92 protein-coding genes (1 of these 92 running past the window's edge) are annotated in these 115,343 nt (G+C 40.1%); 66 read left to right on the top strand and 26 right to left on the bottom strand.

Annotated features, from left to right (window positions below):
* The first annotated feature begins 234 nt into the window (after positions 1-234).
* The 6 genes from ACFSKL_RS00005 (at position 235) to xerD (ending at position 4,596) form a co-directional block, all read left to right on the top strand.
* Positions 235-1,050 carry a hypothetical protein gene (locus tag ACFSKL_RS00005; RefSeq protein ID WP_376882087.1) on the top strand — a complete coding sequence of 272 codons (816 nt, stop codon included), beginning with the start codon at positions 235-237 and terminating at the stop codon, positions 1,048-1,050.
* Between the two features lie 145 nt (positions 1,051-1,195).
* Positions 1,196-1,411, top strand: a complete 216-nt coding sequence (locus ACFSKL_RS00010) for a hypothetical protein (RefSeq protein WP_376882090.1) — start codon at positions 1,196-1,198, stop codon at positions 1,409-1,411.
* Positions 1,401-1,808 carry a putative toxin-antitoxin system toxin component, PIN family gene (locus ACFSKL_RS00015; protein WP_376882093.1) on the top strand — a complete coding sequence of 136 codons (408 nt, stop codon included), beginning with the start codon at positions 1,401-1,403 and terminating at the stop codon, positions 1,806-1,808. Before ACFSKL_RS00010 ends, ACFSKL_RS00015 begins: the two co-directional genes overlap by 11 nt.
* Positions 1,809-2,314: 506 nt before the next feature.
* Positions 2,315-3,043, top strand: coding sequence for a hypothetical protein (locus ACFSKL_RS00020; RefSeq protein WP_376882096.1), 729 nt, complete (start codon positions 2,315-2,317; stop codon positions 3,041-3,043).
* A 142-nt stretch (positions 3,044-3,185) separates the two neighbouring features.
* Complete coding sequence (locus ACFSKL_RS00025; protein ID WP_376882098.1) at positions 3,186-3,593, top strand: hypothetical protein; 408 nt, start codon at positions 3,186-3,188, stop codon at positions 3,591-3,593.
* Positions 3,594-3,693: 100 nt separating this feature from the next.
* Entirely contained in the window at positions 3,694-4,596 is a 903-nt protein-coding gene (gene xerD / locus ACFSKL_RS00030) for a site-specific tyrosine recombinase XerD (protein ID WP_376882100.1), read from the top strand.
* A 381-nt stretch (positions 4,597-4,977) separates the two neighbouring features.
* Here the strand turns inward: xerD and ACFSKL_RS00035 are convergent, their stop codons facing one another.
* A complete protein-coding gene (locus ACFSKL_RS00035) occupies positions 4,978-5,658 on the bottom strand; it encodes a hypothetical protein (RefSeq protein ID WP_376882102.1) in 681 nt (226 codons plus the stop codon).
* A 522-nt stretch (positions 5,659-6,180) separates the two neighbouring features.
* On the opposite strand from ACFSKL_RS00035, the gene ACFSKL_RS00040 reads away from it, so the two are divergent.
* From ACFSKL_RS00040 to ACFSKL_RS00095, 12 genes are all read left to right on the top strand, one after another.
* Entirely contained in the window at positions 6,181-7,224 is a 1,044-nt protein-coding gene (locus tag ACFSKL_RS00040; protein ID WP_376882105.1) for a quinone-dependent dihydroorotate dehydrogenase, read from the top strand.
* Positions 7,225-7,284: 60 nt separating this feature from the next.
* Entirely contained in the window at positions 7,285-9,813 is a 2,529-nt protein-coding gene (locus tag ACFSKL_RS00045) for an FtsK/SpoIIIE family DNA translocase (protein ID WP_376882107.1), read from the top strand.
* Between the two features lie 41 nt (positions 9,814-9,854).
* Positions 9,855-10,514: an outer membrane lipoprotein periplasmic chaperone LolA1 gene (lolA1, locus tag ACFSKL_RS00050; protein ID WP_376882109.1), complete on the top strand. Its 660-nt coding sequence runs from the start codon at positions 9,855-9,857 to the stop codon at positions 10,512-10,514.
* A gap of 70 nt (positions 10,515-10,584) precedes the next feature.
* Positions 10,585-11,403, top strand: a complete 819-nt coding sequence (gene pyrF, locus ACFSKL_RS00055; protein WP_376882112.1) for an orotidine-5'-phosphate decarboxylase — start codon at positions 10,585-10,587, stop codon at positions 11,401-11,403.
* A gap of 38 nt (positions 11,404-11,441) precedes the next feature.
* The gene (locus ACFSKL_RS00060) at positions 11,442-12,473 is read left to right on the top strand and encodes a serine hydrolase domain-containing protein (RefSeq protein ID WP_376882114.1); all 1,032 of its coding nucleotides are present in this window, start codon (positions 11,442-11,444) and stop codon (positions 12,471-12,473) included.
* Positions 12,474-12,918: 445 nt separating this feature from the next.
* Positions 12,919-14,214 carry a DUF2851 family protein gene (locus ACFSKL_RS00065; RefSeq protein ID WP_376882117.1) on the top strand — a complete coding sequence of 432 codons (1,296 nt, stop codon included), beginning with the start codon at positions 12,919-12,921 and terminating at the stop codon, positions 14,212-14,214.
* Between the two features lie 55 nt (positions 14,215-14,269).
* Positions 14,270-14,908, top strand: a complete 639-nt coding sequence (locus ACFSKL_RS00070; RefSeq protein WP_376882119.1) for an acetyltransferase — start codon at positions 14,270-14,272, stop codon at positions 14,906-14,908.
* A 178-nt stretch (positions 14,909-15,086) separates the two neighbouring features.
* Entirely contained in the window at positions 15,087-16,067 is a 981-nt protein-coding gene (trhO, locus tag ACFSKL_RS00075; protein ID WP_376882122.1) for an oxygen-dependent tRNA uridine(34) hydroxylase TrhO, read from the top strand.
* Positions 16,060-16,929, top strand: a complete 870-nt coding sequence (locus tag ACFSKL_RS00080) for a nucleoside phosphorylase (protein ID WP_376882125.1) — start codon at positions 16,060-16,062, stop codon at positions 16,927-16,929. Before trhO ends, ACFSKL_RS00080 begins: the two co-directional genes overlap by 8 nt.
* Before the next feature lie 525 nt (positions 16,930-17,454).
* The gene (locus ACFSKL_RS00085) at positions 17,455-19,890 is read left to right on the top strand and encodes a TonB-dependent receptor (protein ID WP_376882128.1); all 2,436 of its coding nucleotides are present in this window, start codon (positions 17,455-17,457) and stop codon (positions 19,888-19,890) included.
* Between the two features lie 87 nt (positions 19,891-19,977).
* Positions 19,978-20,451, top strand: a complete 474-nt coding sequence (gene rnhA, locus ACFSKL_RS00090; protein WP_376882131.1) for a ribonuclease HI — start codon at positions 19,978-19,980, stop codon at positions 20,449-20,451.
* Between the two features lie 72 nt (positions 20,452-20,523).
* Positions 20,524-21,180, top strand: a complete 657-nt coding sequence (locus tag ACFSKL_RS00095) for a tRNA1(Val) (adenine(37)-N6)-methyltransferase (RefSeq protein ID WP_376882133.1) — start codon at positions 20,524-20,526, stop codon at positions 21,178-21,180.
* On the opposite strand, the gene ACFSKL_RS00100 is transcribed toward ACFSKL_RS00095, so the two are convergent.
* Positions 21,177-22,508 carry a saccharopine dehydrogenase family protein gene (locus ACFSKL_RS00100; protein WP_376882135.1) on the bottom strand — a complete coding sequence of 444 codons (1,332 nt, stop codon included), beginning with the start codon at positions 22,506-22,508 and terminating at the stop codon, positions 21,177-21,179. The genes ACFSKL_RS00095 and ACFSKL_RS00100 overlap by 4 nt on opposite strands.
* A 134-nt stretch (positions 22,509-22,642) precedes the next feature.
* On the opposite strand from ACFSKL_RS00100, the gene ACFSKL_RS00105 reads away from it, so the two are divergent.
* Complete coding sequence (locus ACFSKL_RS00105) at positions 22,643-23,125, top strand: cytidine deaminase (protein ID WP_376882137.1); 483 nt, start codon at positions 22,643-22,645, stop codon at positions 23,123-23,125.
* 264 nt (positions 23,126-23,389) lie between these two features.
* Positions 23,390-23,830 carry a UPF0158 family protein gene (locus ACFSKL_RS00110; protein ID WP_376882139.1) on the top strand — a complete coding sequence of 147 codons (441 nt, stop codon included), beginning with the start codon at positions 23,390-23,392 and terminating at the stop codon, positions 23,828-23,830.
* Positions 23,831-23,863: 33 nt separating this feature from the next.
* On the opposite strand, the gene lipA is transcribed toward ACFSKL_RS00110, so the two are convergent.
* Both lipA and ACFSKL_RS00120 read right to left on the bottom strand, forming a co-directional pair.
* The gene (lipA, locus tag ACFSKL_RS00115; protein WP_376882141.1) at positions 23,864-24,742 is read right to left on the bottom strand and encodes a lipoyl synthase; all 879 of its coding nucleotides are present in this window, start codon (positions 24,740-24,742) and stop codon (positions 23,864-23,866) included.
* Positions 24,743-24,804: 62 nt separating this feature from the next.
* Positions 24,805-25,536: a hypothetical protein gene (locus tag ACFSKL_RS00120; protein WP_376882143.1), complete on the bottom strand. Its 732-nt coding sequence runs from the start codon at positions 25,534-25,536 to the stop codon at positions 24,805-24,807.
* A 67-nt stretch (positions 25,537-25,603) separates the two neighbouring features.
* Between ACFSKL_RS00120 and ACFSKL_RS00125 the strand changes: the two genes are divergently transcribed.
* The 6 genes from ACFSKL_RS00125 (at position 25,604) to sdaAA (ending at position 31,019) form a co-directional block, all read left to right on the top strand.
* Positions 25,604-26,008, top strand: coding sequence for an OsmC family protein (locus tag ACFSKL_RS00125; protein ID WP_376882146.1), 405 nt, complete (start codon positions 25,604-25,606; stop codon positions 26,006-26,008).
* 127 nt (positions 26,009-26,135) lie between these two features.
* Positions 26,136-26,720: a DUF1287 domain-containing protein gene (locus tag ACFSKL_RS00130; RefSeq protein WP_376882149.1), complete on the top strand. Its 585-nt coding sequence runs from the start codon at positions 26,136-26,138 to the stop codon at positions 26,718-26,720.
* A gap of 163 nt (positions 26,721-26,883) precedes the next feature.
* Entirely contained in the window at positions 26,884-27,432 is a 549-nt protein-coding gene (locus tag ACFSKL_RS00135; protein WP_376882151.1) for an RNA polymerase sigma factor, read from the top strand.
* Positions 27,413-28,807 (top strand): hypothetical protein, encoded by a 1,395-nt coding sequence (locus ACFSKL_RS00140; protein WP_376882154.1) that lies wholly within the window; start codon positions 27,413-27,415, stop codon positions 28,805-28,807. Before ACFSKL_RS00135 ends, ACFSKL_RS00140 begins: the two co-directional genes overlap by 20 nt.
* 7 nt (positions 28,808-28,814) lie before the next feature.
* Positions 28,815-29,771, top strand: a complete 957-nt coding sequence (locus tag ACFSKL_RS00145; RefSeq protein WP_376882156.1) for an FKBP-type peptidyl-prolyl cis-trans isomerase — start codon at positions 28,815-28,817, stop codon at positions 29,769-29,771.
* A gap of 339 nt (positions 29,772-30,110) precedes the next feature.
* Positions 30,111-31,019, top strand: coding sequence for an L-serine ammonia-lyase, iron-sulfur-dependent, subunit alpha (sdaAA, locus tag ACFSKL_RS00150; protein ID WP_376882158.1), 909 nt, complete (start codon positions 30,111-30,113; stop codon positions 31,017-31,019).
* On the opposite strand, the gene ACFSKL_RS00155 is transcribed toward sdaAA, so the two are convergent.
* The 4 genes from ACFSKL_RS00155 to ACFSKL_RS00170 all read right to left on the bottom strand — a co-directional run bounded on the left by ACFSKL_RS00155 (position 31,008) and on the right by ACFSKL_RS00170 (position 34,393).
* Positions 31,008-31,466, bottom strand: coding sequence for a hypothetical protein (locus tag ACFSKL_RS00155; protein WP_376882161.1), 459 nt, complete (start codon positions 31,464-31,466; stop codon positions 31,008-31,010). The two genes, sdaAA and ACFSKL_RS00155, sit on opposite strands and share 12 nt — an antisense overlap.
* Positions 31,463-32,395, bottom strand: coding sequence for a calcium/sodium antiporter (locus tag ACFSKL_RS00160; RefSeq protein WP_376882163.1), 933 nt, complete (start codon positions 32,393-32,395; stop codon positions 31,463-31,465). Before ACFSKL_RS00160 ends, ACFSKL_RS00155 begins: the two co-directional genes overlap by 4 nt.
* A gap of 3 nt (positions 32,396-32,398) precedes the next feature.
* Complete coding sequence (gene upp, locus ACFSKL_RS00165; RefSeq protein WP_376882166.1) at positions 32,399-33,046, bottom strand: uracil phosphoribosyltransferase; 648 nt, start codon at positions 33,044-33,046, stop codon at positions 32,399-32,401.
* A gap of 69 nt (positions 33,047-33,115) precedes the next feature.
* Entirely contained in the window at positions 33,116-34,393 is a 1,278-nt protein-coding gene (locus ACFSKL_RS00170; RefSeq protein ID WP_376882169.1) for an OmpA family protein, read from the bottom strand.
* Positions 34,394-34,564: 171 nt separating this feature from the next.
* Here ACFSKL_RS00170 and ACFSKL_RS00175 point away from each other — a divergent pair, with 171 nt between their 5' ends.
* The 9 genes from ACFSKL_RS00175 to ACFSKL_RS00215 all read left to right on the top strand — a co-directional run bounded on the left by ACFSKL_RS00175 (position 34,565) and on the right by ACFSKL_RS00215 (position 42,898).
* On the top strand, positions 34,565-35,473 hold the full coding sequence (locus ACFSKL_RS00175; RefSeq protein WP_376882171.1) for an aminopeptidase: 909 nt from the start codon (positions 34,565-34,567) through the stop codon (positions 35,471-35,473).
* Between the two features lie 89 nt (positions 35,474-35,562).
* On the top strand, positions 35,563-36,090 hold the full coding sequence (gene hpt, locus ACFSKL_RS00180; RefSeq protein ID WP_376882692.1) for a hypoxanthine phosphoribosyltransferase: 528 nt from the start codon (positions 35,563-35,565) through the stop codon (positions 36,088-36,090).
* 70 nt (positions 36,091-36,160) lie between these two features.
* Positions 36,161-36,733, top strand: a complete 573-nt coding sequence (locus tag ACFSKL_RS00185; protein WP_376882173.1) for an adenylate kinase — start codon at positions 36,161-36,163, stop codon at positions 36,731-36,733.
* Between the two features lie 86 nt (positions 36,734-36,819).
* On the top strand, positions 36,820-37,812 hold the full coding sequence (gene obgE, locus ACFSKL_RS00190) for a GTPase ObgE (protein ID WP_376882175.1): 993 nt from the start codon (positions 36,820-36,822) through the stop codon (positions 37,810-37,812).
* Between the two features lie 187 nt (positions 37,813-37,999).
* Entirely contained in the window at positions 38,000-38,560 is a 561-nt protein-coding gene (locus ACFSKL_RS00195) for a nucleotide exchange factor GrpE (RefSeq protein ID WP_376882177.1), read from the top strand.
* 6 nt (positions 38,561-38,566) lie between these two features.
* Positions 38,567-39,682: a molecular chaperone DnaJ gene (dnaJ, locus tag ACFSKL_RS00200; RefSeq protein ID WP_376882179.1), complete on the top strand. Its 1,116-nt coding sequence runs from the start codon at positions 38,567-38,569 to the stop codon at positions 39,680-39,682.
* Positions 39,683-39,761: 79 nt separating this feature from the next.
* Positions 39,762-40,649 carry a hypothetical protein gene (locus ACFSKL_RS00205; RefSeq protein WP_376882182.1) on the top strand — a complete coding sequence of 296 codons (888 nt, stop codon included), beginning with the start codon at positions 39,762-39,764 and terminating at the stop codon, positions 40,647-40,649.
* A 43-nt stretch (positions 40,650-40,692) separates the two neighbouring features.
* Positions 40,693-41,586, top strand: coding sequence for an ABC transporter ATP-binding protein (locus tag ACFSKL_RS00210; protein WP_376882184.1), 894 nt, complete (start codon positions 40,693-40,695; stop codon positions 41,584-41,586).
* A 1-nt stretch (position 41,587) separates the two neighbouring features.
* The gene (locus tag ACFSKL_RS00215; RefSeq protein ID WP_376882186.1) at positions 41,588-42,898 is read left to right on the top strand and encodes an ABC transporter permease; all 1,311 of its coding nucleotides are present in this window, start codon (positions 41,588-41,590) and stop codon (positions 42,896-42,898) included.
* Positions 42,899-42,959: 61 nt separating this feature from the next.
* Here the strand turns inward: ACFSKL_RS00215 and ACFSKL_RS00220 are convergent, their stop codons facing one another.
* Positions 42,960-43,430: a Dps family protein gene (locus ACFSKL_RS00220; RefSeq protein WP_376882188.1), complete on the bottom strand. Its 471-nt coding sequence runs from the start codon at positions 43,428-43,430 to the stop codon at positions 42,960-42,962.
* Between the two features lie 156 nt (positions 43,431-43,586).
* On the opposite strand from ACFSKL_RS00220, the gene ACFSKL_RS00225 reads away from it, so the two are divergent.
* Positions 43,587-44,819, top strand: coding sequence for a sensor histidine kinase (locus ACFSKL_RS00225; protein ID WP_376882191.1), 1,233 nt, complete (start codon positions 43,587-43,589; stop codon positions 44,817-44,819).
* A 248-nt stretch (positions 44,820-45,067) separates the two neighbouring features.
* On the opposite strand, the gene ACFSKL_RS00230 is transcribed toward ACFSKL_RS00225, so the two are convergent.
* Positions 45,068-47,707 carry a DUF5686 and carboxypeptidase regulatory-like domain-containing protein gene (locus tag ACFSKL_RS00230; RefSeq protein ID WP_376882193.1) on the bottom strand — a complete coding sequence of 880 codons (2,640 nt, stop codon included), beginning with the start codon at positions 47,705-47,707 and terminating at the stop codon, positions 45,068-45,070.
* 498 nt (positions 47,708-48,205) lie between these two features.
* On the opposite strand from ACFSKL_RS00230, the gene ACFSKL_RS00235 reads away from it, so the two are divergent.
* From ACFSKL_RS00235 to dnaE, 9 genes are all read left to right on the top strand, one after another.
* Positions 48,206-51,217, top strand: a complete 3,012-nt coding sequence (locus tag ACFSKL_RS00235; protein ID WP_376882196.1) for a SusC/RagA family TonB-linked outer membrane protein — start codon at positions 48,206-48,208, stop codon at positions 51,215-51,217.
* 17 nt (positions 51,218-51,234) lie between these two features.
* Entirely contained in the window at positions 51,235-52,734 is a 1,500-nt protein-coding gene (locus ACFSKL_RS00240) for a RagB/SusD family nutrient uptake outer membrane protein (protein ID WP_376882198.1), read from the top strand.
* A gap of 112 nt (positions 52,735-52,846) precedes the next feature.
* Positions 52,847-56,149, top strand: a complete 3,303-nt coding sequence (locus tag ACFSKL_RS00245; RefSeq protein WP_376882200.1) for a VCBS repeat-containing protein — start codon at positions 52,847-52,849, stop codon at positions 56,147-56,149.
* Between the two features lie 22 nt (positions 56,150-56,171).
* Complete coding sequence (locus tag ACFSKL_RS00250) at positions 56,172-56,741, top strand: hypothetical protein (protein ID WP_376882203.1); 570 nt, start codon at positions 56,172-56,174, stop codon at positions 56,739-56,741.
* Complete coding sequence (locus ACFSKL_RS00255; RefSeq protein WP_376882205.1) at positions 56,738-60,061, top strand: VCBS repeat-containing protein; 3,324 nt, start codon at positions 56,738-56,740, stop codon at positions 60,059-60,061. The genes ACFSKL_RS00250 and ACFSKL_RS00255 overlap by 4 nt, the downstream gene beginning before the upstream one ends.
* A 48-nt stretch (positions 60,062-60,109) precedes the next feature.
* Positions 60,110-63,388, top strand: a complete 3,279-nt coding sequence (locus ACFSKL_RS00260; RefSeq protein ID WP_376882208.1) for a VCBS repeat-containing protein — start codon at positions 60,110-60,112, stop codon at positions 63,386-63,388.
* A gap of 252 nt (positions 63,389-63,640) precedes the next feature.
* Entirely contained in the window at positions 63,641-64,984 is a 1,344-nt protein-coding gene (locus ACFSKL_RS00265) for a vanadium-dependent haloperoxidase (RefSeq protein ID WP_376882211.1), read from the top strand.
* 81 nt (positions 64,985-65,065) lie between these two features.
* Entirely contained in the window at positions 65,066-65,698 is a 633-nt protein-coding gene (gene rsmG, locus ACFSKL_RS00270) for a 16S rRNA (guanine(527)-N(7))-methyltransferase RsmG (RefSeq protein WP_376882214.1), read from the top strand.
* 526 nt (positions 65,699-66,224) lie between these two features.
* Entirely contained in the window at positions 66,225-70,511 is a 4,287-nt protein-coding gene (gene dnaE, locus ACFSKL_RS00275) for a DNA polymerase III subunit alpha (protein WP_376882216.1), read from the top strand.
* Between the two features lie 1,014 nt (positions 70,512-71,525).
* Here dnaE and ACFSKL_RS00280 read toward each other — a convergent pair.
* Both ACFSKL_RS00280 and ACFSKL_RS00285 read right to left on the bottom strand, forming a co-directional pair.
* Complete coding sequence (locus tag ACFSKL_RS00280) at positions 71,526-72,137, bottom strand: RNA polymerase sigma factor (RefSeq protein WP_241275550.1); 612 nt, start codon at positions 72,135-72,137, stop codon at positions 71,526-71,528.
* A complete protein-coding gene (locus tag ACFSKL_RS00285; protein WP_376882218.1) occupies positions 72,128-73,267 on the bottom strand; it encodes a glycosyltransferase in 1,140 nt (379 codons plus the stop codon). The genes ACFSKL_RS00280 and ACFSKL_RS00285 overlap by 10 nt, the downstream gene beginning before the upstream one ends.
* A gap of 135 nt (positions 73,268-73,402) precedes the next feature.
* Between ACFSKL_RS00285 and tgt the strand changes: the two genes are divergently transcribed.
* The 3 genes from tgt to ACFSKL_RS00300 are packed head-to-tail and all read left to right on the top strand — an operon-like array spanning position 73,403 to position 76,535.
* Complete coding sequence (gene tgt, locus ACFSKL_RS00290; RefSeq protein WP_376882221.1) at positions 73,403-74,533, top strand: tRNA guanosine(34) transglycosylase Tgt; 1,131 nt, start codon at positions 73,403-73,405, stop codon at positions 74,531-74,533.
* Between the two features lie 2 nt (positions 74,534-74,535).
* The gene (locus ACFSKL_RS00295) at positions 74,536-75,609 is read left to right on the top strand and encodes an LptF/LptG family permease (RefSeq protein ID WP_376882224.1); all 1,074 of its coding nucleotides are present in this window, start codon (positions 74,536-74,538) and stop codon (positions 75,607-75,609) included.
* A gap of 2 nt (positions 75,610-75,611) precedes the next feature.
* Complete coding sequence (locus ACFSKL_RS00300; RefSeq protein ID WP_376882226.1) at positions 75,612-76,535, top strand: DMT family transporter; 924 nt, start codon at positions 75,612-75,614, stop codon at positions 76,533-76,535.
* Positions 76,536-76,616: 81 nt separating this feature from the next.
* Here the strand turns inward: ACFSKL_RS00300 and ACFSKL_RS00305 are convergent, their stop codons facing one another.
* The 5 genes from ACFSKL_RS00305 to ispE form a co-directional block, all read right to left on the bottom strand.
* Positions 76,617-77,654 carry a hypothetical protein gene (locus ACFSKL_RS00305; RefSeq protein WP_376882228.1) on the bottom strand — a complete coding sequence of 346 codons (1,038 nt, stop codon included), beginning with the start codon at positions 77,652-77,654 and terminating at the stop codon, positions 76,617-76,619.
* Entirely contained in the window at positions 77,641-78,018 is a 378-nt protein-coding gene (locus tag ACFSKL_RS00310; protein ID WP_376882231.1) for a hypothetical protein, read from the bottom strand. Before ACFSKL_RS00310 ends, ACFSKL_RS00305 begins: the two co-directional genes overlap by 14 nt.
* Positions 77,996-79,132 (bottom strand): DUF4221 family protein, encoded by a 1,137-nt coding sequence (locus ACFSKL_RS00315; protein WP_376882234.1) that lies wholly within the window; start codon positions 79,130-79,132, stop codon positions 77,996-77,998. Before ACFSKL_RS00315 ends, ACFSKL_RS00310 begins: the two co-directional genes overlap by 23 nt.
* 70 nt (positions 79,133-79,202) lie before the next feature.
* Positions 79,203-79,412 (bottom strand): hypothetical protein, encoded by a 210-nt coding sequence (locus ACFSKL_RS00320; RefSeq protein ID WP_376882236.1) that lies wholly within the window; start codon positions 79,410-79,412, stop codon positions 79,203-79,205.
* Between the two features lie 660 nt (positions 79,413-80,072).
* The gene (ispE, locus tag ACFSKL_RS00325; RefSeq protein ID WP_376882238.1) at positions 80,073-80,879 is read right to left on the bottom strand and encodes a 4-(cytidine 5'-diphospho)-2-C-methyl-D-erythritol kinase; all 807 of its coding nucleotides are present in this window, start codon (positions 80,877-80,879) and stop codon (positions 80,073-80,075) included.
* Between the two features lie 580 nt (positions 80,880-81,459).
* Here ispE and ilvD point away from each other — a divergent pair.
* The 13 genes from ilvD (at position 81,460) to truA (ending at position 97,527) form a co-directional block, all read left to right on the top strand.
* Entirely contained in the window at positions 81,460-83,139 is a 1,680-nt protein-coding gene (ilvD, locus tag ACFSKL_RS00330) for a dihydroxy-acid dehydratase (RefSeq protein WP_376882241.1), read from the top strand.
* A gap of 11 nt (positions 83,140-83,150) precedes the next feature.
* On the top strand, positions 83,151-84,833 hold the full coding sequence (gene ilvB, locus ACFSKL_RS00335) for a biosynthetic-type acetolactate synthase large subunit (protein WP_376882243.1): 1,683 nt from the start codon (positions 83,151-83,153) through the stop codon (positions 84,831-84,833).
* A gap of 14 nt (positions 84,834-84,847) precedes the next feature.
* Positions 84,848-85,360, top strand: a complete 513-nt coding sequence (gene ilvN, locus ACFSKL_RS00340) for an acetolactate synthase small subunit (RefSeq protein ID WP_376882246.1) — start codon at positions 84,848-84,850, stop codon at positions 85,358-85,360.
* A 12-nt stretch (positions 85,361-85,372) separates the two neighbouring features.
* Positions 85,373-86,416, top strand: coding sequence for a ketol-acid reductoisomerase (ilvC, locus tag ACFSKL_RS00345; RefSeq protein ID WP_376882249.1), 1,044 nt, complete (start codon positions 85,373-85,375; stop codon positions 86,414-86,416).
* Between the two features lie 4 nt (positions 86,417-86,420).
* A complete protein-coding gene (locus ACFSKL_RS00350) occupies positions 86,421-87,932 on the top strand; it encodes a 2-isopropylmalate synthase (RefSeq protein WP_376882251.1) in 1,512 nt (503 codons plus the stop codon).
* A 2-nt stretch (positions 87,933-87,934) separates the two neighbouring features.
* Entirely contained in the window at positions 87,935-89,335 is a 1,401-nt protein-coding gene (leuC, locus tag ACFSKL_RS00355) for a 3-isopropylmalate dehydratase large subunit (RefSeq protein WP_376882254.1), read from the top strand.
* Between the two features lie 17 nt (positions 89,336-89,352).
* Positions 89,353-89,946: a 3-isopropylmalate dehydratase small subunit gene (gene leuD, locus ACFSKL_RS00360; protein ID WP_376882256.1), complete on the top strand. Its 594-nt coding sequence runs from the start codon at positions 89,353-89,355 to the stop codon at positions 89,944-89,946.
* A gap of 401 nt (positions 89,947-90,347) precedes the next feature.
* Positions 90,348-91,976: an alpha-isopropylmalate synthase regulatory domain-containing protein gene (locus ACFSKL_RS00365; RefSeq protein WP_376882259.1), complete on the top strand. Its 1,629-nt coding sequence runs from the start codon at positions 90,348-90,350 to the stop codon at positions 91,974-91,976.
* A complete protein-coding gene (leuB, locus tag ACFSKL_RS00370; protein ID WP_376882261.1) occupies positions 91,945-93,006 on the top strand; it encodes a 3-isopropylmalate dehydrogenase in 1,062 nt (353 codons plus the stop codon). Before ACFSKL_RS00365 ends, leuB begins: the two co-directional genes overlap by 32 nt.
* 304 nt (positions 93,007-93,310) lie before the next feature.
* Positions 93,311-94,450, top strand: a complete 1,140-nt coding sequence (locus tag ACFSKL_RS00375) for a hypothetical protein (protein ID WP_376882264.1) — start codon at positions 93,311-93,313, stop codon at positions 94,448-94,450.
* Positions 94,451-94,475: 25 nt separating this feature from the next.
* The gene (locus tag ACFSKL_RS00380) at positions 94,476-95,648 is read left to right on the top strand and encodes a hypothetical protein (RefSeq protein WP_376882266.1); all 1,173 of its coding nucleotides are present in this window, start codon (positions 94,476-94,478) and stop codon (positions 95,646-95,648) included.
* Positions 95,649-95,652: 4 nt separating this feature from the next.
* Positions 95,653-96,708 (top strand): 6-bladed beta-propeller, encoded by a 1,056-nt coding sequence (locus ACFSKL_RS00385; protein ID WP_376882269.1) that lies wholly within the window; start codon positions 95,653-95,655, stop codon positions 96,706-96,708.
* Between the two features lie 36 nt (positions 96,709-96,744).
* On the top strand, positions 96,745-97,527 hold the full coding sequence (gene truA, locus ACFSKL_RS00390) for a tRNA pseudouridine(38-40) synthase TruA (RefSeq protein ID WP_376882272.1): 783 nt from the start codon (positions 96,745-96,747) through the stop codon (positions 97,525-97,527).
* Positions 97,528-98,183: 656 nt separating this feature from the next.
* Here the strand turns inward: truA and ACFSKL_RS00395 are convergent.
* From ACFSKL_RS00395 to ACFSKL_RS00435, 9 genes are all read right to left on the bottom strand, one after another.
* Positions 98,184-98,825, bottom strand: a complete 642-nt coding sequence (locus ACFSKL_RS00395) for a DUF2911 domain-containing protein (protein WP_376882275.1) — start codon at positions 98,823-98,825, stop codon at positions 98,184-98,186.
* A gap of 384 nt (positions 98,826-99,209) precedes the next feature.
* The gene (locus tag ACFSKL_RS00400) at positions 99,210-100,022 is read right to left on the bottom strand and encodes an enoyl-ACP reductase FabI (protein WP_376882277.1); all 813 of its coding nucleotides are present in this window, start codon (positions 100,020-100,022) and stop codon (positions 99,210-99,212) included.
* Between the two features lie 113 nt (positions 100,023-100,135).
* A complete protein-coding gene (gene recN, locus ACFSKL_RS00405) occupies positions 100,136-101,788 on the bottom strand; it encodes a DNA repair protein RecN (protein ID WP_376882279.1) in 1,653 nt (550 codons plus the stop codon).
* A gap of 43 nt (positions 101,789-101,831) precedes the next feature.
* Positions 101,832-102,734: a type IX secretion system protein PorD gene (porD, locus tag ACFSKL_RS00410; protein ID WP_376882281.1), complete on the bottom strand. Its 903-nt coding sequence runs from the start codon at positions 102,732-102,734 to the stop codon at positions 101,832-101,834.
* A gap of 41 nt (positions 102,735-102,775) precedes the next feature.
* Positions 102,776-103,984, bottom strand: a complete 1,209-nt coding sequence (coaBC, locus tag ACFSKL_RS00415) for a bifunctional phosphopantothenoylcysteine decarboxylase/phosphopantothenate--cysteine ligase CoaBC (protein WP_376882284.1) — start codon at positions 103,982-103,984, stop codon at positions 102,776-102,778.
* The gene (locus ACFSKL_RS00420) at positions 103,984-104,298 is read right to left on the bottom strand and encodes a DNA-directed RNA polymerase subunit omega (protein ID WP_376882287.1); all 315 of its coding nucleotides are present in this window, start codon (positions 104,296-104,298) and stop codon (positions 103,984-103,986) included. Before ACFSKL_RS00420 ends, coaBC begins: the two co-directional genes overlap by 1 nt.
* A 9-nt stretch (positions 104,299-104,307) precedes the next feature.
* Positions 104,308-105,246 (bottom strand): outer membrane protein assembly factor BamD, encoded by a 939-nt coding sequence (locus tag ACFSKL_RS00425; protein WP_376882290.1) that lies wholly within the window; start codon positions 105,244-105,246, stop codon positions 104,308-104,310.
* A gap of 72 nt (positions 105,247-105,318) precedes the next feature.
* Positions 105,319-106,032: a T9SS type A sorting domain-containing protein gene (locus tag ACFSKL_RS00430; protein ID WP_376882292.1), complete on the bottom strand. Its 714-nt coding sequence runs from the start codon at positions 106,030-106,032 to the stop codon at positions 105,319-105,321.
* Positions 106,033-106,213: 181 nt separating this feature from the next.
* Positions 106,214-107,839, bottom strand: a complete 1,626-nt coding sequence (locus tag ACFSKL_RS00435; protein ID WP_376882294.1) for an OstA-like protein — start codon at positions 107,837-107,839, stop codon at positions 106,214-106,216.
* Positions 107,840-107,930: 91 nt separating this feature from the next.
* Here ACFSKL_RS00435 and tilS point away from each other — a divergent pair, with 91 nt between their 5' ends.
* The 5 genes from tilS to ACFSKL_RS00460 form a co-directional block, all read left to right on the top strand.
* Positions 107,931-109,205 (top strand): tRNA lysidine(34) synthetase TilS, encoded by a 1,275-nt coding sequence (gene tilS / locus ACFSKL_RS00440; RefSeq protein WP_376882296.1) that lies wholly within the window; start codon positions 107,931-107,933, stop codon positions 109,203-109,205.
* 3 nt (positions 109,206-109,208) lie between these two features.
* Entirely contained in the window at positions 109,209-109,727 is a 519-nt protein-coding gene (locus ACFSKL_RS00445; RefSeq protein ID WP_376882298.1) for a Crp/Fnr family transcriptional regulator, read from the top strand.
* Between the two features lie 144 nt (positions 109,728-109,871).
* A complete protein-coding gene (gene mdh, locus ACFSKL_RS00450; protein WP_376882300.1) occupies positions 109,872-110,810 on the top strand; it encodes a malate dehydrogenase in 939 nt (312 codons plus the stop codon).
* A gap of 246 nt (positions 110,811-111,056) precedes the next feature.
* Complete coding sequence (locus tag ACFSKL_RS00455; RefSeq protein WP_376882303.1) at positions 111,057-113,780, top strand: hypothetical protein; 2,724 nt, start codon at positions 111,057-111,059, stop codon at positions 113,778-113,780.
* A gap of 45 nt (positions 113,781-113,825) precedes the next feature.
* A protein-coding gene (locus ACFSKL_RS00460; protein WP_376882305.1) for a mechanosensitive ion channel family protein crosses the window boundary here: on the top strand, positions 113,826-115,343 show its 5' portion. Its footprint extends 138 nt past the window's final position; 1,518 of the gene's 1,656 nt are visible here — the first part of the coding sequence; the start codon lies at positions 113,826-113,828; its stop codon lies off the right edge, out of view.

Raw genomic sequence — 115,343 nt, forward strand, 5'->3', positions numbered from 1 at the left:
AGAGAATAAAAAAACAAATCGATAAATTCGGTCTGACTAATGAGGATTTAGGCCTCGAAATCAGCTCAAATTGAGGGATTTTGTTTACGTTAGTCAGAATTGTATAAGAGCAATAGCGGGTGAAGTGGTAAAATCAAGGTCTGTACATTTAATAAACATTGGCGGTGGCGGACAGGTAATCGCCTTGAAATCCGCTACTGCTCTTATACTTGACCGTTAGCTCACTTAAGTAATATGAAGCACATATTTTTGGTACTCTCATTTTTGATAATTGTAGCATGTTCTTCAAAGTCAGAAGATAGGGATGAACAGATTTTAGATCAAACAGTAGAAGACCTTGGGATAATTGAGGAGGAAGAAGATATCCAAGAGATACTTAAAGGAGAGAGGATTGATGGGCCAGCTAATTTGAGTGATAAAGAAAATGGAAAGTTAATCCTTTCTCTTGAAGATAATGTTTTGATAGAAACTAGCCCAAGTCAAGGTGATTGGTTAAAAATTGGATTTTTTGTTCAAATTGCCCCAGATGAAAGCTCAATGATTAAATTATTTCCAGAAGATCAACTGAAAGCACCTGATGGATCTTACATTGGAAGAGTAAAAGATACGCTTGAAGTTTGGAGAATTCATGAAAACGTAGGCCTGATTGAAGGCTATACTCACATTGGCAACATTAAGGAAAATTCGATCCCTGAAACTGCTTTAGAAAATGCTCTCAAAAGAAGTGATTTCACTAAATCGTCATTGGATAATTACATGGAATCCTTTGAATTTATTGAGTATAAATTGAATCAAGAATTAAATTATAGGCAATTATTCATCTATGAAAGTTATGTAGTAGACCCGTCACCAAGAGATAGAATTACATTATTCTTTGATGATTTCGATATGCTAATGGGGATTTTTCATTCTAGAGAGCTCCAATTACCAGAATATGAAACATTCGAACTTATCCGAGGACATTCATTCACATGTATTGCAGATCTGGATAAATCCGAAACACAAAGAATAATCCAGGAACGCATTAAATTTTACAATTCAATTGATTAAAATAGAAATGTCTTTTGAAGGTAAATCTAATTGACAACTTTTTTTTGAATGTTGTTAACTTTAAAAAATGATAGCAAACTGACGAGGTGAATGATAAAATGATCGCTGATTTAAAAAAATCGTATCTTTAAGAAAGATTAAAAAAATGGAAACTATTAGGATCGATATTTTGAACCCAAAGGCTAAAGCCCTTTTAAAAGACTTGGCAAATTTGGATTTGATAAGAATTAGGAAGGAAAGTTCTGAGAATGACTTTTCTGAGTTATTAAAAAAATTTAGAGATAAGTCAACTCAAGCTCCTAGTTTGGAGGAAATCACTAAAGAAGTTGAGGCAGTTCGCAAAGCTCGCTATGAAAAATAAAAGGGTTATTTTAGATACTAACCTTTGGATAAGTTTTTTGATTTCCAAAAGACAAAAAGAATTAGATATTCTTCTTGAATCTGGAGCAGTAACATTGATTTTTTCTAATGAATTAATAGAGGAGTTTTTAGAGGTTTCAGAAAGACCCAAATTCAAAAAGTTTTTTAAAAAATCGGAAATTAAAGCGCTTCTAAATCTAATTGAAAATTATAGTGAATTGATCACGGTGGAATCAAGACTAACTGAATGTAGGGATTCTAAAGATAACTTCCTATTAAGCCTTTCTATTGATGGTAAAGCAGATTTCTTAGTAACAGGAGACTCTGATTTATTGGTTTTGGGGAAGATAAAAGATACTAAGATTGTTACATGGCAAGAATTCACCTCTGAACAGTAAAAAAATCATAGCTTGACTCACTTTAGCCAGCACACAATAACTTCACATTGGATACAGCTCATAGTTCCGAAAAAGTAAGAAAATCAGTATTCCTTTTAGAACAATTGCCGCAATAAGTTATGTAAAGCAAGATGTGGTGGAATCTGTTAAGACAGAACTTTTCGGTTTTGGCTGTTACCACATAGGATCTTTTTTGCATTGGGCATCGGATCCCTTGCCAATTAAGTGGATGTTTTGTTATCAAGCTGGTCATCTGGGCAGTAGTAAAGTACAGATAACTTCGGGATGTAAGCGGTCTATTCCCTAAATATGGTTCATAGAAATAAGTTGGAGGTTTGGAAACCCTCCTAAGGCGGGCAGTCAAAAACGAAAAAAATATTAATTTTAGAGAGATTCCCGCAATTCGGCGGGACAGGTGTAATATAGTTGAACTAAAACCTAGCAGAGGCTTTTTCATAACCTGTTCAGCAAAGCGAGAGTTTGACGTTGTGTTTAAATTTGAAAAAATGAAGAGACTAGTAATCATATCGACATTAATCGTTTTGACTTCTTGTGGTCAATCTAATAAAACTGACAATACAAAACAGGCTGACAAGCAAACAGAGACAACTACTGAAATCGAGACTGCCAAGACAGGCCATAAAACTGAGAAAGTGAACTGCACCGGCCTTGACTTCAATTCAGCAGAACAACAAGCAGACTCGATATTGGTATTTATGGAAAAAGCTAAAGATTCGAATTCAGCGAATCGAATTATGTGGGAACAAAAGTTTTTTTGTTCCTTTCCGGACTCATTCAAAGGAATGCAAGCTGTTTTTGGTTATGACGATGAAAATGGAGCAGCACCTTTATATGATTTTCCAAAAGGAGAAAATGTGATTCAGTATTTCAGCAAGTTGGAATCCATTCCCGACTCAACTTACTATGACAAATACGTTAGAATAAACATTGAGGGAATTTGGGAAGCCGACAATATTCGAGAAGCTTTTGATTTTGCAAACAGACTTATACAAGACACCAAAAATGCTTGTAAAGTACTTTCAACATTCTCTGACAAAGAGATTAAAAGTGTCTTCCGCTTCATCTTTGACGGGCCACACCCAAAGAACGAATACAACGAAAAACTGTACAAAAACCTTAAATCTGAAATTGACAGTCATAACGAACGATTAAGTCTACTATTGACCGAATCCTATGAAAAATTAATGGCTGAAGATGACGGACATGGACATTGAAGGAAAGAAAAAAACTTGGTACTGTAGAGAGATATCACTTAGGGTGGAAATAGTGGTAAATTCATTTAAGTGTGGTGCAAGCCGCAAGAAAGAGATTCGAAAACCGCCATAATTCATGTGCACAAACCGTAAAAACATAACTATGAAAAGAATTAAATTCGACAACCTACAGTTTAATTGGTTTTTTATTTCAACAATTATAGTTTCCTTGTTGTGTGTACTTTTCGGTTTTTTTGAAGTAATCGAATTTGAAAACACTAAAATTAATAGAAGAATTAGTACACTAGGATATTTGTTGATGACCATTTATTTTTCAAGAATGTTTTGGTTCAAGAATTATGTCCAATGGAATAAAAAGGGAGTTGTAATCCGAATAAAACAATTTTGGGGAAAATCACTTTCATTTAAAGACATTAAAAGTTCGAAATTGGAAGGCCATATGCTGACAATTTATAAGTATGATGGAATTACTTATGATTTTGACTTGAGAGATATTGATGTAAATGATTCAAAAAGACTTAATGATATAATTAATAAATATCGTCGCTGAAATCAACTTGTAAAAGGGAGGGCAGTGCTAAAGTGAAGCATTTGTGTAAGTTGACAGATTTGTGCTTCTTTACCTGTCCAATAAATAACCAAACTCAAATATGTCCACTTGGACTTCCTATCTCAAACAATTTCAGCATTATCTCAAACTCGAAAGGTCATTGAGCAAAAACTCCATTTTGGCCTATCAGCAGGATATGGGCAAGTTGATCCGCTATATGGAAAGCAATTTCCCAACGGTCGACCCGCTAAAAGTGCAGCTAGAGCATCTTCGCTATTTTGTCAATGGATTGGCTGAGCTTGAAATTTCCGAATACACCCAAGCAAGAATCATCTCCGGAATCAAGGCATTTTATAAATTTTTGATGTATGAAGATTTGATTCACGAAGATCCAGCTCAATTGCTCGAAGCGCCAAAGCTTGGGAGAAAATTGCCAGATACATTGAGCTATCATGAAATCAGTCAGATTTTGGATGGCATAGAGCTGGGACTTCCAGAAGGACATAGAAATAGAGCTATGTTGGAGATTTTGTATTGCAGTGGTTTACGAGTTTCCGAATTGACAGATCTCAAAATTGGGAATGTGTATGCCGATATTGGTTTTTTGAGGGTGATTGGAAAAGGAAACAAAGAGCGGCTGGTTCCTGTAGGCAGGGATGCTTTGAAGTACTTGAAAATTTATTTGGAGCAGTTTCGTGTTCACCTTTCCATCGCCAAAGGACATGAAGAATTTGTGTTTCTGAATCGAAGAGGGAAGAAATTGACCCGGGTGATGATTTTCTTGATTATCAAAAAACAAGTGGAGGCTATAGGTTTGAAGAAAAATGTAAGTCCGCACACTTTTCGTCACAGCTTTGCAACGCATCTGATAGAAGGCGGCGCCGATCTAAGGGCTGTGCAAGAAATGCTGGGACATGAAAGCATCACCACCACAGAAATCTATACCCACCTTGACCGTGATTATTTGAGGCAAGTGCTGAGTGAATTTCATCCAAGAAAATAGACTATGCTGAGCCTCAATCACCAATTCGTATATTATGCAAATCTGACTTTTTCAGCTTTCACTAATGTCAAGTCAATTGTTTAGCTTTCTGGTAAATTTTTCTTCCGTCAAGGTGGAGAGGGGTAGAGTTTAGAGAGATAAGTAGCTAATTGTTAAACGTTTGAGAGTTTAAAGTCTAATGCTTGTCTCGAAGAGCCCATAGCGTTAATCGTTAAGCATCCAAAACCCTCTTTGCGTACTCTGGCGTCCATTGCGGCAAAACATTTCTTGGCGGCTTTGCTTATATGATTGTTTTCTCGCAAAGGAAGCGTAAAGACGCTAAGAAAATTGACTTTGCGTCTCTGCGTGACACCTAAACTTCCATACGTGATTCACACTAGACTAAAACTCAAATTTCACCCCAATGCTTGGTTGGATCATTTGGAAAGCAGTGTTACGTGGGGTTAAAGTGACATTCCCTTGATCATTGTAGCTGGCATCATTTTTTGTCAGGATATTCATGCTTCCGGCTTGGACATAATTCACTTTCAGTTCGATAAAGGTGTCACTTCCTCTCCCGATTGGAATCATCAGTCCTCCTCCAAGCTGATAGATTGTAGCCCAATCATAAACTTCAGTCCCTGAAGAAATTGGCTCCGAAAGTCTGTTTTCCCTTACCCGGGATCGAGTGTAGGTATGGATCCCACCAAATTGACCTTCTACAAAAGGCCTTACCAAAAAGTCTGTCTCAGGCATCACCCTCAATACCCCGGTAAGGAAAACTGCATTGTTGTTTCTTCTGATTCGAAAACTTTGTTCGGTTCCATTGATGATGTTGTTGTTTCTCGTCATGTCTGTTCCATATCGGCTATAGCCAAATTCGCCACCGACATAGATAGGCAATTTTTGTAGCTGATAAAGTCCGTTGATACTTATTGAAGGAAAAATAATATTGCCAACTTCAGTGTTAAAATCACCAGTAGGTATTCCGGCATTGAATTGGATTCCAGCTAAGCCTTCCTGGGAAAATGCATTGATTGATGTAGTGAATAAAAGTATGATTCCGCAGAGTAAATTCTTCATGCTGATGGTGTTTAGAGATGGGAAGTTTTACTTTTTTACGGTAAATAATAAGAGAAGGTTAGTTCGTTAGCTATTAATACCTCACTCTGGGGGGGATGGCTTCGCCTTTAGGCGAAGACTTTAGTGTTTTTTTCTTTGTGAACTTGGTGTTTTTACTTTATGATTCTTGTGGTAAAAATTATAACCACAAAGATCACCAAGTTTTTCACAAAGAACTCGAAGTCTCGGATGCACTTTAGTCGCCTTTAGGCGAAACCAAACCTATCGGTCTTCAGCCGATAGTAGTTTAGTTTACATGCCCTTTCTTACCAGTAGCCAAACAAAATGATAAATTTTAAATCAATTGATGCACTGGTAACTTATCGACTAATAACTAAGTAACGAGATTATCCGCTAGATCGAGTTTGTAATTTACCTTCTAGTGTCATTGCGGATGATCTATTAATTTAAATGGAATTTGTCAATTGCTTCGCAAAAGATTTTTAAAAACTGTAATTTAGCGGCAGCAATAATCTTCAAGCAGTGTATAGATCCCTCATAAAACCGATTCTCTTTCAGAAAAGTCCTGAATCAGCCCACCATTTCACCTTTTCTTTGATCAAAAGGACTTTCAATCTGCCAATTGTCAAGCAGTTTGTGAAAGCACAGTTTTCATGGAACAGTCCAAATTTGGAAAGGGAGGTATTTGGTTTGAAATTCAAAAACCCAATAGGCTTGGCCGCTGGCTTTGATAAGGATGCCAAGTTGATTGATGAGATGGCGATGTTGGGATTTGGATTTATAGAAATCGGGACCTTGACACCAAAGCCGCAGGAAGGAAATCCACAACCGAGATTGTTTAGACTTCCTGAAGATGAGGCCTTGATCAATAGAATGGGGTTCAACAATGGCGGTGTAAAAGAGGCTGTAGAGCGCTTGAAGAAAAGAAAATCTGATGTGATCATTGGTGGGAATATTGGAAAAAATAAACTGACACCAAATGAGAATGCTGTTGATGATTATTTGATCTGTCTGGAAGCTTTGCATCCTTATGTGGACTATTTTGTGGTAAATGTGAGCTCTCCAAACACACCAAATTTAAGGGATTTACAGGAGAAGGAACCACTGACAAAATTGCTTTTGGCTGTCAAGGGTGCCAATGATAAAAAGGATTTCCCCAAACCAATATTATTGAAAATAGCACCTGACCTGACTGACGGACAATTGGATGATATCGTAGAGATCGTCCAACAGACCAAGATCGATGGTGTCATCGCAACGAACACGACCATAGATAGAAGCAAGCTGACGACGGACAGGGATGAGGTAGAGGCAATCGGTGCCGGTGGGGTAAGTGGCAGAGTTTTGGCTGCAAGGAGTACGGAAGTTATCAGATATCTGTCCCAAAAATCCAATAAGTCCTTTCCAATCATCGGTGTTGGGGGGATTTTCACGGCAGAAGATGCCATAGAAAAGCTGGATGCGGGAGCTAGTTTGGTACAGATTTATTCAGGAATGATCTATGAAGGTCCCAGCATGGTCAAGGAGATCAAAAAAGGTCTTTCGTCACATTTCCGGGAACAATAAGATAGAATTCTGTATATTTCGATTTAATCATTTTCATCAATAGATTGACAAGTTCAAAATATGGCGTCATCGAGCCCCAAAACAAATACTTTTAGAAAAAAAAATGAATCAAGGGAAAAAGCCGGAGGGAAGCCTTCCAGAAAATTCTCTTTTGATTTCATGAAAGATAAGAAGATTCCCATTACGATCGGTATCGTGATGATAGTCTTTGGGTTTGTGATGTTTTTTGCATTCACCAGCTACCTGTTTACTGGGGAAGCGGATCAGAGTGCATTGACTGAATTGGATGCAGGAGTTCGTGAGAATGCTGCACAGACAAAAAATTGGCAAGGGTATTTTGGGGCGTATCTGGCAGAGCTATTCATCAAAAGGTGGTTTGGTATCGCAGCATTTTTGCTACCGCCCTTTCTGATCTTGCTGGGTGTAAGATTGACTTTCAAATACAGTATTATTTCCCTGACCAGATACAGTATTTTTGCTTTGTTTTTCACCTTTTGGATTGGTTTGCTGACGGGGTATATTGTTCAGCTTACCGAGGGCTATTCAGCATTGAACAATCTCAGTGGAGGTTTTGGATATGAATTGGGCAAGCTTGGGAATGACTTTTTAGGCTGGGGAACCATTGCCCTGGTTGCCGGCGCTTTGTTGATTTTCGTGGTTTTCTTTTTCAATATTGACCAATTGAATTGGTTCTCAACTTCGACTTCCAGTGAAGAAGGAAATGATGCTGTCAAGGCTGAACTGGAAGATGATTCTGATCTTGAAACATATTTGGACGAAAAAGATGAAGTAAACCTGGAAGAGGAGGATATCAATGATAAATTCAAAGCCATGTATGGTTCACAAGAACTGGTAGTGGAGGGAAAAGAAGTCGATGATGAGATTGAAGATGATGGGAGTTCTTGGACGATCAACAAAGACTTGAAGGAAGAGAAGAAGCCGGCACCGGAACTTGAATTCAATATTCAGGGTGCCGAAGATCTGCCTGACGAGTCTGATTTGGAATTGCAAGAGACTTTAGAGAAGAAATTTTCAGTGTCTCCGGTAGGCGAAGAGAAGACAGCAGAAGAAGTATCCAATTTGGATCCGTATGACCCTACTTTGGATTTGCCAAATTATCAATATCCTACCCTGGATCTTCTGAATGAGTACGATGTCAAAAAAGTGACGGTAACCAGACAGGAGCTTGAAGAAAACAAAAATAAGATTGTAGAGACCTTGGTGAATTTCAAAATAGGGATTCAAGAAATCAAGGCAACGATTGGTCCTACTGTTACTTTGTATGAGATTGTGCCTGATCCAGGGGTGAAGATTTCGAAGATCAAGAATCTGGAAGATGATATAGCGTTGAGTTTGGCTGCATTGGGAATCAGGATTATTGCACCTATTCCCGGGAAAGGCACAATTGGTATAGAAGTTCCCAATAAAAACAGGGAGTTGGTACCGGCAAGAGCGGTCTTGGGCACAGAAAAGTTTATGCATAGCGACAAAGATCTTCCTGTTGCACTTGGCAAAACTATTTCCAATGAGGTGTTTGTGATGGATTTGGCAAAAATGCCGCATTTACTGATGGCGGGAGCTACCGGACAGGGTAAGTCAGTAGGGTTGAATATGATCTTGGCTTCCTTGGTTTACAAGAAGCACCCATCACAGCTTAAGTTTGTGCTGGTGGATCCGAAAAAAGTGGAATTGACACTTTTCAACAAAATAGAGAGACATTTTTTGGCGAAGCTTCCAGGTGCAGAAGAGGCTATCATTACCGATACCAAGAAAGTTATATACACGCTGAATTCACTTTGTATCGAAATGGACAATCGCTACGATTTGCTCAAAGATGCAGGCTGTAGAAACCTGAAAGAGTACAACGCAAAGTTCGTTGCCAGAAAACTCAATCCAGAGAAAGGGCATAAGTTTATGCCATACATAGTGTTGGTAATCGATGAATTGGCTGATTTGATGATGACAGCAGGGAAAGAAATCGAAGCACCGATTGCCCGTCTGGCACAATTGGCAAGAGCGATTGGGATTCATTTGGTAGTAGCCACACAGCGGCCTTCGGTAAATGTAATCACAGGTATCATCAAAGCGAATTTCCCAGCAAGACTTTCATTTAGGGTAACTTCCAAAATAGATAGTAGGACGATATTGGATGCAGGAGGTGCAGACCAGCTCATCGGTATGGGGGATATGTTGCTTTCTTCGGGTTCAGAAATGACCCGATTGCAGTGTGCGTTTTTGGATACACCGGAAGTAGATGCTATATGTGATTGGATAGGGGAGCAAAAAGGCTATCCGGATGCCTACTTACTTCCTGAATTTGTCGGAGAAGACGGTGACGGCAGCAATTTGGATGTGGATTTGGCGGATAGGGATCCTCTTTTTGATGATGCAGCCAGACTTATTGTTATGCATCAGCAGGGGAGTACTTCTTTGATTCAGAGAAAATTAAAACTTGGATATAACAGGGCAGGAAGAATTATCGATCAACTTGAGGCTGCAGGAGTAGTTGGGGCTTTTGAAGGAAGCAAAGCCAGGGAAGTTCTCATTCAGGATGAGGCAAGTTTGGAACGGTTGTTGAGTAGCTTATAAAACCTAACCACCAGGTTTCAATAAGAGATTAGAATAAAACCATGTTAAAAAAAATCACATTGATTATACTGTTGATTTCCGGGATTTCTTGGGATTCTTCAGCACAGAAAGATTCAAATGCAAAAGCGATATTGGATGCAGTAAGTGAGAAGTACCTCACGTTGGATGGGCTAAAAGCCACTTTTGAATATTCATTTGGAATGGAAGGAGAAGCTTCCCCCCAAAGCCAAACCGGAGAGATTGCCATCAAGGGAGACAAATACCATCTTGTTTTGCCAGATCAGGGCCAAGAGATATTTAACAATGGAAAGACCATTTGGACTTTTATCAATTCGGGGAATTACAAGGAAGTTACGATAAACTCAGCCGGTGAGATGGAAGATGAATTGAAACCATCTTCTGTGTACACGATTTATAAAAAGGGATACAATTATAAATTGCTTGGAGAGAAAACAATCAATGGCGTATTGGTCCAAGAAGTTGAACTGACTGCGGAGAAAGCTGGACAGCCATTTAAAAAAGTGAAGCTTTTGGTGGATAAAAACAAAAAAGACTTGGTGGGTTGGGAGATCTTGGATGACCAGGGCGGTAAGTTGAAATACCAATTTAAATCTGTGGATACCAAGGTGAAGCTTTCCGATGAGTACTTTGTCTTTGATCCCAAGAAGCATGGAAAGGTAGAGATTATAGATTTGCGCTAAGGAATACACTTGGCGCTTTTTTATTTTTTATGTTTAAAAATCCCTATTTTTGCCCAAACCCGGCAAATGCATGAACAAGGCAGAATTATTCGAACAAATCAAGCGTAAATCATCTTTTTTATGCGTAGGATTAGATACCGATCTTTCCAAAATCCCCAGCGACTTATTGAAACTGGAGGATCCTGTTTTTGAATTCAATAAGCAAATCATAGACGCTACTGCTGAATATGCTGTAGCCTACAAACCCAACATTGCTTTCTATGAAGCATTGGGTCCCAAAGGATGGGAGAGTCTTCAAAAGACCCTTGATTACATTCCAAAAGACATATTTACCATAGCCGATGCCAAGAGAGGGGATATAGGAAATACCTCAGGATTGTATGCAAAGGCATTTTTCGAAAGTATGGATTTTGATTCCGTGACTGTAGCACCTTATATGGGGGTGGATAGTGTCCAGCCATTCTTGGAGTTCCAGGACAAGTGGGTAATCCTTTTGGCATTGACTTCAAATGCTGGAAGCTCTGATTTTCAGCTTATAGAATCAAAATCCGGCAAGCCATTATTTCATGAGGTTTTGGAAAAAAGCCAACTTTGGGGAAATACGGACAACATGATGTATGTCGTTGGTGCGACCAGGGGAGAATTGATTGCTGAAGTCAGGAAGCTAGTGCCGGACCATTTCTTTCTTGTACCTGGAGTAGGAGCGCAGGGAGGAAGCTTGGAAGAGGTAGCCCAATATGGAATGAATGACACATGTGGCCTCTTGGTCAACTCTTCAAGAGGGATCATTTACGCAAGTCAAAAGATGGATTTTGCATCTGCGGCAAAAAGAGAGGCTGAAAAATTGCAATTGGAGATGGCTTCTTTGCTGGAGCAATATTGCAGATAGGGGGATGTAAGAGCAATCCAGAAACCAAAAGAACAATAATGAAATACATATTATTTTTAATCGTTTTTCTAACAACAATAATTTCAACTTTTGGACAACAAAAAAATATTGAGAAACAAATTGACAGTTTAATTTCAATAAAAAATGCAAAGCCCTTTAATGGAATAATTCTTATTTCTCAAAAAGGGAAAATTAAATATTTGAAATTAGATGGCTATTCGGACATTGACAAAGAGAAGGTCTTAAAACTAAATGATCAATTTGTGATCGGCTCAATCAGTAAACAATTTACAGCTGTTTTAGTACTTGGGGAATTTGACAAGGGAAATATAGATTTGTTTAAACCAATTCACAAATACCTCCCTGAACTGACACAAAGTTGGACTGATACTGTAACAGTGCATCATCTGTTAACACATATGCACGGTATTTCCCAATTGGACAAACCAACAGCTTTTAAAGTTGGAAGCCAATATTCCTATTCACAAATTGGTTACGACTTGTTAGCGAAAATAGTTGAAAGAACTTCAGGAAAATCTTTTGCAGAACTTTCTGAGGGCTTATTTAAAGAATGTGGCATGGAAAACACTTTTCATCCTGATGACAAAAATTATAAGGATTTAGTGAAAGGCTATACGGAAAATGAAAACGGAAAAATAGAATTGGAAACAGAAACATTCCAAAACTATGTAGCCGCAGGCTCTTTTATTTCAACTGTAAGCGATTTAAACAAATGGAACAGTTTGTTTTACAATGGAAAACTTTTGAAAAAAAAGACAATGAAGCTATTAAAAACTAAACAAAAAGGAGCAATTCGTAACCACCCAATATTTGGTGTTACTGAGTACGGATACGGAATAACAGTTGACACAAAGGAAAATATTGTACAGTATGGACAAACAGGATTTGCTCCAGGTTTTGTTTCAATGAATTTTTATTTTCCAAGAACAAAAACAACTGTAGTTGTATTAGAAAATATCGCATACGATACAGACGATTTGAAAAAGACATTCTACTATCATACAGAAATTTTGAAAATTGTAAGAAACGGAGTAAAAAACTATAATTGACAGGCGTTTGGCAAAAGTTGATTCAGTACTTAATGCCTCACTCTGGGGGAAGATCCCTCGCCTTTGGGCGAAACCAAACCTATCGGTCTTTAGCCGATAGTAGTTTAGTTGAAACTTTGTACTTCGTACCAAGAGCTCTGGAGGAAAGTTTAGTGTTTCGAAATCTGCTTCTTCGTCAAGCACCAAAATGATAAGGGAGGTTGAAAAGGACTGTGAAAAAAAACGAATAATCTTTTACGACGATAGCCTTGGTTCCAAAGGGTCAAATTGAGTAATCATGAAAATCAGCATCTTTAAAAAGTAATGGGGTCAAATGGTAGGTATCGCTCCAAATGCCCAATATCTCCAAGCTGAATCATATTCATTTTTTTATTTTTGGATAAATAAGCTTATTTTTAACCACCTAAGTTGGTGGGAGTTATTGTTTTATATAAAATTTTTAAGAATGGATTTTCAGGAAAACTTTCTGCAGACGGTATGGAAATACCAGTATTTTGAAAAAAACGGGTTGATGACAACAGATGGTAGTACGCTTTCTGTATTGAAAATAGGCTTTCATAATTTTCATGAAGGACCTGATTTTTTGGAAGCGCAGATCCAGTTGGGCAATGTGAAGTGTTTTGGGCATGTGGAGGTACACCGCAAATCTTCGGATTGGAAAAACCACGATCATGATGTCGACCCAAGATACAATAGCGTAATACTCCATGTCGTATGGGAAGATGACAAACCAATACTCAGAAATGATGGCACAAGTATTCCGACTTTGGTCTTGAAAGGGAAGATTTTGCTGGATGTAGTCCGCAATTATGAGCGATTGGTACATGGCAAGGGGGCTTTGATTTGTTCATCAGGTTTGGAAAGCATTCCTGATATCATTCGTTTTTCCACCTTGGAAAAATCCTTGGTAGAGCGATTGGAAAGTAAGTCTAAGGTGGTTTTTGATTTGCTCAAAGACACCAATACTGATTGGGAAGAGACATGCTTTCGCTGGCTGATGTTTGCTTTTGGATTCAAAACGAATAGTGGAGCCATGCTGCGGCTCTCTGAAATAGTGCCGTTTAAGATATTGAAAAAGCACAGTGGAAATAGTATAGTTATCCAGGCATTGTTGTTGGGACAGGCGGGTTTGCTTCCCGATACGATCCAAGATGATTATGGGCTGGTCTTGAAAAGAGAGCATGATTTTTTCCAAAGGAAATACACTTTAGACAAACCGATGCTCTATACCGAATGGAAATTCATGGGTGTCAGACCCGGGAATTTCCCAACACTCAGACTCGTGCAACTGGCAGAAATAATTGCCAAAAACCCCAATTTGTTGTCCACGGTTTTAAATGATTCCGAGAGCTTTTCCAGTTTCAAAAAGGTCTTTGATATTCAGGTGCCAGACTATTGGCAGCATCATTACCAAATCGACAAGATGTCTGGAAAAAGACTCTCAAGGTCTTTGAGTACACAGACTGTAAGTCTTTTAATGATTAATTTCGTTGTCCCATTGTGGTTTGCCTATGGGAAGTATATTCAGGATAGCAGTTGGCAGGAGAAGTGTTTTGATCTTTTGCAGGAAATCAGTGCAGAAGAAAATTTCATCATCAGAAAATTCAGGGACTGCAACTGGAAGGCAAACAATGCTTTTGATTCCCAGGGAATGATTGGTCAGTTTCACAACTATTGCAACCTGAAAAAGTGTTTGGATTGTAAAGTTGGGCAAAACCTCTTGAAACCTATTAGGAAATGAATTTTGTTAAAAACAGCAATAAGCCGTACTTTTGCCATCCAAAAAGAAAAGTATCATGGAAAAACCTGTAATTATATTAGGGGCAAAAGGGATTGCGCACCCAGCATTGGAGATTTTCAATAGCAATAGCGTAGTCGTATATGGTTTTTTGGATGAGGATGAGAAATTACATGGTCAGGAAATCAATGTGGTTCCAATCTTGGGAAACCCTGAAGATGAAGGCTTTTTGAAGCTGATAGGAAAAAAATGTGAGGCATTTGTTGCTGTAGATGACAATAAATACCGTCAGTTTTTGGTCAAAATGCTCAATGACAACAGAAAAGTCCAACCAGTCAATGCCATCCACAATACAGCCTATATCTCTTCGGATGCGACTATCGGCCATGGGAATTTTGTCAATGCCAAAGTCAATATTGGTACTGCGGCATCTATCGGGAGCCATTGTATATTCCATTCCGGAGCTATTGTAGATCACAGTTCGAAATTAGCGGATTTTGTCCAATTGGGAGCAGGGTCTATAATCAACTCAAATGTGACTATTGAGGAAGGGGCATTTGTTGGATCAGGAGTAATCGTGGTATCAGGAATCACTATTGGAAAAAATGCAAGGATTGGTGCCGGATCAGTGGTGATCTCCGATGTGAAAGCGAATGAAACAGTGTTTGGAAATCCAGCAGCTCCGATCAAAAAGTAAGTGTTAGAAAGTATCATAAAAGTATAATTTAGAATATCACAACCAAAACGGTTTGACTGTTAACCGTCGATGATTTTCCGCTATCCAAAATTCATTAGAATACCATTGCGCTGATTGCGGAAAATCAACTTATATTTATAATCAACCAAAACACCTTGTCGGAAACAAGGCTTCAGTTATGGAAAACAAAGACTACAGTATTTTACTCTATTACTGTTATGCTGATATCGAGGATACGGAAGCATACAGGGAAGAACATCATTTGTTCTGTATTGAAAACAACATCAGGGGCAGGATTATCATTTCCTCAGAGGGATTGAACGGGACTGTCTCAGGGTTCAAAGAAGACTGTGAAAAGTACATGAAATACATTCACAGCGATGCAAGGTTTGCCAAAACCGAATTTAAGGTAGAAGATCATGATAAGCATGCCTTCACCAAGATCCATGTGAGGGTAAAGCCTGAGATTGTCCACAGTAGCTTAAGACATATTGACCCAAAAGTGAAGACAGGGAAACATTTGGCTCCTGCAGAATTCAAAGCCCTGAAAGACCAGGAGGATGTCGTGATATTGGATGTAAGGTCTAATTATGAACATGAGTTGGGACGTTTCAAAAATGCGATCACATTGGATATTGATAATTTTAGGGATTTTCCTGAGAAGGTCAAAGAACTAGAGCATCTCAAAGGAAAGAAAGTCCTGACCTATTGTACAGGCGGTATCAAGTGCGAGAAGGCATCTGCATTTTTGTTGGATCAGGGTTTTGAGGATGTATATCAACTTCATGGAGGGATCATCAAGTATGGTTTGGAAGCAGGAGGGGAAGATTTTGAAGGTAAATGCTATGTCTTTGACAACCGAATAGCAGTAGACGTAAACAAAGTGAACCCGACGATTGTCTCCCAATGCCATGTATGTGGTGTAGCATGTGATAGGATGGTGAACTGTGCCAATCCAAAGTGCAATGAACATTTGCCAATCTGCGAAAAATGCGGTTGGGAATTGGAAGGGGCTTGCTCACCTGAATGCAAAGATCATCCAGAAAAAAGACCCTATGACGGGACCGGATATTACCAGAAAAATACAAATGGATACAATCCCTATAAAGGCTTTGTCCGTTTGGATAAATATAAACTAAAGCAAGAGACGCATGACTAAGAGAATCCCTGAGTCAGAATTGATCATCAATGCGGATGGAAGCATATATCACCTAAACTTGAAGCCAGAACATCTGGCTTCAACTGTTATTGCGGTGGGGGATCCTGACCGTGTCGAAAAAGTGTCCCAATACTTTGATGAAATAGAGTTTAAGACTTCTAAGAGGGAGTTTGTAACCCATACAGGGAAATATAAGGGGAAGAGGGTGACTGCGATCAGTACCGGGATGGGGACGGACAATATCGAGATATTCATGACGGAATTGGACGCACTGGTAAATGTAGATCTCGATACCCGCTTGCCTAAAGGGAAGCACACCACCCTTGATATCATCAGGGTGGGGACTTCAGGAAGTATGCAAACTGACATCCCGGCAGGGTCTTTATTGGCTTCAGCTTATGGGATAGGATTGGATACTTTGATGGCTTTTTATAGTACTGAGTACACTGAGCTGGAAAGAAATGTAGCCCAACTTGTCCAACAAACACTTGATTTGCCATTCCGGCCATACTGCATTGAGGGATCCAAAAAACTGTTGGGTATAGTTGGTAAGGGCTTGGTTATAGGGAACACAGCAACCTGTCCTGGCTTTTTTGGGCCACAGGGAAGAGAGGTAAGGGTCAAGCCAGCAATACCGGATATCATAGAGAGACTTTCTTCCATCGACCTGGATGGTTTCAAGATTACAAATTTTGAAATGGAAACTTCCGGTTACTATGCAATGGGAAGGCTTCTCGGGCATGACGTGTTAAGTCTCAATGCAATAGTGGCCAATAGGATTACCCAAGAATTTGCTTCCAACACCTATGATATCGTGGATGATTTGATCAAACATACATTGGATAGGATAGCTGGCCACTAACCAGCTATCTTGTTTTGGTTCCATCACATGGACGTCAACATAGAACGAAAGTAAAGTGGTGACATTCAGTTGTCAAATGTCAATTTTGGCAGAACTCTAAGGGGATTCGAATATCAATGTCATTTAGGTAAAACCTGTTGGTTTTTCCGTTTGCATAAGAATAGGGCTTTTTTTTTGCGGGTTGTTTTCCAAGCGGTTGATTGTCAGTTCTAGGCTAGGGGGATTGTAAGTGGGAAGTTTCCTTTTGTCCAATGATAGTCCAGCACAACAAGCTATATGACCATATATGTATCTAGCGGGATATCAAGAACAATGACCCCCGATTAGCGTTTTATATTATATGTTTTATTCGTGAAAAAATTCAGTCAAAGCCAGAATCTGTAGCTTTTGATTTTGGGATCACTTAGAAGCTGATTTTTAGCTTAAATAATTATTTCGGCTGTCATATTGCTGGATTGCTTAGTCAGTTTGGTGTGGTGTTGATGTAATATGTCGAATTTCAACTTATTAAAAAAGAATGCAATTATGTTAAAAATTCTGTCTTGTTTATTACTGTTATTTTCATTTACCACAATCCAGGATTTGAAAGCGCAAGGTGTTGTGGTAAAAGGAAAGGTAATTGATGCCGAAACTTCCGAGGGACTAGAGTTTGCCAATATTGCATTGTTGTCTTCAGGTGATTCTTCATTGGTAACAGGAGGGATGAGTGAGCTTGACGGTTCATTTTCTTTCACTGGCAGTTCTGGGGATTATATTTTGAGAGTGGGTTTTATAGGCTTCGAAAGCAGGTATAGAAATGTCAGGCTTGGGGATAAGGAAGTCGTAAATGTTGGGAATGTAAGACTGCGAAAAGATGCCCAAAATCTGGATGAAGTAGTAGTTGAAGGGGTGACATCAATGTTCGAAAGTGATATCGATAAGAGGAGATACAATGTAGAAAACAGCATTGTGGCAGAAGGCGCTACCGCCTCCGAGCTGTTGGGGACTTTGCCATCGATCCAAATGGATGATGAAGGGGGGATTTCCATGCGTGGCAGCGGCAATATTCTTATTTATATCAATGGCCGTCCTTCCAATCTTTCTGGCGATGATGCGGAGAGTGTTTTGGCACAATTTCCCGCCAATAGTATCAAAAGCGTGGAATTGATCACAAATCCATCTTCAAGATATGATGCCACAGGTGTTGGGGGGATTATCAATATCATACTGAAGAAAAATGAAAAGACTGGACTGAATGGCCAAGTGAATGCTTCTGTAGGTACACGGGACAAATACGGTGCAGGCCTCAATTTGAATTATGGGACGGAAAAGGCAAATTACTATGTGTCCTACAATTTTCAGGACAGAAGAATGTTTAGGGAAAGTGAGTCTTTTCGCCAATCAAATATATCTGGGGTTTCGCCTATTTTGGATCAAGATTCTTATCAGTTGAATAGAAATACCAACCATTTGATCAGGGGAGGGATTGATTGGAGTTTGGCGGAAAATAAGACTTTGGGGATCTATGCCCAGGGAAATTTCAGGGATAGGACTGGGAATGAACTCCTGAACCAACGCAATCTCAACTCAAATCTGGGGTTGGACAGCTTGTTTTTAAGGGATAATAGAGAAACTAGTTTTAGTACAAATTTTGAGACGGGGATCAATTATTCGTTAAATTTGGATACGTTGGGACAGCGTTTTTTTACATCGGCATCCTTTTCAAGGGATGAGAGAACCCAAGAAGAGATTTATAACCAAACCTTTTTCAACGATTCCAATCAGGAAGTTCCATCCAATAGAATTCTCCAGATCAACGAAAGGCCTCAGACGAGCAATCTTTATGTTTTACAAATGGACTATGAGAAACCATTCATTGGTGGAGGGAGCTTGGAAACGGGACTGAAGGGGACTTTTGGAGAGTGGAATCGCGCCCAGAATTTTTCCGAGGGAAATGAAGACAATGGCTTTAGCCCAGTCTTGAATGATTTCTTTAGTGATGGCTTCAATTTTAAGGAAGATGTGTATGCAACTTACCTGAGTTATAGAAACAAAGTCGGGAAACTGGGATATCAAGGAGGTTTGAGGGCGGAATACACAGAGACGATTTCTACTTTGGAAAGCGACCAATCCCAATATGTGAATAATTACTTCAATATTTTCCCGAGTGCATACCTAAGTTACGAAGTAAAGCCCGAAGAAGAATTCACCGCCAATTTCAGTCGTAGGATCTCAAGACCTGGAATCTGGTCATTGGCGCCAATTTACGGGGTGGGAGATTTGTATAACCTGAGTATAGGCAATCCCCAATTGCAGCCAGAATTTACGAATAGTTACGAGCTGGGATATATGAAAGGCTGGGAGAAGTATCTTCTGAATGCCACAGTGTACCACAGGTATTCTACAGATATCCAGACTAGGGTGATTCGCCTGAATGATGATAATGTGGCTATCCAGACACGTGAGAACGCCAACAGTAGGGCTAGTACTGGATTGGAGTTGATCAACCAAATCCAATTTACGCAGTGGTTTGATGCGACACTTTCGGGGAATTTCTTCTATTCCGAAATCCAAGGGGATAACATTGAAGCAGGTTTCAACAATTCCAATTTTTCTTGGACTGTCAATCTTCTGGCAAATATGGCAATTCCGAAATTTGCGACATTGCAGATTCAGGGGGATTATAGGGGGCCAATTGTTTTGCCACAGGGGCAGATTGAACCCATGTGGGGTGTAAATGCAGGATTGAGAAAAGATATTCTCGACAAAAAAGCAACGGTTAGTTTAAATGTAAGTGATATATTCAATACAAGGATTTTCAAAATCAGGACAGAAGATCAGCGATTCACCCAAGATAGGATGTTCAATAGAGAAACGAGGATTGGTACACTGTCTTTTACTTACAGGTTTGGGGGATTCAAAGACAAAAGAAACGGAAGGGAAGAAAGGGAAAGGGATGATTTTGATGATGGGGATTTTTAATCTATTACGAAAAATCCAAAAGGGCTTTCCTTTTGGATTTTTCTGTTTTTGGAAGGTTTATTCTAATGATCTCCGTTTATTTGCAGGATGATTACAATTTACACAGATGGAGCGGCAAAGGGGAATCCTGGGCCGGGAGGATTTGGGACTGTATTGCTTTACAACCAACATAGAAAAGAACTGTCGGAAGGTTTTAGACTTACCACAAACAATAGGATGGAGCTTTTGGCTGTGATCAAGGGCTTGGAGGAACTGAAGGTACAAGGGATTCCTGTTTCCATATTTTCTGACAGCAAATATGTAGTCGATGCTGTAGAAAAAGGCTGGATTTGGAGCTGGCAAAAGAAAGGCTTCAAAGACAAAAAGAACGTGGATTTATGGAAAAGATATATTCCATTGCACATGAAGTTTAAGCCAAAATTCAATTGGGTAAAGGGGCATGCTGGAAACCCACTCAACGAACGTTGCGACCAGTTGGCAGTCGCTGCGGCAGAAGGGAAAAACCTCAAGGCTGATGTTGGCTATGAGGCTGATAAAAATGGGGGCTCCGGGTTGTTTTGACCAAAGTGAAAAAGAATGGCGAACTCATTTTTTAGATTTAAGCAATTTATGGTTCATCAAGACCGCTGTGGGATGAAAATCAGCACAGATGCGGTTGTTTTGGGGGCTTTGGCCGGAAAGATAAGTCCCAGGTCCATTTTGGATATTGGAGTCGGTACCGGGGTCATATCCATGATGCTTGCCCAAAGATTTACTGATGCGAAAATAGAAGGTGTAGAACTCGATTCCGATGCATATTTGCAGGCTTGTGAAAATGTGTATGAGTCGATTTTCTCAGATCGAATTTCATTTCATCACGGGCTTTTTCAGGATTTTGCAAGTGTGCATAATTCGAGATTTGATCTCATAGTCAGCAATCCTCCATATTTTCCAGATCATATCAAAGCGAAAGACCTCCAAAGGAACAAGGCCCTACACAATGACAGTCTGTCTTTTCAAGACTTGGCGGGAGGTGTGGCTCAGCTTCTTGAAAAGAATGGGGAGTTTTGGTTGATTTTACCACCTAGGCAGATGGTGGATTTCCAAGAGTTGGGACAGGGCTTTGATCTTTATCCATTCAAGCAGATCAACCTCAGGGATAAAGCGTCGTCGAAGGTCATCCGATCCATTCAGGGCTTTTCGTTTGGACAGAAAGTAGCCGAAACCAAAGAGTTGTACATCAAAAATGAAGATGGTTCTTTTGCAAAGCCTTACCAAAAACTGTTGAAGGATTTTTTGATTATTTTCTAACCCGATGTGATTTTGTCCTGAAATATGATATTCTCTTCTTCCAGAGATTTTAAAATTGGAAGATAAAATTCGGGAGTGATGGGGATATGGAGTCCCCTTGCCTTGATCTTACCATCAAGAAATAAATCTACGGCGATAGCAAGCGGCAAGCCGACAGTTTTTGCCATGGCTGTATAAATCTGATTTTTCCCTTTGCATACAAGGCTGGAGGTGATTTTTTTGATTCCTTTATCTGTCTGGATTTCGAACAAATGTTGCATGACAATCATGTCTTTATCTTCTGGTTTTAGTGCCCACCTATCTTCGAGTATAACCTGTAATATGGAAGCCGGACTCCCTTTTCTGATAGGAAGTTCTATATCATCCAGTAAACCTAACCAAGTGATTTTTCCAATGATTTCATCTGTAACCCAGGGGAGAAGCTCTTTGATTTTTGATTCCACAGATTTCTCTTCATGATAGGGTAGAAATGAATTTACAAACATCCGGGCAGTAAACCCTTCTGGCAAGTCCATTTTGAAACTGTCATCAGTCAGGCCCAGTTGAACAAATACATCCCAGCTTTGGCAAAATCCAGCCCTTCTGAGTGTACCTCGCAAAAGGGTAGGGATTTCTTCCAAACCATATATTTGTCTATAAATGAGGGAATCCCGGTTTGGATAGCCATCAAAATCCCCGACTTCATCAAATGATATCGTCTCCAACCTTCTGAAGAGCATGTGGTATGGGATGTACTTGTATCGACCATTTCGGATGAACCTAGATACTCCTTGGCCTGCCAAAACCACATTCCTAGGATTCCAGGTAAATTTATATTTCCATGGATTGTCTTCACATTCGGGAGTCAATACCCCTCCTGTATAGGATTTAAATCCAAGGATTTTGTGACCGGCCGCCTTTTCTTCATCGATTATTCTCATGGCTGACATATGATCGATACCGGGGTCTAGTCCACATTCGTTCAGGAAAAGAAGACCTTTCTCTTTGATTTCGTCCGAAAGTTCTCGCATCTCCTCAGATTCATAGGATGCAGTGAAAAAGTGCTTGCCAAGTTCAAGACAATCTTTAGCGATCACTGGATGTAGAAATGCCGGCAACATGGAAATCACCACATCTGCAGTTTTTATGATCAAGTGTCGGTTGTTTCGATCTCCCAATTTGATAGCCTTGGATTCAACATAAGGGTTTCCTTGGCTTTTTTGTGCGGCAATTTCTTCAGAAATATCCGCAAGGATTATCTTTCTGTTTTTTGTCGCAGTCGTCTGTATCAAATGTTCGATCAGATAAACAGATGATTTGCCTGTACCAATGATCAAGATGGTTTGCATGTACGAGATATTTAAAGAGTCTTCTTCGAAGATCAAAAAAATGGGCGATTGAAAAAAATTACATGGAATATTTTGCCCGAAAAATAACATTTGCCATTTATTTTTTGTTTATTCAAGCCCTTTATATGGAAGTTATGACGAAAAAGATAGAAATAAAGGTCTCGCTAGAAGTTTTTTCAAAAGAGGAATGGACAGAGGAAGATGCTGGATTAATAGAGAAGGCGAGATCGGTTTTGGAAAATGCACATGCACCCTATTCCAATTTTTTGGTTGGTGCGGCATTGTTATTGGAAGATGGAAATGTCTTTGCCGCAAACAATCAGGAAAATGCTTCCTTTCCGGTTGGTATATGTGCTGAACGGGCAGTGCTGAGCTATGCGATGGGGAATTTTCCCCATGTAAGGCCTCTGAAAATTGCAATCGTTGCAAAAAGGAGGTTGGATGGAGAGCTGGCTACAGTCACACCTTGTGGCTTGTGTCGCCAAACCATCAATGAATATGAAGTTAAATTCAACCATCCAATAGAGATTTTGATGCTCAATCCACAGGAAGAGATACTCAAAGCTTCTGGGATTGATCAGTTATTACCTTTCAAATTTAATGATTTGAATAGTTGATGGGATTTTAGAGTAATATAGAGATTGCCACGCAGATTCCCCTTTTGCGGCAACCAAATGGGGAAATAAAAAAGACCTTTGGAGTTCTGACTACGGGAATTCTTGTGGCAATTCAGGGATTATACCCAGCAATAGGCGCATGGTTTGCATGTTCTTACACTTTAAAAGATGATTCTGTAAAAAATATATCTTCACCGGATTGAAAATAGTTTGATATTAACCCTCAGTTACTTAATTTTCTAAAAATTTTATAGACAATCTGTAATGTTGACCCTAACAGAAAAAGAAATTGAAAAAGTAGCGGCTTTGCTGCAAAAAGGAATGATTTGTTTTTATCAATTGGATAACAAAAAAATACATCATTTACCTGATGACGAAGATTATTTTAACTATGACTTGACACCTGAAGAGGAAGATGTCCTGGATGAAATAGATGACAATCCCGATAACTTTGCAGAATTCACAAAGATGGATTCCAATCAGGAACACCAAATGATGGAGAATTTTGCTGATAGGATTGTCAAAGAGAAAAATTTCCAAGATGAGCTTTTTAATGCATTGAGCAAACCAAAAGCAGCTACTGGATTTAAGTTTTTGATTGATAACTCGGGAAAGTATAATGATCGCTGGGTTGAGTATAAGCTCGAAAAGTATAAAGATTGGGTGATGGAGCAGGTAGATGCTTTCAATTATGCTGATGAATAAAAAAAATGGGCTGTGATTTCACAGCCCATTTTTTTATACGTTTACATGTCTCTCGGCATGGTAAGAAGATCTTACCAATGGTCCTGACTCCACATATTTCAATCCTCTTTTCAAACCCTCTTCCCTGTATAGTGCAAACATGTCAGGGTGGATGAATTCAGCCACCTCAATATGCATCTTGGTTGGTTGAAGATATTGGCCTAAGGTTAGAATGTCGCATCCGTGTGCTGCAAGATCATCCATGGCTTTGAAAACTTCTTCTTTTGTCTCTCCCAATCCCAGCATGATTCCTGTTTTGGTTCTTTTGCCATACGCTTTTGTAAGTTTGATCTGCTCTAGTGATCTGGCATACTTGGCTTGTGGCCTCACACGTCGGTAAAGGCTTTCTACCGTTTCCATATTGTGGGAAACGACCTCCTGTCCTCCGCTGATCATCCTATACAATGCCTCCCAGTTTGACTTGACATCAGGGATCAATGTTTCTATGGTAGTCTGTGGAGAAAGCTTTTTCGTTTCGACTACCGTTTGATACCAGATTTCAGCCCCCTTGTCTTTCAGTTCGTCCCGATTGACAGAGGTGATTACTGCATGTTTCACACCCATCAGTTGGATAGCTTCAGCTACCCTCCTAGGTTCGTCGGTGTCGTATTCTGGAGGCCTACCGGTGGCGACAGCACAGAAAGAGCAAGACCTTGTACAGACGTTGCCCAATATCATAAATGTAGCAGTGCCAGCTCCCCAGCATTCACCCATATTTGGGCAATTGCCACTTTCACAGATTGTATTTAATTTATGTTGGTCGACTAATTTTCTGACTTTGGCATATTCTTTTCCTACAGGCAACTTCACCCTGAGCCAGTCAGGTTTTTTTCTTTTTGTTGTCTCTTCGGAAATTACAGGTAATTCAATCATCTCTCTTAGCTTATTGATTGGGCAAAATTAAGGTTATTCGTTTTAGAAACCCAAATTAATTACTACTTCCTGAATCCGTAGTACAGGGTGAAATAGGCAGATTGGTAAAACTGTCTGTTTTCCGTAGTAGGCATCAATTCGATTTCTTTTGTAAAACCCTCTAATTGGTAACCTAGTTCCAATCCTATGACACTTGATCTAAATGAACCAAACTCGAAAAATAACGCTGCCTTGGCATTGCCTCCAAAGGCGATTTCTGATTCCCCCAATCCTTCGAAAATCCTTCCTGGTCCCAAAAAATTCCCCCTGGATTGATGGACTTCTGGATTGTATTGTTCTCTCACAGACTCTACATTGTTGAGCGCATATTCTACATAATATGGGGCAATCAGCCCGATTGAGGGACCTATGGCTGCTAGGGCGGATATTTGTACTCCTTGTTGGGGAGCTTTGTTGAAAAATATAACTTCCCTTCCATAGTAAGGCCTAATAGAATAGAGATAGTTGGATTTCCCGAAAATGTAAGAATTGCCCAATATGGTGTTATATCTTACTTCTTTTGGATTTTTGACATTTGCCAAATCGATTCCAAAAAACTGGAAGTTGGTATCATCTATCCTGAATCCAAACTTCATTGAAGCGCCCCCAATCAAACCACCATTGGTGTTTTTGTTGAGCCCAAAAAACACCTCCCTATCGTATTCATAGTTTCCGGCATCTTCTCTTTGGCCATAGCTGCTGAGACAGACAAATATAAAAAGGCCAGATATGATATATTTTAATCCCTTTGTCATAATTAGTCAGGAATTTAACGCTAATTTTGCTTCTAAGTTACTAAACCAAAAATAAAAAAAAGAGTTTATGCCAACTTTAAAAAGTTCATACCTAGGAAATCTTAGAACCCAGATGATACATCTTCAGTCAGGTACTGAAGTCATCACGGATGCGCCAGTTGATAATAATGGAAAAGGAGAGGCATTTTCCCCTACCGACTTGGTCGCTGCGGCTTTGGGAAGCTGTATGGTGACGATCATGGGGATTGTTGCCGAAAGGGAAGGTGTTGATATAGCAGGGATGACTTGGGAAGTGACTAAGGTGATGCAGGCACAGCCAAGAAAAATTGCAGAAATCATTGTGGATTTTAACTGGAATTCTGAGACAATAGACAGTAAAGTTATCCAGAAATTGAAAAATGCTGCCAAAACATGTCCGGTGGCCTTGAGCCTGGATCCGGATATTAAACAAACGATCAATTTTAATTTTTAGAATTGAAATAACAAGAGGTAGGAAGGGAGTAGTAAAACCCCTTCCTACCTCTGCCATAAGATTCAGGGAATGAAATTCGCTTGGCTGGAATCTTGCTTCAATGTTTTCTCATAATTTTGAAAAAACCATGTCAAAGAAACTCCTACTTTTTCTCTTTATTGCGATTTCTCTAAATCCAGTATTGGGACAAACTGATTTTTATAGTCAGTTGGCAGACTCTGCCTTTGTCTTAACAAAACAGCGTGTACAATACGATCCGTCATATTTCAGGTTGGATTACCCTAATGGGGATGTGCCGGCTGACAAAGGAGTATGTACTGATGTCGTCATAAGAGCCTACAGGAAATTGGGTATAGACTTGCAAAAAGAAGTGCACGAGGATATGAAATCCAATTTTGAAAAATATCCAAAAAATTGGGGGCTGAATAGGCCAGACAAGAATATAGATCATAGACGGGTGCCTAATCTGATGGTGTTTTTCAAAAGATATGGGGATGTGAGACATATTTCTGAAGATTCGAAAGATTACTTGCCAGGGGATATAGTCTGTTGGAATTTGGGAGGTGGTACAACCCACATAGGGATAGTATCAACAAAAAAAGCCATTGATGGCAAAAGACATCTCATAGTACATAACATTGGCGCTGGACAGGTACTCGAAGATTGTTTGTTCAAATACAAAATCATCGGTCATTATCGGTATGGGAAATAAAAATGTCTTTATTTGAAAATCTTCAACTGAAGCCCAAAGGAGGCATTTTATCGACGAATGGATTTGAATAGATCCAAAAAACCATAAATTTCAATTGGCTTGTAGCATTTTAATAATTTTCTACGTCTTGTAGATATAATCAGGAAATTAATTGACTGACTCGTTGGAGCAATACCATATTCAAAAAGCTAAAAATGGAGATCCGAAAGCTCTAGAATTGCTTTATAAGCATTTCTATGGCTATGCTATGAGTATTGCGTTGAGATATTCCAATTCTAGGGATGAGGCCTGTGAGATTGTCAATGATAGTTTCATGAAGATGTTTGACAAACTCGGTCAATACAAAGAAGAGAATTCATTCAAAGCCTGGTTCAGAAGGATTCTTGTAAACACATCCATTGATTATTACAGAAAGAATGTAAAGCATTTTGCTGTAATGGAATTGGATAAGGCAGAATTTGAAAGCCATAATCCCGAAATCATAGACCAATTGTCCAAAGATGATATTCTTGATGTTTTGAGGGGGTTGCCCGAAATGCTGAGAATCGTATTCAATATGTACGAGATAGAAGGGTATTCACACAGTGAAGTGGCAGATGAGCTGGGGATCCCAGCAAGTACTTCAAGGACCTATCTCGCTAGGGCAAAGCATATATTGAGAGAAAAAATCACAATACTTAATCAAATTAATAATGAAGGAGCAGTTCGATAAGAAACTTGCAGATAAGATCAAAGACTCCTTTGCAAATCATTCGGAGCCATATGACTCATCTCAATGGGAAAAGCTCTCTGCTGTATACTTTAAGCCAAAAGCAGCAAACAGAAAACCTATTTGGATCTGGATGGCTTCAGGTATTGCGGCATGCTTGGTAATCGGACTTTTGGTTTTTCCCCAATTCAGCGAAATGGATTTGGGGTTAGAAGATCAATTGTCAATGGTTGACAGTGTAGGCATAAATCATACTGAAGAAAAATCACCGGTTGGTTCAAAGCAAATAGAAGATCCTAAAATCCAGATAAATGAAATGCCTTCAAATAAGATCGATGAAGAAGTAAGGTTGGCAAAGAAGAATGATTTTGAAAAAGAGATAAATAGCTCAGAGATAATTGGGGATCAGAAAGCAAATCCGAAAATAGTAGGAGCCCCATCTGTATCAAAATTGGTGGAAAGCCCATTGGTAGCAGAGTTGAAAACTGAAAAAGCGCTTGATTTGACTTCAGACCCAATTCAGTCAGAAGTTGAAAAAGAACTTGTTGAAACCCCTGAAATTGAATTGAAAAGCAGTCTGTTGGCAGAGAAGCCTGACAATGCCCAAGAGTTGATCAACCAATGGTTGAATGAGGGGGAGAACGGTTCAGGTGAATCTTCGGATGCCAAAGCTGTGTTCGATAAGGCCATGAGATTAGGGGTGATATTGGCACCTCAGACGATTTCCAACAATACCCAATCCATGAATATGGGGGCAGGGATCCTGTCTGAATTTTCTTTTTCTAAAAGATTGAAATTGGATGTTGGGGTTGCGTATGCAAGGCAGACCATCAATCCTTCTGTCAATAATGAGTTGAGGTCAGCAAATAACATGCAGCATTCCCCCGTAGACTATATGCAGAATTCGACTGATGACCAGAGGATGTTGGCATTTTCAAATAACTTTGTCAATGCTTCCTATGAGCTGAGTTTTGGCCAACTTGAAATTCCCCTGAATCTAAAGTACAAGGTGATGGATAACAAGAGTTCCGACATTTACCTAATCACGGGTTTATCGAATATGGTATATATGAATCAAAAAAATGTGGGGACCTTTACCACGGCAAATTTCATGACAGCTGGCTTGGTCCAAGATCAGCAGAATGTCCAGACATTTACCGAGACTGCTACTCCTAGCAGTACGAATTCAGGATCTGATATGAGTGTGGGGCAAATGTTGAACTTTTCTTTAGGTTACGAATACAACTTGAAGAACGGTACGTTTTTGTCCTTAGAGCCGTTTTACAAAACTTCAATAGGAGGGCAGACATTTATCAACCAGCAATTCGCCATAGGAGGTTTGAACCTCAGGATGAATTTTCAATTTAAAAAACAATAAATAAAGTATGAAAGCATTGAGAATGCGCAATTTGCTAATCCTATTGGCATTGGTTGCTGGAAGTTGTATTCCAGATAGAGAATCTGATTATGAAAAGATCGTAGAAAGGGACAATAGGTTTTTGAGTGAATATATCGAGAGGAATAATATTACAGCCATTGAAAACCAACTTGGTTTTTATTATCAAAAGATCGAATCCAATGATATTGGAAACCAGATAGTAAACAACGACGTGTTGGGTATTTATTACGAGATCAAAACGATTGATGGACAATTGATTGAAAGCTACTTGGATGAATCAAAGAGGCCAAGGGTTTATAAACATGGAGATGGTGGATTGATTCCAAGGGTTATTAATTTCACTTCGGGTTTGGCAAAGGAAGGTGAGACATTCATGATCTACTCCCCATCCTACTTGGCTTATCAGGAATATAGTTTTCAACAACTGATCGTCCCCAATTCCAATTTGGTGATAAAAGTAAAGTTTGCATCAATTTATGATGAAGAAGAGCTTGTTGAATTGGAAGAAGAGCTGATTCAGGAATATATCGAGACCAAAGGACTTGAAGGATTTGAGAAAACAGCTGATGGGATATACCTGAAAATCTTGGAAGAAGGTACCCAAGGAGGGAAAGTAGCTGCAAATGATGATATTGTTCTTTTTGAATTTGAATTAAAGCAATTGGGAGCAGATAATGTAATTTCCAAAACCAATGATAACACTCCAATTCAGGCAAAGATAGGGGCACAAGGAAATCTGAAATTTTTGAATTTTGGGCTGAAAGGTACCAATAATGGAATGGAAATCGAGATTTTGACACCTTCTAGACTTGGTTTTGGGACTACCCAGCAGGTTTTTCCATTCCAAATAAGACAAGATTTGTTCAATAGAGGGGCTTTGAATGCAATTGCAAGGCCTTTTGAACCTTTGCATTTCAAAGCAAAAATCAAAGAGGTTAAATAAAACTTGTTCGGCAGTCAATGGGCTTTTGTTGTCCGTTGACTGCTGATCAGCTTGATCTCACTTTTTTTGTCTACCTTTTATTTATTGTGGGGAACCGTTGATTGTTTTTTATGTGTACATGCACTTCTTTGACGGTAGCTCTATATACAATCCTCAACAAAGTATCTATCCAGTTTGTTGACTACGCCAAAGCACAAGAGTTGACGATTATCCGGAACATTCTGCTTTTGTTATTTATTTACTGGCAAAGTAGCGGATATTCATATTTATTTATCCCCAATTTGTTTTATGGTTTACTTTGCCCAACTTTGCTTAAGTATAAACCCAAACAGATTTATTATGAGTTTTCTTTTTGACAGCTTTGAAGGCTGGAAGCAATATTGTGAAAGTAATGGTCTTGAGCTATTTGAGGCTGTAATTGAGTATGAAACTTCCCAAAAGGGTAAAGAGGAGCAGGCGATATGGGATGGGCTTCAGAACGCATATGGAGTGATGAAAGATGCCGTCGAGACAGGTCTCAAAGAAGAGATGACTTCCCGGTCCGGTATGATCAATAATGGGGCAAAGAAAGTATACAAACACCCAGTTGCTGTATTGTCTCCTGAATTCCAGAAGTTGATTTCTCGAGCTTTGGCCGCCAAAGAAGTAAATTCATGCATGGGAAGGGTTGTGGCCGCACCGACCGCAGGAGCATCGGGCATACTTCCAGGGACATTGTATACACTTCAAGAGATCCATGGACTTTCGGATAGGAAAATCCTCGAAGGGTTACTGGTTGGGGCAGGTATAGCACTCATCATTGAAGAAAAAGCAAGTTTGGCGGGTGCTGTAGGAGGCTGTCAGGCAGAGACAGGGTCTGCGGCAGCGATGGCAGCTGGAGCAATGGTTTATTGTTTGGGAGGCCCGATATACCAGGTGTTCAATGCCGTTGCCATTACGATCCAATGCATGTTGGGATTGGTATGTGATCCGGTTGCTGGTCTTGTAGAAGTTCCCTGCGTTGTCAGAAACGCAAGTGCGGCAGCGATAGCAAACAGTTCCGCCCAGATAGCTTTGGCTGATGTGAGTGCCGTGATTCCAGTTGATGAATGTGTAGAGGCTATGGGTGAAATCGGCTCTAGTATGGAAAGCAAATATAAGGAAACCGCAATGGGGGGATTGGCTGCCACAATTACGGGACAACAGATATCAAAAAGGGTATTGATCCAAGATATAGAAATGTTGCCAGACGAAGATTTACCCGAGTAAATTATTAATCAGTGGAATGGATAAAATTTGTTGTATAGAAACTCCCAGTGCCAATGCCCAAATTAAGGAGCTTAAAAACATGTAGGTAAAAACTTTTCTTTTTTCTACCCGAAATGCGCTCATAATGATAGTCCCCCCAATTGGAGTCAAAAGTATCGGTGTGATAGCGGCAATTCCAATTGGGCCGAATTTTTGCCAAACCTTTACAATTCTTCTGTTTTTCTTTGAGAACTTGTTTTTCTTTTTGGTGACTTTTACATTCCAGTTTGCTTTGACCCAATCTCCAAGATAGGTGATGAAAAACACGGTAGTCATCATCCCGGCAACAGTCACCAAAACAATCTCAACAAGGGAATAACCTGCAGCTGATCCCAAAATTGGGCCTGCCACAAATTTAAATAAGCAAGTAAAATATATTGCCAGAAACTTCAATAGATAGGAAATCATAAGATTACAAATAAATATACGGCGTAAAACATAACCAGAAACCCACCCTCCCATCGGGAGATGTTCAATTTGCTTTTTAAGATGGGTAGTAATAAGGCTGTCGCTGCAAGCATCCAAATGAAATCTTGATGTAAAAACTGTTCAGAAACTTGGATTGGTTGGACGAGTGCTGTGATCCCAATGATTCCAAGAACATTCATGATATTGCTTCCGAGAATATTTCCTATTGCGATATCTGTTTTTTTATTGACAGCAGCTATGATTGAGGTTGTCAATTCCGGTAGACTGGTCCCTATGGCGATGACTGTAATACCGATGATCCTCTCACTCACACCAAATTGTCTGGAGATTTCTACAGCGCTGTCTACAAATAAGTCAGAACCAAAATACAATCCCAATACCCCTAGAATAATTAGTCCCACTGCTTTTATTGAAGATTTCTTTTTCAGCAATTCTGCATCTTCTTCGCTAATCTCAGGTTCTGTCCCTTTTAATTTTTTGAAGATATAGAGATTTACAACTACGAGTAATATAACAAAAACGACCCCTTCAGTCCTTGAGATAACTTGGTTGTATGCCAAGATGAAGAATAAAATTGATGATGCCAACGTGAAAAAATAATCAAGTTTGAGCACGGATTTGTTGAGTGCGATTGGGAATATAACAGCACTTATCCCAAGAACTAGTGTAATGTTGGCTATGTTAGAGCCAATCACATTGCCAATGGAGATGTCACTGGTGCCTTTTAAAGCCGCATTTACACTTACCAACAATTCTGGTGCGGAAGTACCAAATGCCACTACTGTCAATCCGATTAAACCTGCACTCAATCCCAACTTTGAAGCGATGGAAGACGCTCCATCAACCAAAAACTTGCCGCCTGCCAACAGGATGGCCAAGCCAAGTATTAAAATTAAATAAACAGTCATGGTTTACAGTTTTTGACCAAAGGCTAAGTCACCGGCATCACCTAATCCAGGGACTATATAGGATTTTGAATTTAATTTTTCATCCAATGCACATGTCCAGATTGTGTGTGGTATATCAAGATTGTCATTTATGAACTTGATCCCTTCAGGGGCTGCAATGACAGACGCTATATGGATCTTTTTTGGGATTCCATTTTTAAGCAGATTTTCTACGCTTTTCACAAAAGACTTCCCTGTGGCAAGCATTGGGTCAATCAAGATGACCTCCCGGTTGGTAATGTCTGGCGTTGCCAAGTATTGTAAGGTGATATTGATAGCTTCCTGTGTAGATTCTTCGGCACGATATGCTCCGATAAAACCAGAATCTGAGTGGTCGAAAAAGTTGGAAAAACCTTGATAGAATGGTACTGCAGCCCTTAAAACGCCAATTAATATCGGTAGGTCTTTTAACGTGTTCAGTTTGGTTTTTTGCAAAGGGGTTTCAATTTCTGATTCCTTATACTCAAGTGATTTTGAGATTTCATATGCCAATATCTCTCCCAGCCTTTCAAGGTTTTTCCGGAATCTAAGCCGATCAGTATGGGTATTGATGTCTCTGATTTCGGACAAAAATTGGTTTGCAATACTGTTGTTTTTGTTTAAGATAAACATAATTGGAAATATTTGGTACAAAAAAAACCCGATCCGTAAAGATCGGGTTTTCAATCGATATATTTTATCTTATTTCACTTCAAAGCTGGTTCTTCTAGCAAGTTGACGAGCATCAGCAGATTTTTTATCTACACTTGTGTCTTCGCCATATCCTTTGTAAGACAATCTTGAAGCATCGATACCAGCAGCAACCAATAGGTCATGTACTGATTTAGCTCTTCTTTCAGATAACTTCATGTTGTAATCTTCAGGGCCTAATTCATCAGCATAACCTTTGATTTCAACACTTACACCTGGATTTCTCTTCAAGAAGTTTGCTACGTAGTTTACAGAAGAAGCAGAGTAGCCAAGTGGCTTAGCGCTGTCGAATGCAAAGTAAACGTTAACATAACCTTCGTTGATAGCTTTTTTGAAGTAATCTACTTCTTTAACTTCTTCAACAGGACATCCGTCGTTAGATGCTGGACCTGGAGCGAATGGACACTTGTCCAAATGATCAGGAATACCATCACCGTCAGAATCCAAAGTTCTACCATGTGAATCTACTCTAGCACCAGCAGGAGTATTAGGCTCTTTGTCTAGGTAATCAGGTACACCGTCACCATCAGAGTCTTTCAACATGTCCTTGATCTCACCGATTTGGTTTGCAAGCTCTTCTTTGGTAGCATACTTGTCAGCAGCTATATACCAATCAGCATGAGTTGATTGCTTACCCAAGTAGAAGCTCAATCCCAATGTACCAGTCCACCAAACTCCATTGGCTCCATAGTAGCCATTGTTTGAAGTTCTTGTGATACTGCTATGTCCATCAAATGTTACATCTTGACGACCGTTGATGATCGTGCTGATGTCTGCATTCAATGCAATTCTTTCCGACAATTTAACCTGGCCAGTGAATCCAGCGATAAAGTTATAAACATTGTCATCGAAAGCAGCAGGACCGTCCTGAGGGTTTACTTGACCCAAACCAGCTCCAAAGTGACCTAGTAGACCAATCCTATTTGAGAAAGTCTCAAAATTCATGATCCTGCCCAAGTTAGCAACCCCTTGAAGGTTTGCTCTCCAATAGTTGGTAGAGAATGCAGGGCTAGATGTGTCACCAGCCTCGCTGAATGAACCGAAACCAAAGTCTAGTTTCGTACCAAATTTCTCATTGAACATATACCTAACCCCAAGGTCAGCATGTCCTAAGTTCAACGAAGGAGACAAGAATCCTGGCGTGATTGGCGCCATTGGCTTGTTGAAACCGCCGTTTACTTCAATTGACCACTTGTTGTAGTCACTCTGGGCGTTAGCTCCTAAAGCTAAGGCACCAGCCATTAATGTAGATAGTAGTAATTTTTTCATGATAAAAAATTTTTTTTCAAAATTTTGAGTGTTTAATTGATTTAATTGCAAATTTATAAACTTTTAACTTATCACAAATGTATATTTAATTTTTAATTCTTTAAACTTTATTCTAAATCTTTTAGAAAATCGCTATACATTCGCATCATTCTACTCATAAATAGTGCCAAAATGATACTTTTAAGTGAATTATTTGATATACAAAGTGTGTCGGGTGATGAGTCATCCATGACAAAGTTCCTTATAAACTTAATCCTACAACGGAAAGACACATGGAAAGTTGTGCCGACTGTGTATGTTGGTGAAGAATTTCATGATTGTATTCTACTCAAATTCGGTAATCCCCGCACTGCTGTGTTTGCACATATCGACACTATTGGGTTCATGGCAAGGTATGAAAATCAGTTGATTGCAGTGGGTGGACCAGAGTTGGAAGATGGTGTGGAATTGGTCGGAGAGGACAGTCTTGGACCTGTTTTCTGTAAGTTGAAAATTGTTGAAGAAAATTTATTTCATGACTTCCCAAGGGCAATAGGCCGCGGAACCTGTTTGTCATTTGCCCAAAATTTAAGGATTGATGAGACTTTTATCCAAGGAGCATACCTTGACAATAGATTAGGTATTTACAATGCACTCCAATTGTGTGAGGATTTGGAAGATGGTTGGGTTGTGTTTTCGACATACGAGGAACATGGTGGAGGAAGTATGCCCTTTTTGTTGAAATTTATCATGGAAAATGCTCCAGTAAAGCAAGCCTTGATTTCTGACATCACATGGGTGACTGATGGTGTAGAGCATGGCAAAGGTGTCGCTATCTCCATTAGGGATCGATACATTCCAAGAAGGGCTTTTATTAATAAGGTGATTGATTTGGCCAATAAGAGTGGGGTGGCATATCAACTGGAAGTGGAAGATGTTGGTGGAAGCGATGGTAGGGAGGTCCAGTTTTCGAATTATGCTTTGGATTGGTGTTTTATAGGTGCGCCGGAAGACCATGTCCATTCCCCAAATGAAAAGGTTGCATTGTATGATCTGGAATGTATGATTGGAATGTATAAATATTTGATGGCTCATCTATAATGTATTAGCAATTTTATGGGTGTTTGAGAATCATTTTTTTCTATATTTGTGATGCCCTTTTTGATTAAGGGCATTTTTATTTAGCTATGATGATGATTATCAAAGACAAAGAATTTGTGCCATTCATTTCTGAAGAGACAATCGATCAAAGGTTGAAGACTCTTGGGGCTCAGATTTCCAGTGATTTTCAGAATGAAAAACCAATACTCTTGGGGGTGTTGAATGGATCGTTTATGTTTCTTTCAGACTTGGCTAAATATATTGATATCCCTGCTGAGTTTTCATTTGTGAAGCTTTCGTCCTATTCCGGTCAAAGTTCAACCGGGAAAGTAAAAGACCTCATTGGGTTGGATTCAGATTTGAAAGGGAGAAAAATAATTGTTGTGGAAGATATTATCGATTCAGGACTGAGTATGAACCACCTTCTTGAATCTATTCAAAGCAGAGAGCCACTTCAGGTTGCAGTGGTCACGCTTCTATATAAACCAGATGCAATAAAATACCCTGTAAAAATAGACTACGTTGGATTTGAAATCCCTAACAAGTTTGTAGTGGGCTATGGACTGGACTATGATGGCTTTGGGAGGAATATCCCATCAATTTATCAATTGAAATAACCGCCGGCTGGTACTTGTCGTACCGATTGGCTTTGTATCTAATAAAAAAATAATTCCAAAAGAATTTGTTATGCTTAATATAGTATTATTTGGCCCTCCTGGTGCAGGTAAAGGAACCCAAAGCGAAAAGCTTATCGAGAAATATAATTTGACCCATCTTTCTACGGGTGATTTGTTTAGGAAACATCTTGGAGAAGGTACTGAATTAGGTAAGCTCGCCCGCAAATACATGGATGAGGGAAGACTTGTTCCAGATGAGGTGGTGATAGGCATGGTGGAAGACAAGATTAAAGAAACAACCGATAGCAATGGTTTTATTTTTGATGGGTTTCCAAGAACGGTTGCCCAGGCAGGGGCGTTGGACAAGGTATTGGCAGACTTGGGTTTGCAAATATCAGGGATGATCGCTTTGGATGTGCCGGAAGAGGTGTTGAAGGAAAGGATCAGAGAAAGGGGAAAAACTTCTGGGCGTGTAGATGATCAGGATGAATCTAAGATCGAAACCAGGATAAAAGTATACTTGGAAGAGACATTGCCAGTAGCTGGGTTTTACGAAAACCAAGGGAAATTGACCAAAATCCATGGGGTTGGTTCTATTGATGAAATATTTGCCAACATTGCAAAAGTGATTGATCAGTATTAGTAATCAAATATTTATTACCTTTGCGGCATCAAATATTTTGGCTAGGCATATTTGCTTAGCCTTTTTTATTCCAAAAAACATATATCGTGGCAGATTCCAATTTTATAGATTATGTGAAGTTTTGCTCTAGGTCTGGAGCAGGAGGAGCTGGCTCAGTTCATTTTCGAAGAGAAAAGCACGTCCCAAAAGGTGGTCCAGATGGAGGTGATGGCGGTAGGGGTGGTCATATCATCTTGAGAGGTAGCTCTCAATTATGGACTTTGTTGCATTTGAAATATAAGAAGCATGTGATTGCCGAGGCGGGGAAGAACGGTGAAGGAGGAAGAAGGACAGGCAGAGATGGACAGGATATCATATTGGAAGTTCCATTAGGTACAGTGGCCAAAGATGCAGAGACATTTGAATTGCTTCATGAGATAACTGAGGATGGACAGGAAGTGATATTGACTCGCGGAGGTAGGGGAGGATTGGGGAATGATCATTTCAAGACAGCAACCAATCAAGCCCCTCATTACGCTCAGCCGGGTGAAGAAGGGATTGAAGAGTGGATCATATTGGAATTGAAGTTGTTGGCAGATGTAGGTTTGGTAGGTTTCCCAAATGCAGGGAAGTCCACATTGCTTTCCAGTATATCGGCGGCAAGACCCGAGATTGGGGATTATCCATTTACTACTTTGGTTCCAAACCTAGGGGTCATTCCATATAGAGATGATAAATCATTTGTGATGGCAGATATCCCTGGGATTATCGAAGGCGCTGCTGAGGGGAGAGGCCTAGGTATTAGGTTCCTGAGGCATATTGAGAGAAACTCAATTTTGTTGTTTATGATCCCTACTGATGCAGAAAGTATCAGTGAGCAGTATAAGATACTTTTGGGTGAACTGGAAAAGTACAACCCGGAACTATTGGATAAAAAACGGCTTTTGGCAATCACTAAAGCAGACATGCTTGATGAGGATTTGATGAAGGAGATGGAAGCGGATGTGCCAAAAGAACTGCCTTATGTGTTTATTTCTTCGGTAAGCCAGTTCAATCTGGATAAACTGAAAGACATGCTATGGCAGGCAATCAACGGGTAATCTGTGTCAGATTGTCAGTTTTCGCCCTGTGGCAAACAAATTGATAACCTTCAATAAGAGAAAGCCCGAATAGTGGTAAGCTAGGATTGAATTGGTTTTCTCTTTTGCCCAAGATAGGCAAAAATAAAAATTTGGTTTTTGTAAGTATAAAAACGTCAAGTAAATTCAAAACGCGACAAATAACAATATGGATAAAGAAAATATGACTTCCGAAGCAGAAGAGATTCAAAAAAACGAAGGGGCTGCGCAAGAGGAAAATGTTGGGGATACTGAGATTCAGGAATCTGGTGAAATCCAAGGGGAAGAGAAGTTGGCACTAGAGGTTCAGGAATTGAAAGATAAGTACCTTAGGTTGTATTCTGAGTTTGAGAATTATAGACGTAGGACGTCCAAAGAGCGCTTGGATTTGATCAAGACTGCCTCACAGGATTTATTGGCTGAAATCATTCCTGTTGTGGATGATTTCGAGAGAGCATTTAAGGCAAGTGAGAATGAAGAGGATGTGTCCAAAGTCAGGGAAGGCAATCAGCTTGTATTTCAGAAATTCCAGAGAATATTGGAAAGTAAGGGTTTGAAGCCAATGGAAGGTTTGGTTGGGGAGCCATTTGATGCAGAGACCCAAGAGGCGATCACCCAAATTCCAGCTCCGTCTGAGGAGATGAAGGGTAAGGTAATTGATGTTGTAGAAAAAGGATATACTTTAGGGGACAAGGTTGTCAGGTATGCTAAAGTTGTCATTGGAGCGTAATTAGATATGGCGAAAAGAGACTATTACGAAATATTGGGGGTCGCAAAAAATGCAACTCCAGAGGAAATAAAAAAAGCCTATAGAAAGCTGGCGATACAATTTCACCCGGATAAAAATCCGGATAATCCTGAAGCGGAAGACAAATTCAAGGAGGCTGCCGAGGCTTATGAGGTTTTGAGCAATCAGGAAAAACGTCAAAGGTATGACCAGTTCGGTCACCAGGGAGTTGGTGGAAATGGTGGCTTTGGTGGTGGAGGGATGAATATGGAAGACATATTCTCCCAATTTGGAGACATCTTTGGCGGTGGCGGAGGTGGAGGATTTGAGTCGTTTTTTGGTGGCGGAGGAAGAGGTAGAAGGACCAAGAAGGGAACCAACCTTCGGGTGAAGCTGAAGTTGAACCTAAAGGAGGTGGCCAATGGTGTTGAAAAGAAAATAAAAGTAAAGCGTCATGTATTGGCGGATGGTGTTACTTTCACTACATGTAGGACTTGTCAAGGTACAGGTCAGGTGAAAAAAGTGGTGAATACCATGTTGGGACAAATGGTGTCGGCAAGTACGTGTCCTGCATGTGGTGGAAATGGTCAAATCATTGACAAAAAACCCGCAGAGGCAGATGCGCGTGGCTTGGTGTTGAAAGAAGAAGTGATTGCCATCAATATTCCTGGTGGAGTTGCCGATGGGATGCAGCTAAGTATGTCCGGAAAGGGCAACGAAACAGCTGGAGGTATTGCCGGCGATTTATTGATTGTCATTGAAGAGATTGAAGATGAAATACTTCAAAGAGATGGCAACAATGTCGTTTATGATCTTTATGTAAGTTTTGTTGATGCGGCTTTGGGTGCACAAGTGGAAGTCCCAACGATAGATGGTAAGGTGAAGATTAAAATCGATGCTGGAACCCAAAGTGGAAAGATGCTCCGACTCAAAGGGAAGGGTGTCAAAGATATCAATGGTTATGGAAAAGGAGATCAGCTGATTCATGTCAATGTATGGACACCGAAGCAATTGAGCAAGGAAGAAAAGCAGGCACTTGAGGGCTTGAGGGATTCCGAAAATTTCAAACCTGACCCGGGGAATTCTGAAAAGAGTTTCTTTGATAAGATGAAAGAATTTTTCTAAAATTGGGGCTGGAAATTTTTCCAGCCTTTTTTTTTGCCCAAAAAAAAACCTTTTCCAAATATCGCCGTAATTTACCCGTATGTTGAGAGGATTGTGTTTTGTGATTTGTTTGGTTTTTGGAGTAGAATTACCTTCAATTGCCCAGATAAATAAAGTTTTCAAAATTGAAGAAAGGAAAGGTTATAATTTGGTGCATGTTGATTTCAATGTGTATAAGGGGATCACTGAACTTAAGAGAAACCATGGTGATCTGCCGTTGCATATCAGTTCCTCACTTTCTAAAGTCAATATACTGCCTACTTTTTCCCATGAGATCAATGATGGGGTTTTGTCAGCACATCTGATCCATAGGAATGTGGAGTCGGAGACCTTGGGAAAAAGTCTTTCCTACAAACTGTTTTCAAGTGATTCCGAAAACTTTGACCATAAATGGGATGTAGGTTTGAGTTCAAACCACCTGTATGATCTTGATCTCTATTTTGGTATAGGAAAGGCTGATTTGGATTTTTCATACATACCTATTTCCAATTGTAAAATCAAGTCGGCCAGTGCTGATATCAAGCTGGATTTCAGCAAAAAAGTAGCTAACTCTGTGACTATGGACACGATGATGGTGTCGATCAATATGGGGAGCTTGGATGCTATGAATCTCAATTATGCAAATGCTGAGCATATGATTTTTGAGATCAATTATGGGACATTGAATCTCTCCTTTTCCGATAATATCCTGCATGATGTCAAAGTGTCTGCCGTCGTGGGGGCAGGGAAAGTAAACCTCACCTTGCCTGACCAGTCACAGCCATACAAGTTGAAGATCATTTCAACAGCAATGTGTAGGACTTATATGCCCAAATACTTGAAGGATATAGGGAACAAAACCTATGTAAGTAAAAGCTATAAAGAAGATGCTCCTGACTTGATGGAACTCACAATCGATGTTTCTGTAGGTTCTGTTACAGTAAAGTAGATTTTGTTTGTGCAAATTGTTACTTTTAGGAAATGCCATATCAGTGAATATTTTAGAAATCAATCGCCTTAACAAAACCTACGAAAACCACACTGCCCTTCAGGGTATTGATCTCAATATTCCCAAAGGGTCTATTTTTGGATTGTTGGGCCCGAATGGTGCAGGCAAAACCACATTGATACGGATCATCAACCAGATCATAGATGGCGATGAGGGTGAAATTCTCTTTAAAAATGAGGTTCTGCAGCCAAAGCATATCCCATTTATAGGGTATTTGCCTGAAGAAAGGGGGCTTTACAAGAAAATGCAGGTTTGGGACCAGTTGATTTATTTTGCACGACTAAAAGGGATGCCTCGTCTAGAAGCGAAGGAAAAAGTGAATTATTGGCTTGACAAAATGGAGATAAGCACATGGAAGGAAAAGAAAATAGAAGACCTTTCCAAAGGCATGGCCCAAAAAATACAATTTATAGCCACTGTTATCCATGAACCAGAGCTTCTGATTCTGGATGAGCCATTTTCAGGTTTTGATCCTGTCAATGCCGAATTGATCAAAAATGAAATACTGGAGCTGAACAAGAAAGGGATCACCATCGTCCTTTCCACCCACAGAATGGAGTCAGTGGAGCTTCTATGTAACCATATAGCCATGATCCACCAGTCGAAGTTGGTGCTGAGGGGAAGTCTGAAAGAAGTCAAAAAGCAATATAGAAACAAGGTCTACAAGGTAATATTGGAACCAAATGATCCTGCTGGGCTGCCTGCCGAATGGGTGGTGGCTTCCGTTGATGGCCAATATACTCTAGAAATCCCCCTGGAATCCAAAAAGCCAAACCAATTACTGAACGAAATGATTGCATTGGGCGAAGTGCACGGCTTTTCGGAAATCATTCCTACGATGGAAGAGATTTTTATCCAACAAATCAAATCCAATTGATATGAATAAAGTCTTTCTTGTTATCCAAAGAGAATATTTGGCTCGGGTGAAAAAGAAGTCATTTTTGCTGGCAACCATTTTGACACCTTTGATTTTCCCGACTGTGATGGGGGTTTTTCTGTGGATAGCCGTTGGCGAAGAAAGTGGTGCTTCCCTGAGGATAGTAGAAGTAGTGGATGAAAACAATCTTTTTTTTCTGGAAAGCAGGGATCAATATGCTTTTTCATTCTCCAATGTGGATGTTGAAGAAGGGAAACGTCAGGTGCAGACGGGAGAGCGGTATGGTTTTCTGTATATTCCAAAAATAGAGCTTGAGAGCCCCACTGGAATCATTTATTACGGAGAAAGTAATCCAAGTATGAATTTTATAGCCACTTTGGAATCTAGCCTGAAAAGAAGGGTGGAGGAACAAAGGATGATGGAGTCAGGGATTGATCCCAAAGTCTTGGAAGCCTACAGGACAAGTGTAAGCATTCAGGCCATTACTTTGGATAATTCAGGGAAGGAGAAAGTGACAGATGCGACAGTGAATTATGGTATTGGGTTTTTTACAGGGATATTGATCTATATTTTCATTTTTGTCTATGGCAACCAGATCATGCAGGGAGTGATTGAGGAAAAGTCCAGCAGGATCATAGAGATTTTGGTTTCCTCCATCAAGCCTTTTCAATTGATGTTGGGCAAGATTGTCGGGATTGGGGCAGTTGGGCTGACCCAGTTTCTGATTTGGTTGATGTTGATTGCAGGGGTATCAAGTATTGTGGTGGGCTATTTTGGAATGCAAATGCCCCAGCAGACAGCAATGGAGATGGCAAGTCCAGCAGCGATGGGGGATTTTGTACAGAATGGGAATGATTTTTCCCAAATGATGGAAATTGTAAGCGGGATTGATTTTGTAAAGATTGCCTTGACCTTTGTCTTTTATTTTATCGGAGGTTACTTGTTGTATGGTTCATTCTTCGCTGCCATTGGGGCTGCGGTAGATACTCCTTCAGATGCACAGCAATTTATGCTTCCAGTGACCATCCCCCTGTTGATTGCCTATCTTGGATTGTTTGTATTTGTATTGGATGACCCAAACAGCAATGTGTCATTTTGGCTTTCTATTATCCCTTTTACCTCACCGATTGCGATGATGGGAAGAGCGAGTTATGGAGTTCCTTTCTATGATTTGGCATTGTCAATGTCCCTTTTGATCGTGGGGTTTCTAGGGACTACATGGGTAGCCGGAAAGATTTATAAAATAGGGATCTTGATGCACGGAAGTAAAGTGGGTTACAAGACTTTGTGGAAATGGATAAAAATGGATTGAAACGAATAAACCCAGCAATTGCTGGGCTTATTCGTTTCAATGAAAATTGATCTATGGGCTGTTATTTCAAATATGCAGAAAGCATCCAAACGACTTTCTCTTTTCCTGTAATGTACCCGCTCATCAAATCGACAGTACCTTCGTCATTTTGCTCGGAAGCAGCGTCAAGCACCTCTCTTTCAAGTCTCAATAACACATTCAGGTTTTCCCTTACTGTTTCAACCATTTTCTTGGCATCAGAGATTTCCTTTGCCTCTTTGATTTCAGAATGCTTGATGTATTCCTCAAAAGATGAAAGCGGTCTTTCCCCTAATGTCAAAATCCTCTCGGCCGTCTCATCAATCCCCAAATTTGCCTCATTGTAAAGCTCTTCAAACTTTGCGTGCAATTCAAAGAAATTTGGACCAGAGACATTCCAATGAAAGTTTCTTAAATTTTGATAATAAATCTCATAGTTTGCCAATAGGCTATTCAATTTTTTAACTAATTTTTTACTGTCTTTTATTTCCAATCCTATGTCGTTTGTGCTCATTTTGTTATATTTTTGGTTTCTTACTATACCTTTACTACATCTTAGGAACAAATATAACGCCATAATCAATCAAAGTAAATTTTGTAAGATTGATAATATCTATCGATATATTGAGTTCTCTATAATGTTACGCCCAAATTCAATTAGAGTTACAAAATGAAGAACACCCTTCAAGAGTTTACCACCTTGGATTTTTATCAAAATAAAAGTAGAATCAAATGGTTGATTTTTATCTGTTCAGTAGTGATCAGTTTTGGATCTATTTACTACACCAACAATTTGGTGGAGGAGCTCAAGGAGCGGGAAAAAAGGCAGATTGAACTTTTGGCAAGAGCCCTGGAATACGCTTCGATCTATACTGACAATTTGACGTTTATCAACCAGGAGATTATCCAGCAAAACAATTCTATCCCATTGATTATCATGGATGAATATGGGAATCCAGGGGAGTTTAAAAATATCAAATTTGCCAAAAAAGCAACAGAGGAAGATAAGCTGAACGTGCTGAAGGCAGAACTCCAAAAAATGAAAGAAGAATACGAGCCTATCCAAATGGAAAATGGTTCTTTTATCTTCTATAGGAATTCCGTTTTGCTTACATCTTTGAGATACTACCCTTATGTGCAATTGGCAGTGATTATTGTTTTTGGGATATTGGCCTATGCAGTTTTCAACCAATCAAAGATCGCAGAGCAAAACCAGGTATGGGCTGGTTTGACCAAGGAAACAGCACATCAGTTGGGGACACCCATCGCTTCATTGATGGCATGGATAGATTATTTGAAAAATTCCCCAGTTTGGGAAGAAAACAAGGAGGTAATCCAAGAAATGGATAAAGATGTAGTCAAACTGCGGATGGTGACTGAGAGGTTTAGTTCCATTGGTAGCAAGCCTGTGATCGTATCCGAAAATGTATTTACGGTAGTAGATGACGCCATTACCTATCTCAGGCCTAGGATCTCCAGCAAAGTAGAAATGACCGTGAATGGCTACGCCAGGGATATTGAAGCCATGATCAATAAGCCCCTCTTCGAATGGGTAATAGAGAATATCTGTAAAAATGCAGTGGATGCCATGAAAGGACAGGGCATAATATCCATCGATATTGTCAAGGAGAGTGAGCAGTATGTGATTGTCGACATCACTGACAATGGAAAGGGAATGGAAAAAAGCATGTACAGAAAAGTGTTCAACCCGGGGTTTTCCACCCGAAAACGGGGTTGGGGCCTTGGATTGACATTGGCGAAGCGGATTATTGAGGGATACCATCAGGGGAAGGTCTTTGTGAAAAGTTCCGAAGTTGGCAAAGGAACAACATTCAGGATTGTCCTCAATGGGGTAAAAGAGCAAATGAATGAAAAAGCAAAAGAGGATTTTTTCAGTTTTTGATAAATAAAAAAGGCTTCGAAGAAGCCCAGATAAAAGATAAAACAGTCAAAGACTGTCAAATCTTTCCATTTATTAAACCTTACAGCGACTAAGGTACTATTCTCAACCGATTTATCAAAATTTTCATGGCCAACTGTCGAGGGTTAGTAATCAATTTCTTGATTCTAGTATCTTGCGTCTCATAGCTGATTCCTTAACCTCAAACCTTATCCCTCTTATCCGATCCACCTAAAAGAACCAGAATTTGCTTAGTTGATATTGATGAAACTGGCAATTCCCAATCTTACTCCGCCTCTTTCGAAACTGCTGTTCTCAAATCCAGCGCCCATTTCAAGCCTGAAAATCCTGAAAAGATTATCCAAAGAATAACCGACTTCCCAATAATGTGGGGAATTGGCTGTTTTGAGGTAGTTCAAGAAGATGTTTTCCCTAAGACCTGAGAATCGCAACATTGGCAATTGCGTCAGCAAAAACTTCCTGAACTGATAGTGGACTATCCCGCTGACATAATCAGACTGGGAGCTATACCTATAGTAATCCATAAACCGATAATTGGATGCTACCCCCATGTTGGCAAAGATTGTCCTGTTTCCCCCAAAATGCTTGTAGTCCTGAAAATATACCCGATTGTTGTTCAGAAATGTGCCAGCCCGAAGGTTGAAGTCAAGTTTACCGCTTACACCAAAGTTGAAATAGTGTTCCAAGCCTAACTCAGCCAAATCAAAATCCGCCTGGTTTTGTGTGCTGCCCGCTTTGATCCCCTTTGTGTATGCAAATTTCACCAATGGGGCAGAACTGTAAATAGGATATTTTCTGCCGTTTTGGACACCATATTTCACCCCAGGCCGCCAGTCTAAACCTGTATGCCATATGATTGCCCGGTGATCGTCGAATGCATAGGGACTGGACTCTACATTTTCCGGGATATTTTCAGTGTATTCTCTTTCCGACTTATTGTAGAGACTGTAATTGCTGTTGTTTTCCAATGTTCTTCTTTTGGCAAATGTCATATTCGACCTATAAGTAACAGCATCATTCTTTCTATTTGCAAAATACAGAGTCGCAAAATCCTGTTCATACAATTTCATGTAGTTTTGCCGTAGTAAAATCGAATACAATGCATTGACATGCTCATTGATTGGGTTGTCGGTATTGTATTGGAAAATGTAAGAGCCTCCTTTTAGTCCCAATGTGTAGCCAGGCCTTCCTTTTGTGACAGAATGCCGAATATCTATCGCACCATAAACCTGCTTGCTTGAAAAACCATAGCGTACTTCAGGTTCAAAGTTCCAAGACTTCACATGGTTGGTGACACTATCTGCCATTTTGGTACTTTTTTGTATTCTGTAAAAACCAGCTAGCCCCACTTTGTATCCCTCTACAGTATTGAATGAAAATTTGGAAACATTCGACTTAAAGCCAGCAGATCTACCTTTTCCGAAGTGATAGCTTCCTCCTGAGAGGATGTCCCCTGGGTTGAATTTTCTTTTGGCTTTTTGGATAGTGCTATCGTTATCGCTTTTTTTGGCAGCTTCTACTACGGCGACACTGTCATCCCTTTGGTAGCCTTTGATTTCGGCCTCCGTGAGCTTAACTGGTCTGATGCTGTCCCAATAGCTCAAATCTCTCTTTTTGGCCAAGCTGTCCACCTTGTAACTTCTATCGGATATGACCTCTACATTTTCCCGTTCCTTTTCCGCTTCTTTTTCATATTCGTTGATGAGTTTTCTGAAATCCTTCCGGGTCATTTTGTCTGCTTGGGCCATTTGGTCTATGGCAGACAGGTTTTTGTCAAAAGTGTTCCGCTCTTGGGGAATGCTTTCGATTTTTTCATCAATGATGGTAGTTTCTACTACCAGATCAGGGTTGAGCTGCACTTTGTAATCCCTTGTCGAAGCGAGGTATTTATATTCTCCCGCAAAACCAAAAAACTTACCTCCAAAAGTGTAAGTATGTGTCGTGGGCATCCAGACATTTTCAGCTACCTCAGCATACAGTTGTCTGGCATTGATATCAAATCCAAGCAAAGATGTTTTTAGATCTAGGCTGTGGATAGCCCAAAGGTCTTCGATAATGTGGATATAACCTTCGAAAACCCGTTCTCCCTTAGATCTTGGGGTTACTCTGATTTTATTGATGGTTTTGCCATTTTCTATGAAAGAACCTTCAAATCGGAACTTGTAATAGGCAAAAGCCGATGGTGCCAACGGGGAGATTGCCTCATTGATTTTTTCGTTGTAAAAACTTGTAGCCAAATATGGTGCTGGGGAAGTTTGGTTGTTGTCCCCATTGGTTCTGATGCTGATTACCTTTTCTTCAACGGTGTTGGGTTGCTTGAAACTGATCTCAGAGACGGATTCAGTTGTGTAGGCTTCATTCAGCTTCATACCTTCTTTTTCCAGTTTCTTTTTGATAAAAAATGGAGCATTGGTGAGTTGGCCTGTACCTTTCAGATAGACCATCATACTGTATTCCTGTACTTGTAGCCGATGGTATTTTGCTTTTGAAATGGCTTTTCGCATGACCGTCAATGCTGGGTCTTCTGCTTTACTGTTTATGGTGACTTCTTGTAATGCATAGGTTTGCTGTGCTAGTTCAAAGTTCAGCTCGACCCATTCATTTTCTATTTGTACAGTCTGCAGTACCGAAGCATAACCCAAATATTGCACCACTACATCGTAGTATCCGGGTTTGAGTTTGTATTCGTATTCCCCATTTTGGTTTGTAGGTACGCCATCGGAAAGATTTCTGATATAAACTGATGCATAGGCAAGTGACTCTCCTAAGTCCGAGATGACTTTGCCACGGATACCTTGGGCGGAAGCATTGTGGAAAAGACATAGAAACAGAAAAAATAGAAGTGATTTTTGTGTATTTTTTGTTTTCATATTCAGACTGGGATAGTGCTTGGAAAAAGCAAAACAATATAGTCAAACGGCATCCCAATGCCTTAAGTTTTGATAAAAATTAACATTTTAGTAAGAGCGGAGTGATTGGGTTATGATTTCAAATTTGTTGGTTTTTTGTTATATGATTTTTTTGATTTTGAGTATTGCCGATTAATATTTTGTGTAATTCGTTTTTAATTGATTTTTGGTATAGATTCCATAATTTAGAAATGGAAATATGGATTTTTTTCACTTTTATAATAAAAACCAAAAATTTTAACTATTCGAAAACTTCAATCGTTTTCCGTTGTCTAATCATCAACAAAACAATCGTTATGTTAATGATTAGTGAAAAATACCATTATTCTGTTAACACTTGGGATTCCAAAAGCCTTTGTATGCATTTGTTAAAAATTGCAAAATTAAAATTAAACGTCCAACTTGGATGTGAAATTAACTATTAAACCGAAAACCGTTTTTTTCAAAACAATTAACCCTATGAGAAATTATTTACAGAAAATTAAAGTGTTTCTGATGGTTACGACGCTGCTCTTCGCAGCTGTAATTACAGCAAATGCACAAAACAGGGAGGTTTCAGGAACAGTTCTGGATAAAACCATGGGCGATCCCCTTCCCGGAGTAACAGTCTTGGTCAAAGGAACGACCAGAGGTACCAACACAGATTTGGATGGGAGATATTCAATATCATTACAGCCAGGAGATCAGGTATTGGTATTTTCATTTGTAGGCTTTAGCCCTCAGGAAATCACAGTAGGTAACCAAAGTGTAATCAATGTAGAGCTTGATGAAGATATTCAATCACTTCAGGAAGCAGTTGTAATTGGTTATGGTACGCAGGACAAAAAGGAGATCACAAGTTCTGTCGCCAGTGTTGGTACTGAAGGGTTCAACAAAGGTAACTTTCCAAATCCCCAGTCATTGCTGACTGGTAAGGTGGCAGGTTTGAATATCTCTACGCCGGGAGGTTCTCCAAATGCACAGCCTACCGTAAGGTTGAGGGGGATCTCTTCATTTGGGGCAAACTCAGCACCCTTGGTTGTATTGGATGGTGTTATCGGTGCTTCAATTGATGCGGTAGATCCCAATGATATCGAATCAATCGATGTATTGAAAGATGCTTCTGCCGCGGCCATTTATGGCACAAGGGGTGCAGCAGGTGTGATTTTGATCACCACCAAAAAAGGAAGCTCCAAAAAAGGGTTTTCCAATGTGACCATCAATACCTTTGGAACTGCAGAACAGGCTACAGGATTGATTCCAGTATTGTCTCCTGACGAATTCAGGGCTAGAAGACCTGAAACAGCTGATTTTGGCCATAATACCAATTGGAGGGATGAAATTCTTAGAACAGCTTTGAATGGGACTACGAATGCATCACTTTCAGGTGGATTTGAAAACACTACTTATTTTGCATCAGTTAACTATAGGAGTAATCAAGGCGTGGTGAAAAACTCTGATAGGGAGACTTTGAATACCAGATTGAACTTGTCGCATGGAGCATTGAACAACAGGTTGAGGATGAACCTGAATTTGGCATTTACAAATACAGAGGCCAATGATATTCCTGGAGAAGCATTACTCTATGCAACAATATTAAATCCCACCATGCCAATATATAGCACCGACCCCAACAGCAGTTTTGGTGGGTATTTTAGACCTTCAGGTTTTGACAATAACAACCCAGTATCATTAATTAACGAAAGGTCCAACCAAACTAAGGTTAGAAATGCATTGTACTCATACAGAGCTGAATATGACATTACAGATGATTTGATTGTTTCTGCTCAGTTTTCGCAGGATGTATTGAACACCTTGAATGGCCAGTATAGTTCGAGACAAGACGGAGCACCAGGGGGTGGCGGTGCGAACAACGGTATCGCACAGCAAAATACATATGATAGAACAAACACCATTATTTCAGGAAACTTAAGATATGAGACCGAAATATTTGATGGGATGAATATGTCGCTTTTAGGTGGTGTAGAAACGCAGTTGTTTTCTGAAAGAGGATTTGGAGTTCAGGCAAGGCAGTTTTTGTATAATCAAAGTTGGAACAACCTAGGTGCGGCTGGTATAAGGTTTGGTGAAAATACCAACCTATACAGTAATGCAAGCAAATCAACTTTGAACTCTGTTTTTGGGAGGGCTAATTTCAACTTTAGAAATATTTATTTCTTCTCCGCAACAGTTAGGGCAGAAACCTATTCAGGTTTTGGGAGAGAAAATCAAACAGGGTATTTCCCTGCATTCTCTGCGGGTGTTGATTTAACCCAGATTTTCGATATGGGACCTTTCAGTCAATTCAAATTAAGAAGTTCATTTGGTATTGTCGGTCAGTTGCCTCCATCCCCAACCTTGGCAATTGGTGTATACGGAAATGGTAATAGAATTCAACTGGATCCAGAAGATCTAAATTCAGCATGGGTCGCACCCAGACAATTGAACAATCCTAACCAGTTTCTCCAATGGGAAACCACTCGTGAGTTGACATTTGGATTGGATTATGCATTGTTTAATGGGAAAATCACCGGTAGTATGGATTACTACAGAAGGAATATCCAAGACTTATTGTTCGAAGTGGGTGTAAATGTTGGGCAGCCAAATCCATTCAATCCTAGGGCAGACCAACCAGGTCAATTCTTCCCCTATACGGCAAATACCATCTGGGCTAACATTGCAGGATTAAATAGTGCTGGTTTTGAGTTCTTGATGACAGCCAATGATATCAATTTAGGAGGAGGTGTAACTTGGACGCCAACAGCAATTTTTACAATTTACAAAAGAGCTAGAATCCAAGATATTGGTGCTGGTGGATTGACTCTTCCTGAAATCAGAAGAGGTGTTCCAGGGGCTCCTGGTGTGAATAATGCACAAGTGATCAGAAACATCGAAGGTGAAAGGGTAGGAGATATTTATGGACCAAGATTGGAAGGTATTCTTGAAAATGGCACAACAATATTATCGACAACAAGCCCTAATGAATTTGAAAGATTGGGCAATGCATTGCCTACAGGTGATTTTGGGTTCACGAACCAGTTCAACTATAAAAACTGGGATATGAATTTTTTGTTGAGAGGATCTTGGGGACATCAGATGTTGAATTCATTTAGGTTGTTCTACGAAGGAGATGGTAACGCCACCTGGAATTCTGTAATCACTAAAAACACACCGACCAATCCAGTGATATCCAATGCTCCAGAACAGATTTCTGATTTCTATATTGAAAAGGGAGACTTTGTGAGATTGGATAATTTGCAGTTTGGTTACAATGTTCCGACCAAATCTAGTGCAATTTCTAATTTGAGATTTTATGCAGGTGTTCAAAACCTATTTACAATCTCAAATTTCACTGGTGTGGATCCTGAGGTGAGATGGGTAGACACATTAGATCCACTCAACCCCGATCAATTGGCACCTGGAATAGAGAGAAGAAGTACCTACTTTATTCCAAGAATTTGGACTACAGGATTAACAATAACCTTTAAATAACATAAACTGATTTATATATGTTACGATCAATAAAAACATTATGTGTAGGAGGGCTTGCAGCATTGACGATGGTGTCTTGCGAGTTGGAGCAGGAAGTATTGACAGGGGTGACTCAGGATAGGCTGATCAATGAAGCCCCACCAGAACTTGCTGAGGTATTGAAGCAATCAGCTTACAGCAGATTGATGGGAGATGGGAGCTGGGGAGGCCATGGTGGTCTTTACAGTTATCAAGAGATCACCTCTGATGAGATCGCAATCCCTGTGAAGGGAGGTGATTGGAATGACGGAGGTCTCTGGGTAAGGGCACATAGACATACCTGGAATGTGGATGATACTGAATTAAACGGTGTATGGGATGTCCCTTTTAGGGTAATTGCAGAAGCAAATGCATTGATTCAACAATTCCCAGATATTGAAGAACTCACTGGGGAAATGAAAGTCCTAAGAGCTTTTTGTTATTTGGTATTGCTGGATAATTTTGGAGGAGGGGTTCCATTGGTGATCGAAACAACTTCTGATCCAAACCCTCCAAGCTCTTCTAGAGAAGAATTGTTCAACTTTATCGAGACAAGTGTTTTGGAAAATGTTGAAACATTGACAAGAGATAATAGAAGGATAAACTTCAACTATTGGTCTGCGCACATGATTTTGGCAAAATTGTATATGAATGCAGAAGTGTATATTGGTCAACCAAAATGGGCTGAAGCGAATACGGTACTTGATCTTATCATCAATGAAGGGCCTTATAGCTTGGCACCAAACTATTTTGCAAACTTTGCGACAGCCAATGCTAACTCTGTAGAGAACATGTTTACACTTCCATACGATGCCAACAATGCAGGGGGCTTCAATATTCACCACATGACATTGCATTATGAGTCGCAAAAAACCTTCGACCTGGTGGATCAGCCATGGAATGGCTATGCTGCTTTGGAGGATTTCTACAACAGCTATAGTGAAGGAGATTTGAGGAAAGATAATTTCTTGGTTGGTTTACAGTTTGATTTAGATGGAGTTACCCCCCTCAGGGATGATGCGGGTTTTGATGGGGATCCTGATGGTCCTGAGGTGAATTTTACCCCTGAGATCAACGAATTGGAGCCTGTTGCCTTTAGACAGGCTGGTGCAAGAGTCAATAAATTTGAAATTGCCATAGGTGCGCAGCCTGATTTGAATAATGATTTTCCTGTATTCAGATATGCAGATGTTATTTTACTGAAAGCAGAAGTACTTTTGAGACAAGGAAATGCAGCGGGAGGCTTGGAGTATGTAAACCAGGTAAGAGCCAGGGCAAATGTCCCATTGTACACTGAACTGACCATGGATAATTTGTTGGCAGAAAGAGGTAGGGAATTGTTTGCAGAAGGATGGAGAAGATCTGATTTGATCCGTTTCAATAGGTTTGGTTCTCCATGGTGGGAAAAGCCAAGCTCCCCTGCTACAAGACAAATATTCCCTGTTCCTTTGAGAAAGATTCAGGGGAATGTGAGATTGACCCAGAATCCTGGATATTAATTTTCATAATCTATATACTTTAAAAAGAAGTGTGCACATGCGCACTTCTTTTTAATTATAAGCGAGTACATTTATCCACCCACCAAAGGTACATTGGTAAATAATACAATTGATGTCAGTGAGGACTACCATAACCCAATTTAATTTCTTGATCCTTTTTTTCTTTTTTTCTTGTACAGAAAAAAAGGAAGGAATATTACTTTTTGAGTTGTTGGACAAGTCGTATACTGGGATAGATTTTAATAATGAATTAAGCTACACAGAACAACTCAATCCTTATACTTTCAGGAATTTTTATAATGGTGGTGGTGTCGCTTTAGGGGATATCAACAATGATGGATTGATAGATGTTTTTTTTACTGGGAATCAGATTGGGAATAAGTTGTATCTGAATAAAGGCAATTTTCAGTTTGAGGATATTACAGAAATTGCAGGCTTGGCTGTACCGGGGATTTGGTCTACGGGTGTCAGTATGGCGGATGTAAACGGAGATGGGTTCTTGGATATTTACATTTGCAAATCAGGGCCACTCGGTGGAAGGCAAAGGCACAATGAACTTTTTATAAACAATGGAGACATGACTTTCACGGAAATGTCCCATGAATATGGAATAGCAGACGAGGGTTTGTCCCAACATGCAGTTTTTTTTGATTATGACAAAGATGGTGACCTTGATATGTACCTGCTCAACAACTCAGCAAGGTCAGTAGGAATCAATGACCTGAGAACCGGACAGAGAGATGTAAGAGATCCATCTGGAGGGAATAAGCTGTACCGCAATGACAATGGTAAATTTGTAGATGTCAGTGAAGAAGCTGGGATTTACGGGAGTTCGATAGGATATGGTCTAGGGGTGACAGTGGCAGATGTTAATAGGGATGGATGGCCTGACCTTTATGTGTCCAATGATTTTTTTGAGAAAGATTATCTATACCTCAACAATGGTGATGGGACATTTACAGAGAGCTTGGAAAGCATGATGACAGAGATCAGCATGGGGTCAATGGGTGCTGATATTGCAGATCTGGATAACAATGGCTGGCCTGATATCTTCGTGACAGAAATGCTTCCCTCCGACTTGGAGCGAATAAAGACCAAAACCCCTTTTGAAGAATGGGACAAGTATCAGGCGAATGTAAAAGCAGGCTATTTCCATCAGTTCACAAGAAACACCCTTCAAAGAAATATGGGATATAAACCTGGCTCCAGCGAAGTCCATTTCGTTGAAGTAGCAAGGCAATCAGATGTGCATGCGACAGACTGGAGTTGGGGAGCCTTGATTTTTGATGTGGACAATGATGGCTTTCGGGATATCTTTGTGGCCAATGGCATTGTGAAGGATTTGACGGATTTTGATTATGTAGATTATTATGTGAACAACCGGAATTTGATTTCCCAGTACAAAAAGGATTCTGTCCTTTTGACCAAAATGATCGATGAATTCCCATCAGTTCCCCTACAAAATTTTTTGTTTCGGAATAAAGGGGATTTCAGATTTGAGGATATTGCAGCTGCTTCGGGAATGCACCAATTGACTTTTTCCACTGGAGCAGCCTATGCCGATTTGGATAATGATGGGGATTTGGATTTGGTAATCAATAACCTGAATGGTGAAGCTTCCATTTTTAGAAACAACAGTAATTTGATAAATGAAAATAACTACCTTCAAATCGATCTAAAAGGTAATTTCGGTACCAAGGTGTCGGTCTATTCTGGAAGTAAGGCCTTCTACGCTGAACATAACCCGGTGAAAGGGTATATGTCTTCAGTAGATCACCGCATGCATTTTGGATTGGGAAAAATAAATCATATAGACTCAATAGTTATTGATTGGCCGGTTGCGGGACTTTCCATATTGAAAAATGTACAGGTGAATCAATTGCTGTCAGTTTCACCGGAGACAGCGTTGGCTTCAAATCCAAAACCAGCAAATTCAGATGGGGGAATGATTTTTGGCCTTTCCAAGTATCAAATCCCATGGAAGCATCAGGAAAGTGATTATGTGGATTTTGACAGGGATCGTTTGAGATTTCATATGATCAGCAATGAAGGACCGAAAATAGCCGTTGGGGATATTGACGGTGATGGCTTGGATGACCTTGTTTTGCCGGGAGCAAAAGGACAGGCAACTTCCATATGGAAGCAAAGGGAAGAAGGTCGCTTTGTGATGAGTCAAGAATTGTTAGGAGAGGCACTTGCAGAGGATGTGGAAGCGTTGTTGTTTGATGCCAATGGAGATGGTTTTTTGGATCTTTATTTGGCATCGGGGAGTACTGAGTTTGGTTCGAATAACCCGAATTATCAGGATAGACTTTATCTCAATGATGGAAAAGGAAAATTCAGAAAATCTGTAGATCAAATTCCAACGAGATTTGAAAGCACTTCTTTTGTCAAGGCATTTGATCACAATGGAGATGGGCATTTGGATTTATTGGTAGGAGGAAGGGCTATCCCTTTTGCTTACGGATTGCCGATGGATTTGAGATTGCTTGAAAATGATGGACAGGGAAATTTCAAAGATGTCACCAATTCGATAGCTGAAGAGTTTTTGAAAATAGGTATGGTCCGGGATGCGGCAATAGCAGACATTGATGGAGATGGAGAGTCAGAAATCATCGTAGTAGGAGAATGGATGCCGATCAAAGTGTTTAAGAAGGTAAATGGGCGGTATGAAGATCAGTCAGAAAAGCTTGGCTTGGAAAAGACTGCCGGCCTTTGGAATACCATCCATGTATTGGATATCAATAATGATGGGAAACTTGATTTCATAGCGGGAAACATGGGACTCAATACCCGCCTGAAAGCATCGAAGGCAAAACCAATGCGACTGTACGTCAATGATTTTGACCAAAATGGCAGTGTGGAGCAAATCCTTACGCAGTATGAGGGTGATACTTCATTTCCTCTGGTGATGAAAAGTGCCTTGCTCAAGCAATTGCCAAGTCTAAGAAAGCAATTGTTGAATTATGATGCTTATAAGGATAAGACAATGGAGACCTTGTTTTCCAAAGGGATTCTGGAAAGAAGTGTCGTTCATGAAGTGCATACTTTGGCTACCCAACTGTTCATAAACCAAGGAGATGGTACATTTGAATCGTCAAATTTGCCCCATCTGTTACAAAGTTCTCCGGTTTATTCCATATTTTCAGAGAAAAGTGAATCAGGTCATTGGGATCTTCTGATCGCAGGAAACCAATCTAGGATAAAGCCGGAATTGGGGATTAATATGGGTAGTTATGGATGGTTTTTGAGAACCGACAGTGAATATGGTCTGGAATTGATCCCAGCCCAAAAATCTGGGTTTTATATAGAAGGTGAAGTTCGTGATATCAAAAAAATCAAAACAAAGGAAGATTTTAAATACCTGGTGGTAAGAAATAACCAAAGTATTCTTATCCTTGACAGGAAGAAGTAAAAATTGTGTAAAGGGGATCGATATGAAATTGAGATTAATACTATTCATTTTGGGTATTGGACTGCTGTTTTCTTGCAATCGAAAGACAGAGTATGAAAAGGTAAAGCAGAGAGAACTTGAGTCTGGAAAGATTCAGGAGGATATATTTCTGGGATTGAAATTTGGAATGCCTAGAAAAGAGTTTTTTGCGGCTTGTTGGGAGATGAATAAGGAAGGAGTACTGATGCAGGGAGCACATGCTTTGATGGTTCAGTATAAAGCTGAATTTCCTTCTGGAAAAATGGCAAATATGTTTTTTTATCCCAAATTCGAAGAAGGAAAACTATTCTATATGCCAGTGGAATTTCAATATAGAGATTGGTTTCCGACCAATCCTGAGTTCAGTTCGGAGAATTTGGTAATGGATGTTGTCGCATATTTCGAAGGGTTATATGGAGAAGGTTTTTTCAAGGTTGAGGATTCTTCCGGAGCTTTTGCCATGGTGAAAGTGGATGGGAATAGGCTGGTAAGGGTACATATCAAAAGCCTGAGTGCAGTGAGTGTGGATATTTTGGATTTAAGGGTAAGGGACATTAAAGATATTGATTCATGATTGTAAGAAAACATGCAATAGGGATTTTGTTATTGGGACTTGGTCTTCTTTATTCTTGTGACCAGAATGTCCAGCAAAAAAATACTTTATTTGAATCGATCCCTTCGTCAAGTTCTGGAGTGGATTTTAGCAATGACCTCAAATTTGATGAAGCCTTCAATATTTTCACCTATAGGAATTTTTACAATGGCGGCGGAGTCGCTCTGGGGGATGTCAATAATGATGGGCTATTGGATATTTATTTTACTTCCAACCAAGGGGAAAACAAATTGTATCTAAATGAAGGAGATTTCAAATTCAAAGATGTCACTGACCAAGCAGGAGTAGCAGGCACCAGGGCTTGGAGCACAGGTGTGGCCATGGCAGATGTGAATGGAGATGGTTACTTGGATATCTATGTGTGTAATTCCGGTGATTTGGCTGGGGATAACAAGCAGAATGAATTGTATATCAACAATGGTGACGGGACATTTACAGAAATGGCGGAGACTTATGGTTTGGCAGACCAAGGGTATTCTACCCATGCAGTTTTTTTCGATTATGACAATGATGGCGACCTTGATATGTATTTGCTCAATAACAGCTATACAGCTATAGGAAGCTTCAACAAAATGCAAAACGAAAGGCCAAGAAGAGACCCGGTGGGTGGGGATAAATTATTCAGGAATGATGGGGATAAGTTTACAGATGTCAGTGAAGAAGCTGGGATTTATGGAAGTCTGATTGGCTTTGGTTTGGGGATTACTATCGGGGATGTCAATCAAGATGGCTGGATGGATATTTTCATTTCCAACGATTTCTTCGAAAAGGATTATCTCTACATCAACAATCAAGACGGGACTTTTACAGAAAGTTTGGAGTCCTATATGCGCTCTACCAGTGCGGCATCCATGGGTGCGGATATTGCGGATGTCAACAACAATGGGTTTCTGGATATTTTTGTGACAGATATGCTACCCGAATCGCTTGAGCGTCTCAAACAGATCACCACATTCGAAAGTTGGGACAAATTCCAGTTCAATATCCTGCATGGCTACCATTATCAGTACAATAGAAACATGCTCCATATCAACAATGGAGATGGTACTTTCAGTGATATGGGAAGGTTGTCCAATGTAGAGGCTACAGATTGGAGTTGGGCAGCTTTGTTTTTTGACATGGACAATGATGGACTCAAAGATGTGTTTGTCGCCAACGGCATATATCAGGACATTACAGATCTTGATTACCTGAATTTCATTGACAATGAAGAAACCAAGCGCAAGATTATTTCACAGCAAGGTGTAGATTATCGTGCATTGGTCGACCCAATCCCCATCAACCCGGTTTCCAATTATACATTTCGTAACAGGGGGGATTTGGAGTTCACAAATGTGGTTCATGAATGGGGTATGGGAGAGCCAATCCATTCCAATGGGTCCGCATATGGGGATTTGAACAATGATGGGGCACTGGATCTGGTCATCAACAATATCAACAAAGAAGCGATTATCTATAAAAACAGAAGTAGGGAATTTTTCCCCGGAAACAATTACTTACAGATAGAACTGAAAGGCAAGCTTGGAAATACAGCTGCCATTGGAACACAGATTAGGCTGAAATCGGGAGATCGGATTTTCTATCAGGAAAATATGCCAAACAGGGGTTTTCAATCTTCGGTTGATCCGAAAATCACTTTTGGTTTGGGTGCTGTGGACAAACTGGATGAAGTACAGGTAAGGTGGCCGGATGGAAAAGTATCCTTATTGAAAGGGATCACAGCAAATCAGTTGTTGACTTTGACATGGGAAAATGCACAGGAAGTTCCTGAAGGATTTGACTTTTTTGAAAAACCAAGTCCTTCGCTTTTTGAAAAAGTGGAGGAGAAAAATATTCTTGATTTTGTCCATGTTGAAAACCAGTTTGTGGATTTTGACAGGGATAGATTGACTTATCACAAACTTTCTACTGAAGGACCGAAAGCTACATTCGCTGACGTCAATGGAGATGGTTTGGAGGATGTATATTTGGGTGGAGCCAAAGGTTCGGCTGGACAGCTTTTTCTTCAATCTTCCAATGGTACATTTGTTAAATCCAATCAACAGGCCTTTGAATTGGATAAGGTGTCGGAAGATACAGATGCCGTGTTTTTCGATGCCAATGGAAATGGGTTTTTAGACCTTTTGGTGACTTCAGGAAGCAATGAAGCAGCTTTTGGCGTGCCTGAATTGGCAGATAGGCTTTATCTCAACAATGGTAAAGGGGTTTTTTCAAAAGCTGAAAATAGTGGCTTGGAAAGTTTACGCCACAGCACTTCCGTGGTCAAGGTTTTGGATATCAATGGGGATGGGGCGGCAGACATTTTTGTTGGGGGGAGGCTGATTCCATTTGTCTATGGTGTGAATGCCAACAGTTTTATCCTGATCAATGATGGACAGGGGAATTTCAAAGATGCGACAGCAGAATTTGCACCGCAACTCAAAGAGATTGGCTTGGTGACGGATGCAGCATTGGTCGATTATGATGGAGACGGCAGGGAGGATTTGATATTAGTTGGTGACTGGATGGCTCCCACGCTATTCAAAAACACCGGAAAGCAATTGGAGAGAATCGAAATGGCTGAAATGCAGGCTTACAAAGGTTGGTATAGGACAATTGAAGTCGGGGATTTCAACAATGATGGCAAGCCTGATTTTGTCTTGGGCAATCATGGGTTGAACAGCAGGTTTAAGCCTACTGGCGATTCATCAGTAAAAATGTTTGTAAATGACTTCGATCAGAATGGAAGCGTAGAGCAAATCCACACCAAAGAAGTTGGGGGTAGGCATATTCCATATACTTTGAAACATGAACTTGAAAAGCAAATCCCCATTGTCAAGAAAAAATACCTAAAATACAGTAATTATAACAGAGAGAGTATTGAAGATATATTTGGGGCAGAAGCTTTGGCCAATTCCGTGGTGCAGGAATTCAATTACGCGTCTTCCGCGGTGATGATGAATATGGGTGATGGGAAATTTGAAATACATGCCTTGCCTAAAAAAGCCCAAAGATCTTGGATGTATGCAGCATTGGTGACAGACGTGGATGGGGACGGGATTCAGGACATCATCATGGCAGGAAATCTAGCAGGTGCCAAGCCTGAAGTTGGACAATATGACGCCAGTTATGGGGAAGTATTGCTGGGCAAAGGAGATGGGACTTTCCAATATTCTGAAAACAGAGACCATGGACTGAAGCTGGAGGGGGATATCAGGGATTTGCACGAAGTACAAATCAAAGGACAAAGAATGCTGATGGTTGTGAAGAACAACAAAGCTTTGGAATGGTGGAGGTTTTAGTTATCCGTAATTTAGCAATTGAGGGGTTATTTGAAAGTGTAATATTGCATGAATAAGTATATAGTAGGTTTGGTTCTTTTTGGATTGCTTTCTTGTTCGAATAAGGAAGAAGAGGTGAAGTTATTTTCTCTACTTCCTGCATCACAAACAGGGATAGATTTCAGGAATGAATTGGTTTCAACTGAAGAGATGAACATTCTTGAATATCTTTATTTTTATAATGGAGGTGGGGTTGCAGTTGGTGATGTCAACAATGATGGTTTGGTGGATATTTATTTCACCTCCAACCAGGGCGAAAACAAACTCTACCTCAACAAGGGGGATTTTCGATTTGAAGATATTACGTTGGCAGCTGGCGTGACAGGTGATGGTGGTTGGTCTACAGGGGTAACTATGGCAGATGTGAATGGAGATGGATTGCTTGATATTTATGTTTGTCAAGTGGGGGATTACAAAGGCCTTTCCGGGAAAAACAAACTTTATATCAACAATGGTGATTTGACTTTTACCGAACAGGGGGCAGAATTTGGTGTTGACTTTGTTGGGTTCTCTACCCATGCATTGTTTTTCGACTATGACCAGGATGGGGATTTGGATTTGTATCTGTTGAATCATTCCATCAAAAAACCGGAAGTGTTTACCCATGCAGATACAAAATTCTCTATTCAGGATGAAAAGGGAGGAGACAAACTTTATAAAAGTATGGTGTCCCAAGGCGAAAATAGAATGGTGGATACAACCGAAGAGTCAGGGATTTTATCAAGTAGCTTAGGTTTTGGCCTTGGAGTTGGTATTGGGGATGTAAATGGAGACGGTTGGCTGGATATCTATGTGTCAAATGACTTTACCGAAGATGATTACCTCTATATCAATCAGGCTGATGGGACTTTCAAGGAGTCTTTGAAAGACTATATCAGCAATACAAGTAGGTATAGCATGGGAAATGATATCAACGATATCGACAATGATGGCCTGCCGGATATTTTTACCACAGACATGCTTCCCGAAGATCCCGAAATTTGGATGAAATCTATCGGTGAGGATAAGCAGGAAGTGTATGATATCAAGAAAAAATTCGGCTATGGGGATCAATATGTCAGAAATCACCTGCAACTCAACCAGGGGAATCAGCGCTTTGCGGAGATAGGGCTTTTGAGCAATACGTTTGCCACAGACTGGAGCTGGTCCCCATTGATTTTCGACATGGACAATGACGGCCACAAAGACATCCATATCACAAATGGGATCGTAAAGCGCCCAAATGACTTGGATTTTGTACAATACAGTCAGTCTCCAAATCCCAACCTGACAGAAAATGAAGTCCAGAAAAGATTGATTGAGATGCTGCCAACAATGAAACTTTCAAATTATGCTTTCAGAAATGAAGGGGATTTGGGTTTTGGGGATATGTCAAGAACTTGGGGATTGGATCAGCTTTCCTATTCTTCTGGTTCTGCCTATGCTGACTTGAACAATGATGGAGCTTTGGACTTGATCGTCAACAATATCAATGATCAGGCATTTATTTATCAAAACAACACCAGTGAAATTACTGGGAATAACTTCATTCAAGTGGACTTGAAAGGGGATGGGAATAATGAATTTGGGATTGGGGCTGAGGTGACGGTTTATTCCGGGCGTGGGATTTCCCACCAATTGTTGAGTACTTCCAGGGGATTTCAATCCGGTTCTTCCACTACCTTGACTTTTGGTCTGGGCAAAAGGGATAAGGTTGATTCCCTTTCAGTTCGTTGGAATGCCACTGAAAGAGAGATTTTCTATGGAAAGGAAATCAATGAAAGACATACATTAGAAAAAGGGAAAGGAAAAAGTATTGTCCCGGACAAAATTGGTAAAATTGAGCCTTATACTTTGGTTGAATTAGACATTGATTGGGAGCACCAGGAAAATGTGGAGTTCGATGATATGCGTCGGGAATATTTGATTCCAAGGAAATATTCCACTGAGGGACCGGCATTGGCAATTGGCGATGTCAACAATGATGGTTTGGAAGATTTTTATCTGGGAGGAGCCAAAGGCCAAGCATCAGCCCTTTACTTGCAACAAGCAGATGGCACATTTGAACCACGGGAAAACCCAATCTTTGAAAAACTGAGTCCTGGGGAGGATGTGGTAGCAGAATTTATTGATTTGAATGGGAATGGCTATTTGGATCTGTATGTTGGTAGTGGGGGAAATGAAAGTCCACAAGGTCATTTTCATAATTTCGATAGGGTCTATCTGAATGATGGAAAGGGGAATTTGCATTTTTCCCCAAATTCACTGCCACCATTGGGGGAAAACACCTCGTCCATAGCACTCCATGATGTCAATGGCGATGGCGCTCCTGATATTTTTGTAACTTCCGCGGTAGTGACTGGCAATTATGGAGCAAAGCCCTACAGTTATCTTTTGATCAATGATGGCAAAGGGAGTTTCAAAGATGAGACAGTAAAATACTTTGGAAGGGACTTTCAAACAGGAATGCTTCAAAAAGCTTCCTGGATTGATGTGGATGGTGATGGGAAGAAAGAGCTTGTTATGGTTGGAGAGTGGAGTCCTGTTCTGGTATTCAAGCAAAAGAATGATCTTACATTTTACCCATTTCCCATAGGGAAGAATGCCGCAAAAGCAGGACTTTTCAATACAGTAAGTTCATTTGGGGAAAATGGAAATCAGCATTTGCTTCTGGGTAATTTGGGCTTAAACAGCAAGCTTAAAGCCAGTTCCGAAAAACCACTATGGCTATATCATCATGATTTTGACGGCAATGATCAGGAGGATCCGCTTATTTTTCAATACATGGGAGATAGGTTGGTTCCATTTGCATCGAGGGATGACCTGATGAAGCAGGTTCCATCGGTCAAGAAAAAGCATGCAAGCTACGTGGATTATGCCCAGATAAAGCATCCAGGAGACTTGTTTGATTCGAAGCAGCTCAATGATGCAGCCAAGTATCAAGTTGAAAATCTACAATCAGGTTTGTTGAAAAAAAATGCTTCCAGTGGGTATGACTTTGTTCCATTTCCAATAGAAGGGCAGTTTGCACCTATCAAGGATTTCTTTGTATGGGAAAAGGAAGGTAAAACACATATACTTTCAGTTGGAGGGTTTTATGGTTTTAGAAACGACCTGGGACGGGCAGATGCCATGCCGATGGCTTGTTTTATTTATGAAAATGGACAATTGAAATCCGAGGATTTGAATTTGGATTTTATGAAAATAAGAGGAGAATACAGGTCTTTAAAGCCAATTTTGATCCAAGGTGAGATACATATTCTTGCAGTGAGAAACAATGGGAAGCCTATCTTGCTCAAAGTGAATTAGAGTTGAATATGTTGTTGAATAAGTATTGGGGTTCGCATATTTCCCTTGGACTGTGTCCTCACAGTCCAAGCCCCTCTTGGTCCAATTGATTTCCAGTTGTCTGGATCACACAGCCCAAATTTGTTCTTGGTTTGTGTCCTTACACAGCAAATCCCCCTTGGCGCTGGTGTCCCCATCGACCAAAACTAGAAAGGTGTTTTGCCGCTTTAATGAGTATTTGTTAATTTTGAATATTATTTGAAAGTTCTGAAAATGAGATTATTAAAAAAAATACAATGTGCCACACTCCTGTTGGCTTTTCTGTATAGCTGCCAGCCAAATGATTATAGGGAAGTCATATCTGATGGTTCTTATCAGATAGCTGCCCAGGACAGGTTGACGGAAATTATCATCCATGATATTTTTTCACCTCCTGTGGCAAGCAGGATTTATGCCTATACTTCTATAGCTGCCTATGAAGTAGCGGCTTTGGATGATGAAGGGAACCATAAATCCCTGATGGGACAATTGAATGGATTTGAAAAAGCTGAATTTGAGATTTCGGAGGATGTTTACCTTCCATTGGCTTCTTTGGCGGCATATTATAAAGTAGGTACTGCCTTGATTTTTTCGGAAGAAATGATGCAGGAGCACAAAGAAAACACTTATAAAGAGCTAAAGTCCAAAGGTATTCCCAAGGAAGTTTTCGAAGCATCCATCGCTTTGGGGGACAACGTGGCAGACCATGTGATCAGTTATTCGAAAAAGGATAACTACCATCAAAGTAGGTCCTTTGAAAAATATACGATCAGCAGCGATCCAAATTCATGGCAACCTACCCCTCCGATGTATATGGAAGGCATAGAGCCTCATTGGAACAAAATAAGAACCTTTGTCCTAGAGTCTCCGGATCAATTCAAATCGGACCCCCCAACTGCGTTCAGTTCAGAGAAAGACAGTGATTTTTACCGGGAAGCTGAGGAAGTCTTCAATGTTGTCAAGAACTTGACAAAAGAGCAAAGTGATATAGCTTTTTTCTGGGATTGCAATCCATATAAAGTGAATGTGAAAGGACATGTAATGTTTGCCGAAAAGAAAATCACACCGGGAGGGCATTGGATGGGGATCGCTGCGATTTCATCCAAGACAGCGAAGCAAGATTGGAAAGGGACTGCAGAGACATTGGCCAAGACATCCATAGCGGTGTTTGACGGCTTTATTGCCTGTTGGGACGAAAAATACAAAAGTGTATTGATCCGGCCGGAAACCTATATCAATAAATACATAGATGAAGATTGGTTGCCAGTTTTGCAAACCCCACCTTTCCCAGAGTACACAAGTGGGCACAGTGTTATCAGCAATGCAGCGGCTGAGACATTGACGGGTTTGTTTGGAGATGGATTTCATTTTGTAGATTCCACAGAAGTTGCATTTGGCTTGCCAATAAGGGAATTTGATTCATTCAGAAAAGCGGCGGATGAAGCAGCTATCAGTAGGTTGTATGGAGGGATTCACTATATGCCAGCAATCGTCAACGGGGCTTCAGTAGGTAAGAAATTGGGACAGTTTTTATCCACAAAAATCATTACCAAAGAGGAAAATTTGGCTTCCAATTAATTTCTCCAAGCGTAAAAAATATAAATAGGCTGGATTTTGTAAGATTCAGCCTATTTTTGTGTTCTATAAACAAAATTAAAAATGGATATCGTCTTAAAATATTTCCCTGATCTTACCGAGAAGCAGATTGAACAATTGTCCCAATTGCAGGAATTGTATACTGATTGGAATGAGAAAATCAATGTGATCAGTAGAAAGGATACGGATCATTTTTATGAAAGACATGTGCTCCATGCGATGTCCATCGCCAAAGTGATGAAGTTCCAGCCTGGAACAAAAGTATTGGATATAGGTACAGGTGGTGGTTTCCCAGGAGTGCCATTGGCGATATTGTTTCCGGATACACATTTCCATTTGGTAGATTCCATCGGCAAAAAAATAACGGTGGTCAAAGACGTCGCCAAGAAACTGAAATTATCGAATATTGAAGCTCAACAAGTAAGGGCGGAAACTTTGGTCAGAAGATATGATTTTGTGGTCAGCCGCGCAGTGACCCGCTTCACCAATTTCTTTCCTTGGGTCAAAGGGAAATTTAAGAAAGAGGACTTCAACGAATTCCCAAATGGCATATTTTTACTCAAGGGAGGTGATGTAGATGAAGAAATGGAAGAAAGAAACGTTGGCTATGTAACCTATCATCTCAAAGATTACTTCAAGGAAGAGTTTTTCGACACCAAGAAAGTAGTCTATGTTCCTTGGGAAGGGAAGAGGTAGATTTTAGATGCAAGACATGAGATTTGAGACACCGAGACAAAAGAATCGATATAAGCTTCGCGATATAAATAGATAAAAGCCTTCGGCGATATATTTAGGGTCGAGTTCAAATGACGATTGTGATTACAAAAAGTGTCAAGTATTTTCAGGACGTGACAAAAGACCCAAAGAAGTTGGAAAATGAACAGTGTCTATAAATTTCAGTTCGAGATTTCTCTCTACGTTCGAAATGAACACCAAGTCACCTCGACAGCAGGAGAGGTCTCGTTCCGATTATGGTCAAAGAAGTGGGGAAATGAAAAGTGAATCAACACCATTTTTGACAGACATGGAATTACCAGGGAGTTAGACCCAATTAAAGAACCCGTCTAAATCTCCCAATCCCCTCCTTTCAATTTTGTGCCCTCCGTCCCTCTGCCCACTTTGCGAGAATCTCTCTCTAAATTTTCTCCGACAATTTCCGCCAAAACTTGCCTCCATCCATAGATGTTTGCTAACTTAGATTCCCCAATTTCAAGGAGATTTTATGTATATTATTTTTGATACCGAGACCACTGGATTACCAAGGAGTTATGACGCCCCAATGTCTGCCGATGACAATTGGCCCCGATTAGTCCAACTTGCCTGGCAGCTTCACGATGCCAAAGGAAAGCTGATTTCCAACAATAATTTCATTGTCAAGCCTGAAGGTTTTACTATTCCTTACAATGCCGAAAAAGTCCATGGGATCTCCACAGACAGGGCTATGAAGGAAGGCCATGATTTGGTCAAGGTATTGGAGATTTTTCATGAAGATGTAGTCAAAGCCAAATATCTGGTCGGGCATAATATCGGGTTCGATATCAATGTAGTGGGGTCTGAGTTTTTGAGAAAAGAGGTTCCAATGCAACTTCAGCAAATGAAGGAACTGGATACCAAGGATATTTCCACGGAATTCTGTGCTTTGCCCGGAGGTAGGGGAGGGAAATTCAAATGGCCAACACTTACTGAATTGCACAAAAAACTTTTTGGTGTAGGCTTCGAAGATGCGCATGATGCGGCATATGATGTTGCAGCCACTGCCAAATGTTTCTTTGGGCTGATAACCCAGAGAGTTCAGCCGCCTGTGACTGGAGTGGAAGTCTCGGAAGTGGTCTATGAAGAACCAAAGCTGGAAGCTGCTAATTTTGTTGATGCCAAGGATGAACAGAAATCAGCCGCCAAGGATGTGCTCCGTGCTGCTGGAAGAGCGGATATCTCAGATATGGTTGGGATGCCTTTTTCCCACCTCCATGTACATACCCAGTATTCTGTGCTTCAGGCGACATCAGAGATTCCGGCGATGATTTCCCTTGCCAAGGAAATGGGGATGCCGGCGATAGCCATGACCGATCATGGCAACATGATGGCAGCCTTCAACTTTGTGAAGGAAGCACTTGCAAAAGATATCAAACCTGTCATTGGTTGTGAATTCAACCTGACCAAGGATAGAAAGAACAAAAGCCAAAAAGATGATGGATACCAAACCGTTCTTTTGGCAAAAAATAAAGCAGGATATCACAATCTTGCCAAGCTTGCATCTTATGCAAACATTGAAGGATTCTACTATTTGCCTAGAATCGATAGGGAGGTTCTAATTGAATACAAAAAAGACTTGATCGCTACCACAGGGGGACTTTGGGGTGAGATCCCATTTTTGATCCTCAATGTAGGGGAGACACAGGCCGAGGAAGCCTTTGTGTGGTGGAAAGAGCAGTTTGGGGAAGATTTCTATGTTGAGCTAAACAGGCATGGTATACCTGAAGAGGAGAAAGTCAATGAAGTATTGCTTCGGTTTGCCGAAAAGTACGACGTTAAATATTTTGCTGCCAACAACACCTATTACAGTCAGAAAACAGATGCAAAAGCGCATGATATTCTGCTTTGTGTGAAAGATGGTGAGCAGGTATCGAAGCCCAAAAAATATATTGGGAAGCGGGGGAGGGAGTTTCGTTATGGATTCCCCAACGATGAATTCTATATCAAGAGTCCAGAAGAGATGAAGAAGCTCTTTGCAGATCTTCCCGAGGCGATTGCCTGTACCAATGAGATTGTTGACAAAATAGAGACCTATAAGCTCGCAAGGGAGGTTTTGCTTCCCAAGTTTGATATTCCAGAAGAATTCAAAGATGCTCGCGATGAGGAGGATGGGCAAAAGAGAGGTGAAAATGCATATCTAAGACATTTGACCTATGAAGGGGCAAAAATGCGGTACCCAGAACTTACCGAAGAAATCAAAGAAAGGCTCGATTTTGAGTTGGCGACAATCGAAAAAACAGGATATCCGGGTTACTTTTTGATTGTTCAGGACTTTATCGCTGCAGCTAGAGATATGGGGGTTTCTGTAGGGCCAGGCAGGGGTTCTGCCGCAGGTTCTGCGGTTGCTTACTGTACAGGTATCACAAACGTTGACCCGATTGCATATAACCTCCTTTTTGAGAGATTCCTAAATCCGGATAGGGTTTCACTGCCAGATATTGATATTGACTTTGATGATGAAGGTCGCCAGCGTGTAATTGATTATGTAATCAAAAAATATGGCTCCAAACAGGTAGCCCAGATTATCACCTATGGTACAATGGCGGCAAAGTCTGCTATTCGGGATACAGCGAGAGTTCTGAACCTCCCTCTTTCCGAAGCTGATAGATTGGCTAAGTTGGTGCCGGACATCAAATTGAAAGCACTTTTTGCCTTGTCAAAAGACAGGGCAAAACTGTCGGACAAGCTCAAAAATAATGGTGAGGATATCGGAAAAGCTGATGAACTCATCCGGATATCAAAGGGCAATGACGAATCCTCCAAAACGATCAACCAGGCGACCATGCTGGAAGGTTCTGTGAGAAACCTCGGGATCCATGCCTGCGGCGTGATCATTACTCCAGATGACATTACCAATTTCGTTCCTGTAGCATTGGCCAAAGACTCAGAGTTGGTGTGTACCCAGTTTGATAATGCGGTAGTAGAGAGTGCAGGTTTGCTCAAAATGGACTTCTTGGGATTGAAAACCCTGACTTTGATCAAAGATGCGGTGAAGATTGTCAAGGAAAGGCATGGAATCCAGTTGGATCCTGACAATTTCCCGATTGACGATGTGAAGACTTACGAGCTTTTTCAGCGGGGTGAGACGGTTGGTATATTCCAATATGAATCTGCAGGTATGCAGAAATATATGCGGGAATTGAAGCCTACTGTTTTTGCGGATTTGATTGCCATGAATGCACTGTACAGACCGGGACCATTGGCTTATATCCCTTCTTTTATCCAAAGAAAGCACGGGACTGAGGCGATTTCCTACGATTTGGAGGATATGAAGGAATACCTAGAGGAGACTTATGGTATTACAGTCTATCAGGAACAGGTGATGTTGCTTTCCCAAAAACTCGCTGATTTCACCAAAGGTGAGGCGGATGTATTGAGGAAGGCAATGGGTAAGAAGCAGAAAGATGTCTTGGATAAGATGAAGCCAAAGTTCATTGAACAAGCTGCATCCAAAGGGCATGATGCCAAAAAACTCGCAAAAATCTGGACTGATTGGGAGGCTTTTGCATCCTATGCCTTCAACAAATCCCACTCAACCTGTTATGCTTGGATAGCCTATCAGACAGCGTATCTCAAGGCACATTACCCAGCGGAGTATATGGCTTCTGTGTTGAGTAACAACATGAATGATATCACTCAGGTTACATTTTTTATGGAAGAATGTAGGCGAATGGGGATATCTGTATTGGGACCTGATGTGAATGAATCCAAAAGTGGCTTTACTGTAAACCAGGAAGGTAAAATCCGATTTGGATTGGCAGCCATCAAAGGTTCTGGTTCAGCAGCTGTACACTCGATCATCGAAGAGAGGGAAAAGTCTGGACCTTACCAGAATATTTTTGATTTTACCAAACGTGTAAATTCAAAAGCTGTCAATAAGAAAACATTGGAATCCCTTGCGATGGCCGGTGGGTTTGATTGCTTCCCTGAACACCATAGAAGGCAATATTTGGAATCCGTAGATGGTGATGGAACAGTTTTGGAAAAAGCGGTAAAATATGCCCAGAAAGTTCAGCAAGAAGCGGATAGCTCACAGGTAAGTTTGTTTGGTGGAGGAACTGGAATGGAAGTGCCAATGCCGAGCTTTACTCCTATTGAGCCATTCAGTCAGTTGCAGCAATTGAATATTGAGAAGGAAGTGGTTGGCCTTTATATTTCCGGTCATCCATTGGACCAATTCAAAATTGAGATAGAGGCCTTCACCAATACTCCTTTGCCAGAATTCAATAACATGGATGTGCTGCGCACCAAAGGGGATATCAAAACTGCCGGGTCTGTGTCAAGTTTTGCCCATAGGACTACCAAGACGGGTAAACCATTCGGCACCTTGACCATGGAAGATTATCATGGTGGACACACTTTCTTTATTTTCGGTGACGACTACGTGAAGTTCAAGGAGTACTTTATGACGGGTTGGTTTCTGTATATCACGGGATCGGTTCATCCCAATAAGTGGAAGGAAAATGAATTTGAATTCAAGATCAACAACATCACCTTGCTAGATGAAATCCGCGGCAAGATGATCAAAGGGCTTCGGGTGAATATTGACCTGGATGATTTGACTTTGGATTTGATGGAGAAGTTGGAGAAAATCACCCAAAAATATAGCGGTGAAGCAAAGCTGTTCATCAATGTCATAGACAGCAAAGAAAACATCACCCTAGACCTCATGTCTACCAAATTCAAAGTAGATCCATCCAACGAAATGATCCAAGAATTGGGAATGCTCCCTGAAGTGGTGTATCAGATTGTGTAGGAGGGTGATGATAGAACACGGATGATGCTGATGGTCACGGATAAAAAATCAGTACTATCTACGAGCTTCAAAAATATTTCCCGCAGATCTCGCAGATTACCGCAGAAGTTTTGGGGATTGGTTAAGTCTTAATTTCTGGTAAAGAATCAGCGGACATCGGTGCAATCAGCGGGCTAAGAAAAATTCTCCCGCAGATATCACAGATTACCGCAGAAGTTTGGGAGATTGGTTAAGACTTAATTTCTGGTAAAGAATCAGCGGACATCAGCGCAATCAGCGGGCTAAGAAAAATTCTCCCGCAGATCTCGCAGATTGCCGCAGAAGTTTGGGGGATTGGTTAAGCCTTAATTTCTGGTAAAGAATCAGCGGACATCAGCGGAATCAGCGGGCTAAGAAAAATATCTCCCGCAGATATCACAGATTACCGCAGAAGTTTGGGGGATTGGTTAAGTCTTAATTTCTGGTAAAGAATCAGCGGACATCAGCGCAATCAGCGGGCTAAGAAAAATATCTCCCGCAGATATCACAGATTACCGCAGAAGTTTGGGGGATTGGTTAAGACTTAATTTCTGGTAAAGAATCAGCGGACATCAGCGGAATCAGCGGGCTAAAAATATTTCCCGCAGATCTCGCAGATTGTCGCAGAAAAGGCATAGGTTGGTTTGATAACAAATTCCTAGAAATAAATCAGCTCAAATCTGCATAATCAGTGTTTTCTGTGTTCAATCAGATAGTGGAACGCTGATGACACGGATGATGCTGATGGTCACAGATAAAAAAATCAGCGAAAATCAGCGCAATCAGCGGGCTAAAATATTTCCCGCAGATATCACAGATTACCGCAGAAGAGGCATAGGTTGGTTTGATAACAAATTCCTAGAAATAAATCAGCGTAAATCCGCTCAATCAGTGTTATCCGCGTTCAATCATAAAAGTCCAAAAAGCTCTCAAACACCCAATCCACCACGGCGGACAAGCTCTTCTAACTTTCCAACATTATAACCTTCCAACCTCCTAGATATGCTTCTCCTTCCCCGAGGCGATCTCAAAAAGCAATTCCCTGGACCTGTGAAGTTGGGCTTTGACGGTGCCTAGGGGTTTGTCGAGTTCTTGGGCGATTTCGTCATAGGAGAGTTCCTGGAAGTAGCGGAGCTCTACCAATTTCCTGTATTTGGCAGGCAACTTATCTACGAATACCCTGACCATCTCGATTCTTTGGGATCTGATGAATTCATCTTGGGGATTGTTGTCATCATCTTCCACGTCGATGGTCACAGAATTCCCTCCATCATCACTCAGCGTGGTGTTCAAACTCATGGTTTTGAGCTTTTTCTTCCGGATAAAATCAATGGTGTTATTGGTGGCGATTCTAAAAAGCCAAGTGCTGAAAGTATAGTCTTTTTTGAACTTGTGGAGGTTTTTGAATGCTTTTGCGAAAGCTTCCATCGTCAAGTCTTCGGCATCATCCGCATCTCTGATCATTTTTAAGATCATGAAATAGACAGCTTTTTTGTAACGCTTCATCAGCGTGGCATATGCCTGCTGGTCTTTTTGGTCAACAGCCTGATCTATCAGGTCAAAATCCTCTAAAGCCTTGTTTGAAAAACCTCTTGTATTTACTTCCATCTAACTTTTTTTGATTGATACCCCAAAGTTCCCACAATCCAAAAATACCCCAGATAAATGACATCGAAAAGCGTTGTCCAATACACTTTGGTATTTCCTTCCATTTTTTTTCGCGCCGATGTGAATACCGAAGTTAGCAATATCGATCGGACAATAGTTATACCTATAATTAATGAAAATTGTTCCCAATTTTGGTTAAAGCCATGAAATATAGCCAAGGAAATGCCAATGCCCCAAAATAATAGATGGGAAAATGAGTAAAGTCCAATTTTCAATTTGTCTCTGCTGTGATAATATTTCCCAGCGTGAAAATGTCTCTTTTTTTGCAGGAAATAATTTTTCCAGGTAGATTTTGGTCGGGACAGGGTGATGCTTGAAGGGTCTAAGACTACTGCAGTATTTTTGCCATTTGCATATCTGTTGATAAAAAGGTCATCGTCACCGCACTCAATCTGCCAAAGATCTTTGAATGCCTTTTTCTCCATGAAGAAACCTCTTCTATAGCATAGATTTCTTCCCACACCCATAAACGGTGCCCCCCAAAGGGCAAAAGAAAAGTACAGTATCCCAGTCCACAAAGTCTCGAACTGAATCCACTTGTTTAACAATCCCGCATCTTTTTCATAAGGGGAGTAGCCCAGGGCAAATGTTTTTCCTTCTTCCCTGACTGGTGCAGTCATCAAACGGATCCATTGATCGGATTGTGGGATGCAGTCAGCGTCAGTCAGCAAAAGCACATCGTTTTTTGCGACTTTGATACCAAGGGTCAGGGCATATTTTTTAGACGTAACATGATCAGGGGTATATTTGACTGTGACAGTCCTAAGTTGGGGATATAGCGCCATCATTTTTTCCAAAAGAACCCTTGTTCCATCAAAGGACCTGTCATTGATGATCATGACGTCATAATTGGGGTAGTCTTGGCTGCAAAGGATTGGGATAAGTTTTTTCAGGTTGTTTTTTTCATTGTGTGATGCCACTACGATGGTTACACCTTCCGTTTTAGCACTATTATTCTTCTGGGTTCTGTTCCTGTTGGAATAGGAAAGTCTGCCAAAAACAAAAAGTATGTAGATCAATTGCACACCCAAGGCAACCAAAAACATTATCCACAAAATATCACTGATCATTCTTATGTGTTTAACTGGCAAATATAAAAGCAAATTCAGCATTCATTTAAGAATAAGCTTATATTTTTGTGTTTGAAATTTATAGAGAAGTAGCAAGGACTGTTTTTTGATGGTGTTGTTGCTTGAAAAAAAGATATGAAGTTTACATTAGAACATACAGATCCACAGAGTAAAGCACGGGCTGGAGTACTCAAAACGGATCATGGAGATATACAAACCCCGATTTTCATGCCTGTGGGGACTGCGGGGTCTGTCAAGGCTGTGCATCAAAGGGAGTTGACATATGATATCAAAGCCCAAATTATTTTGGGAAATACCTACCACCTTTATTTGAGGCCTGGACTGGGTGTGTTGGAGAAAGCCGGAGGATTACATAAATTCAATGGTTGGGAAAAACCAATTCTGACAGACAGTGGCGGTTATCAGGTTTTTTCATTGGCAGGCACACGAAAGATCACAGAAGAAGGGGTAGTGTTCAAATCCCATATTGATGGTTCCAAGCATATTTTTTCCCCAGAGGGGGTGATGGATATCCAAAGAAGCATTGGTGCTGACATCATTATGGCATTTGACGAATGCACCCCATATCCATGTGAGTTTGGATATGCCAGAAAATCAATGGAAATGACCCATCGTTGGCTCAAGCGTTGCATCGATAGATTTGATACCACCGAGGGAAAATATGGCTATAGCCAGACGCTTTTCCCGATCGTCCAGGGTTCTGTGTACAAAGATTTGCGAAAGCAATCTGCCGAGTTTATAGCCTCTTGTGATAGGGAAGGAAACGCCATCGGGGGATTGTCTGTAGGGGAACCAGCGGAAATGATGTACGAAATGACCGAAATGGTGACTGATATCCTACCCAAAGACAAGCCCAGATACTTGATGGGGGTAGGTACACCTGCAAATATTTTGGAATGTATTGCTTTGGGAGTAGATATGTTTGACTGTGTGATGCCTACGAGAAATGCAAGAAACGGAATGTTGTTCACTTCTGAGGGGATCATCAATATCAGGAACGAAAAGTGGAAAGAAGATTTCAGTTCTATAGACCCTGCGATCAATTCTTACGTAAGTAGTTTTTATTCCAAGGCATATTTGAGACATTTGACGATATCGAAAGAAATCCTAGCTGCCCAGATCGCCAGTATTCACAATTTGGCCTTCTATCTATGGTTGGTAGGTCAGGCGAGGGAGAAAATCAAGTCAGGTGAATTTTCTGCTTGGAAAGATCAAATGGTCAAAAAAGTCAGTACAAGATTGTAATTATGAAATTATTGGATAAACTCATCATCAAGGATTTTCTCAAGACCTACTTTTTTGTAGTCTTGATGTTGATTCTGATTGTTCTTGTTCTTGATTTTACAGAAAAAAATGATGCTTTTATCCGAAACAAAGTGCCGGCTTTGGAGATATTGAAGTACATGGCTAATTATGGGCTGTATTTGAATAACCTTCTCACGCCGATTACAGTCTTTATTTCAGTCATTTTTATCACCTCCAAAATGGCGGGGAGAACTGAGATTATTGCTATTTTGAGTTCAGGGACTAGTTTTATCCGGATGTTGGTTCCTTTTTTTACCGGGGCGGCATTGATCGGGGCAGCTTCCTTTTTACTCAATGGCTGGGTCTTGCCGGGGGCCACGGCTGGAGTTACCGAGTTTAAAACCAGGTACTTGGAAGAGACCAGGTTTTATAACGAAACCAATATCCATATCAAAGTAGCACCAGATGTGTATGCCTATATATCAAGATATTATCCCTCGGGAAATATGGGGTATAGTTTTACATTGGAGCAAATCAGGGATGGGGAATTGGTAGCCAAGTTGTCTGCCGACAGGATCGTCTGGGATACTTCAATCAATTCTTGGACAGTCAAAAACTGGAATATGAGGGTGCTGCATGATAAAGGGGAAGATTTTACAAAAGGGGAAAATCTTGACACTTTATTGTCGATCACTCCGGATGATTTTGACCTGCCATCCAATCACCATGAGACATTGAAGCTGCCTGAGCTCACCCGGCAGATCCAGGTCTTGGAAGACCGGGGGGCAGATAATGTGAATTATTATAAGATTGAACGCTATGTGAGGTATATGTCTCCCTTTGCCGCTATTATCTTGACTTTTATAGGTGTGATCGTCTCTTCCAAGAAGACGAGGGGTGGGTCTGGGTTTCAGATTGCCTTAGGTTTCATGTTGGCGTTTGTGTATATCATTCTTTTTCTGTTGTCTAGGACATTTGCAGAAGCAGGTACGGCTTATCCTATATTTGCTATTTGGCTTCCCAATTTGGTTTTTGCCGTGACTGGTTTGGTCTTGTACAAAACGGTGCCAAGATAAATATGCTTCAGAACTCTTCGGTCAAAGATTACCTGATGCTCCATTTCATCGTGTTGATTTGGAGTTTCACTGCTATTTTGGGTCTGCTGATCAGTATTCCTTCGGTAGAGATTGTCTTTTATAGGACGTTGATTGCGAGCGGGTTTCTTGGGATGGTGTTTCTTGTGAAAAAGCATAAAATCAGACTGTCGAATATTGAGCTCGCTAAAGTCATTGGGACAGGTTTTTTGATCAGTTTACATTGGATACTGTTCTTTTGGGCTGCCAGGGTTTCCACTGCATCTGTTTGCCTTGCCGGAATGGCAACTACATCACTTTGGACAGCTTTGATTGAGCCAATGGCCAACAGGTCCAAGATCAAGTGGTTTGAGATTTTGTTGGGCTTGATGGTGATTTCAGGGCTGTACGTGGTATTTAGCTTTGAAGGGGGGTATTGGCTAGGGTTGACCATGGCAGTGGCTTCAGCCTTGATTGCGGCAGTATTCACGGTGATCAATGGGCGGTTGACCAAGCGACATGCTCCTTATGTATTGACTTTTTATGAAATGCTTGGGGCTTGTTTCTTTTCAATATTGTTTATGCCGTTTTATTCCATGTTTTTTACAGGGGGAGTGGGACTTCAACTGATTCCACAAGCTTGGGATTGGTTCTGGTTATTCCTTTTGGGAGGGGTTTGTACTGTTTATGCATTTTCGGTGTCCGTTGAACTGATGCGCAGATTGACAGCTTTTGCCATCAATCTGACAGTGAATCTGGAGCCGGTCTATGGGATAGTACTGGCGGTTTTGATTTTCGGTGAAAAAGAGCAGATGACGCCAGGATTCTATTTGGGTACATTGATTATCTTGATCTCTGTACTACTTTATCCAGTTTTCAATTTTTTCAATCGAAGAAGGCAAGCAAAAAGGGTTTTGGGAATGAGATAGTTTTGTGGAATTGTAAAACATACAACACCACAATTTTTATTTTTAAAAAATTTCCTTGAGAATTTAAAAACCAAAACTAGATTATTCATTAAAAAGATTCTCTGTTGGGAAAACGTCTAAGTGGTGTTGGTCACTAATTTGACGATATTGAAGTATGTGACCTTTTTGATCAAAATTAATAAGGATGTTTTTTGCTTTCACTTTTTCGACTGTTTTTCTTGCTAAGTCAAATTTCATAAGCTCTGAATAGGATTGAATTTTTTGATTTGAATTTATCAACCTTTTTCTCAGCAGCAAGTAGAGAAAATTATTATCAACGTAAAAGTCATAGACTTCATCATTGAATGAAGCTAATTGTTCTTCTACTGACATCATAAAATACTCATTAGGTGAGTTATATTGCGGTGGTGCACTATAGGACAAATTGAATTCTTTGAAAAGTTCTAGATTGATAGCTTCTTTTACTTTATATTTTTTATCGAGTTCAATAAGTTTTTTATCATAAGGGTTTAGAATGTATAGGACATCATTAATATTTCTTACTAAACTATGTTTAGCAGGGTGATTTAGAACTTCTTCGTAAATTGTGGTGATTTTCTGATTTGATTTATTATAAGTAGTTAAGTTCAATAAATATTCATTTTGATCAGGATTATAGGTTGACAATCCTATATTGTTTTTGCCAAGATAAAATCCATCAATGATATTAATTGTGTTTTTTATCCGAAGTTTAATTAGGTCTGGATTTAAATGGAGGTCAGATTTGTTATAAATTTTTATTTGATTGGGATAAGATTGAAAAATTAATATTTCACTACCATGATCAATCATTCTTTTTGTCATTGCCCCAGTTACCATCAAAGAATTCCCATTAATACTTGTTTTCGTATTCTGTATATTATCAATTAAAGAATCTTTTTCATAGACATGGATTAAGCTTTTAAGGTCTTTTAGTAAATAAAATCTATCATTATCAAATATAGCTTCAATATCCCATGGACTCCTGATCTTTTCAATCTTGATAGTTTCATCTATTTTAACTGAATCTTTAGGGTTATTGCAACCAAAGATGATTAGTAAGTAAAATGCAAAGAGTATTGATAATTTAATTTTCGACATAAAATGGATTTTCTTGGAAATAAGGTTTCGATATATTCAAACTATCCCAAATAAAGTTGATATCATAATCTTTCATAAAGATGTGTGCATTTTTTCTATTTTTTGAAAGAATAACAATGAAGTACTCTGGACTCGTTGCTAGTTCAACTTGAATTTTTTCATGAATATCAGTATAACAGGATCGACATTTGTCTAAGTCAATAGCGATGATTCCTTTTGGAATTTCCTTGTTATAATATTTAGTTACTAATTGTTTTAAGTTAGCTTCTGTCTGAGAAGTATTGCATGATTTTAATGCGAAAGAGGAAATAGCCAGTAAAGCTACAATAGGAAGTTTGGAATTATTCGATAGAAAAAATATCATATTCAATAGAGTTTTCAGATAAATTAGGATTGTCAGGGTTGATTTTGGGTAGGTAAATTCCGTATTTATTGGCAATAATAACCCTCGGGTCATAAATCCCACCTTTAAATTTTGTCGAGCCAACAAATTCAGCATTATTTAAATTATATGTAAGTATTTCAAAATCTTGGATCAATGTTATAATCTTGTCTGAAAATAGAATCTCTTCAGGCTCGGGAAGAGGGAAAAATCTAATCCTATGAATATAATCGCCCTGTACTACAGTTTCTCCGTAAATATAGCTTTTTGCTCGAAGTACTAAAGATTCTTCATTGGTTGTTTTCTCATTTATTGGCGTAGCTGAAGTTTTTAAGCCTCCATTTGCAACGATTGATTTTTTGACAATTTCTCCAGAATCTCTTTCAAATATAAATATGCTGTCAGACATATGCCATGAGTAAATCCACTGTTCAGCATTAAGCTTTTTCCTAGCAAATGTTTGGCTTGCATATTGGGTATTGTTTTTATAGATTTCAGGTTTGGTAATTTCTTTATTTTCTGTGAATTTACCTGTTTTAAGGTCAAGTGTGTAATCAAAAACATACTTATCTGGAAAATAGTTGGTTTTTAAAGGAAATGTAGAGAAGTGCAATTTGTTGTCAAAGATATAACTAGGGGTGCTATTTGAACTGACATGATTTACTAAGCTTCCAACGTCTGAATCAAATTTATCTACTTTTAATCGATCAATAAACTCACCCTTTTCGTTTAAAATTATAGTTCCATTAAGAGTGAATTGAGGTAAAATATAAATGCTATCAGCATTATGGTAAATAAAGGAATACAACCTAGGAACCCCCTCGGGTCCTGATGGTTGAATTTTTAGACGACTTGTTAGTTTTTCCATCTCCAAATCATAAAAATCTAAGCTCGAGTTGACAACATTTAAAACAATCAATCTATTGTCAATCAAGTGGGTATTGAAAAACTCGTAACTTGAAAATTCATCAAGTGGAAGTTTGATGGTTTTTACTAATTTAAGAGTACCATCAAAAGGAGGTTGTTCGTTCGGTTTATCTCGCTGGTTACAACTAATAGTTAATAGAAAAAGAATAATATAATAAAGTGCTCTCATGTAAATATTTATTTAAATTAAGATATCCCTGGCCAAGTTATGACACTTTACAGGGATATCATTTCCTTTTTTAAGGATTCCAGTCATCATCACACACTAACTGAGGACAATTTGTCCCAGGGCCCATACAAGGAGTTGCATGGTCTTCGCTAAGCCTTTTGAAGTTGAAGGTAACACAGTCTCCCCCTCCGTCGCCAACAGATGAATCTTGCCCAAATGATGGACTCAAATAAAACCCAAATGAACCAACCAAGGCCATTGAAAATAATAATTTACGCATAATTGAAAATGGTTATGTGAAATATAAAAGTCCTTTGTGGACTGGCTTTAACCTAAAAGCTTTTTCAATATTATTATTATTATTATTATTATGTGCAAATTATTAAAATTAATTTTTTATAAAAATGATTAAAATAATGATGTTATTCAAATCCATATTTGTTAAGCTAAATTATTTCTTTGCGCCTCGGCGTAAATTCTTTGGGTTGACAAAGTAAAAAAAACAAATCCCAAAAGTCAGGGTTTTAATCCGTGACCATCCGCCCGATCGGTGTTGTCAGCGTTCCATCCAAAATAGATAGAAAGTGAAATTGTTCCAGAGCTATAATAAATAAGCCAAGTTTGATAGGAATGATAGTATCAACGGTTAATATGTTTGGTAAAATCCTTAAGCCACAAACAATTGATCTCAAGAAAAAGCAAAATTATTCTTAGCTACATGGTAGTAATATCTTCTAAAGTTGCCAATGCCATTTGCAGTTCTTTATCGGAAATTTCCCCGGTTTTTTCCACCAAGCGTTCTTTTGAAATGGGACGGATATGAAAAACCATCATTTCCTCAGGTTGTTAGTAGCGTCAGGGATTAAAATGGGGTTGCCTTGATAATTTTTTATTTTGGAAGTCATAAATAAACGTGTTTGAATATCAAAGATGATTTGAATTACATCACCCCCGCAAAAACAAAATATCCCTCTTCCCAAATGCCCTTGTTTGGTTTTTCATCAAAGAGTCCAAAAACAGTAGATCCAGAACCTGACATGGCTGCATAAAAAGCACCCATTTCATAGAGTTTGGATTTGATAGCTGCAATCTCTGGATATTTGGGGAAGATGCTTGCTTCAAAATCATTGACCAATTCACCCTTCCATCTTGACCTGTCGGCAAGGACTTCGGATAGGTTAACCTTCGGTGCTTCTGGGGTTACACCGGCATACGCTTCTTTTGTCCCAATGTGGATATTTGGGTTGATCAATAAAAGGTGTTTGCCTTTAAGGTCAATGTTCACTGGTTCAAGGATCTCGCCTCTTCCTGTAGCGATCTTTGGCGTGTTCTCTACGAAAAATGCACAGTCACTACCCAATTGCGCAGCATAGTCCTCCAAAAACCAATCTTCAAGTAGCAAATCAAAAAGATTGTTCATCATGCTCAATGCAAAAGCAGCATCAGCAGAACCTCCTCCAAGTCCTGCACCCATGGGGATGTTTTTGTGCAGATGAATGCTCACATGTGGCAATTCGTTGAAGTCTTTGCGTAGGATTTTGAATGCCTTTAGGATAAGATTGTCTTTTTCTGAACCGGGAATTGCCAGTCCTGTACTTGAGAATGAGGTTTTCTTGTCCAAGATCATCTCAAGCGCATCATACAGGGGGATAGGTACCATGCAGGTTTCTATATCGTGATATCCGTCTTTTCTTTTGGCCAATATATGTAGGCCAAGATTGATTTTTGCGTTTGGGAAACTGATCATGCCCCGAATTTATGCATTAGTGGTGAAATAATTAATCCAAAAAGAGAAACTTTCGAAACCATTTGTTTTACAGGTGGTTATTATTCAAGGATACATTTGATGGTATTTCAATAAGTTTGTGTATTCTTTGTCTTAAATAATCAATAAGGATTTTTTATTTATAAAAAAATCAAAAAAAATTACTTTTTATTAACACTTAGTGAATCCGTGATTTTGTTTTGAAAAATTAAATAAATTTTGAAAAATAAGTATAATATTCTGATATGATCAAAAAAAATGCAGATTAATTTTTTCAAAAATCTCAATGACCGTATTTAAAATTTATATGCACAATAAAAAAAGAATTAAAATATTGTAAGTGTGGAAATAGAGGTTTAATATTGTACCACAAATTCGAAACAAAAAGTATTAACCATAACCACATGTTTAAATCAGTCAGCCTTATTGGAATTATTATTCTCATCATTGAAAAACAATGAGGCGCTAGACTATATAAATTAAACAACCATATAATTCTAGGTGCCTCATCCAAGTGGGGCACTTTTTTTTATACAAGCTTATTAAATAAACCTATTGAACCATGAGTTTGAAGAAATACAGTTGGGAAATCAGCCAGAATGAAGAGCATCCTGCAGGCAAGGCCATGTTATATGCCACTGGGTTGACTGATAAAAAGATGAACCAACCCTTTGTGGGTGTTGCCAGTTGTGGTTACGAGAGTAATCCCTGCAATATGCACCTCAACGACTTCGCCGGTCTGATCAAAGCCTCCTCCCAAGAGCATGATCTGACCGGTTTAGTATTTAATACCATTGGTATTTCTGATGGTACTACTATGGGGACATTGGGGATGCGTTACTCTTTGGTATCCAGGGAGATTATCGCTGATTCAATAGAGTCTTTTATAATAGGCCATTCTTTTGATGGCTGTATAGCTGTGGCAGGCTGTGACAAAAATATGCCTGGGGCATTGATGGGAATGATTCGTACCAATAGACCTTCGATCCTTGTATATGGTGGCACCATTGCCTCCGGCAACTATAAAGGGGAGAAACTGAATATCGTTTCAGCCTTTGAGGCTTTTGGAAAACGTGTCAATGGAAATATCACAGACGCAGATTACGATGGTGTCATCAGAAATGCTTGTCCCGGCAAGGGTGCTTGTGGTGGGATGTACACCGCCAATACCATGTCCTCTGCCATAGAGGCGATGGGGATGTCACTGCCTTACTCGGCATCTTACCCTGCAAATTCACCTGAGAAATTGAGGGAATGCCATGAGGTAAACAAATTTATGAAGATACTGCTTGAGAAAGACATCAAGCCTAGTGATATTATCACCAAAAAGAGTTTGGAGAATGCCGTTACAGTGACTATCGCATTGGGCGGAAGTACCAATGCTGTGATGCACATTATCGCGATAGCGAGGACTGCGGGCATAGATTTCACCATCGAAGATTTCAAGGCCATCAATGCCAAGACACCTATGATCGGGGATTTCAAGCCTTCTGGAAAATATATGATGGAAGATCTGCATGAGCAAGGTGGTCTTCCCGCATTCATGAAGTATATGTTGCAGAAAGGCTTTCTTCATGGAGATTGTCTTACCGTAACAGGAAAGACACTTGCCGAAAACCTTGAAAACATAGAAGCAATTACCCCTTCATTGGTCAATGTAATCCATCCTATCGAGCAGCCTATCAAAGCGACTGGACACCTGTGTATATTGAATGGCAATTTGGCACCTGATGGGGCGGTTGCAAAAATCACAGGCAAGGAGGGTAGCTCCTTTACCGGACCTGCTAGGGTATTTGATTCGGAACAGGAAGCCAATGATGCGATCCGTGACCATAAAGTACAAAAAGGAGAAGTTCTTGTGATTAGGAATATAGGGCCTAAAGGAGGTCCTGGTATGCCGGAAATGCTCAAGCCAACATCGATGATTATTGGTGCAGGTTTGGGATCGGATGTCGCATTGATTACTGATGGCAGATTCTCTGGTGGCACCCACGGGTTTGTAGTCGGCCATGTTACACCAGAAGCATATCTTGGAGGCCCAATTGGCCTGTTGAAAGACGGGGACTTGGTCACCATAGATGCAGACAAATTGGAGTTGATCTGTAATGTGAGCGAAGAAGAGTTTGCAGAAAGGAAGAAAGTTTGGAAAAAGAAAGATCTCGTAGGTCTTCAAGGTACTTTAAAAAAATACAATATATTGGTTTCCACGGCTTCAGAAGGTTGTGTAACTGACAAACAATAAAATCCAACACCATGATAAGAGGAGCAGATATCGTAGTGAGATCATTGATTGCCGAAAACGCCAAGCATATTTTCGGATATCCAGGTGGTGCAATCATGCCTGTGTATGATGCACTTTATGATTATAGTGATCAGATCAGGCACGTTTTGACACGTCACGAGCAAGGCGCAATTCACGCCGCTCAAGGATATGCGCGCGTCTCGGGTCAGGTAGGGGTAGCACTGGCGACTTCTGGTCCAGGGGCAACCAACCTTATAACAGGGCTTGCTGATGCCATGATAGACAGTACACCTTTAGTCTGCATCACGGGCCAGGTAGCTGCACACCTATTGGGAACGGATGCATTTCAAGAGACTGATGTAGTGGGGATCTCCATGCCAGTGACCAAATGGAATATACAGGTAAGAAGGGTGGAGGAAATCGCCCCAGCTATCGCAAAGGGTTTCCATATTGCAAGATCAGGCCGTCCGGGACCAGTATTGATTGATATTACAAAAAATGCACAGACAGAGGCTGGAGAGTTCAATTATGTGCCTTGTTTGAGCATTAGGTCTTACAGGCCATACTTTCAAGTCAAAATGGATGCGGTGCAAAAAGCAGCTGAATTGATCAACAATGCAAAACGCCCATATGTTTTGTACGGTCAAGGTGTGGTGATTGGGCAAGCGGAAGAAGAATTGAAAGCATTTTTGGATAAAACCGGAATACCCGCAGCCTGTACCCTGTTGGGTTCTGGGGCTCTTTCTGAAGAACACCCATCCTATGTGGGAAAACTGGGAATGCACGGCAATTATGCATCAAATATCCTCACCAACCAGTGCGATGTTTTGATCGCAGTAGGGATGCGGTTTGATGACCGTGTCACAGGTGATCTCAAAAGATATGCAAAGCAGGCGAAGGTGGTCCATTTGGAATTGGATCCATCAGAGATCAATAAGAATGTATTCGCAGATGCTCCTGTTTTGGGTGACTGTAAGCATAGTCTGGCCATGTTGGCCAAGGCGGTGGACGCAAATAGCCATCCAGAATGGATGTCTAAATTCAAGGAGTTGGAGCTGCTGGAAAAAGAAGCTGTGATTGCCAATGATTTGTCCCCAACCAAAGCAGGCCTTACCATGGGAGAGGTGATTAGGTTTATCAATCAGTATAAAGCTGATGATGCCGTATTGGTCACGGACGTAGGACAGCATCAGATGATCGCCTGGAGGTATTTTGACTACAAGACTTCCAAAACACAAGTTACTTCTGGTGGATTGGGAACGATGGGATTTGCCCTTCCGGCAGCATTGGGGGCGCAAATGTATGATTACAGTCGTCAGGTGATCTGTGTGGTAGGTGATGGAGGCATCCAGATGACTATCCAGGAATTAGGAACTATCATGCAGACCAAAGCTCCTGTGAAAGTGGTGTTGTTGAATAATAATTTCCTGGGAATGGTGAGACAATGGCAGCAGATGTTCTTCGACAGAAGGTATTCATTTACCGAATTGGATAATCCTGATTTCATCAAATTGGCAGAAGCATATGATATCAAAGCTACCAAGGTTTCCGAAAGGGATGGCTTGAGTGAGGCCGTGGCAGATATGCTGTTGCATGACGGGCCATATTTCTTGGAGGTGGTAGTAGAAAAAGAAGACAATGTATTCCCGATGATCGCAACAGGATGTTCGGTAGAAGAGGTAAGACTAAGCTAAATCCAATTGAATTTATGAACCGTTATACCATACTTATTTATACAGAGAATTTTATCGGTATCCTCAATAGGATCACGATCATTTTCACCAGAAGAGGGATCAACATAGATGCACTCACAGCCTCGGAGAGCCGACTGGATGGGATTCACAAGATTACCATCGAGTGTACGGTGACTGAAGAGCAGATCGTCCAATTGGTAAAGCAAATTGAGAAAATCACGGATGTGATCAAGGCGTATTACTTTATGGATAGTGAGGTGGTTTATCAAGAGATCGCACTTTACAAACTTCCGATAGACAGCTTGGATGCAAGTCTTGAGAAAGTTATCAGGCAGTATAATGCCCATATTATTGCAGCAGAAAAAGAATTTGTTGTAGTGGAGTTTACCGGGCATAAAGAAGATACCCAGGCATTGTTGGAAACCCTCAAGCCTTATAGTCTTCTTGAATTTTCTAGGTCGGGCAGGGTAGCTATTGCCAAGCCTAGATTTTCCGTATCAGAATATTTAAATAATCAAACCTTATAAAAACCAATAACTATGAAACTGAAATTTGGATCAGTAGAAGAAAATGTAGTAACCAGAGAGGAATTTCCACTGGAGAAAGCTAGAGAAGTATTGAAGGACGAAGTGATTGCCGTATTGGGTTACGGTGTACAAGGTCCCGGCCAGGCTTTGAACTTGAAAGACAATGGCTTCAACGTAATCGTTGGCCAAAGAAAAGATTCCAAGACTTGGGACAAGGCAGTAGCTGACGGCTGGGTTCCCGGAGAGACGCTTTTTGAATTGGAAGAAGCCTGTGAAAAAGGTACTATCCTTCAGTTCTTGCTTTCTGATGCAGGTCAGATTGCATTATGGCCTACAGTGAAGAAACACCTTACTCCTGGAAAAGCATTGTATTTTTCACATGGATTTGGCGTAACTTACAAAGAGAAAACAGGTATCGTCCCTCCTTCTGATGTGGATGTGATCTTGGTGGCACCAAAAGGTTCCGGAACATCTTTGAGAAGAATGTTTGTTGAAGGAAGAGGATTGAACTCTTCTTATGCCATCTTCCAAGACGGAACGGGTAGGGCAAAAGATAGAGTTGTAGCACTTGGAATCGGTGTCGGATCAGGATATTTGTTCGAGACTGATTTTTACAGAGAAGTTACTTCTGATTTGACAGGAGAAAGAGGAACTTTGATGGGAGCTATCCAAGGTATATTTGCAGCCCAGTACGAAGTGTTGAGAGCCAATGGCCACACACCTTCTGAGGCATTCAATGAGACTGTGGAAGAATTGACCCAAAGTTTGATGCCATTGGTGGCTGAAAATGGAATGGATTGGATGTATGCCAACTGTTCTACGACGGCACAAAGAGGTGCATTGGATTGGTGGAAGCCTTTCAGAGATGCTACCAAACCGGTTTTTGAAGAACTTTATGACTCTGTTAAGACAGGTAAAGAAGCTCAAAAATCAATCGATTCAAACAGTAAATCTGACTACAGGGTGAAATTGGAAGCTGAATTGAAAGAATTGAGAGATTCTGAAATGTGGCAGGCAGGCGCAACCGTCAGAAAATTAAGACCAGAAAATAACTGATATTATGAGTGAAAAGCTATGGATATTCGATACCACCCTTCGTGATGGGGAACAGGTACCGGGTTGTCAATTGAACACCCGAGAAAAGATCGTGGTCGCTAAGGCATTAGAAGAACTGGGAGTAGATGTGATCGAAGCTGGATTTCCTATATCCAGTCCAGGTGACTTCAATTCAGTTGTTGAAATTTCCAAAGCTGTATCAAATCCTATTATCTGCGCCCTTTCCAGAGCTGTGGAAAAGGATATTGATGTAGCTGCTGACGCGCTGAAATATGCAAAAAAAGGAAGGATTCACACCGGGATCGGTGTGTCTCCTTTTCATATACAATACAAGCTCAGATCCACCCCTGATGAAATCATCGAAAGGGCTGTAAGGGCAGTAAAGTACGCCAAGCGATATGTTGAAGATGTGGAATTTTATGCTGAAGACGCTGGGCGCGCTGAGAAGGATTTCTTGGCAAGAATATTAGAACAAGTTATCAAAGCCGGTGCTACTGTAGTCAATATCCCTGATACGACTGGATATTGCCTTCCAGAGCAATATGGGGCAATCATCAGGCACTTGAAGGAAAATGTCTCCAACATAGACAAAGCGATCATTGCCACACATTGCCACAATGATTTGGGTATGGCTACTGCCAATACCATATCAGGTGTTCAGAATGGGGCAAGGCAAGTTGAAGTGACCATCAATGGAATTGGCGAGAGAGCTGGAAACACTTCTATGGAAGAAGTGGTCATGGCAATCAAATGTCACCATGATATTCCAATTCACACAAGCATTGTTACTCCAAAAATCTATGAGACCAGCAGGTTGATCTCTAAGCTGATGAACATGCCAGTCCAGCCAAACAAGGCGATTGTTGGAAGGAATGCATTTGCGCACTCATCAGGGATCCATCAGGATGGTGTGTTGAAACATAGAGAGAATTATGAAATCATCGATCCAAAGGATGTAGGTGTACATGAATCTTCCATCGTGTTGACAGCAAGGAGTGGAAGGGCTGCTTTGAAGCATCATCTGGATGCTTTGGGAGTAGTCTTGGAAGGTGAGGCATTGAAAGAGGTCTACGAGGAGTTTTTGGTTATGGCAGATTCCAAGCGGGACATCACACCAAAAGACCTACTTTCATTGGTAGGGAAATACATGGACGAATCTTCATTCATCGAATTGGAGAAAGTAAGCTATGAGTCTAATGGATCTATCAAGTCTACCGTGACCTTAAAAATCGGTGATAAAATAGAACAGGCATCTTCTACTGGAAATGGTCCTGTGGATGCAGTTCTGAAAGCCATAGAAAAAATCGTAAAACCTGAGATTGAATTGGAAGAATTCCTTATCCAGGCAATCACTGCTGGAAGCGATGATGTAGCCAAAGTACATATGAGGATCATGCAGGGAAAAATCCCATACTATGGTTTTTCTTCCAATACGGATATCGTGTTGGCTTCAGCGCAGGCATTTGTAGATGCCTTGAATAAAATACCCGTCAAAAATAAAGTGACAGTAGCTTAATTATGGAAAAGAAAACATTATTTGATAAAATTTGGGATGCACATGTGGTCAAATCTGTCCCATCAGGACCGGATGTGTTCTTCATTGATAAGCATTTTATCCATGAAGTGACAAGCCCTGTTGCGTTCTTGAATTTGGAAAAACGTGGCGTAGGTGTACTTCATCCGCAGAGGACAGTAGGTACGCCGGATCACAATGTCCCGACGGTCGATCAAGACAAGACCATCAAAGACAAGCTTTCGAGGATGCAAGTTGAAAAGCTCCGTGAAAACTGTAAAAAACATGGAATCGAATTGCATGACTTGGGTTCTGCCCACCATGGGATTGTCCATGTGATAGGTCCCGAGTTGGGGATTACCCAGCCTGGGATGACCATCGTCTGTGGCGATAGCCATACCTCTACACATGGTGCATTTGGCGCTATCGCTTTTGGTATTGGTACATCTGAAGTCGAAATGGTTTTGGCTACACAATGCATCATGCAGAGCAAAGCCAAAAAGATGCTCATTACCGTTGATGGGGAGTTGAGTGAAGGTGTGACTTCAAAAGATATCATATTGTATATCATCGCAAAGATATCTGCTGCCGGTGCTACGGGGTATTTTGTGGAATATGCTGGGTCAGCGATTCAAAGCCTCAGCATGGAAGCCAGAATGACCATCTGCAACATGAGTATAGAAATGGGTGCCAGAGGTGGACTGATAGCACCTGACGAAACCACTTTTGAGTATCTGAAAGGAAAACAATACTCCCCTAAAGGTGAAGACTGGGACAAGACTGTAGCTTATTGGAAGTCGTTGAAGACTGATGAAGGTGCTGTTTTCGATAAGGAATACCACTTCGATGCTGCTGATATTGAGCCGATGATTACTTATGGGACCAATCCAGGTATGGGTATCAAAGTCAAAGGAAATATCCCAAGTACCGAGGGTATGGAAGGAAGCAACAAAACCTCTTACCTGAAATCCTTGGATTACATGGGGTTTGCTCCAGGTGAAGCGATCCAAGGAAAGAAAGTTGATTTTGTGTTTGTAGGAAGCTGTACCAATGGCCGAATCGAAGACATCAGATCTGTAGCCAATTATGTAAAAGGAAAGAAAAAAGCCGATAACATCACTGCTTGGATTGTACCAGGTTCCAGAGAAGTGGAAAAAATGGCGCATGAAGAGGGTTTGGTTAAGATCCTTGAAGATGCAGGATTTGAATTGAGACAACCGGGCTGCTCTGCTTGCTTGGCGATGAATGACGATAAGATCCCTTCTGGTAAATATGCAGTATCCACTTCAAACAGAAATTTTGAAGGAAGACAGGGGCCTGGAGCCAGAACGATGCTCGCCAGTCCATTGACTGTAGCAGCTGTAGCTGTCAAAGGTGAAATATGTGATCCTAGAGAGATCTTTTAATCCAAAAAAAGAAAAAAATGGCTTACGATAAATTTAATGTCCTTACTTCAACTGTAGTGCCACTTCCAACAGAGAATGTGGATACAGATCAGATCATACCTGCAAGATTTTTGAAAGCAACAGAAAGGGAGGGTTTTGGTGACAATCTTTTCAGGGATTGGAGATATGATGTCGAGGGAAATCCCAAAAAGGATTTTGTACTCAATGACTCAACCTACTCTGGAAAAATCCTCTTGTCAGGAAGGAATTTTGGTTCTGGATCGAGTAGAGAGCATGCAGTTTGGGCTTTGTATGACTATGGTTTCAGATGCGTGGTTTCGAGTTTCTTTGCAGATATTTTCAAAAACAACTGTTTGAATATCGGAGTACTTCCAGTTACGATCAGTCCCGAATTTGCAGATGTATTGTTTGCTGCAGTAGAGGCTGATCCAAGCACAGAGGTAGAAGTGGATATTGACAAGCAAAAGATTACCCTGTTGAGCACAGGCCAATCTGAATCTTTTGATATCAATGCCTACAAAAAAGAGAATATGAAAAATGGCTTTGATGATATCGACTATCTTTTGAACCTAAAAGGGGAAATAGAAGAATTTGAGAAAGGAAGAGCTTAGATATTAGACTTAAGACAGTAGACACAAAATATAAGATACAAGAGACCTTTGAGGGCTTAATGACCTCGAAGGTCTTCAGAATAAGTAGCCAAGGTAAAAGAGATGAATCGAAGTCTTTCATCTTATTTCGATAGGACATTTAGATTTGTGAAAAGACAACTCCTAAGAGCTTGTTCCGAAAATCGGAAGGTTAAACTATGATTAGCCCCGGGTTGAAACCCATGGATTAAGATAACATAATCGAACACAACCCCGAAGGGGTTGAACATAAAGAGCCTTTTAATGAAATTCATATTGTGCTTCCTTATAATCAATCAGATACAAAATCTCACGTCTCACGTCTCATATCTCATGTCTAAAATCTAAAATCTCAAATCTACCCTCTACAATCTAAAATCAAAATGGGAACAAATAGGAAAATAGAAATCATGGATACCACACTGAGGGATGGAGAACAGACCTCGGGTGTGTCTTTTCTTCCTTCTGAAAAACTTCAGATAGCCAAGTTGCTTTTGGAGGAGTTGAAGGTGGATAGGATAGAAGTGGCATCTGCCAGGGTTTCTGAGGGGGAAATGGAAGGTGTCAAGAAGATTACCCAATGGGCTTCCGAAAAGGGATATTTAGATAAAGTTGAGGTTCTTGCTTTCGTAGATACTCCAGCTTCGATAGATTGGATGGTGGAAGCAGGTGCCAAAGTGATGAACTTACTCACAAAAGGCTCTCTGAATCATCTTACCCATCAGTTGAAAAAGACACCAGAGCAGCATTTTGAAGATATCCAAAAATGCGTGAAATATGCCCGCAGCAAGGGGATAACTGTAAATGTCTATCTGGAAGATTGGAGCAATGGCATGCAAAATTCCATGGATTATACCATGGAGTTGATCAATTTCCTCAACGAAATCAGGGTCAGAAGAATCATGCTTCCAGATACCCTTGGTTTACTGCACCCTAGGGAAGTTTCCCATTTTGTAAGGTTGATAAAATCAGAGTTTCCAGATTGCCATTTTGATTTTCACGCACACAATGATTATGATCTTTCGGTAGCCAATGTGCTGGAGGCAATATACAATGGCATCGATGGGATTCATACAACTGTAAATGGACTTGGTGAAAGGGCTGGAAATGCTCCTTTGGAGTCGGTCATTGCAGTTTTGAAAGATTTCACAGATTTTAGGATTGGATTGAATGAAAACAAAATCTACCGAGTGAGTAAATTGGTAGAACAGTTTTCGGGTCAACATATCCCAGCCAACAAACCGGTAGTCGGTGAAAACGTCTTTACGCAGACAGCAGGGATTCATGCTGATGGTGACAATAAAAAGAATTTATATTTTAATGACCTCCTTCCGGAGCGATTTGGAAGGCAGAGGAAATATGCGCTTGGAAAGACTTCGGGAAAAGCGAATATCTTGAAAAACCTTCAGGAATTAGGTATTTCCCTTGAGCCTGATGAGCTTACAAAAGTGACCCAGAAAATCATCGAACTCGGTGATAAGAAAGAAAGGGTGACTACCGAAGACTTGCCATACATCATATCGGATGTGTTGCAGAACAATTCCATCACAAAGGATATCTTTATCGAAGGTTATCACATGACCCATTCCAAAGGTTTGAAGCCAACTGTTCAATTAAAGATGAGTATTCATGGCAAATCTTTTGAAGAGCATTCTTCCGGTGACGGACAGTATGATGCCTTTATGCGTGCTTTGGTGAAGATATACAAGTCACAGGGATTGCAGTTGCCTAAGTTGACTGATTATCATGTTTCCATCCCTCCGGGAGGAAAGACGGACGCTTTTGTAGAGACCGTGATTACTTGGGACTACGGAAAGATTTTCAAGACCAAAGGATTGGATTCTGATCAGACCGTGGCTGCTATGATGGCGACCGAGAAAATGTTGAATATTATAGATAAAATGGACAATAATGTTTCTGGAAAATCAAAATTTCAGGAATTGAAAAATCAAAACCCAGAACAAGACAAAGAAAATTTCTATGGAAATGAATATAGCACTACTGCCAGGTGATGGCATAGGGCCTGAAGTAATGGCTCAGGCAGTAAAAGTGGTCAAAGCTGTCGGAAAGAAGTTTGGCCATACCATTAATTTCGAAGAAGCACCCGTAGGGGCTACAGCGATTGATCAAACAGGGGATCCTTACCCTGATGCTACGCATGAGGTCTGTCTTAGGGCGGATGCAGTGCTTTTTGGGGCAATTGGTGATCCAAAGTACGACAATGATCCCAAGGCCAAGGTAAGGCCAGAACAAGGTCTTTTGGAAATGAGAAAAAAATTGGGCCTTTTTGCCAATGTGCGTCCTACTTTTACATTCCCATCTTTGGTTCATAAGTCTCCTTTGAAACTTGAAAGAGTGGAAGGTGTTGACTTTGTGTTTTTCAGGGAACTTACCGGAGGGATTTATTTTGGTGAGCCTAGAGGAAGAAACGAGCAGGGTACAAAGGCCTTCGATACCAATGTCTATACCAAGGAAGAGATCACCAGGTTGGCACGTATGGGCTTCGAAGCTGCGCAAAAAAGAAGGAAATTATTGACTTGTGTGGACAAAGCAAACGTATTGGCCACTTCCAGACTTTGGAGGGAGACTGTACAGGATCTTGCTCCTGAATATCCCGATGTGAAGGTAGAATATGAATTTGTGGATGCTGTTGCCATGCGTCTGATCCAATGGCCAAAGGCTTATGATGTTTTGATCACAGAAAACCTTTTTGGTGATATCTTGACTGATGAAGCATCTGTGATTTCAGGCTCCATGGGCTTGATGCCATCAGCTTCTGTTGGTACTGAGAACAAATTGTTTGAGCCAATCCACGGTTCTTACCCACAAGCAGCAGGAAAAGACATTGCCAACCCATTGGCCACTGTACTTTCTGCAGCGATGATGTTCGAATATGCATTTGACATGAAAGCCGAAGCACAGGCTATTTCCGATGTGGTCAATAAATCCTTGGCAGAAGGTATCGTTACAGAAGATATTGCCGAAGGAGCCAAAGCCTATAAGACCTCAGAAGTTGGAGATTGGCTCGCTGCAAATATTTGACAGTTTGATGTTCAATCGTCAACTGTAGCGTATGTGTTAAAATGCTGTTGCTAAAAAGCTTGCTTTTAAGTAAGCCGGAAGCCGGTTGAAGTATTCCTTTATAAATAACTAAAAGCCCTGATGGATTGGTTTCTGTCAGGGCTTTTTTTGTTTTAAATTGAAACTTTCCCAAAGTTTAGAACTTTGGAAAAGTTAGCCTTGGATCCATGAAATGCTTTGAAAAGCAACTTTTCGGATTGGTATTTAAAGAAATAGTTTATTACATTGTAAAATAAAATTAGTTGATAACAATTTGTTTTTAGTTATGGCAAGTAGAATCTTTTCATTAACCGCTCTTATTATCCTAATTTCTATTTGTGATTTGCAAAAAGTAAATGCCCAATACAAATTCGAAAAAGCCCGTGAGTTTCAGGTTAAATCTCTTAACTCTGTGGAAATTGTTGATTATGATCCAGCTACACAGCAATTTTTGGCTTATGAAAAAGTAAGTAGCGGGTTTGTTGTAGTTTTGTTGGATGATAAAGGTAGGATTTTGCAAAAGAAAGACTTAAATGGTCAAGGTCCTGGGCAATTCAGTTCAGCTATGAATTTTCTCGGGTTTTCAGACACGGAAGATATTTGGGTAATTACCCCAAACCAAGTGATCTCTTACGATAGGAAATTGAATTTCAAGGAAAGCAAAAAGTTTGTTATAGACAATCCATTTTTTGTTTTTGGAGGATCAAAGGCTCCTGTGTTTTATTATAAAGAAGGGCAAAAAGACAATCTTGTCTTTACTACTTATCCTTCAGGGACTGCGAGATTTATGAGTGCTAAGGGTCTGGAAAAGCATCATTTGGTTGAGATGCACGAATTAAAGTCAAAGAAGACTTTCTATTTGGCACCTATTGCACATAGGCCAATTTTTAAACACTTTGACAATACCATCAATTCTATGTACAAGCCGATATTTACTCAGGATAAGAAGAGCAATCAGCTTTATGTAACAGCTGCGCTCGACAATGAAATCACAGTGATTGATCTTCCATCAGGAAAAACCATCTCCAACATCAAAATCAATCATGGAGATTTTGGTAGCTTCAAGAAATTCCCGATTTCTGATAAAACCTTACCAAGCTACCCACCTTATACGCTTGCCTCAGTGAATTTGAATGTCTTACATTTGGATGGAGGGATTGTTTTACTGGATTATGTAGGAGAGATTCCTTACGGGACTTTTGAAAAAAAGAAAAAAGAGGATACACAATATCATCATTTTCAAGACCCAGATTACCATAGAGTAATTCTATTTGATGAAAGAAAACAACTTAGCAATGATATGGAAATCCCATATGGCCAAATCAAAATCGCGATGCCTAATAATTCCATCTTAATCAAACTGCTCAATCCTGACGAGGAAGAGGATTTTATTAGATATGGAGTGTATAAGGTTGTGAAAAATTAGGAATTGGATTTTATCTGAGGTAATCATGAGAAAAACTCTTTTATATTTATTATTTCTATCCTTCATCTTTTCCTGTAACCAAAAGAGCGATGAAAGTGAATCAGATCAAAGCGGTGATTTGAAGAACTTTACCCTTGAAAAGCTAGACAGTATTCAAATAGAATACTTAGGAAATCCGATTGTACATGATATTGATCCCAAGTCGAGGATGGTTTTGTTTATGGAATTTGAGGAGTTTTCAAATGACATTATGCTGACCGATTTTGATGGGAATATTTTTAACTCATTTTCAAAATCTGGCGATGTCCCAGATGGCTTCGGTGGATTGTTATCGCCTTTGATGATTGATACCGATTCCTCTTTTTTAGCTTTTGGCTACAAAGGATTCAATAGATATTCATTCCAAGGTGAGTTATTCTCAAACGTTCCTCTTGAGGATTTCAAAATCCCATTATTTCAAAGAATTGCAATGGGGATAGAATTACCAAAGATCAATGAGAATTTCTTGGTTGCGGATAAAGGAAGTAGAGAAATTGATTATGATAATATTCAAGATCATCTAGGTATTAAACATTTTAATTTGTTTAACCCAAAAACCGGAGGCAGTGAAGCTTTAATTCAATTCCCAGAATCAAGTATCTATAAAAGTGGAAAATACTTTTACAGATTTGCATGGAGGCCAGTTTACACAATTGAGCATGAAAAAATCTATGTCGTATTTGGAGGAGAGCCAACAATTTATATTTATGATGGAAAAAAGCCTTTCAAATTAATTTCAAGTATTCCCATCGACTTACATAATTATCAATACTTTAAAGGAAGTGATGATAAAAACTTAGGACATGATTTTATTGGATTGTTTTTAAGCTCTGGTAGAATAGAAAATATAAAGAAATTTGGAGATAATTTTTTGGTATCATACTTCCAAGGATATGAGGATGTTGATCGAGAATATTTTTTTGCTAACAAAACACCCGATGAAGCTAAGAAATTGAGGGAAAGGCTAAAGGAAAAATATCCATTTAGATTGGCAATATTCGATAGTTTAGGAAATAGGTTAAATGATTTCGTTCCTGAAGATTTAGATCCTAGCAGCATGATCATTCGAGACGAGCAACTCTGGATGATGGAAAAGCCTGATCCAGATATTGAGAAGGAATATTTTAGACTGTATAAAGTGGGGCTTAAAGGCGGATGATTTTATGAAAAAGATATCTTTTAGTTTTAGTCTAATTTGCCTCTTTTCCTGTGCTAAAATAGAAAACACGGATTTGCTGTGGATAGATGTCGACAAAAACGGAGTTTCAGAGGTTTTACTTTCTGATGTTGCGGAAGATGTTTCTTTGGTGACTCTCCAGACAAATGAAGAGTCTTTCATTACATTTGTTAGTGATTTGAAATTCTATAAAAATAACTTATATGTAAAGGATGGCAACAATAGAGTACTGGTTTTTGGCCATGATGGAGTTTTTCTCAAACAGCTTGGGATCCGAGGGGAAGGTCCTGGTGAATATCAATATGTGAATGCGCTATCAATTGATACAAATGCCAATTTAATCTACTTAGGTTCTCAAGATAAATTGTTGGTTTTTTCAGCTAAACACGAATTACTGAATGAGAAAAAGCTTGGTTTTTACTCGTATAATCTTGAATCAGTCAACAATAAGCTCTATGTAGTGTCGCAATCTTACGGAAACCCAGTGAGCTCAGGCTATGCAAATCAGACAACTTTATATGAATTAACCAGTGAAATAGAAGTAGAAGACACAATTCCAGCGAGAACTGTATTGCTTGATAAAAACCAAGCCTCAACATATGGATATGAACATTTTATTTCGGTAGTCAATGAAGAAATGTTTCTCTATACTCCAGTGATGACTAATGAGAAGATATTAAGAGATACTTTATACCAACTTGAAGGGAAAAGTTTGATTCCTTATGTAAAATTCAATTTTGATAAACCCCATATTGATGATCGTGGGATCAAGAATATTTGGATTTATAATATCATCAATTCAAAGTCATACATCATCTGTGAGTATTCACTAAAAGGGCAAAAAATGTTCTATTTGTATAGCAAAAGAGATTCAAAAGGTTACAAGATGAAAGAAGGAATTCTTGATTCTAGAGGTGATGCTGTAGTCTTAAGGCCTCTAGATTTATCAAATGATGTTTTTTACTTTACAAAAAAAGAAGAGTTTTCAGATGTTTCTATTGAAGAGCCTAATCCAATTGTAAGAATTGTCAAACTAAAATAGTTTTGTTTCCGTATTTTCGACGTTAATTCAATTTCAATGCAAACCAGACCCTTTACCTACCTTTTTTATATCCAATATCTTGGCTTACGCTATCATGGATGGCAGAAGCAGCCGGGATTGAAAACGATCCAAGGAAAATTGGAAAAGGTGATCAGGTATGTTTTGGGGCATGAAGATTTCACCATTTTGTGTGCAGGACGGACAGACTCTGGGGTTTCTTGCCATCGAGGAGCATTTGAGTTGTTCAATACTGCAGATGTCGAACTGGCCTTTTTTATCCAGCAAGTCAATGAAAACTTACCTGATGACATCAGGCTTTTGGAAGGGAAGCGGGTATCCTTAGATTTCAATATCATCCAAGATGTGGCAGCCAAAGAATACCGCTATTACTTTGCAACAGGGGAGAAGTTTCATCCTTTTGCGGCAGGAAACCTCGCGTTTTTCACGGGAGAAGTCGATATTGAGTTGATGAGAAGAAGTTCGGGGATATTTGTGGGGGAGCATGATTTTAGAAGATTCTGTGCCAAACAAAAGCAATCTGATAATTACCGCAGACAGATTTTTGAATCAGGGATATTGGAAGATAGATTGATGATGGCTGATGGTTCTGAGTTGAAAAGATATTGCTACAGAGTAAAAGGAAAAGGGTTTTTGATGCATCAAGTAAGATTGATGATGGGGAGTTTGTTGGCTTTGGGGCGGGGAGAAATCAGTGAAATAGAAATTCAAGAGGCCCTAAAAAGTCAGCAGACCAGTCCATTGTGCGGGAAGGTTCCAGCGAATGGGCTAGTGTTGTATGAAGTGTTTTTTACAAGTTAGAATTTAGGCTTTCTTTTGTTGCTTCTTATACTTAAAATAATGATTTGACTTTCTTCAACTGGTTTGTTTGTTGATTAAGGCTCTCCGTACATTAAGGGAGCTAAACTCTGGATAAATCTATGGGGTCTCAATTAGAATAGAAATTGTCGAATCTAACTTGTCAAGAAAATATAAAATTTGCTTATTATACCATTTTGTACTTAGGTAATCAATGACTTCTGAAAGGCTAATTTCAGCCTCTTTTGTCCAAATTACCTCAAATTTCATTTTTTATATTTCTAATTTGATTCAAAATCTTTTCATTTTCAGTCGCCATGATTTTTTCAATCAAGGTGTATTTTAGTAATTTATCCATAATGAAGTTTACGATAATTTCTCCAAAAAATAAAAGCAGCCAAAAAAGGGGCTTTAGCCCTGCATTCTTCGTAGAAAAGTGAATTCAAGACATCCCATTGAGGGGCGTAGCCCTGACATCTTTTGGACCTATCTGAAAAATTATCTATTGAAAGAACAGATCACAGGGCTACGCCCCGTTTGACAACCTCAATACAGCTTTTTCTACGAAGATACATGGGCTACGCCCCTGATTTTGAAAAGGAGCAAATATTGATTATTTCTCCAAAAAACAAAAGCTGCCCTTTCTGACAGCCTTGTTGTTATTTGATGCTAATTGGCATACTGACTTTGATCTGATCCCAACTGAGGGAGATAGCGCCGTCAGTTTCTGATATCTTTTCCACTTCATAGGTCAGTCGCTGGACTTCCTGATCAAGGGCTACTGGCTTGACACTTACTCTTACCACATCTTCTGATTCTTCATAGGCATCAGCGAGGTGTTGGTCATAGTCTTTGTTGAGGATCAATGTCCATTCTTCTGTGCCCGGTATGGTGAAGAAACCATACATGCCTGCAGGGACTTCTACGCCATTGATCATGACATCATTCGAAAATGAAACTGCCGTAGCCCAATGGGAGCCACTGACCCAGACTTGATCATAAGAAACCAAACCGTTCCAGATGACACGTCCTCTTTTTCCAGGAGATCCATAATTGACTGTGACTGTAACATCACCAAAAGAACCCGAAGCTTCCCTTCGTGCACTTCCTTTGAAAGTATCTTCCAACAAACCAGCATTGACGCTGTCCGCATAAGCAACTTTCTCCAACAAATGTTCTTTTTCCAAATTCGAAAGCTCTTCCGTTTCTGCTTCTACAGCAACTTCGGTTACTTCCTTGTTTTCACCGCCACAAGAGAATAACAAAGTGGCAGATAACAATGCTAATAGCGTATTTTTCATTTTTTCTTTAAATAGATATCAGATGGTAGCTGATATATGCTTTGCGATATAAAGTGGAAATATGCCTGCGGCGATATATTTGATCCTCGTAATAATTTGGATTAAGGTGGAATGAATTGATTCGAAATATCGAAGGCAAAGCCTTTTCAGATGCATATCAAGGAATCATGATTTGAGACCCGTCATTTTGGAGTGTTGGCTAATTATCAATAACCAATTAAACTTATTCCCAATAAACTTATCAACCAATTAACCCAAACTTTGAAACCTTACAATTCCCTAATCTTTCAACTTTTCAATCTTCTATGGAAGGGATGTTTTTCCAATTAAAAAACTGCTCTGCGCAACCTTTCAACTTTCAAACTTTAAAACCTTCCAACCTTTTCAATCCTTCAACCCCTCCATCAATTCCTCAGAAATCCCTGTGGTAGAGTATCCTCCATCGTGGAATAGATTCTGCATAGTCACGTACCTAGTCAGGTCGGAGAACATGGTAATGATATAATCTGCACAGGCTTCTGCGGAAGCATTTCCCAGTGGGGACATCTTGTCTGCAAAGTTGTAGAAGGTATCGAATCCTCCTATACCTGTTCCTGCTGTGGTTTTTGTAGGTGATTGGGAAATGGTATTGACTCTGACTTTTTTCAATTTGCCATATCTGTAGCCATATCCTCTAGCGATGCTTTCCAAAAGTGCCTTGGCATCTGCCATATCTGTGTAGAATGGGTAAACTCTTTGCGCTGCGATATAGGATAGTCCCATGATGGAACCCCATTCGTTCATCACGTCCATTTTCTCAGATACCTGCATCATTTTGTGAAAAGAAATCGCCGAAACATCATAAGACTTGTTTGCCCAGTCATAGTTTAGGTCACCATAAGATCTGCCTTTTCGGATGTTTGGAGACATTCCGATAGAGTGGAGGATAAAGTCAAAGTTTCCACCCAAATATTCCTTAGCTTCTGTATAAAGTTTTTCGATATCTTCCAAAGAGGTAGCATCTGCAGGGATTACGATTGTACCACACTGCTCAGCCAATTCATTGATGGCTCCCATTCTCATGGCTATTGGTGCGTTGGTCAATACAAACTTTGCACCTTGCTCGTGTGCTTTTAGGGCTGTTTTCCAAGCAATTGAATTTTCGTCCAAAGCACCGGTGATGATACCGACTTTTCCTTTTAGTAGATTCTCAGGCATAATATTTTCGTTTATTTGTTCAATTTTGAAGGGGTAAAAATACGGAAAAATTCGAGACGATTGATGCGCTTGGATTGATTAGATGCCTACAACCTGAATCGCAGGGCATTGGCTTAATCTTTCAGCAACTCTCTCGCACTTTCAAATGCAGTTTCTGAAGGATTTGAACCAGCGATCATTTTGGCAATCTCTGTGATGCGTTCGTCTTTTTCCAGCAAGCGGATTTTCGAAATCGTCCGCTCTGTGCTGTTGTCTTTATACACAAAATAGTGTTGATCTCCTTTTGCAGCGACCTGTGGCAAATGGCTGATGCAGACTACTTGGTGTTTTTTTGCAATCTCTTGCATCATCCGCACCATTTGCAAAGCAACCTCCCCAGAAACACCCGTATCTATTTCATCAAATATCAATGTTGGAAGAGCCATCTTGTCTGCCATAATATACTTGATGGCAAAGATCAATCTGGAAAACTCACCCCCAGAAGCCACCTGCTTCAAAGCTTGTGGTTTGACGCCTTTGTTTGCAGAGAAGAGTAAATCAATCTGGTCGACACCTCTTTTGCTTGGAGTGATTGCAGTATGGGAAAATTCCACCTGAGCATTCTCCATTCCGAGCTGTACAAGCAATGAAATGAGCTCTTTGGAAAAATGCTGAAATCCTGCTTTTCTCTTTTTGCTTAACAGATTACCTTTTTCCAACAGGCTTTTGTATGCTTCATCCATTTCAAATTTCAGATTCTCCAATTGCTCGTCGAGGTTCTCTATTTGAAATGCCTTATCCGCCAATTCCTTTTGTAAAGCAATAAGATCTTCTACTGTTTCCAAGCCATGTTTTTGTTGGAGTTGGTAAATTTTGCTCAGACGATCCCGGGTCACATCAAGTTTTTCGAAATCCACTTCTACTTTGCTATCCTCATCTTCCAGGCTTTCTGCAATGTCCTTCAGTTCTATCAAGACACTCTGGAAACGCTCTTTGAATGTTTCGAATTTGTGGGCAAATTTCCCCAATTGCTGGATGCCATGGTTGGCTTGGCTGAGGATGTTCAACCCTCCAAATTGTTCATCTTGAAGTTGGGTCAAAATCTCCTGGATCTTGCCTTTGATTTCTTCAGCATTTTCAAGGATTTCCTGCTCACTTTCAAGTTCTTCCTGTTCTCCTGCTTTCAAGCCAAGAGAACTCAATTCTTCAAGCTGAAACTGATTGAAATCAGCCTCTTTCTTCAATTCCAAAGCTTGTTTGGCTAATGTTTCGTAGGATCTTTTGGCTTTTTGGTAATCTTGAAATGCCTGGGTATATGCAGTGAGCTCATTTTGGGATTGGGTAAATGCATCTATCAGATCCAATTGATACTCGCCTTCACCCAGTTGAAGGCTGTCATGCTGTGAATGTACATCCATCAGGGATTTGCCCAACTCTTTGAGGATTTCAAGCCGGACTGGGGAGTCATTGATGAAAGCCCTGGATTTTCCATTTGGGCTTATTTCCCTTCGGATGATACAGATTTCTTCAAAGTCCAAGTCCTCCGATTCAAAAAAATCCTTGAGCTTGTAGTTTTTAAGATCAAATTCACCTTCAACGATGCATTTTTTTTCTTCGTCAAAGAGGGCTTTTGTGTCAGCTCTATTGCCCAATAGTAGTCCAACGGCACCCAACATGATGGACTTACCGGCACCGGTCTCGCCTGTGATCATGTTAAGCGTGGCACATGGTTCCATATCAAGAGATTGGATCAAAGCGTAATTGGCTATGCTGAGGGTTTTGAGCATGGATTTGTTGTGTTTTTAGAAATGCAAATCTAAGAAAATGATCTCAACCTCTAAGTAGGTCGTTGTATTTTCTGGCATTGGTAGGGTCTACTTTCAGCAGTAATTCCACTGCTTCTGTTCGGATGTCCAAGGGGGCTTTTTTGAAAATCTTGCTGATTTCATCCCCCTTCGCATCTATAAATGATATTGTAAAAATACTGTTTGGTTGGGCGGTATTGGCTTCTTCAAGTTTTTTGATGGCTTCCAACATGTTTTTGAAAGCCTCTTCCGGATCTTTGTTGAGTAGATCCATCCCTTTTCGATGGTAAAGGTAATTGGCTTCCCTGATGGGGGCGAATACAGATGAGGTATAGATGTCATTGACCAGCCAATACCTGTTTCTTCTGTCAGTCGGGCTTTGGTTCCATCCCGGTCGTGGGGACTGCTGGGCATTGTTGACGATTGTATTGGCTATTTCAAAATAGGGATCTCCCCCCCGCAAGGTGAAGCTGTCGTAATCAGTGCCAATTGCCATGTATGCATAATAGGCCAGGAGTGAGCTGATGTTGTTGAGGAATGAAAAGCGATTGAATTCCAAAGGTTGGTTTTGCAGGTACTCGAAAGACCAGTTTCTGTCCACAAAATTGAAAATCATACTTTCGTAATTTGTCCCGTAGATAGGCCTTACCACCTGGACTTGTACTGTTGCATTGTAAAAACCTACCTGCGGCATGTCATTGATCGTGATCAGCATACTGCCTTTGATCCTCTCTATCGGCCTAAACTCATCATTGGTCCAGTTTCTGCCATTGAGGAATTGCTCAAAAGTAGTTTTCATATCTTCAAAAATATCCTTTTCCTGAGTCCTAGCCCGATCCGAATTGATGATCACCTGGAAGTTTAATTCCTGTGCAAAGCCAAAAAATGGTAAAAGGTAAAGAAGTGTCAGTGAAATGAATTTTCTCATATCGATCTTTTATTGATCTAAAGATAACGATAAAAATATGTTTAGATTTCTAGCGGAAGATTTTTAATCTCTTTCAGGATCAATTCTGCAATTTCTGTTTTGGGAACGACTTCGGAAGTATGCTCTGATCCATCTTTCGAAAACAATGTCACTTTGTTGGTGTCCAGCTGGAACCCTGCACCGGCTTCTTTCATGGAGTTGAGTACAATCAGATCGAAGTTTTTCTTTCTCAGTTTCTCTTTTGCATAAAAAGCTTCATTTTCCGTTTCCAATGCAAACCCCACATGTATTTGACCATGTTTTTTCTTCAAACCCAAAGAAGCTGCTATGTCCACATTTTTGACCAATTCGATGGTCATGCCTTCCCCCGCTTTTTTGATTTTTTCTTTGGCGATATCTTTTGGTGCATAGTCTGCTACCGCCGCAGCGAATATGCATATGTCCATATTTTGATGAAGTTTTGAGGAGGCTTCATACATTTCGGAGGCACTTTTTACAGGTACAATGTGGACATTGCCATGCTGTGGTTTTATTGCTCCATGACCTAGGACGACATGCACTTCAGCCCCTTGATTAGCAAAGGCTTCTGCCAATGCTGCGCCCATTTTCCCGCTGGAATGGTTGCTGATGAATCTGACTGGGTCTATAGCCTCTTGGGTTGGTCCGGAGGTGATAAGTACTTTTTTACCAAGAAATGCTTTTTTGGAAGAAAAGTGGGAGCGTACTATGTCAAGGATGTGTTCTGGTTCCATCATTCTTCCTTGCCCTGAGAGTCCACTGGCAAGTTCTCCTGCTTCAGCATCAAGGATGGTATTGCCAAAGTCGGAAATCAGTCTGAGGTTGTTTCTTACAGAGGGATGCTGATACATGTCAAGATCCATAGCCGGAGCGACCATGACAGGACATCTGGCAGAGAGATATGTTGCTGTGAGCAGGTTGTCGCAAATACCATTGGCGAATTTGGCAAGTGTATTGGCGGATATAGGAGCCACTAAAAATAAATCCGCCCAAAGCCCCAATTCCACATGGTTTGTCCAGACACCATTGCTTTCGGAATGAAACTGGTGATGGACGGGGTTTTTGGAAAGGGTAGCTAAAGTCAAAGGGGTGATAAAATCAAGAGCAGAGGTAGTCATGATGACCTGTACCTCTGCTCCTTCTTTTACCAATAAACGTGTCAAAAGGGCGCTTTTATAGGCAGCAATGCTGCCTGTCACACCCAGTAGGATACGTTTACCTTTCAATTTCATTATTCTTCAATATCAAGATCCGGATTGCGAGAGTAGATTTTACCCTCTACGAATTCTTCCATTGCCAATGTTGATGGCTTAGGCATTCTTTCATAGAATTTTGAAATCTCTATTTGCTCTTTGTTTTCGAATACCTCTTCAAGGTTATCTACAGTAGAAGCAAATTCAGAAAGTTTGCTGTTCAACTCTTCCTTCATGGTAGAAGAAATCTGCTTAGCTCTCTGGCCAATTACATGAATGGACTCATACAAATTGCCTGTTGGAGCAGCAATTTTATCTAAATCTCTTGTAACGATTGATGGATTAACTGCCATGTTTATATATTAATTATTGTTTTCTGAAATGGGAACTGTGATGACTTTTTCTCCTTCCGGAGCGACTGCTCTTTGATGTTCTTCAAGTTTGGCTTTTGCCAATCTTTCTTCGTAATCTTTTTTCAAAACCAAATGGTTTTCATATTCCTTGGTGGTTTTCAGGACCGCAACATCCACCTTGCCCAAATATTTACTGCTTGGGTACTTTCTCTTGAACTGCTCCGAAAACGCCAAAGCCTGCTTGAGGCGTTCTTCTTTTTTGTCAAAGACACTTCTCTCGCTATATGCCGCAGACACTTCCACAAGTCTAAAGGCTAGTTCCTCATTGTACTTGCTGTCTGGGTAGTTTTTTGCAAAATTCTGGAAATTGATAATGCAGGCTTTGTAAAAATCACCAGGATAAAGTCCTTCAGTCAATCTCAAATACATGGTTGATTCCTGATAGGCTTTTTCTTCAAATCTTTTCTGCAGATCATCAATCATGGCCATTGCCCTCTCGTATGAGTCGGATTCAGGGAATTTGTTGATGAAAAGTTGGATGGCATTGACAGCATCCTTGCTGCTTTTTTGATCCAGATTGTAATCGGGAGAGTCCAGATAAAGCGCATAGGCATTCATGAACATTGCCTCTTCTGCCATTGGGCTTCGGTTGTATGTCTGATAGAAGGTATTGAAATAGCCGGCAGCCTCAATGTACCTTTTTGTTCTGAAGTGACTGTATGCGTAATTGAAATCAGCAATCTCTGCCCTTTCGCTTCCACGTATCACAGGAAGTACTTTGTCATACAGAATGATCGCCTTATTGTACTCACCTGCTTCGTAATAAGTGTTTGCAGCTTCGTATAATTCTTCCCAATTGGTGCTTTTTTCCAGCTTGTAAAACTTGCCACAAGAGGATATAAGAATCAACAATAGGAAAGGTAAAATATATTGGAGGGATTTTTTCATAATTTTCAGAGTGCAAATATAAGGGATTAATAATTTGTATCAAACTTGGCATGAACTGCCGAGTGATTTGTCTTATTGTTCGACAACGAGTTTTTTGGTGACAATATTTTTGTTGTCCACAAATAATGTGTAAAAATATACTCCCGGTCTTAAGTCTTCTACATTCATCACAAGTGTTTCCTGTCTTGGGTCGAGCCTGTATTCAGCTACTGGATTGCCTATAAAGCTGTTGATGCTGATTTTAGCCGTGGCCCTTGGGTTTTTGAAATTATAATCTATTTGGGCGATCCTATTGCTGGGATTAGGATAGACACTGCCAATGGAAATGTCCTTATGATCTACTTCATTCCCTTCCGCATTTGGATTGGTGATGTCGTAGATAGCGTCAATCACAAACAAATCCCTGTTGTTTTCGGGGTTGATAAAGTGAAATTCAAAATGACCCCTTGTCTCTACTATTCCGAAATCAAATTCTACGTACAAATCTGTGAAAATCTCATTTGGCTTCAACTTTAACTTTACTTTCGAAAGGTCTTTTTTGGGGTCAAAGCAATAGTCGCCGATACAGATTTTTACTTTTTGTGAACTTCCAATATTTCCCCTTAAAAATCTCAGGTTGTACTCCTTCGCCTGATTGCTCTCGTTTTGAATGATTAGAGACTTTCTCTGGGACATTCCGATTTTTCCGGTGAAATCAATTTCTTCCGACAACACACTCACCTGGGCATCCACATTCAATGGAAGCAGCAAGGTCAGACATGCAAATATCAGTAGAAAAGATTTCATGTAGAGTTCTTAGTTCAATAAGCAGTGTAAAATTTTGATAAGCAGACATATTGTATACTTTAAAAGTAACTAAATGGTTTCAGCTTCGGAAGATTTTTGGGTTAAAATTTGTTAAGCAAAATGAAATTTTTCAACAAACTCAACGTTTTTGCATTTCGTCCTAAAAATTTTGATTCGAACTCTACTGGTTATCACCTGATTTAAGCCTTTTTTCGATTGATTTTTGTATTTCCTCATCGGTTGGGATGGGGATGGTTATTTCGGGGATATGGAAAAGATTTTCATCAAATCTTTTTCTACTCTTGGGTGTCCTCCATGCATAGATTATTTCCATGGTTGGTTTTTCTTCTTCCCTCCAAACAAACCCATCTAATTGCCTTTGATCTTCCTTCAGCAAATGTGGAGGTGTGAACTGCCCCTCAGGTTTGATCAGGTAATTGATTTTTTGCACATTCCCCTCCTCGAAGAACATGATGATGTTTGCACAGATGTTTTTGTTGACTCCCCTCAGGGTACTGTCGTTGAGCAGGTTGAAATAGAGCGATTCTCCATTGCCATTCACGTCTAATCTTTTTATGTCACCTTCTTCAAAGGTGCCGATCATCTTCCTTCCCTTGAGCTGATTGAAATTGCCGAGGGTATCACGTGTCACGTTAAAGGCTTTATGGGTCAGATAAACTTTGTCCAGCTCCTCATTGGCGATTAGGATACTGATGCTGTCTGCAGTGATTTGGCTTTTGTTGTTCCAGATGATAGGGTCTTGGTAAAGATGGATGGTGGAATCAGAGTAGATGTATGTCAATGAATCAGCTCTGCCGGCAATCTCAGACTTGATCATCCTTACATTGTAAAATGCTTGGAGATGTCTCTCTGTTTCCAGTTCGCTGTCTTGGGAAATCAAGGTGTCTGCAATCATATACATGGTGTCCCGCTCAAAGTATTTTTGAACCAAGGCATTGCCATACACCTTGCTGTACTTTCTATCTTCCCAGTATTTTCCTTCCTCACCAAAAATCTCAATCTCCCTTTCCTTATTGAATACACTCACATCTCCCTTTCCTTCATAATATTGCAGGTTTTCATTGTAAAACAGATTTTCTGCATATACCAGGGACGTTTCTGTTTCTACTTCCCCATCATAGAACCTGAACAGTTTGTTTTCGGTGTCATAATAGCTCCCTTTTTGTGCGTTGAGTTTATTTCCTTCTGCAGACACGATATTTGTAAGCCCTACGGTTTCTGCTGTCTTTGGAATGGTTCGGTAGATCAGGAAATTGGTTTTCAGCGTGTAGTCTGGGTTGACCAAGATGACATCATCGGTGAAGGTGATTTTCTCAATTGTAGTCTCATAGACCCCGTTGATACTTGTCAGTACATTGGTGCTGTCTACCACTTTTCCATCGTTGAAGTAGTTGGCAACCCCAGTTTCCCGATTGTAATCCAAAAAATCAGTGTATAGAGTGGTAGATTCGTTTTTGAAGACTACTTTGTTTCTCAGCTTTGCGATCCTGGTATTTCCGTCGTATTCTGCATATCTGCTGGTAGTCGTGACAGGGTCTTTTTGATCCACTATCCGAACATTTCCAAATAGCTTGGCCATGTTTTCCTCTTCATAAAAGTAGGCAGAATCACAGTAGATTATGGAGTTTTGGTGTCTCATGACTGCATTGCCCAACAGTCTCTGAAATCCGGAGCTGCCTATGAGCCGGTCGGCTTTCTGGATCTCCAACATGGTATCTTCTTGGGCTATAGAAAGATGTGAAAAGAATAGAAGAAAGAAGCAAAGAATTGCGCTGTTTTTGATCATTTGATTTGGATTCGGCTACAAAATTAAGCAAAAATGGTATTTTTGGGTTATGGTTGATCGATTTATCCAACATATACGGACAAAAAATTTTTTGGATTTAAATGGACACTATTTGTTGGCCATCAGTGGTGGGGTAGATAGCGTCTGTTTGGGGCATTTGCTGCATGCAGCAGGAGTCAGATTTTCATTGGCACATTTCAATTTTGGGTTGAGAGATCAAGAAAGTGATGGGGATGAATTGTTTGTTAGGGAAATGGCGGCATTTTGGGATGTTTCGCTTTTTGTGAATAAAGCAAATAAGGAGGAATTTGAAGTAGTAGGGAAGTCTGTGCAGATGGTAGCCCGGGATCTTCGGTATCAATGGTTCGAGGATCTGGTTGATGAAAATCAATATACGGGTGTAATGGTAGCCCATCATTTTGAAGACCAGCTGGAGACCATATTGCTCAATATGCTTCGTGGGACTGGTATAGAAGGTCTTTATGGTATGGCTGAGAAGAGAGGTTTTTTGATCCGTCCACTCTTGCCTTTCAAAAGAAGTGAGATTGAAGAGTTTATGGTTGAAAACAAACTGCATTGGAGGATAGATAGCAGCAACAAAAAAAATGTCTATAAAAGGAATTTTTTAAGAAATGAGGTGATTCCTTTGTTGCTTCAGGGCTTCCCGGATGGGTTGATGACCTTGGACGATACCTTTCAGAGGTTGAAAGACACAGGAAAGGCATTTTTCCATTTGTTTTCGGAATGGAAGTCTGAGAATATCAAAGAGGAAGGCACGTTTCAATACCTGGATATCGCTTCGGTCAAGAATTTGCCTGGCAGACATTCGATGCTTTATTATTGGTTGAGGGATTATGGTTTTGGGTATGCGGATGTAGTGGAGATTTATGGGGCTATAGAAAAGGCAGGTTCGGGGAAAGTCTTCTATGCAGGCAAATACATGGTGAATGTGGATAGGGAAATGATAATCCTGGGAGAATACGATCTGGGACAAAAGGAATTGAAAATCGAAGAAACCGATATTTCCCTCAGTGTCAAATCAGGAAAGTATGACATTTTGCAAGTTGATGCGCCAATTGAGATTGACAGGGATGCGAACAATGCAATGTTTGATTTGGAAAAGCTGAAATTCCCCCTTACTGTCCGCAATTGGGAGATAGGTGATAAATTTGTGCCATTGGGTATGAAGAATGAAAAGAAAGTTTCCGATCTTTTGATTGATTTGAAAGTGCCTGTTATCCAGAAAAGATCAGTTTCGGTGCTTTGTTCCGGAAATGAGATAGCGTGGGTGGTAGGCTATAGGATCAGTGAGCATTACAAATCTGATGCAAACACAAAAAAAGTAATGTACTTTAAAAAAAGATAAGCCATGATCAATCCATTTTCCAAAAAATTTACTGTTTCAGAGTTGGCGGTTTTTGATTTTTTGTCGGAAGTCAAATTCTTTGAGCGATTGAAGCATTCAGAGATGGCGAAATTTCTTCCTGCCATACACAACAGGAAATACATGAAGGATGAGGTGGTGTTTTTCAGAAATGATCCGAGTCAGGCACTTTATGTATTGAGGAGAGGAAATGTCCGCTTGACAGTAGATATCTCGGATAGTTTCGAAACCATACTTGAGGTGACCAAAGGAGGAGCTTTTGGGGAGAATTCGCTGATGGAAAACACCAAGAGGATCTATACGGCTATAGTAGATTCCGAAGAAGCGGAACTGATGGTGATTCCACATTTCTCTATCCAGGAGATCTTTGAAAGCAATCCAAAAATCAAGGCAAAGATGATGACCTCCCTGGCGGAGTTTTATAACCAAAACAACCAAAAACTTTTCACTTCCTACCAGAATTCATTTGGCTTTTTCAATTTGGCTCAGATGTTTGAGGAATGATGGGTGGGCCAATTTCCGTATATGCTTGTTTACCAAAAATATTTGGATAAGTTATGGTTTATTTTTTCATTAACAGCCATTGTTTAATAACTTAGCGGGACTTTTGAGTAAATCATTAAAACCAAATAAAAAAACATATAAATCATGGCAAAAGTAACCGTAGTTGGAGCTGGTAACGTAGGAGCAACTTGTGCAGACGTATTGGCATACAGAGAGATTGCTGAAGAAATTGTATTGGTGGACATCAAAGAAGGTGTAGCCGAAGGCAAAGCTTTGGATATCTGGCAAAAAGCTCCAATCAACCAGTATGACAGCAGAACTGTCGGAAGTACCAATGATTATTCTAAAACAGCTGATTCCGATGTAGTGGTGATCACATCCGGTCTTCCCAGAAAACCAGGGATGACTAGGGACGACTTGATCGAAACAAATGCAGGAATTGTAAAATCAGTGACTGAGAATGTGATCAGATTCTCCCCAAATGCAATTATTATCGTTGTTTCCAATCCTTTGGATGTAATGACTTACCAAGCACATATCACTTCCAAGCTTCCAAGAGCGAAAGTGATCGGTATGGCTGGAATCCTGGATACTGCAAGATATAGAGCATTTATTGCAGAAGAATTGAATATTTCCCCAAAAGAAATCCAAGCTATCCTAATGGGTGGTCACGGTGATACCATGGTGCCACTTCCAAGATATACAACTGTAGCAGGTATTCCTGTGACAGAATTGATCGCAAAGGATACTTTGGATGCGATCATCGAGCGTACAAAATTCGGTGGTGGTGAATTGGTGAAATTGATGGGTACATCGGCTTGGTATGCTCCAGGATCTGCTGCTGCCCAGATGGTGGAGGCGATTTTGAAAAACCAGAGAAGAGTATTCCCTGTTTGTATCAAATTGGAAGGTGAATATGGTATCGATGATTGTTACTTGGGCGTTCCGGTAATCTTAGGAAAGAACGGTGTCGAAAAAGTCATCGAACTGGATCTGAATGCTGACGAAAGAGAGCTTCTTGAGGTGTCCAGAGGACATGTCAAAGAAGTAATGAGTGTCTTGGATAAGCTGTCAAGCAAATAATTTCAATTGAATTCAAAAATAAAAATCCCGGTTTGTTGATCGGGATTTTTAGGTTTTTAAAGAATTGAAGTTTACTTGCCGCCGGCAATTCCAAAAACCAGTCTTTTGGTTTTTGGAAATATTTAGAGATTCCTTTAATTCTTTTTGAAAAATCTTACGTACTTACTTTTGAATTGCTATCCCGTTTTTGAAAGTGTTCGATTTATGTAAATTGCGTTTGAATACAACAAAAAATATCTCAAATCTGTGCGAATAATCAAGCGAATCTTAGTTTCCTTATTGGTAATCTCCATTTTGGTGGGAGGTTACTTTTTCTATCATAGTTCCTATTGGAAAGGAGAAAAAAATGCGCTGGAAGTAATCTCGCAGGATGCGATTTTTGTCTTTGAGACCAATGAGCCTGTATTGGCTTGGAACCAGTTGGTGAGCCAACCAATTTGGGAAAGATTGGCGGAGTTGCCTTCTGTCAAAAATGCGGAGTCACAACTTGTGTCATTGGATAGCCTAGTGGGTAGATCGGGCAACTTAGACAGATCCCTGAAAGGAAATCAATTCGTAGTCTCACTACATGCGGTGGGCAGGGATGAATTTGATTTTCTTTTTACCTTGTCATTCAAGAATGGCTCTGACCAAGAATTCATCACCTCCCTTGAAAAGAACCTTCCGGAATTATCCCAAATTACGTCAAGGAATTACAGTCAGGTGCCTGTATATGAATTCCAAAGTGTCAACTTGGAGCGGAATTTGACTTATGCAAAGGTGAATAACATCATCGTAGCCAGCTATACCTCTTTTTTGGTAGAAGAAGCCATACGGCTTTCGCAAAATTCCTCCGAACCAAATTTTAAGACATCCAACCAGGAATTATTCAAAGCATTGCCCAAGCCAACAGGACTTGGGGTTTTCAGGTTGGCAAGTTCAGGTTTATCAAAATTGGTTTCGGGAATCAGCAGAAATGACAACCTGAATTTGGTCAAGCAGTTTGCCAAAAATGAAGTTTCGGGGAATTTTGAGTTGAATTTTTCTGAGGGGAAAATAGCTTTGACAGGATCGTCTTTTTTCCAAAAAGGACAAAAAGTTGATTTCTCAAAGGGACAAAAGGGCATAAAGGAAATCACGAATTTCATACCAAACAGAACTTCGGTATTGTTTAGGTACAGTTTACAAAATGCGGATCAACTGGCAGCTTTCAGGAATGAGGATTTTCAACCCAAATCGACTTTGGCAGGTGAGATTGAGAAAAATCTGATTCAGAAGGATTTCCTCAAAAAATTGACTGGGGATCTGATATTTATGGTTTTTGAAACGCCTATCAACCAGGAAGAGGATAGGATTATACTGATCCAGACAGATGAATTGGAATCTCAACTGGACTTGTTGAAAAAGTTTGATTTGGGAGCTGGAAATACAGAAACAGCTTCGGGTTTCGTGGATTATTACAAAGAGATGGAGATTTTTGTGATTGGAACTGAAGAGTTCCCGGCTCATTTGTTTGATGGTAAGTTTAGGGGTTTTCAAGAAACCTACATCGTTGGGCTTGAGGGAATGTTGGTTTTCGCCAATAGTGTGAAAGCTTTGAGGGTTTATTTGGATGATATATCAGGGGATAATACATGGGGGAAAAGTCTCCAGCAAAAGCGTATTGCTGGGAGTTTGTCGAATACTTCCGGATTTGATTTTGTGATCAATGTCCCCAGGATTTGGAGTACATTGGAAGGGATCAGTTCTCCAAATTGGAAGGTATTCTTTCAAAAATATGCGCCCCAATTGAAATCATTGGATATCATGTCGGTAGCGGTATCTGACGAAGGGTCGATGCATCGTACCAATATTGCATTTTCTTATCAATTGAAGCCGATCAAAGCTGTGAGTGGAGTGGTGTTGACGGAAAACAGGTCGGTAAAATTCAGGGACAACCTAATCTATGGCCCAAAAAGCATCCAGAATTTTAATGACAAGAGTTTTGAATTCGTAGTTCAGGATGAACTCAAACAAGTCCACCTGCTGACAGGTGAAGGGGAGTTGGTGTTTTCACAAGCATTGGAAGATCCTATTGTTTCGGATGTGTTCCAAGTAGATTTTTACAAAAACGGGAAGTTGCAATTGCTTTTTGCTACAGCAAAAAAAATCTATATCATAGATAGGTTGGGAGGGATTTTGCCTGGCTATCCACTGGAAATCCCAGGAGCAAATATCACACATTTGAATTTGGTTGATTATGACAACAACAAGGATTATAGGTTTTTTGTAGGGACTGACCAAGCTGAACTTTATTTGTTCAATAAGGAAGGGGATGCTTTGGAAGGATGGAATCCAAGGTCTATTTCATCAAATTTGGTAGTCAATCCTTCGCATCACCGGATCGTTGGGGTGGGAGACCATATGTTGGCATTGGATACTGATGGTAGTTTGTATTTCTTCAATAGAAGGGGAGAGAAAGTGCTGGATTCGCCGATCAACCTTGGTGAAACCCAAAGTTCTGATTACATAATAATCCAGCGGGGAAGTGCATCTTCGAGTAGGCTTACGACCGTCACAGAGAAAGGTGAAATCGTCAGCGTCAATTTTAAAGGAGAGGTTGGATACCTTCATCAGTTGGTGAGACCGGACAAAGACAGTAAATTCTTTTTGATCAAAGACCAAAAAGACGATAGGTTTCTCTATGCAGTACATGAATTCAACAAGGTCTCTGTCATGAATGCGGATTACCAAGAGCTGTTCTCCTACAATATTTTCTCGGAGGAATTGGAGTTTCAGTTTTTCTCATTCGGATCGGACAAGAACATATTTGTGGTAATAGACCCTATCCAGGAGTTTACATATCTATTCAACCTGAATGGAGAGCTGCTGAATACACTCCCGATCAGTTCGAAAAACAAAGTCGAAATCAAGTATTCCAGCAGTCAAAACGAATATAGTATCTTTGCTGTTTCGGGAAATAGTTTTGTGGAATACAGGTTGCCAATTTAGGAATTGTACCTTTGTGGCAGGATAGAAAAAAAAACAGTAATCAAAATGCGCTTTAGTTTAGTTTTAACATCATTATTTTTTTTAATCAACACCTTGTCGGCACAGATCATATTGGATGAAAACCACATTCCGATTGATCCCGAGGAAATGCATAGTTTGTCTTCTCCCTATTCTGCTACCCTGACTTTCTTTTATAATCTTCGTGAAGACAATTACGATCCGGAAATAGCCGCAGAGGTACTTAGGACATCCGATCAAACACTGGAAGAATCAAAGAAGCTTGCTGTGAAATTGAAGCAGATTTTTGATGGAAATGGGGTTTATGTCAAGATCAACGAGATTCCCAACAACCCAAACTACATAGATAGCCTGCATAACAACCAGGCGAGATATTTTTTTGAAACCCGTCTTTTGCCAGGGGTTTACCTTGAAAAGGAGAATGGGGAATGGAAGTTCAGCAGCTTTACTGTAGAGCAGATCGAAAGCCTGCACAAAGAAACATATCCCTATGGTACTGACAAGCTGTTGAATACCCTTCCAAAACTGGGGAATGAGGTTTATCTAGGGCTTCATTTTTGGCAGTTGGCAGGGTTGTTTATCCTGATATTGCTTTTGTTTCTTTCCCATAAATTGATCACCCTGGTGGTGGACAAGGGCTTGTTGTTTGCCTTGGAGAAATTGGGATATGGCTATATTGGTGAGATTTATCTGCTTCCGGTAGCCAAAGTGACAAGCATCTATTTGGTCATTGTTTTGACGACCATATTCATTAGAATCCTTCAGCTTCCGATCGAGATCGTTTCTTGGATTTTATTGTTGCTGAATGCCGCAAAACCATTTGTGATCACGATAGTGTTTTACAAAATCGTGGATATTATTGCGATGTACTTTGCTAGGTTGGCAGAAAAAACAGAGTCTACTTTGGATGATCAGCTCGTTCCATTGTTGAGGAAGACACTCAAGGCTTTTGTAGTCATCGTTGGTACTTTGTATGTATTGAAAGAGGGGTTGCAGGTGGACATTGTGCCGTTTTTGACTGGTCTATCCATTGGTGGTTTGGCTTTTGCGTTGGCGGCGCAGGATACCATCAAGAATTTCTTTGGATCCATCATGATTTTTATTGACAAGCCATTTCAGGTTGGGGATTGGATCACGAGTGGAGATGTAGATGGTACGGTGGAGGAAGTTGGTTTTAGGTCTACAAGGATCAGGACATTTAGGAATTCGGTCATGTATATTCCCAATGGGAAAATTGCGGATGCTACCATAGATAACCATGGATTAAGACAGTACAGAAGGTTTTATACCACATTGACCGTGACTTATGATACCCCTCCGGATTTGGTTGAGGCATTTGTCGAGGGATTGAGGAAAATCGTGATAAACCATCCCGATACCCGTAAGGATTATTACAACATTTATTTCAATAATCTGTCGGCTTATAGTCAGGATATCATGTTTTATGTGTTTTTTGAAGTTCCAAATTGGACGGAGGAGTTGAGGTCAAGGCATGAACTGTTGATTTCTATTGTCTCTTTGGCCAATCAGTTGGGGGTGAGGTTC

It is taken from the genome of Belliella marina (genome assembly GCF_042682445.1).
GTDB classification, from domain to species: Bacteria; Bacteroidota; Bacteroidia; order Cytophagales; family Cyclobacteriaceae; genus Belliella; species Belliella marina.

What these genes read in the sequence shown, in the direction of transcription:
- leuB (WP_376882261.1), top strand. Translation starts at nt 91,945, where the DNA reads ATGGAAATGAATATAGCACTACTGCCAGGTGATGGCATAGGGCCTGAA.
- recN (WP_376882279.1), bottom strand. Translation starts at nt 101,788, where the DNA reads ATGCTCAAAACCCTCAGCATAGCCAATTACGCTTTGATCCAATCTCTT.
- ACFSKL_RS00420 (WP_376882287.1), bottom strand. Translation starts at nt 104,298, where the DNA reads ATGGCAGTTAATCCATCAATCGTTACAAGAGATTTAGATAAAATTGCT.
- ACFSKL_RS00245 (WP_376882200.1), top strand. Translation starts at nt 52,847, where the DNA reads ATGTCAGTGAGGACTACCATAACCCAATTTAATTTCTTGATCCTTTTT.
- ilvD (WP_376882241.1), top strand. Translation starts at nt 81,460, where the DNA reads ATGAGTTTGAAGAAATACAGTTGGGAAATCAGCCAGAATGAAGAGCAT.
- ACFSKL_RS00280 (WP_241275550.1), bottom strand. Translation starts at nt 72,137, where the DNA reads ATGGAAGTAAATACAAGAGGTTTTTCAAACAAGGCTTTAGAGGATTTT.
- ACFSKL_RS00060 (WP_376882114.1), top strand. Translation starts at nt 11,442, where the DNA reads ATGAAATACATATTATTTTTAATCGTTTTTCTAACAACAATAATTTCA.
- pyrF (WP_376882112.1), top strand. Translation starts at nt 10,585, where the DNA reads ATGAACAAGGCAGAATTATTCGAACAAATCAAGCGTAAATCATCTTTT.
- ACFSKL_RS00155 (WP_376882161.1), bottom strand. Translation starts at nt 31,466, where the DNA reads ATGATTTCCTATCTATTGAAGTTTCTGGCAATATATTTTACTTGCTTA.
- ACFSKL_RS00305 (WP_376882228.1), bottom strand. Translation starts at nt 77,654, where the DNA reads ATGTCGAAAATTAAATTATCAATACTCTTTGCATTTTACTTACTAATC.
- coaBC (WP_376882284.1), bottom strand. Translation starts at nt 103,984, where the DNA reads ATGAAATTGAAAGGTAAACGTATCCTACTGGGTGTGACAGGCAGCATT.
- ispE (WP_376882238.1), bottom strand. Translation starts at nt 80,879, where the DNA reads ATGATCAGTTTCCCAAACGCAAAAATCAATCTTGGCCTACATATATTG.
- ilvB (WP_376882243.1), top strand. Translation starts at nt 83,151, where the DNA reads ATGATAAGAGGAGCAGATATCGTAGTGAGATCATTGATTGCCGAAAAC.
- ACFSKL_RS00375 (WP_376882264.1), top strand. Translation starts at nt 93,311, where the DNA reads ATGGCAAGTAGAATCTTTTCATTAACCGCTCTTATTATCCTAATTTCT.
- ACFSKL_RS00005 (WP_376882087.1), top strand. Translation starts at nt 235, where the DNA reads ATGAAGCACATATTTTTGGTACTCTCATTTTTGATAATTGTAGCATGT.
- ACFSKL_RS00240 (WP_376882198.1), top strand. Translation starts at nt 51,235, where the DNA reads ATGTTACGATCAATAAAAACATTATGTGTAGGAGGGCTTGCAGCATTG.
- ACFSKL_RS00445 (WP_376882298.1), top strand. Translation starts at nt 109,209, where the DNA reads ATGATCAATCCATTTTCCAAAAAATTTACTGTTTCAGAGTTGGCGGTT.
- ACFSKL_RS00215 (WP_376882186.1), top strand. Translation starts at nt 41,588, where the DNA reads ATGAATAAAGTCTTTCTTGTTATCCAAAGAGAATATTTGGCTCGGGTG.
- ACFSKL_RS00350 (WP_376882251.1), top strand. Translation starts at nt 86,421, where the DNA reads ATGAGTGAAAAGCTATGGATATTCGATACCACCCTTCGTGATGGGGAA.
- upp (WP_376882166.1), bottom strand. Translation starts at nt 33,046, where the DNA reads ATGTTTATCTTAAACAAAAACAACAGTATTGCAAACCAATTTTTGTCC.
- ACFSKL_RS00010 (WP_376882090.1), top strand. Translation starts at nt 1,196, where the DNA reads ATGGAAACTATTAGGATCGATATTTTGAACCCAAAGGCTAAAGCCCTT.
- ACFSKL_RS00235 (WP_376882196.1), top strand. Translation starts at nt 48,206, where the DNA reads ATGAGAAATTATTTACAGAAAATTAAAGTGTTTCTGATGGTTACGACG.
- ACFSKL_RS00315 (WP_376882234.1), bottom strand. Translation starts at nt 79,132, where the DNA reads ATGAGAGCACTTTATTATATTATTCTTTTTCTATTAACTATTAGTTGT.
- leuD (WP_376882256.1), top strand. Translation starts at nt 89,353, where the DNA reads ATGGCTTACGATAAATTTAATGTCCTTACTTCAACTGTAGTGCCACTT.
- ACFSKL_RS00260 (WP_376882208.1), top strand. Translation starts at nt 60,110, where the DNA reads ATGAATAAGTATATAGTAGGTTTGGTTCTTTTTGGATTGCTTTCTTGT.
- ACFSKL_RS00080 (WP_376882125.1), top strand. Translation starts at nt 16,060, where the DNA reads ATGACTAAGAGAATCCCTGAGTCAGAATTGATCATCAATGCGGATGGA.
- ACFSKL_RS00140 (WP_376882154.1), top strand. Translation starts at nt 27,413, where the DNA reads ATGAAGGAGCAGTTCGATAAGAAACTTGCAGATAAGATCAAAGACTCC.
- rnhA (WP_376882131.1), top strand. Translation starts at nt 19,978, where the DNA reads ATGATTACAATTTACACAGATGGAGCGGCAAAGGGGAATCCTGGGCCG.
- ACFSKL_RS00100 (WP_376882135.1), bottom strand. Translation starts at nt 22,508, where the DNA reads ATGCAAACCATCTTGATCATTGGTACAGGCAAATCATCTGTTTATCTG.
- ilvN (WP_376882246.1), top strand. Translation starts at nt 84,848, where the DNA reads ATGAACCGTTATACCATACTTATTTATACAGAGAATTTTATCGGTATC.
- sdaAA (WP_376882158.1), top strand. Translation starts at nt 30,111, where the DNA reads ATGAGTTTTCTTTTTGACAGCTTTGAAGGCTGGAAGCAATATTGTGAA.
- ACFSKL_RS00110 (WP_376882139.1), top strand. Translation starts at nt 23,390, where the DNA reads ATGTTGACCCTAACAGAAAAAGAAATTGAAAAAGTAGCGGCTTTGCTG.
- lipA (WP_376882141.1), bottom strand. Translation starts at nt 24,742, where the DNA reads ATGATTGAATTACCTGTAATTTCCGAAGAGACAACAAAAAGAAAAAAA.
- ACFSKL_RS00145 (WP_376882156.1), top strand. Translation starts at nt 28,815, where the DNA reads ATGAAAGCATTGAGAATGCGCAATTTGCTAATCCTATTGGCATTGGTT.
- ACFSKL_RS00430 (WP_376882292.1), bottom strand. Translation starts at nt 106,032, where the DNA reads ATGAAATCTTTTCTACTGATATTTGCATGTCTGACCTTGCTGCTTCCA.
- ACFSKL_RS00035 (WP_376882102.1), bottom strand. Translation starts at nt 5,658, where the DNA reads ATGAAGAATTTACTCTGCGGAATCATACTTTTATTCACTACATCAATC.
- ACFSKL_RS00105 (WP_376882137.1), top strand. Translation starts at nt 22,643, where the DNA reads ATGACGAAAAAGATAGAAATAAAGGTCTCGCTAGAAGTTTTTTCAAAA.
- ACFSKL_RS00185 (WP_376882173.1), top strand. Translation starts at nt 36,161, where the DNA reads ATGCTTAATATAGTATTATTTGGCCCTCCTGGTGCAGGTAAAGGAACC.
- ilvC (WP_376882249.1), top strand. Translation starts at nt 85,373, where the DNA reads ATGAAACTGAAATTTGGATCAGTAGAAGAAAATGTAGTAACCAGAGAG.
- ACFSKL_RS00065 (WP_376882117.1), top strand. Translation starts at nt 12,919, where the DNA reads ATGGATTTTCAGGAAAACTTTCTGCAGACGGTATGGAAATACCAGTAT.
- ACFSKL_RS00425 (WP_376882290.1), bottom strand. Translation starts at nt 105,246, where the DNA reads ATGAAAAAATCCCTCCAATATATTTTACCTTTCCTATTGTTGATTCTT.
- ACFSKL_RS00205 (WP_376882182.1), top strand. Translation starts at nt 39,762, where the DNA reads ATGTTGAGAGGATTGTGTTTTGTGATTTGTTTGGTTTTTGGAGTAGAA.
- ACFSKL_RS00120 (WP_376882143.1), bottom strand. Translation starts at nt 25,536, where the DNA reads ATGACAAAGGGATTAAAATATATCATATCTGGCCTTTTTATATTTGTC.
- ACFSKL_RS00225 (WP_376882191.1), top strand. Translation starts at nt 43,587, where the DNA reads ATGAAGAACACCCTTCAAGAGTTTACCACCTTGGATTTTTATCAAAAT.
- ACFSKL_RS00070 (WP_376882119.1), top strand. Translation starts at nt 14,270, where the DNA reads ATGGAAAAACCTGTAATTATATTAGGGGCAAAAGGGATTGCGCACCCA.
- ACFSKL_RS00020 (WP_376882096.1), top strand. Translation starts at nt 2,315, where the DNA reads ATGAAGAGACTAGTAATCATATCGACATTAATCGTTTTGACTTCTTGT.
- ACFSKL_RS00300 (WP_376882226.1), top strand. Translation starts at nt 75,612, where the DNA reads ATGCTTCAGAACTCTTCGGTCAAAGATTACCTGATGCTCCATTTCATC.
- ACFSKL_RS00320 (WP_376882236.1), bottom strand. Translation starts at nt 79,412, where the DNA reads ATGCGTAAATTATTATTTTCAATGGCCTTGGTTGGTTCATTTGGGTTT.
- ACFSKL_RS00220 (WP_376882188.1), bottom strand. Translation starts at nt 43,430, where the DNA reads ATGAGCACAAACGACATAGGATTGGAAATAAAAGACAGTAAAAAATTA.
- ACFSKL_RS00255 (WP_376882205.1), top strand. Translation starts at nt 56,738, where the DNA reads ATGATTGTAAGAAAACATGCAATAGGGATTTTGTTATTGGGACTTGGT.
- hpt (WP_376882692.1), top strand. Translation starts at nt 35,563, where the DNA reads ATGATGATTATCAAAGACAAAGAATTTGTGCCATTCATTTCTGAAGAG.
- ACFSKL_RS00385 (WP_376882269.1), top strand. Translation starts at nt 95,653, where the DNA reads ATGAAAAAGATATCTTTTAGTTTTAGTCTAATTTGCCTCTTTTCCTGT.
- ACFSKL_RS00175 (WP_376882171.1), top strand. Translation starts at nt 34,565, where the DNA reads ATGATACTTTTAAGTGAATTATTTGATATACAAAGTGTGTCGGGTGAT.
- ACFSKL_RS00395 (WP_376882275.1), bottom strand. Translation starts at nt 98,825, where the DNA reads ATGAAAAATACGCTATTAGCATTGTTATCTGCCACTTTGTTATTCTCT.
- ACFSKL_RS00045 (WP_376882107.1), top strand. Translation starts at nt 7,285, where the DNA reads ATGGCGTCATCGAGCCCCAAAACAAATACTTTTAGAAAAAAAAATGAA.
- leuC (WP_376882254.1), top strand. Translation starts at nt 87,935, where the DNA reads ATGGAAAAGAAAACATTATTTGATAAAATTTGGGATGCACATGTGGTC.
- ACFSKL_RS00095 (WP_376882133.1), top strand. Translation starts at nt 20,524, where the DNA reads ATGAAAATCAGCACAGATGCGGTTGTTTTGGGGGCTTTGGCCGGAAAG.
- xerD (WP_376882100.1), top strand. Translation starts at nt 3,694, where the DNA reads ATGTCCACTTGGACTTCCTATCTCAAACAATTTCAGCATTATCTCAAA.
- dnaJ (WP_376882179.1), top strand. Translation starts at nt 38,567, where the DNA reads ATGGCGAAAAGAGACTATTACGAAATATTGGGGGTCGCAAAAAATGCA.
- trhO (WP_376882122.1), top strand. Translation starts at nt 15,087, where the DNA reads ATGGAAAACAAAGACTACAGTATTTTACTCTATTACTGTTATGCTGAT.
- ACFSKL_RS00265 (WP_376882211.1), top strand. Translation starts at nt 63,641, where the DNA reads ATGAGATTATTAAAAAAAATACAATGTGCCACACTCCTGTTGGCTTTT.
- ACFSKL_RS00365 (WP_376882259.1), top strand. Translation starts at nt 90,348, where the DNA reads ATGGGAACAAATAGGAAAATAGAAATCATGGATACCACACTGAGGGAT.
- ACFSKL_RS00435 (WP_376882294.1), bottom strand. Translation starts at nt 107,839, where the DNA reads ATGATCAAAAACAGCGCAATTCTTTGCTTCTTTCTTCTATTCTTTTCA.
- truA (WP_376882272.1), top strand. Translation starts at nt 96,745, where the DNA reads ATGCAAACCAGACCCTTTACCTACCTTTTTTATATCCAATATCTTGGC.
- ACFSKL_RS00025 (WP_376882098.1), top strand. Translation starts at nt 3,186, where the DNA reads ATGAAAAGAATTAAATTCGACAACCTACAGTTTAATTGGTTTTTTATT.
- ACFSKL_RS00015 (WP_376882093.1), top strand. Translation starts at nt 1,401, where the DNA reads ATGAAAAATAAAAGGGTTATTTTAGATACTAACCTTTGGATAAGTTTT.
- ACFSKL_RS00400 (WP_376882277.1), bottom strand. Translation starts at nt 100,022, where the DNA reads ATGCCTGAGAATCTACTAAAAGGAAAAGTCGGTATCATCACCGGTGCT.
- ACFSKL_RS00170 (WP_376882169.1), bottom strand. Translation starts at nt 34,393, where the DNA reads ATGAAAAAATTACTACTATCTACATTAATGGCTGGTGCCTTAGCTTTA.
- ACFSKL_RS00310 (WP_376882231.1), bottom strand. Translation starts at nt 78,018, where the DNA reads ATGATATTTTTTCTATCGAATAATTCCAAACTTCCTATTGTAGCTTTA.
- ACFSKL_RS00285 (WP_376882218.1), bottom strand. Translation starts at nt 73,267, where the DNA reads ATGATCAGTGATATTTTGTGGATAATGTTTTTGGTTGCCTTGGGTGTG.
- ACFSKL_RS00085 (WP_376882128.1), top strand. Translation starts at nt 17,455, where the DNA reads ATGTTAAAAATTCTGTCTTGTTTATTACTGTTATTTTCATTTACCACA.
- ACFSKL_RS00125 (WP_376882146.1), top strand. Translation starts at nt 25,604, where the DNA reads ATGCCAACTTTAAAAAGTTCATACCTAGGAAATCTTAGAACCCAGATG.
- tgt (WP_376882221.1), top strand. Translation starts at nt 73,403, where the DNA reads ATGAAGTTTACATTAGAACATACAGATCCACAGAGTAAAGCACGGGCT.
- ACFSKL_RS00380 (WP_376882266.1), top strand. Translation starts at nt 94,476, where the DNA reads ATGAGAAAAACTCTTTTATATTTATTATTTCTATCCTTCATCTTTTCC.
- lolA1 (WP_376882109.1), top strand. Translation starts at nt 9,855, where the DNA reads ATGTTAAAAAAAATCACATTGATTATACTGTTGATTTCCGGGATTTCT.
- ACFSKL_RS00250 (WP_376882203.1), top strand. Translation starts at nt 56,172, where the DNA reads ATGAAATTGAGATTAATACTATTCATTTTGGGTATTGGACTGCTGTTT.
- rsmG (WP_376882214.1), top strand. Translation starts at nt 65,066, where the DNA reads ATGGATATCGTCTTAAAATATTTCCCTGATCTTACCGAGAAGCAGATT.
- ACFSKL_RS00195 (WP_376882177.1), top strand. Translation starts at nt 38,000, where the DNA reads ATGGATAAAGAAAATATGACTTCCGAAGCAGAAGAGATTCAAAAAAAC.
- ACFSKL_RS00160 (WP_376882163.1), bottom strand. Translation starts at nt 32,395, where the DNA reads ATGACTGTTTATTTAATTTTAATACTTGGCTTGGCCATCCTGTTGGCA.
- ACFSKL_RS00230 (WP_376882193.1), bottom strand. Translation starts at nt 47,707, where the DNA reads ATGAAAACAAAAAATACACAAAAATCACTTCTATTTTTTCTGTTTCTA.
- ACFSKL_RS00295 (WP_376882224.1), top strand. Translation starts at nt 74,536, where the DNA reads ATGAAATTATTGGATAAACTCATCATCAAGGATTTTCTCAAGACCTAC.
- ACFSKL_RS00130 (WP_376882149.1), top strand. Translation starts at nt 26,136, where the DNA reads ATGTCAAAGAAACTCCTACTTTTTCTCTTTATTGCGATTTCTCTAAAT.
- porD (WP_376882281.1), bottom strand. Translation starts at nt 102,734, where the DNA reads ATGAGAAAATTCATTTCACTGACACTTCTTTACCTTTTACCATTTTTT.
- dnaE (WP_376882216.1), top strand. Translation starts at nt 66,225, where the DNA reads ATGTATATTATTTTTGATACCGAGACCACTGGATTACCAAGGAGTTAT.
- mdh (WP_376882300.1), top strand. Translation starts at nt 109,872, where the DNA reads ATGGCAAAAGTAACCGTAGTTGGAGCTGGTAACGTAGGAGCAACTTGT.